This window comes from Pseudomonas sp. IB20, from assembly GCF_009707325.1.
Classification (GTDB): Bacteria; Pseudomonadota; Gammaproteobacteria; order Pseudomonadales; family Pseudomonadaceae; genus Aquipseudomonas.
In genome coordinates this window covers 4,801,524-4,915,183 of record NZ_CP046103.1, presented here as the reverse complement: position 1 = coordinate 4,915,183, position 113,660 = coordinate 4,801,524, and the positions used below count along the sequence as shown (strand labels likewise).

101 protein-coding genes, 1 pseudogene and 1 riboswitch (2 of these 103 cut by a window edge) are annotated in these 113,660 nt (G+C 60.9%); of the genes and pseudogenes, 54 read left to right on the top strand and 48 right to left on the bottom strand.

The genetic code is table 11. The annotated features are described in order from the left end of the window. The 5 genes from pyrR to gshB form a co-directional block, all read right to left on the bottom strand. On the bottom strand, positions 1 to 461 hold the 5' portion of the coding sequence (gene pyrR, locus GJU48_RS22965; RefSeq protein WP_094949153.1) for a bifunctional pyr operon transcriptional regulator/uracil phosphoribosyltransferase PyrR. 46 nt of this gene lie to the left of the window's left edge; the window shows 461 of its 507 coding nt (coding positions 1–461); its start codon is at positions 459 to 461; its stop codon lies off the left edge, out of view. Positions 462 to 533: 72 nt separating this feature from the next. After that, positions 534 to 971: a Holliday junction resolvase RuvX gene (gene ruvX, locus GJU48_RS22960; RefSeq protein ID WP_003195067.1), complete on the bottom strand. Its 438-nt coding sequence runs from the start codon at positions 969 to 971 to the stop codon at positions 534 to 536. Further along, complete coding sequence (locus GJU48_RS22955) at positions 971 to 1,540, bottom strand: YqgE/AlgH family protein (protein WP_094949152.1); 570 nt, start codon at positions 1,538 to 1,540, stop codon at positions 971 to 973. Before GJU48_RS22955 ends, ruvX begins: the two co-directional genes overlap by 1 nt. A 67-nt stretch (positions 1,541 to 1,607) precedes the next feature. After that, positions 1,608 to 2,513 (bottom strand): energy transducer TonB, encoded by a 906-nt coding sequence (locus GJU48_RS22950; protein WP_094949151.1) that lies wholly within the window; start codon positions 2,511 to 2,513, stop codon positions 1,608 to 1,610. 77 nt (positions 2,514 to 2,590) lie between these two features. Continuing rightward, entirely contained in the window at positions 2,591 to 3,544 is a 954-nt protein-coding gene (gene gshB / locus GJU48_RS22945) for a glutathione synthase (RefSeq protein ID WP_094949150.1), read from the bottom strand. 238 nt (positions 3,545 to 3,782) lie between these two features. On the opposite strand from gshB, the gene pilG reads away from it, so the two are divergent. The 15 genes from pilG to madL all read left to right on the top strand — a co-directional run bounded on the left by pilG (position 3,783) and on the right by madL (position 21,369). Then, positions 3,783 to 4,190, top strand: coding sequence for a twitching motility response regulator PilG (gene pilG / locus GJU48_RS22940; protein ID WP_003176671.1), 408 nt, complete (start codon positions 3,783 to 3,785; stop codon positions 4,188 to 4,190). A gap of 46 nt (positions 4,191 to 4,236) precedes the next feature. Beyond that, complete coding sequence (gene pilH, locus GJU48_RS22935; RefSeq protein ID WP_014720320.1) at positions 4,237 to 4,602, top strand: twitching motility response regulator PilH; 366 nt, start codon at positions 4,237 to 4,239, stop codon at positions 4,600 to 4,602. A 12-nt stretch (positions 4,603 to 4,614) separates the two neighbouring features. Continuing rightward, positions 4,615 to 5,139 carry a chemotaxis protein CheW gene (locus tag GJU48_RS22930; protein WP_094949149.1) on the top strand — a complete coding sequence of 175 codons (525 nt, stop codon included), beginning with the start codon at positions 4,615 to 4,617 and terminating at the stop codon, positions 5,137 to 5,139. After that, positions 5,136 to 7,187, top strand: coding sequence for a methyl-accepting chemotaxis protein (locus tag GJU48_RS22925; RefSeq protein ID WP_094949148.1), 2,052 nt, complete (start codon positions 5,136 to 5,138; stop codon positions 7,185 to 7,187). Before GJU48_RS22930 ends, GJU48_RS22925 begins: the two co-directional genes overlap by 4 nt. A gap of 155 nt (positions 7,188 to 7,342) precedes the next feature. Beyond that, a complete protein-coding gene (locus tag GJU48_RS22920; RefSeq protein WP_094949147.1) occupies positions 7,343 to 13,159 on the top strand; it encodes an Hpt domain-containing protein in 5,817 nt (1,938 codons plus the stop codon). Beyond that, positions 13,152 to 13,607 carry a chemotaxis protein CheW gene (locus tag GJU48_RS22915; protein ID WP_094949146.1) on the top strand — a complete coding sequence of 152 codons (456 nt, stop codon included), beginning with the start codon at positions 13,152 to 13,154 and terminating at the stop codon, positions 13,605 to 13,607. The genes GJU48_RS22920 and GJU48_RS22915 overlap by 8 nt, the downstream gene beginning before the upstream one ends. Before the next feature lie 643 nt (positions 13,608 to 14,250). Beyond that, entirely contained in the window at positions 14,251 to 14,487 is a 237-nt protein-coding gene (locus tag GJU48_RS22910; RefSeq protein ID WP_094949145.1) for a DUF6124 family protein, read from the top strand. Between the two features lie 374 nt (positions 14,488 to 14,861). Further along, on the top strand, positions 14,862 to 16,532 hold the full coding sequence (gene mdcA, locus GJU48_RS22905) for a malonate decarboxylase subunit alpha (RefSeq protein WP_094949144.1): 1,671 nt from the start codon (positions 14,862 to 14,864) through the stop codon (positions 16,530 to 16,532). Further along, entirely contained in the window at positions 16,533 to 17,366 is an 834-nt protein-coding gene (locus GJU48_RS22900) for a triphosphoribosyl-dephospho-CoA synthase (protein WP_094949143.1), read from the top strand. Further along, positions 17,366 to 17,665 carry a malonate decarboxylase subunit delta gene (locus tag GJU48_RS22895; RefSeq protein ID WP_094949142.1) on the top strand — a complete coding sequence of 100 codons (300 nt, stop codon included), beginning with the start codon at positions 17,366 to 17,368 and terminating at the stop codon, positions 17,663 to 17,665. The genes GJU48_RS22900 and GJU48_RS22895 overlap by 1 nt, the downstream gene beginning before the upstream one ends. Further along, complete coding sequence (locus GJU48_RS22890) at positions 17,658 to 18,500, top strand: biotin-independent malonate decarboxylase subunit beta (RefSeq protein WP_094949141.1); 843 nt, start codon at positions 17,658 to 17,660, stop codon at positions 18,498 to 18,500. Before GJU48_RS22895 ends, GJU48_RS22890 begins: the two co-directional genes overlap by 8 nt. Next, complete coding sequence (gene mdcE / locus GJU48_RS22885; RefSeq protein ID WP_094949140.1) at positions 18,497 to 19,267, top strand: biotin-independent malonate decarboxylase subunit gamma; 771 nt, start codon at positions 18,497 to 18,499, stop codon at positions 19,265 to 19,267. The genes GJU48_RS22890 and mdcE overlap by 4 nt, the downstream gene beginning before the upstream one ends. Next, positions 19,261 to 19,857: a malonate decarboxylase holo-ACP synthase gene (locus GJU48_RS22880; RefSeq protein WP_094949139.1), complete on the top strand. Its 597-nt coding sequence runs from the start codon at positions 19,261 to 19,263 to the stop codon at positions 19,855 to 19,857. Before mdcE ends, GJU48_RS22880 begins: the two co-directional genes overlap by 7 nt. Beyond that, complete coding sequence (mdcH, locus tag GJU48_RS22875; RefSeq protein WP_094949138.1) at positions 19,854 to 20,753, top strand: malonate decarboxylase subunit epsilon; 900 nt, start codon at positions 19,854 to 19,856, stop codon at positions 20,751 to 20,753. The genes GJU48_RS22880 and mdcH overlap by 4 nt, the downstream gene beginning before the upstream one ends. Before the next feature lie 67 nt (positions 20,754 to 20,820). Continuing rightward, entirely contained in the window at positions 20,821 to 21,369 is a 549-nt protein-coding gene (madL, locus tag GJU48_RS25815; RefSeq protein ID WP_371923428.1) for a malonate transporter subunit MadL, read from the top strand. Here the strand turns inward: madL and GJU48_RS22865 are convergent. After that, a complete protein-coding gene (locus GJU48_RS22865; protein WP_094949136.1) occupies positions 21,366 to 22,280 on the bottom strand; it encodes a LysR family transcriptional regulator in 915 nt (304 codons plus the stop codon). The two genes, madL and GJU48_RS22865, sit on opposite strands and share 4 nt — an antisense overlap. A 497-nt stretch (positions 22,281 to 22,777) precedes the next feature. On the opposite strand from GJU48_RS22865, the gene trhA reads away from it, so the two are divergent. Continuing rightward, entirely contained in the window at positions 22,778 to 23,395 is a 618-nt protein-coding gene (gene trhA / locus GJU48_RS22860; protein ID WP_094949135.1) for a PAQR family membrane homeostasis protein TrhA, read from the top strand. A gap of 126 nt (positions 23,396 to 23,521) precedes the next feature. Here trhA and GJU48_RS22855 read toward each other — a convergent pair whose 3' ends face one another. After that, the gene (locus GJU48_RS22855) at positions 23,522 to 24,424 is read right to left on the bottom strand and encodes a LysR family transcriptional regulator (RefSeq protein WP_094949134.1); all 903 of its coding nucleotides are present in this window, start codon (positions 24,422 to 24,424) and stop codon (positions 23,522 to 23,524) included. Positions 24,425 to 24,507: 83 nt separating this feature from the next. On the opposite strand from GJU48_RS22855, the gene GJU48_RS22850 reads away from it, so the two are divergent. From GJU48_RS22850 to GJU48_RS22840, 3 genes are read left to right on the top strand one after another with little or no spacing between them, the layout of a single operon-like run. After that, complete coding sequence (locus tag GJU48_RS22850) at positions 24,508 to 25,773, top strand: D-amino acid dehydrogenase (RefSeq protein WP_256589213.1); 1,266 nt, start codon at positions 24,508 to 24,510, stop codon at positions 25,771 to 25,773. A gap of 10 nt (positions 25,774 to 25,783) precedes the next feature. Further along, positions 25,784 to 26,134, top strand: a complete 351-nt coding sequence (locus tag GJU48_RS22845) for a RidA family protein (RefSeq protein ID WP_094949132.1) — start codon at positions 25,784 to 25,786, stop codon at positions 26,132 to 26,134. Between the two features lie 24 nt (positions 26,135 to 26,158). After that, complete coding sequence (locus tag GJU48_RS22840) at positions 26,159 to 27,061, top strand: transporter substrate-binding domain-containing protein (protein ID WP_094949131.1); 903 nt, start codon at positions 26,159 to 26,161, stop codon at positions 27,059 to 27,061. 122 nt (positions 27,062 to 27,183) lie between these two features. Here the strand turns inward: GJU48_RS22840 and GJU48_RS22835 are convergent, their stop codons facing one another. Continuing rightward, positions 27,184 to 27,903, bottom strand: coding sequence for a 16S rRNA (uracil(1498)-N(3))-methyltransferase (locus GJU48_RS22835; RefSeq protein ID WP_094949130.1), 720 nt, complete (start codon positions 27,901 to 27,903; stop codon positions 27,184 to 27,186). 92 nt (positions 27,904 to 27,995) lie between these two features. Beyond that, positions 27,996 to 29,402, bottom strand: coding sequence for an adenosylmethionine--8-amino-7-oxononanoate transaminase (locus GJU48_RS22830; protein WP_094949129.1), 1,407 nt, complete (start codon positions 29,400 to 29,402; stop codon positions 27,996 to 27,998). Positions 29,403 to 29,675: 273 nt separating this feature from the next. Here GJU48_RS22830 and GJU48_RS22825 point away from each other — a divergent pair, with 273 nt between their 5' ends. Together GJU48_RS22825 and GJU48_RS22820 are read left to right on the top strand one after the other, a co-directional pair. After that, positions 29,676 to 30,227, top strand: coding sequence for a cytochrome b (locus GJU48_RS22825; protein ID WP_094949128.1), 552 nt, complete (start codon positions 29,676 to 29,678; stop codon positions 30,225 to 30,227). 32 nt (positions 30,228 to 30,259) lie between these two features. Next, a complete protein-coding gene (locus tag GJU48_RS22820; protein ID WP_094949127.1) occupies positions 30,260 to 30,838 on the top strand; it encodes a YceI family protein in 579 nt (192 codons plus the stop codon). Positions 30,839 to 30,901: 63 nt separating this feature from the next. Here GJU48_RS22820 and GJU48_RS22815 read toward each other — a convergent pair whose 3' ends face one another. Continuing rightward, positions 30,902 to 31,786 carry a LysR substrate-binding domain-containing protein gene (locus GJU48_RS22815; protein WP_094949126.1) on the bottom strand — a complete coding sequence of 295 codons (885 nt, stop codon included), beginning with the start codon at positions 31,784 to 31,786 and terminating at the stop codon, positions 30,902 to 30,904. A gap of 125 nt (positions 31,787 to 31,911) precedes the next feature. On the opposite strand from GJU48_RS22815, the gene GJU48_RS22810 reads away from it, so the two are divergent. Further along, positions 31,912 to 32,286 (top strand): nuclear transport factor 2 family protein, encoded by a 375-nt coding sequence (locus GJU48_RS22810; RefSeq protein WP_218193655.1) that lies wholly within the window; start codon positions 31,912 to 31,914, stop codon positions 32,284 to 32,286. Between the two features lie 61 nt (positions 32,287 to 32,347). Here the strand turns inward: GJU48_RS22810 and GJU48_RS22805 are convergent, their stop codons facing one another. The 4 genes from GJU48_RS22805 to ahcY form a co-directional block, all read right to left on the bottom strand. Further along, on the bottom strand, positions 32,348 to 34,240 hold the full coding sequence (locus GJU48_RS22805; protein WP_094949124.1) for a DEAD/DEAH box helicase: 1,893 nt from the start codon (positions 34,238 to 34,240) through the stop codon (positions 32,348 to 32,350). A 221-nt stretch (positions 34,241 to 34,461) separates the two neighbouring features. Continuing rightward, entirely contained in the window at positions 34,462 to 35,253 is a 792-nt protein-coding gene (locus tag GJU48_RS22800) for a substrate-binding periplasmic protein (protein ID WP_094949123.1), read from the bottom strand. A gap of 302 nt (positions 35,254 to 35,555) precedes the next feature. Further along, complete coding sequence (gene metF / locus GJU48_RS22795) at positions 35,556 to 36,401, bottom strand: methylenetetrahydrofolate reductase [NAD(P)H] (RefSeq protein ID WP_094949122.1); 846 nt, start codon at positions 36,399 to 36,401, stop codon at positions 35,556 to 35,558. Between the two features lie 161 nt (positions 36,402 to 36,562). Continuing rightward, on the bottom strand, positions 36,563 to 37,972 hold the full coding sequence (gene ahcY, locus GJU48_RS22790) for an adenosylhomocysteinase (protein WP_094949121.1): 1,410 nt from the start codon (positions 37,970 to 37,972) through the stop codon (positions 36,563 to 36,565). A gap of 21 nt (positions 37,973 to 37,993) precedes the next feature. Continuing rightward, positions 37,994 to 38,098, bottom strand: a riboswitch (S-adenosyl-L-homocysteine riboswitch). 187 nt (positions 38,099 to 38,285) lie between these two features. On the opposite strand from ahcY, the gene GJU48_RS22785 reads away from it, so the two are divergent. From GJU48_RS22785 to GJU48_RS22775, 3 genes and pseudogenes are all read left to right on the top strand, one after another. Continuing rightward, positions 38,286 to 38,690, top strand: a complete 405-nt coding sequence (locus GJU48_RS22785) for an acyl-CoA thioesterase (RefSeq protein ID WP_064454506.1) — start codon at positions 38,286 to 38,288, stop codon at positions 38,688 to 38,690. A gap of 76 nt (positions 38,691 to 38,766) precedes the next feature. Beyond that, positions 38,767 to 39,654, top strand: a complete 888-nt coding sequence (locus GJU48_RS22780) for a formate/nitrite transporter family protein (protein WP_094949120.1) — start codon at positions 38,767 to 38,769, stop codon at positions 39,652 to 39,654. Positions 39,655 to 39,736: 82 nt separating this feature from the next. Continuing rightward, positions 39,737 to 40,594: pseudogene (locus GJU48_RS22775) on the top strand (transglutaminase-like domain-containing protein); the annotation flags it as partial. 70 nt (positions 40,595 to 40,664) lie between these two features. Here the strand turns inward: GJU48_RS22775 and GJU48_RS22770 are convergent. Further along, complete coding sequence (locus tag GJU48_RS22770) at positions 40,665 to 41,924, bottom strand: cation:proton antiporter (RefSeq protein ID WP_094949119.1); 1,260 nt, start codon at positions 41,922 to 41,924, stop codon at positions 40,665 to 40,667. 195 nt (positions 41,925 to 42,119) lie between these two features. Here GJU48_RS22770 and GJU48_RS22765 point away from each other — a divergent pair, with 195 nt between their 5' ends. Continuing rightward, a complete protein-coding gene (locus GJU48_RS22765; protein ID WP_094949118.1) occupies positions 42,120 to 42,506 on the top strand; it encodes an MAPEG family protein in 387 nt (128 codons plus the stop codon). A gap of 96 nt (positions 42,507 to 42,602) precedes the next feature. On the opposite strand, the gene mltA is transcribed toward GJU48_RS22765, so the two are convergent. Then, positions 42,603 to 43,784 carry a murein transglycosylase A gene (mltA, locus tag GJU48_RS22760; RefSeq protein ID WP_094949117.1) on the bottom strand — a complete coding sequence of 394 codons (1,182 nt, stop codon included), beginning with the start codon at positions 43,782 to 43,784 and terminating at the stop codon, positions 42,603 to 42,605. 129 nt (positions 43,785 to 43,913) lie between these two features. Between mltA and GJU48_RS22755 the strand changes: the two genes are divergently transcribed. After that, on the top strand, positions 43,914 to 44,363 hold the full coding sequence (locus GJU48_RS22755) for a c-type cytochrome (RefSeq protein ID WP_094949116.1): 450 nt from the start codon (positions 43,914 to 43,916) through the stop codon (positions 44,361 to 44,363). A 6-nt stretch (positions 44,364 to 44,369) separates the two neighbouring features. Here GJU48_RS22755 and GJU48_RS22750 read toward each other — a convergent pair whose 3' ends face one another. From GJU48_RS22750 to GJU48_RS22730, 5 genes are all read right to left on the bottom strand, one after another. Then, positions 44,370 to 44,765: a DUF1090 domain-containing protein gene (locus GJU48_RS22750; RefSeq protein ID WP_094949115.1), complete on the bottom strand. Its 396-nt coding sequence runs from the start codon at positions 44,763 to 44,765 to the stop codon at positions 44,370 to 44,372. A 70-nt stretch (positions 44,766 to 44,835) separates the two neighbouring features. After that, positions 44,836 to 46,506, bottom strand: a complete 1,671-nt coding sequence (gene ligB / locus GJU48_RS22745) for an NAD-dependent DNA ligase LigB (RefSeq protein WP_242153196.1) — start codon at positions 46,504 to 46,506, stop codon at positions 44,836 to 44,838. An 89-nt stretch (positions 46,507 to 46,595) separates the two neighbouring features. Next, entirely contained in the window at positions 46,596 to 46,943 is a 348-nt protein-coding gene (locus GJU48_RS22740; protein WP_094949114.1) for a DUF1090 family protein, read from the bottom strand. Between the two features lie 217 nt (positions 46,944 to 47,160). After that, the gene (gene metK / locus GJU48_RS22735) at positions 47,161 to 48,351 is read right to left on the bottom strand and encodes a methionine adenosyltransferase (protein WP_083356355.1); all 1,191 of its coding nucleotides are present in this window, start codon (positions 48,349 to 48,351) and stop codon (positions 47,161 to 47,163) included. Between the two features lie 19 nt (positions 48,352 to 48,370). Beyond that, positions 48,371 to 49,366: an ArsR/SmtB family transcription factor gene (locus GJU48_RS22730; RefSeq protein ID WP_094949113.1), complete on the bottom strand. Its 996-nt coding sequence runs from the start codon at positions 49,364 to 49,366 to the stop codon at positions 48,371 to 48,373. A gap of 260 nt (positions 49,367 to 49,626) precedes the next feature. Here GJU48_RS22730 and tkt point away from each other — a divergent pair, with 260 nt between their 5' ends. From tkt to fba, 6 genes are all read left to right on the top strand, one after another. After that, positions 49,627 to 51,624 (top strand): transketolase, encoded by a 1,998-nt coding sequence (gene tkt, locus GJU48_RS22725; RefSeq protein WP_094949112.1) that lies wholly within the window; start codon positions 49,627 to 49,629, stop codon positions 51,622 to 51,624. Positions 51,625 to 51,779: 155 nt separating this feature from the next. After that, on the top strand, positions 51,780 to 52,835 hold the full coding sequence (gene epd, locus GJU48_RS22720) for an erythrose-4-phosphate dehydrogenase (protein WP_094949111.1): 1,056 nt from the start codon (positions 51,780 to 51,782) through the stop codon (positions 52,833 to 52,835). 26 nt (positions 52,836 to 52,861) lie between these two features. Then, positions 52,862 to 54,025, top strand: coding sequence for a phosphoglycerate kinase (locus GJU48_RS22715; protein WP_094949110.1), 1,164 nt, complete (start codon positions 52,862 to 52,864; stop codon positions 54,023 to 54,025). 29 nt (positions 54,026 to 54,054) lie between these two features. Beyond that, on the top strand, positions 54,055 to 54,282 hold the full coding sequence (locus tag GJU48_RS22710; protein WP_094949109.1) for a hypothetical protein: 228 nt from the start codon (positions 54,055 to 54,057) through the stop codon (positions 54,280 to 54,282). Positions 54,283 to 54,343: 61 nt separating this feature from the next. Next, positions 54,344 to 54,676, top strand: coding sequence for an MliC family protein (locus GJU48_RS22705; protein WP_094949108.1), 333 nt, complete (start codon positions 54,344 to 54,346; stop codon positions 54,674 to 54,676). 277 nt (positions 54,677 to 54,953) lie between these two features. Beyond that, positions 54,954 to 56,018, top strand: coding sequence for a class II fructose-bisphosphate aldolase (fba, locus tag GJU48_RS22700; protein WP_003177554.1), 1,065 nt, complete (start codon positions 54,954 to 54,956; stop codon positions 56,016 to 56,018). A gap of 220 nt (positions 56,019 to 56,238) precedes the next feature. On the opposite strand, the gene GJU48_RS22695 is transcribed toward fba, so the two are convergent. Both GJU48_RS22695 and GJU48_RS22690 read right to left on the bottom strand, forming a co-directional pair. After that, entirely contained in the window at positions 56,239 to 56,532 is a 294-nt protein-coding gene (locus GJU48_RS22695) for a fructose-bisphosphate aldolase (protein WP_094949107.1), read from the bottom strand. Between the two features lie 484 nt (positions 56,533 to 57,016). Beyond that, entirely contained in the window at positions 57,017 to 57,682 is a 666-nt protein-coding gene (locus GJU48_RS22690) for a polysaccharide lyase family 7 protein (RefSeq protein ID WP_094949105.1), read from the bottom strand. A 310-nt stretch (positions 57,683 to 57,992) separates the two neighbouring features. On the opposite strand from GJU48_RS22690, the gene GJU48_RS22685 reads away from it, so the two are divergent. From GJU48_RS22685 to GJU48_RS22675, 3 genes are read left to right on the top strand one after another with little or no spacing between them, the layout of a single operon-like run. Continuing rightward, positions 57,993 to 60,098 carry a putative bifunctional diguanylate cyclase/phosphodiesterase gene (locus GJU48_RS22685; protein ID WP_094949104.1) on the top strand — a complete coding sequence of 702 codons (2,106 nt, stop codon included), beginning with the start codon at positions 57,993 to 57,995 and terminating at the stop codon, positions 60,096 to 60,098. A 42-nt stretch (positions 60,099 to 60,140) separates the two neighbouring features. Then, on the top strand, positions 60,141 to 60,641 hold the full coding sequence (locus tag GJU48_RS22680; protein ID WP_094949103.1) for a M48 metallopeptidase family protein: 501 nt from the start codon (positions 60,141 to 60,143) through the stop codon (positions 60,639 to 60,641). Positions 60,642 to 60,660: 19 nt separating this feature from the next. Then, positions 60,661 to 60,957: a winged helix-turn-helix domain-containing protein gene (locus GJU48_RS22675; RefSeq protein ID WP_094949102.1), complete on the top strand. Its 297-nt coding sequence runs from the start codon at positions 60,661 to 60,663 to the stop codon at positions 60,955 to 60,957. Positions 60,958 to 61,071: 114 nt separating this feature from the next. Here GJU48_RS22675 and GJU48_RS22670 read toward each other — a convergent pair whose 3' ends face one another. Then, positions 61,072 to 61,524 carry a GNAT family N-acetyltransferase gene (locus GJU48_RS22670; protein WP_094949101.1) on the bottom strand — a complete coding sequence of 151 codons (453 nt, stop codon included), beginning with the start codon at positions 61,522 to 61,524 and terminating at the stop codon, positions 61,072 to 61,074. Between the two features lie 199 nt (positions 61,525 to 61,723). Between GJU48_RS22670 and GJU48_RS22665 the strand changes: the two genes are divergently transcribed. Next, positions 61,724 to 62,461, top strand: coding sequence for a substrate-binding periplasmic protein (locus GJU48_RS22665; protein WP_094949100.1), 738 nt, complete (start codon positions 61,724 to 61,726; stop codon positions 62,459 to 62,461). Between the two features lie 87 nt (positions 62,462 to 62,548). Here GJU48_RS22665 and yccS read toward each other — a convergent pair whose 3' ends face one another. From yccS to betI, 10 genes are all read right to left on the bottom strand, one after another. Continuing rightward, the gene (gene yccS / locus GJU48_RS22660) at positions 62,549 to 64,732 is read right to left on the bottom strand and encodes a YccS family putative transporter (protein WP_094949099.1); all 2,184 of its coding nucleotides are present in this window, start codon (positions 64,730 to 64,732) and stop codon (positions 62,549 to 62,551) included. 227 nt (positions 64,733 to 64,959) lie between these two features. Continuing rightward, a complete protein-coding gene (locus GJU48_RS22655) occupies positions 64,960 to 66,138 on the bottom strand; it encodes a BaiN/RdsA family NAD(P)/FAD-dependent oxidoreductase (protein ID WP_094949551.1) in 1,179 nt (392 codons plus the stop codon). A 183-nt stretch (positions 66,139 to 66,321) separates the two neighbouring features. After that, on the bottom strand, positions 66,322 to 67,659 hold the full coding sequence (dbpA, locus tag GJU48_RS22650) for an ATP-dependent RNA helicase DbpA (protein ID WP_240995367.1): 1,338 nt from the start codon (positions 67,657 to 67,659) through the stop codon (positions 66,322 to 66,324). A gap of 191 nt (positions 67,660 to 67,850) precedes the next feature. After that, positions 67,851 to 69,278 carry a multidrug transporter subunit MdtD gene (gene mdtD, locus GJU48_RS22645; RefSeq protein WP_094949550.1) on the bottom strand — a complete coding sequence of 476 codons (1,428 nt, stop codon included), beginning with the start codon at positions 69,276 to 69,278 and terminating at the stop codon, positions 67,851 to 67,853. Positions 69,279 to 69,314: 36 nt separating this feature from the next. Then, complete coding sequence (locus GJU48_RS22640; RefSeq protein WP_094949549.1) at positions 69,315 to 70,217, bottom strand: alpha/beta fold hydrolase; 903 nt, start codon at positions 70,215 to 70,217, stop codon at positions 69,315 to 69,317. Positions 70,218 to 70,527: 310 nt separating this feature from the next. Next, on the bottom strand, positions 70,528 to 71,844 hold the full coding sequence (locus GJU48_RS22635; RefSeq protein ID WP_094949548.1) for a TldD/PmbA family protein: 1,317 nt from the start codon (positions 71,842 to 71,844) through the stop codon (positions 70,528 to 70,530). After that, positions 71,844 to 73,286, bottom strand: coding sequence for a TldD/PmbA family protein (locus GJU48_RS22630; RefSeq protein WP_094949547.1), 1,443 nt, complete (start codon positions 73,284 to 73,286; stop codon positions 71,844 to 71,846). Before GJU48_RS22630 ends, GJU48_RS22635 begins: the two co-directional genes overlap by 1 nt. Before the next feature lie 215 nt (positions 73,287 to 73,501). Continuing rightward, positions 73,502 to 75,205 (bottom strand): choline dehydrogenase, encoded by a 1,704-nt coding sequence (betA, locus tag GJU48_RS22625; RefSeq protein WP_094949546.1) that lies wholly within the window; start codon positions 75,203 to 75,205, stop codon positions 73,502 to 73,504. A 130-nt stretch (positions 75,206 to 75,335) separates the two neighbouring features. Next, positions 75,336 to 76,808, bottom strand: coding sequence for a betaine-aldehyde dehydrogenase (betB, locus tag GJU48_RS22620; RefSeq protein WP_094949545.1), 1,473 nt, complete (start codon positions 76,806 to 76,808; stop codon positions 75,336 to 75,338). A gap of 109 nt (positions 76,809 to 76,917) precedes the next feature. Continuing rightward, a complete protein-coding gene (gene betI / locus GJU48_RS22615) occupies positions 76,918 to 77,511 on the bottom strand; it encodes a transcriptional regulator BetI (protein ID WP_010207128.1) in 594 nt (197 codons plus the stop codon). A 390-nt stretch (positions 77,512 to 77,901) separates the two neighbouring features. Between betI and GJU48_RS22610 the strand changes: the two genes are divergently transcribed. Continuing rightward, positions 77,902 to 79,836: a BCCT family transporter gene (locus GJU48_RS22610; protein WP_242156139.1), complete on the top strand. Its 1,935-nt coding sequence runs from the start codon at positions 77,902 to 77,904 to the stop codon at positions 79,834 to 79,836. A gap of 166 nt (positions 79,837 to 80,002) precedes the next feature. Here GJU48_RS22610 and choV read toward each other — a convergent pair whose 3' ends face one another. The 3 genes from choV to GJU48_RS22595 form a co-directional block, all read right to left on the bottom strand. Continuing rightward, complete coding sequence (choV, locus tag GJU48_RS22605) at positions 80,003 to 81,184, bottom strand: choline ABC transporter ATP-binding protein (protein ID WP_094949543.1); 1,182 nt, start codon at positions 81,182 to 81,184, stop codon at positions 80,003 to 80,005. Continuing rightward, complete coding sequence (gene choW, locus GJU48_RS22600; protein WP_094949542.1) at positions 81,181 to 82,026, bottom strand: choline ABC transporter permease subunit; 846 nt, start codon at positions 82,024 to 82,026, stop codon at positions 81,181 to 81,183. The genes choV and choW overlap by 4 nt, the downstream gene beginning before the upstream one ends. A gap of 69 nt (positions 82,027 to 82,095) precedes the next feature. Then, positions 82,096 to 83,043: a choline ABC transporter substrate-binding protein gene (locus GJU48_RS22595; protein ID WP_094949541.1), complete on the bottom strand. Its 948-nt coding sequence runs from the start codon at positions 83,041 to 83,043 to the stop codon at positions 82,096 to 82,098. 415 nt (positions 83,044 to 83,458) lie between these two features. On the opposite strand from GJU48_RS22595, the gene GJU48_RS22590 reads away from it, so the two are divergent. Continuing rightward, positions 83,459 to 84,835 carry an L-serine ammonia-lyase gene (locus GJU48_RS22590; RefSeq protein ID WP_094949540.1) on the top strand — a complete coding sequence of 459 codons (1,377 nt, stop codon included), beginning with the start codon at positions 83,459 to 83,461 and terminating at the stop codon, positions 84,833 to 84,835. Positions 84,836 to 85,345: 510 nt separating this feature from the next. Next, a complete protein-coding gene (gene gbdR / locus GJU48_RS22585) occupies positions 85,346 to 86,449 on the top strand; it encodes a choline metabolism transcriptional regulator GbdR (protein ID WP_094949539.1) in 1,104 nt (367 codons plus the stop codon). A 95-nt stretch (positions 86,450 to 86,544) separates the two neighbouring features. Here gbdR and GJU48_RS22580 read toward each other — a convergent pair whose 3' ends face one another. From GJU48_RS22580 to GJU48_RS22555, 6 genes are all read right to left on the bottom strand, one after another. After that, positions 86,545 to 86,808 (bottom strand): hypothetical protein, encoded by a 264-nt coding sequence (locus tag GJU48_RS22580; protein ID WP_083356383.1) that lies wholly within the window; start codon positions 86,806 to 86,808, stop codon positions 86,545 to 86,547. Positions 86,809 to 87,175: 367 nt separating this feature from the next. Then, the gene (locus GJU48_RS22575) at positions 87,176 to 88,336 is read right to left on the bottom strand and encodes a gamma-butyrobetaine dioxygenase (protein WP_094949538.1); all 1,161 of its coding nucleotides are present in this window, start codon (positions 88,334 to 88,336) and stop codon (positions 87,176 to 87,178) included. Positions 88,337 to 88,345: 9 nt separating this feature from the next. Next, positions 88,346 to 88,825: a thioesterase family protein gene (locus GJU48_RS22570; RefSeq protein WP_094949537.1), complete on the bottom strand. Its 480-nt coding sequence runs from the start codon at positions 88,823 to 88,825 to the stop codon at positions 88,346 to 88,348. Between the two features lie 125 nt (positions 88,826 to 88,950). Beyond that, positions 88,951 to 89,916 carry an L-carnitine dehydrogenase gene (locus GJU48_RS22565; protein ID WP_094949536.1) on the bottom strand — a complete coding sequence of 322 codons (966 nt, stop codon included), beginning with the start codon at positions 89,914 to 89,916 and terminating at the stop codon, positions 88,951 to 88,953. A gap of 154 nt (positions 89,917 to 90,070) precedes the next feature. Beyond that, positions 90,071 to 90,958, bottom strand: a complete 888-nt coding sequence (locus GJU48_RS22560; protein ID WP_094949535.1) for a BKACE family enzyme — start codon at positions 90,956 to 90,958, stop codon at positions 90,071 to 90,073. Between the two features lie 76 nt (positions 90,959 to 91,034). Continuing rightward, positions 91,035 to 91,979 carry a choline ABC transporter substrate-binding protein gene (locus tag GJU48_RS22555; RefSeq protein WP_094949534.1) on the bottom strand — a complete coding sequence of 315 codons (945 nt, stop codon included), beginning with the start codon at positions 91,977 to 91,979 and terminating at the stop codon, positions 91,035 to 91,037. Positions 91,980 to 92,173: 194 nt separating this feature from the next. Between GJU48_RS22555 and GJU48_RS22550 the strand changes: the two genes are divergently transcribed. Both GJU48_RS22550 and GJU48_RS22545 read left to right on the top strand, forming a co-directional pair. After that, positions 92,174 to 93,118 (top strand): GlxA family transcriptional regulator, encoded by a 945-nt coding sequence (locus GJU48_RS22550; RefSeq protein ID WP_094949533.1) that lies wholly within the window; start codon positions 92,174 to 92,176, stop codon positions 93,116 to 93,118. A gap of 68 nt (positions 93,119 to 93,186) precedes the next feature. After that, the gene (locus tag GJU48_RS22545) at positions 93,187 to 94,365 is read left to right on the top strand and encodes an AAA family ATPase (RefSeq protein ID WP_094949532.1); all 1,179 of its coding nucleotides are present in this window, start codon (positions 93,187 to 93,189) and stop codon (positions 94,363 to 94,365) included. A gap of 121 nt (positions 94,366 to 94,486) precedes the next feature. On the opposite strand, the gene GJU48_RS22540 is transcribed toward GJU48_RS22545, so the two are convergent. Next, the gene (locus GJU48_RS22540; protein WP_094949531.1) at positions 94,487 to 94,903 is read right to left on the bottom strand and encodes a DUF3010 family protein; all 417 of its coding nucleotides are present in this window, start codon (positions 94,901 to 94,903) and stop codon (positions 94,487 to 94,489) included. A 381-nt stretch (positions 94,904 to 95,284) separates the two neighbouring features. Then, positions 95,285 to 95,686 carry a lysozyme inhibitor LprI family protein gene (locus GJU48_RS22535; protein WP_094949529.1) on the bottom strand — a complete coding sequence of 134 codons (402 nt, stop codon included), beginning with the start codon at positions 95,684 to 95,686 and terminating at the stop codon, positions 95,285 to 95,287. Positions 95,687 to 95,905: 219 nt separating this feature from the next. On the opposite strand from GJU48_RS22535, the gene GJU48_RS22530 reads away from it, so the two are divergent. The 6 genes from GJU48_RS22530 (at position 95,906) to etfB (ending at position 103,804) form a co-directional block, all read left to right on the top strand. Beyond that, positions 95,906 to 96,883, top strand: a complete 978-nt coding sequence (locus tag GJU48_RS22530) for a dipeptidase (RefSeq protein ID WP_016972866.1) — start codon at positions 95,906 to 95,908, stop codon at positions 96,881 to 96,883. A 213-nt stretch (positions 96,884 to 97,096) separates the two neighbouring features. Next, entirely contained in the window at positions 97,097 to 97,627 is a 531-nt protein-coding gene (locus tag GJU48_RS22525) for a DUF5943 domain-containing protein (protein ID WP_008033249.1), read from the top strand. Positions 97,628 to 97,642: 15 nt separating this feature from the next. After that, positions 97,643 to 99,703: a dimethylglycine demethylation protein DgcA gene (gene dgcA / locus GJU48_RS22520; RefSeq protein WP_094949528.1), complete on the top strand. Its 2,061-nt coding sequence runs from the start codon at positions 97,643 to 97,645 to the stop codon at positions 99,701 to 99,703. A gap of 159 nt (positions 99,704 to 99,862) precedes the next feature. Beyond that, positions 99,863 to 101,803: a dimethylglycine demethylation protein DgcB gene (gene dgcB / locus GJU48_RS22515; protein WP_094949527.1), complete on the top strand. Its 1,941-nt coding sequence runs from the start codon at positions 99,863 to 99,865 to the stop codon at positions 101,801 to 101,803. After that, a complete protein-coding gene (gene etfA / locus GJU48_RS22510; protein WP_094949526.1) occupies positions 101,803 to 103,023 on the top strand; it encodes an electron transfer flavoprotein subunit alpha in 1,221 nt (406 codons plus the stop codon). Before dgcB ends, etfA begins: the two co-directional genes overlap by 1 nt. A gap of 10 nt (positions 103,024 to 103,033) precedes the next feature. Next, a complete protein-coding gene (gene etfB, locus GJU48_RS22505) occupies positions 103,034 to 103,804 on the top strand; it encodes an electron transfer flavoprotein subunit beta (protein ID WP_094949525.1) in 771 nt (256 codons plus the stop codon). An 861-nt stretch (positions 103,805 to 104,665) separates the two neighbouring features. Here etfB and gbcA read toward each other — a convergent pair. Next, the gene (gbcA, locus tag GJU48_RS22500; protein WP_094949524.1) at positions 104,666 to 105,961 is read right to left on the bottom strand and encodes a glycine-betaine demethylase subunit GbcA; all 1,296 of its coding nucleotides are present in this window, start codon (positions 105,959 to 105,961) and stop codon (positions 104,666 to 104,668) included. A gap of 283 nt (positions 105,962 to 106,244) precedes the next feature. On the opposite strand from gbcA, the gene gbcB reads away from it, so the two are divergent. Next, complete coding sequence (gene gbcB, locus GJU48_RS22495) at positions 106,245 to 107,345, top strand: glycine-betaine demethylase subunit GbcB (protein ID WP_094949523.1); 1,101 nt, start codon at positions 106,245 to 106,247, stop codon at positions 107,343 to 107,345. A 78-nt stretch (positions 107,346 to 107,423) separates the two neighbouring features. On the opposite strand, the gene GJU48_RS22490 is transcribed toward gbcB, so the two are convergent. Together GJU48_RS22490 and GJU48_RS22485 are read right to left on the bottom strand one after the other, a co-directional pair. Continuing rightward, positions 107,424 to 107,603, bottom strand: coding sequence for a hypothetical protein (locus GJU48_RS22490; RefSeq protein ID WP_242153129.1), 180 nt, complete (start codon positions 107,601 to 107,603; stop codon positions 107,424 to 107,426). 204 nt (positions 107,604 to 107,807) lie between these two features. Next, positions 107,808 to 108,848, bottom strand: a complete 1,041-nt coding sequence (locus tag GJU48_RS22485) for a threonine aldolase family protein (protein WP_094949520.1) — start codon at positions 108,846 to 108,848, stop codon at positions 107,808 to 107,810. 90 nt (positions 108,849 to 108,938) lie between these two features. On the opposite strand from GJU48_RS22485, the gene GJU48_RS22480 reads away from it, so the two are divergent. From GJU48_RS22480 to GJU48_RS22460, 5 genes are all read left to right on the top strand, one after another. Further along, entirely contained in the window at positions 108,939 to 109,667 is a 729-nt protein-coding gene (locus GJU48_RS22480; RefSeq protein ID WP_094949519.1) for a TraX family protein, read from the top strand. A 241-nt stretch (positions 109,668 to 109,908) separates the two neighbouring features. Then, a complete protein-coding gene (gene glyA / locus GJU48_RS22475) occupies positions 109,909 to 111,162 on the top strand; it encodes a serine hydroxymethyltransferase (RefSeq protein WP_094949516.1) in 1,254 nt (417 codons plus the stop codon). 22 nt (positions 111,163 to 111,184) lie between these two features. Beyond that, positions 111,185 to 112,435, top strand: coding sequence for a sarcosine oxidase subunit beta (locus tag GJU48_RS22470; RefSeq protein WP_094949515.1), 1,251 nt, complete (start codon positions 111,185 to 111,187; stop codon positions 112,433 to 112,435). A 30-nt stretch (positions 112,436 to 112,465) separates the two neighbouring features. Then, the gene (locus tag GJU48_RS22465; RefSeq protein WP_083356404.1) at positions 112,466 to 112,768 is read left to right on the top strand and encodes a sarcosine oxidase subunit delta; all 303 of its coding nucleotides are present in this window, start codon (positions 112,466 to 112,468) and stop codon (positions 112,766 to 112,768) included. Continuing rightward, a protein-coding gene (locus GJU48_RS22460; RefSeq protein WP_094949514.1) for a sarcosine oxidase subunit alpha crosses the window boundary here: on the top strand, positions 112,765 to 113,660 show its start. It continues 2,122 nt past the right edge of the window; only the first 896 of its 3,018 coding nucleotides appear in the window; its start codon is at positions 112,765 to 112,767; its stop codon lies off the right edge, out of view. Before GJU48_RS22465 ends, GJU48_RS22460 begins: the two co-directional genes overlap by 4 nt.

Here is a 113,660-nt window from a genome sequence, read left to right as displayed (position 1 = left end):
GACAATTTTACCCGCTGGTGGGCTTCCAAGGACAGGGTGGCGCCGACCACATCCGGGCTGATTGGCAATTCGCCGGCCTCCAGGTCCAGCAGGCACACCAAGGTCACGCTGGCCGGGCGGCCGTAGTCGAACAACTCGTTCATGGCGGCGCGGATGGTGCGGCCGCTCATCAACACGTCGTCGATCAGCACCAGGTGTTGGCCTTCGATCTCGAACGGCAGGGCCGAAGGGCGTACTTGCGGGTGCAGGCCGTTCTGGCTGAAGTCGTCGCGGTAGAAGGACACGTCCAGCGTGCCCAGCGGCGAATCACTGCCCAGTTCGTCCAGCAACGCTTGGGCCACCCACACACCGCCAGTGCGAATGCCGATAAAGCGCGGCTCGCTGATGGCACGGTGTTGCAGGTGCGCCTTGAGGCGAATCGCCATTTGGCTGATCAGTTCGGCGGGATTGGGCAGGCTCATGGTGGCTCCTTCAGGGCCTTGCGCAGGCAAGGTCCGGGCTCAAACGTAAAAAGACGCGGCAAGCCGCGTCAGTCAGGATTCAAATAAAGCGGTGTTTTCATCCAGCCAACCCTGCAACAGCAAGGCGGCGGCGATGGCGTCCACGGGGTTGTCGCGGTAGCTGCCTTTCTGCCCACCTCGGTCGCGACGTTCACCCTTGGCTTCAAAGGTGGTCAGGCGCTCGTCGTGGGTATAGAAGGGCAGGTTGTAGCGGCCATTGAGGCGGCGCGCGAACTTTTCGGCGCGCAGGCACATGTCGCTGGGGGTGCCGTCCATGTTCAAGGGCAGGCCGACCACGACGGCATCGGGCTTCCACTCCTTGATCAGGGCTTCGACCTGATTCCAGTCCGGCACGCCGTTCTGGGCTTTCAAGGTGCACAGCTCGCGGGCCTGGCCGGTAATCACCTGGCCGACCGCTACGCCGATCTGTTTGGTGCCGTAGTCAAAACCGAGGATCAAACGCAAGGCCATCAGGCGTGCCCCGCCTGGGTGGTCAGCAGGCTGAGGTTAACCCGCAGCTTGGCCGCCGCCGCTTCCAGGCGCAGTTCGCTGGCCGTGTTGAACAGAATGTCGGCGTCGAACGGGCAGGTCAGCCAGGCATTGCTGGCCAGTTCCGCCTCAAGCTGCCCGGCTTCCCAACCGGCGTAGCCGAGGGTGATCACGCTTTGTTCAGGCCCCACGCCGTCGGCGATGGCGAACAACACGTCCTGGGAGGTGGACAGCGACACACCTTCGAGGTCCACCGTGGCCTGAAACTTGGGCCCGGTGGGGTGCAGCACAAAACCGCGATCGGTCTGCACCGGCCCGCCGATATAGATCGGTACGTTTTGGCAACGCGCCGGCGGGTCGATCTCAGGGCGCAATTGCTCAAGAATGTCCGCCAGGCTCAGCTCTTGCGGGCGGTTCACCACCAACCCCATGGCACCATTGGCCGTGTGCTCGACGATGTAGGTCAAGGTTTGCGCAAAGTTCGGGTCGGCCATATGGGGCATAGCGATCAGGAATTGGTGCTTGAGGTAGGTCGGGCTGACATTTTTCATGTCCGCTAGTGTGGCGTTGGAGGGGCGAACTGACAAGCTGGGGATGCGCCCCGGAGGGTAATTGTCATCAATTGCTCGACAGCCGATCACCCCGGGCAAACTTCCAGGTGCGGATGATTTCCAGGCGGTCGATGTCGTTCAGGTCGCCGGTAAACGGTGCAAAAGGTGCGGCCAGGCGCACGATGCGCTGGGCGGCCTGGTCCAGCAACGGTTGGCCGGACGACTCCAGCACCTGCACTTCATATAACGAACCGTCACGGTTGATCGACACCAGTAAGCGCAAATTGCCATAGATCTGCTGGCGCCGGGCTTCGTCCGGGTAGTTGAGGTTGCCGATGCGCTCGACCTTCTTGTGCCACTCGTCCTTATACCAGGCGCCTTTGTCGCGCATGGTCGAGGCGGCATTCAAGCGGTAGATACGCGGGCGCTTGGCGTACAGCTGTTGTTCGTTGGCCAGTTCGGCTTCGAGGCTGGAAATCTGGTCGGAGAGCTGCGAACTGTCGAACGTCGGCGCCGGTTTTACTGGCTCGGGTTGCGGCTCGGTCTTGGCTTTCTCGCGCTGGGTCGGGGCTTTTTGCGGTCTCGGCGCGACGGTGGTCACAGCGGCCTTGGGCTCGGCCTGCTTGACCTCGGGCTTGGGCGTGGGCGGCGGGGTGACTTTATTGACCTTATTGTCCTGGAACGGCGCCACTTCGGTGGTCTTGGGCACGGCTTTCTTGTCGAGGGTGCCGCTGCCTTGCTGATTGTCCTGGGCGAGAAAGTCAGCCTTTTCGGGCTTCTTTTCGCTCTTGAACGTGGCGAGGGTGATTTCCAGGGTTTTGGTGATCTGCCTGGGTTCGACGAAGGTGAAGCCCAGGCCGAGCAACAACGCGAGGTGGATCAGGGCTGCCAGGAACAGGGTAAATCCGAGCCGATCAGCCGGGCGCACGCCGCTGTGGGAGAGTTCGGGGGGCAGATCGGGCGGGAGCGTCATGACAAAAAAACCAACATCGCGCGTTTCACAGGTGCCGCATGATAGCGCAATGTTGGTGTGTGTCCGGCTGTTCTATGTCACTTGGCTTGTAGCTTGCGCTCGATGGCCGCCATGAGCATTTCGCCGATGTTCGTGCCAAATGCGTTGTCGATCTCGCGAATACAGGTCGGGCTGGTGACGTTGATTTCGGTGAGGCTCTCACCAATTACGTCAAGTCCTACGAACAGCAGGCCTTTTTCCCGCAGGGTCGGGCCAACCTGAGCGGCGATCCAACGGTCTTTGTCCGACAAAGGCCGTGCCTCACCGCGACCGCCGGCTGCCAGGTTGCCGCGTGTTTCGCCCGCCGCCGGGATACGCGCCAGGCAGTAATCCACCGGCTCGCCGTCGATCATCAGGATGCGCTTGTCGCCGTCCTTGATCGCCGGCAGGTACGCCTGGCCCATGATCTGCTGGGTGCCCAGCGCAGTCAGGGTTTCCAGGATCACCGACAGGTTCGGGTCGCCGGCACGGTGACGGAAGATCGAAGTGCCGCCCATGCCGTCCAGCGGCTTGAGGATCACATCGCCATGTTTGGCGGCGAATTCACGCAGCACATCGGCGCGACGGCTGACCACGGTCGGCGGCGTGCACTGTGGGAAAAGGGTGGCGAACAGCTTTTCATTGCAGTCGCGCAGGCTCTGCGGCTTGTTGACGATCAGCACGCCGGCGCGCTCGGCCTGCTCCAGCAGGTAAGTGGAGTAGACGAACTCCATGTCGAACGGCGGGTCCTTGCGCATCAGGATCACGTCCAGATCGCTCAGCGGGCTGTCAATTTCATCCGCAAGCTCAAACCACTTTTCAGGGTTGGCGAACACCTGCAGCGGGCGCATGCGTGCGCGGGCTTCGCCGTCACCTTGATAAAGGTCGCGCTGCTCCATGTAGAACAGGGTCCAGCCGCGGGCCTGGGCGGCCAGGAGCATGGCCAGCGAGCTGTCCTTTTTATAGGAGATGCTGGCGATAGGGTCCATGACAATGCCGACGCGAACGCTCATGGGGATTTCCTCTAGCAAATTAGGGCGCATAAAAGTGGCGTCAGAGTGGCGCTGCGGCTGTTGTGGGTCAAGGAAAAACCACCTGGCCGGTTGCTCGATAGATTGCGCCCGGAGACTGTGCTAAAAAGACTCCCACGGTGCAGCAGCCCTTGAATTCCAAGGCTTGCAGCGCTCATCCTGTGCAACATCAGGCAGTACACACCGAAAACCGATTCGCTGTGGCGATGGTAGAGCAGATATGGAACAGCATTCCAACGCCTTGAGAGTGATGGTGATCGACGATTCGAAAACGATCCGCCGCACCGCCGAGACCCTGTTGAAGAACGTGGGGTGCGATGTGATCACGGCCATCGACGGTTTCGATGCACTGGCCCGGATTGTTGATCATCACCCGCACATTATCTTTGTCGACATCATGATGCCGCGCCTGGATGGCTATCAAACCTGCGCGCTGGTGAAGAACAACCCGGCGTTCAAGTCGATTCCGGTGATCATGTTGTCCTCCAAGGACGGCCTGTTCGACAAGGCCAAGGGGCGCATCGTTGGTGTCGATCAGTTTTTGACCAAGCCTTTCAGCAAGGAAGAACTGCTGAGTGCGATCAAGGCCTACGTGCCGGGCTTCGCCGCAGTAGAACAAGCACACTGACACCGCCTCACAAGGGCCGGCGTCCACCAATGTAGTGGGGAAAACCATGGCACGTGTTCTGATCGTCGACGATTCGCCGACCGAAATGTACAAACTGACCGGCATGCTGGAAAAGCACGGCCACCAGGTCCTCAAAGCCGAAAACGGCGCGGACGGCGTGGCCCTGGCCCGTCAGGAAAAACCCGACGCCGTGCTGATGGACATCGTGATGCCGGGCCTCAATGGCTTCCAGGCCACCCGCCAGCTGTCCAAGGAGCCGGAAACCAACGGTATCCCGATCATCATCATTACCACCAAGGATCAGGAAACCGACAAAATCTGGGGCGCGCGCCAGGGCGCCAAGGATTACCTGACCAAGCCTGTGGACGAAGAAACCCTGATCGCCACCCTGAACAAGGTGCTGGCCGGCTAACGGCACGCCATCATGACCGAGTCGCAAACCGCCTTCGAGCTGCTGCTGGACATCGACCGCCGCTGCCGCCTGCTGGCCGCCGACCTGCCGTCCCAGGAAACCCGCCTGCAACGTTGGAGCGGGATCGGTTTTCGCCTGGGGCCGTATTGGTATGTGGCGCCGATGGGCGAAGTCGCCGAGGTGTTGCATGAGCCGCGCTGCACCTTGATGCCCGGGGTCAAACCCTGGGTCAAAGGCGTGGCCAACCTGCGCGGGCGCTTGCTGCCGGTGATGGACCTGGGTGGGTTTCTCGAGTTGGGGCAGTCCAAGGCGGGCAAGCAGCGGCGGGTGCTGGTGGTGGAATTCAACGACTTGTTTGTCGGGCTGCTGGTGGACGAGGTGGTGGGCATGCAGCATTTCGCACAAGACGCATTATTAGCGAGCGCCGCGCCCACTGCGCCGTTTATCCAGGGCCAGTTCGACAGCGACCAGCTGTGGCAGGTCTTCAGCCCCTTCGCTTTGGCCCAGGCCCCAGGCTTCATGGATGTTGCCGCATGACCACCGTTACCACGCCCAAACCGCAAGCCGCCTCGCGCAGCCGTTCGCAGATCATCGTGCTGTTTATTGCACTGATCGTGTTCATCATGCTGCTGTTCGCCAACTTCGCGTACCTCAACACCCAGTCCACCTATGACAAGCAGTACATCGGCCACGCCGGTGAGCTGCGCGTGCTGTCCCAGCGCATCGCCAAGAACGCCACCGAAGCCGCCGCCGGCAAGGCTGCCGCGTTCAAGCTGCTGGGCGATGCGCGCAACGATTTCGCCCAACGCTGGGGCTACCTGAAAAAAGGTGATACCGAGACCGGCCTGCCGGCCGCGCCCAGTGCCGTACGCGCCGAGATGCGCGCGGTGCAGACTGACTGGGAAGCGCTGCTGAAAAACACCGACGCGATTCTCGCCAGCGAGCAGACCGTGCTGTCGTTGCACCAAGTGGCCGCCACCCTCGCCGAAACCGTGCCGCAATTGCAGATGGAATCGGAGAAGGTCGTCGACATCCTGCTGCAACGCGGCGCCCCGGCCAGCCAGGTGGCGTTGGCCCAGCGCCAGTCGCTGCTGGCTGAACGCATTCTTGGCGCGGTTAACACCGTGCTGGCCGGTGACGAAACCGCCGTACAGGCTGCCGACGCCTTTGGTCGCGATGCCAACCGCTTCGGCGTGGTACTCAACGGCATGCTCAACGGCAACCCAGGCTTGCGTATCACCCAGGTCGAAGACCACGACGCGCGTGCGCGACTGGCGGAAATCGCCGAGCTGTTCGAGTTTGTCTCCGGCTCCGTGGATGAAATTCTCGAAACCTCGCCGCAGCTGTTCCAGGTGCGCGCTTCGGCGAGCAATATCTTCAACCTGTCGCAAACCCTGCTCGATGAAGCCTCGCACCTGGCCACAGGTTTTGAAAACCTCGCCAGCGGGCGCAGCTTCGACACCATCGGCGGCTATGTGCTGGGCCTGTTGGCACTGGCCTCGATCATCCTGATCGGCCTGGTGATGGTGCGCGAAACCAACCGCCAGTTGCGTGAAACCGCCGAGAAAAACGAGCGCAACCAGAACGCGATCATGCGCCTGCTCGATGAAATCGAAGACTTGGCTGATGGAGACCTGACGGTGACGGCCTCGGTGACTGAAGACTTCACTGGCACCATCGCCGACTCCATCAATTACTCCGTGGACCAGCTGCGCGATCTGGTCGCCACCATCAACCTCACCGCCGGCCAAGTGGCCGGCGCGGTGCAGGAAACCCAGGCCACCGCCATGCACCTGGCACAGGCCTCGGAGCATCAGGCCCAGCAAATTGCCGAAGCGTCTACCGCGATCAACCAGATGGCTCAGTCCATCGACCAGGTATCGGCCAACGCCGCCGAGTCCTCGGCGGTGGCGGAGCGTTCGGTGGAAATCGCCAACAAGGGCAACGAGGTGGTGCACAACACCATCCATGGCATGGACAACATTCGCGAACAGATCCAGGACACCGCCAAGCGCATCAAACGTCTTGGCGAGTCTTCGCAGGAGATTGGCGACATTGTTAGCTTGATTGACGACATTGCCGACCAGACCAACATCCTCGCCCTCAACGCCGCAATCCAGGCGAGCATGGCCGGGGACGCCGGGCGCGGGTTTGCGGTGGTGGCCGACGAAGTGCAGCGGCTGGCCGAGCGTTCATCGGCGGCCACGCGGCAGATTGAAACCTTGGTGCGGGCGATCCAGACCGACACCAATGAGGCAGTTATTTCCATGGAGCAGACCACCACTGAAGTGGTGCGCGGTGCGCGGCTGGCGCAGGACGCCGGGGTGGCGCTGGAAGAGATCGAAGGCGTGTCGAAAACCCTGGCGGCGTTGATCCAGAGTATTTCCAATGCGGCGCAGCAACAGACCTCGTCGGCGGGGCAGATTTCGTTGACCATGAACGTGATTCAGCAGATCACCACGCAGACGTCGTCGGGCTCGACTGCCACGGCGGAAAGCATCGGCAACCTGGCGAAAATGGCCAGTCAGTTGCGCAGGTCGGTGTCAGGTTTCACCCTGCCACCGCCAAAACAGGTAGACGATTGAAAGGCTATCTGGAGAACACCACAGTCCAACTGTGGGAGCTGGTGCGTGATACATCTGCAACTGACCCACCGCCATCGCAGGCAAGCCAGCTCCCACAGTGGTTCTCCATTGTTCTTGGCAATACCAGCAATTCACGAATTCTAAGCGGAGCAGTTATGGTTGATCGGCACGACTACGTGGCCCTCGAATGGGTCAAGGGCGACATTGCCGAAACCCTGAAACAGGCCCGTTCGGCGCTGGACGCGTTTGTCGAAACCCGCGACAGCGACGCCATCGCTGAGTGCCTGGCCGGCATCCACCAAGTGCATGGCGCGCTGCAAATGATCGAGTTCTACGGCGCGGCGCTGCTCGCCGAAGAGATCGAAGCACTGGCCCTGGCCCTGCAAGCCGAGCGCGTCGGTCAGCGCGATGAAAGCATCCGCTTGCTGCAACAGGCCCTCGGCCAACTGCCGCTGTACCTCGACCGCGTGCACAGCGCCCGCCGCGACCTGCCGCTGGTGGTGTTGCCGCTGCTCAACGACCTGCGCAGTGCGCGCGGTGAAAGCCTGCTGTCGGAGACCAGCCTGTTCAGCCCGCAACTGTTGTCGATTGCGCCATTGCCCGATGAGGCCTTGGCCCAGCGCACGCTGCCGGACCTTCACGAGCAGCTGCGCCAGTGGCACCAACTGCTGCTGCAAGCGCTGGCCGGTTTGCTGCGCGAAGACCACGGCCCCAGCAACCTGGAAGACATGGCGCGGGTATTCGCGCGTCTCGAAGCGCTGTGCCAGGGCGCGCCGCTGCTGCCGTTGTGGCAAGTCACCTCGGCACTGGTCGAAGGCATGCTCACCGGCGTGATTGCCAACAGCCCGGCGCTGCGCAGCCTGCTCAAGGCCAGCGGCAAACAACTCAAGCGCCTGCTGGCCCAGGGCATTGGCGGCATCAACCAACCGGCGCCGGATGAACTGCTCAAGAGCCTGCTGTTCTACGTCGCCAAGGTCACCCGGCCGACGCCGCGCATGCAAAGCCTCAAGGAACGCTACGGCCTGGATGAGGCCTTGCCCGACAGCGCCGTGGTCGATGCCGAGCGCGCGCGCTTGGCCGGGCCGGGCCGCAATGCCATGGGCTCGGTGCTCGGTGCCTTGTGCGAGGAACTGGTGCGGGTCAAGGAACGCCTCGACCTGTTCGTGCGCAGCGACCGCCAACACACCCACGACCTCGATGCCTTGCTGGCGCCGCTGCGGCAGATCGCCGATACCTTGGCCGTGCTGGGTTTCGGCCAGCCGCGCAAGGTCATCATCGACCAGCTCGCCGTGGTGCTGAGCCTGGTCCAGGGCCAGCGCGAACCCAATGACGCCGTGCTGATGGACGTCGCCGGCGCCTTGCTCTACGTCGAAGCCACGCTGGCGGGCATGGTCGGCACCGTCGAACCGGAAAGCCGTGAAGAAAGCCGCCTGCCCACCACCGACCTGACCCAGATTCACCAGTTGGTGATCCGCGAATCCTGCCAGTGCTTGCGCCAGGCCAAAGAGCTGGTGATCGACTGCATCGAGGCCGATTGGGACCGCCAGCGCCTGGAGTCGCTGCCGGAACTGCTGAGCCAAGTGCGCGGCGCGTTAGCGATGATCCCGCTGCCACGTGCGGCGAGCCTGATGCGCGGCTGCACCGATTACGTCGATGAACAGTTGATGGCCAGTGATACCGCACCGCCCGAGGCGCAGCTGGCGCACTTTGCCGACGTGATCAGCAGCCTGGAGTACTACCTGGAACGCATGCTCCAGGACCCCGACGCCGCTGGCGAACGGGTGCTGGAATTGGCCACCCAAGGCCTGGCGGCACTCGGCTATTTGCCCGCTGCAAAACCTTGGCGCCAAGCGCTGGTGGCGCCGGATGGCGCGCTGTCCAGCGAGATCACGCCGAGCCAATCACAGTTCGATGCCTTGGCCAGCCCCACTTCGCGCCTGAACCCACCGGCCCTGCAGCGTCCGGGCAGCCTGCTGCCGCCACCCGCTGGCGAAGAGCCCATCGACGATGAACTGCGCGACGTCTTCCTTGAAGAAACCGACGAAGTCCTCGAAGTGCTGCATCGCTATTTGCCCAACAGCGCCGACAAAACCGCTCAAGGCGAAATGCGCCGTGCCTTCCACACCTTGAAAGGCAGTGGCCGTATGGTCCGCGCCCTAGTGCTGGCGGAGTTGGCCTGGGCGGTGGAAAACCTGCTTAACCGCGTGCTCGAACGCAGCGTGACCCTCGGCCCTGACGTGCAACAGGTGCTGGATGAGGCCGTGGCCCTGCTGCCGGAACTGATCGCCGACTTCGCGGCCGACGACCAGCGCCAGCGCAATGAAGTCGACGCCCTGGCCGCCCGCGCACACGCTTTGGCCAGCGGCACCGAGCCGGCCGCAGAGCCCCACGACCCGATGTTGCTGGAGATCTTCCGCAACGAAGCCCAGAGCCACCTGGAAAGCCTCAACCACTTCCTGCAACAGGCCGCCGAACACGTGCCGCTGCAAGTCAGCGATGAACTGCAGCGCGCCCTGCACACCCTCAAGGGCAGCGCCTACATGGCCGGCGTGTTGCCAATTGCTGAACTGGCGCGGCCGCTGGATCACCTGACCCGCGAATACAAAGCCCACCGACTGCCGCTGGACCTGGATGAAGTGGAGCTGCTGCTGGAAGCCGAGGGCCTATTCCAGCGTGGCTTGCGCCAACTCGACAGTGACCCACTGGTGCCGATCAAGGGCGCGCCAGACCTGATCAGCCGCACCCAAAGCCTGCTCGATCAACAGCTGCAAGCCTTGCTCGACGCGCCCAACACCGGGCTTCGCATCAAGCGCGACCCGCAGCTGATTGCCAACTTCCTGGCCCAAGGCATGGACATTCTGCTGGACGCCGAAAGCCTGCTGCGCCGCTGGCAGCAACACCCCGGCGAGCGACAGGAACTGACTGCGCTGCTGGACGAATTGACCACCTTGGGCGAGGGCGCGCACATCGCCGACCTGCACGCCATCGACGCGCTGTGCGAAGCCTTGCTGGATCTGTATGGCGCCGTGGAGGAGAGCAGCCTGGCGGTCAGCGAACGGTTTTTCCATGAGGCCGAACAGGCCCATGAAGCGCTGATCAACATGCTCGACCAACTCGCAGCCGGCCAGGAAATCAACCCGGTCCCGGCGCGGGTGCAAGCCCTGCGCGAACTGCTCGATGAAGCCCTCGACCCGTCCGCCACCGGCCTGATCAAAAGCGACGGCAGCCGCGCCCTGAGTATCTGCGAACTGGGCGCCGCCACGGCCCAGTTGGACCAGGACACGGTGATGGACGACGAGATCGTCGAGATCTTCCTGGAAGAGGCGGTGGACATCCTCGACAGCGCCGGGCAGTCGCTCAAACGTTGGTTGTTGGAGCCGGATAGCACCGTACCGTTGTCGTCGTTACATCGGGATTTGCACACCCTCAAGGGCGGCGCGCGCATGGCCGAAATCGGCCCGATTGGCGACCTGGCCCATGAGTTGGAATGCCTTTACGAAGGGTTGGTGGACCGTCGCTACAGCTACTCGACCGAACTGTCCCAAGTGCTGATGGCCAGCCATGAACGGCTGGCCTTGCAGTTGGATGAACTGCAAGACCATCAGCCCCTTAGCGACTCCGGCGACTTGATCGCCCAACTGCGCGAGTTACGCCAGAGCAGCACGCCCGCTACGCCTACCGCTGCACCGGAAGCGGCGACGGCTGATCCTGAATTGCTGGATATCTTCCTCGAAGAAGCCGCCGATATTCTCGACAGCTCAAGCAGCGCTTTGCTGCGCTGGCAGGCCGAGCCGAGCAACCGCCAGGAAGTGGAAACCCTGCTGCGCGACCTGCACACCCTCAAGGGCGGCGCGCGCATGGTCGAGATCGGGCCGATTGGCGATCTGGCCCATGAGTTGGAGTTTCTCTACGAAGGGCTGTCTGCTGGTTTGCTCGCGCCGTCGCCGGAGCTGTTCGCGTTGCTGCAAGGTTGCCATGACCGCCTGGCGCAGATGATCGACGCCGTGGCGGGCGGGGCGCCAGTAGGGTCGGTGGACAAACTCATCGAGCGCATCAAAAGCCTGGTGCACCCCAGCGATGAATCGCTAGCGCCGGTAGCCTTGCCGGCCGGCAAGGCCGAGGCGGCGGTTGATCCCGCCGCCGACATGGTGAAAATCTCCGCCGATTTGCTCGATGACTTGGTTAACCTGGCCGGTGAAACCTCGATCTTCCGTGGCCGTATCGAGCAACAGGTCAACGACGCTCGCGTTGCTCTTAACGAGGTCGAAACCACCATCGAGCGCATGCGCGACCAGCTGCGCCGCCTCGACACCGAAACCCAGGGCCGTATCCTCAGCCGTCAGCAGGCCGAGGCCGAGCGCCTGGGTTACGAAGAGTTCGACCCGCTGGAAATGGACCGCCATTCGCAGTTGCAGCAGTTGTCGCGTGCGCTGTCCGAATCGGCCTCCGACCTGTTGGACCTCAAGGAAACCCTCGACCGCCGCAACCAGGATGCGCACACCCTGTTGCAGCAACAGGCGCGTATCAACACCGAGTTGCAGGAAGGCCTGATGCGCACGCGCATGGTGCCGTTTGAACGCATGCTGCCGCGCCTCAAACGCATCGTGCGCCAGGTGGCGGAGGAGTTGGGCAAGGACGTTGAGTTTGTGGTCGGCAACGCCGAAGGCGAGATGGACCGCAACGTGCTGGAACGCATGGTGGCGCCGCTGGAACATATGCTGCGCAACGCCGTCGACCATGGCCTGGAGTCCCGCGAGGCACGCGTGCTGGCCGGTAAGCCAGAGAAGGGCCGTATCAGCCTGGACCTGACCCACGAAGGCGGCGACATCGTCTTCGACATGCGCGACGACGGTGCCGGTGTGCCGCTGGACGCGGTGCGGCGCAAGGCGATCAAGCGCGGCTTGCTCACGCCTGATCAAGACATCAGCGACCGCGACGTGTTGCAGTTCATCCTGCAGCCGGGCTTCTCCACGGCGGAAAAAATCACCCAGATTTCCGGGCGCGGCGTGGGCATGGACGTAGTGCACGAAGAAGTGCGCCAGCTTGGCGGCTCGATGTTCATCGACTCGACGCCGGGCTCGGGCGTGCACTTTCGCATTCGCCTGCCGTTTACCGTGTCGGTCAACCGCGCGCTGATGGTGCAGTGCGCGGACGACCAATACGCGATCCCGCTCAACACCATCGAAGGCTTGGTGCGTGTACTGCCCCACGAGCTGGCCGGGCACTATCAGCAAGATCCGCCGCGCTACGAGTACGCCGGCCAGCGCTATGAATTGTTTTACCTGGGCGACTTGCTGCACACCGTCGCCCGGCCGAAACTGCTGGGCCAGTTCCAACCGGTGCCGGTGTTGCTGGTGCAATGCAACGAGCGGCGCGTGGCGGTGCATGTGGATGACATGGCCGGTACGCGCGAGATCGTGGTCAAGGGCTTGGGGCCGCAGTTTGCCGGCGTGCAAGGGTTGTCCGGGGCGACCATTCTGGGCGATGGTCGCGTGGTGCTGATTATCGACTTGCTGGCGCACATCCGCGCACGGCAACCGGCGTTGCCGGCCCAGTCGGTCGACGCGCCGCTGATCCTCAACGACCCGCTGAAAAAGCGCCCGCTGCTGGTGCTGGTGGTGGACGACTCGGTCACCGTGCGCAAAGTCACCAGCCGCCTGCTGGAGCGTAACGGCATGAACGTGCTCACCGCCAAAGACGGCATCGACGCCATCGCACTGCTCGAAGAACACACCCCGGACCTGATGCTGCTCGACATCGAAATGCCGCGCATGGACGGCTTCGAAGTGGCTATCCAGGTGCGCAACGACCCCCGGCTGATGCGCTTGCCGATCATCATGATCACCTCGCGCACTGGCCAGAAACACCGCGACCGCGCCATGGCCATCGGCGTCAACGACTACCTCGGCAAGCCGTACCAAGAGTCGGTGCTGCTGGAAAGCATCGCCTACTGGAGCAAGTCCCATGCTTGACCACCGCACCAGCCAACTCACCGGCCTGCTACTGCCCCTGGCCGACCGCCACCTGGTGCTGCCCAACGTCGCCATCGCCGAACTGATCGACTTCCAACGCGGCGAGCCGGCCAGCGATGCACCGCCGTGGTATTTGCGGCAAGTGACATGGCGCGATCGGCAATTACCGCTGATCAGCTTTGAAGCGGCGTGCGGTGAGGCCAGCGTGACCGGCGAGCGCTCGCGGATTGTGGTGTTGAACGCGCTGGGCGGGCGGCCGACGTTGAAGTTTATTGCGATGGTGATTCAGGGAATTCCGCGTTCGTACAAGTTGGATAGCCAACTGAGTTACGTCGACGTGCCGCTGTGCCCGCTGGAGTTGGCGGCGGTGCAAGTGGGGGAACATGTGGCGAAGGTGCCTGACCTTATGGGGCTTGAAGCCTTGTTGGTGGAGTCCGGTCTGGCCTGACTGCGATGATCGTTCCTACGCTCCGCGTGGGAATGGATCCCGTGACGCTCCGCGTCACCTTTGTGCTGAACTTGAGCGTTGCACTGTCTGGCGGGACGCGGAGCGTCCCAGGCGGCATTCCCACGCAGAGCGTGGGAACGATCGAATCAAGCTAGGTGGTTTCGTTCCTACGCTCCGCGTGGGAATGGATCCCGTGACGCTCCGCGTCACCTTTGTGCTGAACTTGAGCGTTGCACTGTCTGGCGGGACGCGGAGCGTCCCAGGCGGCATTCCCACGCAGAGCGTGGGAACGATCGAATCAAGCTAGGTGGTTTCCTTCGGATTTTTCCCGCAAGATTTCGGGCTGTGCATGAACTTGTTGCGGGTAGTCATGGCGGCTAGTCTTCGTCCCGTCATCGAAAAAACGGTGACACGGACGTGCAAGTCCGAGAAATCTGTTTAGGCGTTCAAGACGCCTAGATTCAAAGGCGTTCCTCAATGATTCGTTTAGGAACCGCACATCATGTCGAATTCGTCCTCGTCCAATCGTCCCGTCATCGAAAAAACGGTGACACGGACGTGCAAGTCCGAGAAATCTGTTTAGGCGTTCAAGACGCCTAGATTCAAAGGCGTTCCTCAATGATTCGTTTAGGAACCGCACATCATGTCGAATTCGTCCTCGTCCAATATTTTCACCGTTAACCCCGATCAAAACACCGAAGCTCTACTGGTCAACGCCAGCGAAACCTTATCGTCGCTAAACGCCATGACCTGCAATCTTGCCTTCAACCTGGGCACCTCCCAGCGCGCAATCATGCTCGGCATTCAGCAAATGGCCGAGTTGGGTCAGTTGCTGGTCGATAGAGCGCTGGAACAAGTCAGCCCTGCACCGGAAGGTTAAATCGGTCCCTGTTTGGGACCGCTATCGAACACCCACCACCGAACAAATGTGGGAGCTGGCAAGCCAGCTCCCACATTTTCAGTCTTTGTTTGGCTCAAGCCCTCATTTGCTGATCGATAGAGCGCTGGAACAAGTCAGCCCTGCACCGGAAGGTTAAATCGGTCCCTGTTTGGGACCGCTATCGAACACCCACCACCGAACAAATGTGGGAGCTGGCAAGCCAGCTCCCACATTTTCAGTCTTTGTTTGGCTCAAGCCCTCATTTGCTGATAGTCCGTTACTCCAACCGTAACGATTCAGCGTTGGGCTTGATTGATACCCCCCACTTTCACTCCTAAGGTACAGCCCACGACAGCAAACCCCGTGGAGCGACCATGACAACAACCATCACCCCCGACTCGCGCTGGACGCGGCGGCGCGACGAGAAGCAGCGGCGTCTCGGGCTGGTCAAAAAATACGCAGACGGGGCGGTGTTGCCCAGCGACAAAATCGTCGAGGCCCTGGAAGCCCTGATCCTCCCTGGCGACCGTGTGGTGCTGGAGGGCAATAACCAAAAGCAAGCCGATTTCCTCTCGCGCTCCCTGGCCAAGGCCGACCCGGCCAAGCTCCACGATTTGCACATGATCATGCCCAGTGTCGGCCGCTCCGAGCACTTGGACCTGTTTGAAAAGGGTATCGCGCGCAAGCTGGACTTCTCCTTTGCCGGCACCCAATCCTTGCGCATCAGCCAGTTGCTGGAAGACGGCTTGCTGGAAATCGGCGCGATCCACACCTATATCGAACTCTACGCACGGCTGGTGGTGGATTTGATCCCCAACGTCGTACTGTCGGCCGGTTTCATGGCCGACCGCGCCGGCAATATCTACACTGGCGCCAGCACCGAAGACACGCCGGCGCTGATCGAGCCTGCCGCGTTCAGCGATGGCATCGTGATCGTGCAGGTCAACCAGTTGGTGGATGACGTCACGGATTTGCCCCGCGTCGACATCCCGGCGAGCTGGGTGGATTTTGTGGTGGTGGCCGACAAGCCGTTCTACATCGAGCCGTTGTTCACCCGCGACCCGCGCCATATCAAGCCGGTGCATGTGCTGATGGCGATGATGGCGATCCGTGGCATCTACGAAAAACACAATGTGCAGTCGCTTAACCACGGCATCGGCTTCAACACGGCCGCTATCGAATTGATCCTGCCGACCTACGGCGAATCCCTCGGTCTGAAGGGCAAAATTTGCCGCAACTGGACCCTCAACCCACACCCAACCCTGATCCCCGCCATCGAAAGTGGCTGGGTGCAAAGCGTGCATTGCTTCGGCACCGAATTGGGCATGGAAAACTACATCGCCGCCCGCCCGGATGTGTTCTTCACCGGCCGTGACGGCTCGATGCGTTCCAACCGGATGTTCTGCCAACTCGCCGGCCAGTACGCGGTGGACCTGTTTATCGGCGCCACCCTGCAAGTGGATGGCGACGGGCATTCCTCCACCGTAACCCGTGGGCGCCTCGCCGGTTTTGGTGGTGCGCCGAACATGGGCCATGACCCGCGTGGCCGTCGCCATGGCACCCCGGCGTGGCTGGATATGCGCCACGATGACGCGCCGCAAGCCTTGCTTGAACGTGGCAAAAAGTTGGTTGTACAAATGGTTGAAACCTTCCAGGAAGGCGGCAAACCTACGTTCGTCGAAACCCTCGACGCAGTGGAAGTGGCGCGCAAAAGCGGCATGCCGCTGGCGCCGATCATGATCTACGGTGACGACGTCACCCACTTGCTCACCGAAGAAGGCATCGCCTACCTGTACAAGGCGCGCTCCTTGGAAGAGCGCCAGGCGATGATCGCCGCCGTCGCTGGCGTCACCGCCATCGGCATGCGCCACAACCCCAAGGACACCGCGCGCATGCGCCGCGAAGGCTTGATCGCCTTGCCCGAAGACCTCGGCATCCGCCGCACCGACGCCACCCGTGAGCTGTTGGCCGCCAAGAGTGTGGCCGACTTGGTGGAGTGGTCCGGTGGCTTGTACAACCCGCCCGCCAAGTTCAGGAGTTGGTAAATGCGCGCGCTCAAATTGCATGAAATAAGCCTCGCTGATCGCCTGGCGGATAGGGCCGTCGATGCGCTGATCGATGAGGCTGACCTGTCGCCCAAACCCGCCTTGGTGGACCGTCGCGGCAACGGCGCCCACAGCGATTTGCACCTGGGCCTGATGCACGCTTCGGCACTGTCACTGTGGCCGATGTTCAAAGAAATGGCGGAAGCCGCGCTTGAATTCGGTGAAGTCGGTTTACCTCTGCGCGAAGCCCTCGGGCGTATCGGTCGTGAAGGTGAACAGGCCATGCTCACCACCACCCACGGCGTGAACACCCATCGCGGCGCGATCTGGGCGCTCGGTTTACTTACCGCTGCCGCCGCCCTGGAGCCACGCGCCGTCACGCTGACGGCGGCCAAACTGGCCCTGCTCAACGACCGCTACGCCCCGCAGCCCCTTAGCCACGGCGCCCAGGTTGCGCAACGCTACGGCGCGCGCGGCGCCCGTGAAGAAGCGCAACTGGGCTTCCCATCCGTGATGCAACGCGGCCTGCCGCAACTGCACAAAAGCCGCCGGCAAAACGCTGGCGAACAGAACGCCCGCCTGGACGCCTTGCTCGCGATCATGACCGACCTGGCCGACACCTGCGTGCTCTACCGCGCAGGCACCGAAGGCTTGCACGCCATGCAACGCGGTGCCCAAGCCGTGCTGGATGCGGGCGGCAGCGCAACCCTCGCCGGCCGGCGCCAACTGCACGTACTCGATCTCCAATTGCTGGCCCTGAATGCCTCCCCCGGCGGCGCCGCCGACCTGTTGGCCGCCTGCCTGTTTATCGACCGCCTCGACGGAGCGTTGTGATGGAAACCTTATCCTTTGAATTCCCCGCCGGGCAGCCGCCCAAGGGCCGTGCGCTGGTGGGGTGTGTCGGCTCCGGCGACCTGGAAGTGCTGCTGGAACCGGGCACGCCCGGCACGCTGACTATCCAGGTGCAGACCTCGGTGAATGGCGCCGAACAACGCTGGCAGCATCTGTTCGAGCGGATCTTCCAGGCGTACACGCCGCCGGCCTTGAAGATTGATATCCACGACTTTGGCGCCACGCCCGGCGTGGTGCGCTTGCGCCTGGAGCAAGGCTTCGAGGAGATCGGCCATGACTGACTTGCTCAACAAACACAGCTTCGTTGAACTGGGCGCACGGCAGCGGGCCAAGGCCTTGCTGGACGCCGGCTCTTATCGCGAACTGATCGACCCCTTTCAGCGCGTGATGTCGCCCTGGCTCAGCCGCCAAGGCGTGGTGCCCCAGGCCGATGACGGCGTGGTGATTGCCAAGGGCAACATCGCCGGATTGCCAGTCGTGGTCGCTGCTATCGAAGGCAACTTCCAGGGCGGCAGCCTGGGTGAAGTCGGCGGCGCGAAAATCGCCGGTGCCCTTGAACTGGCGGCTGAAGACAACCGCAAGGGCATCCCGACCCGCGCGGTGCTGTTGCTGGAAACCGGCGGCGTGCGCTTGCAGGAAGCCAACCTCGGCCTGGCGGCGATTGCCGATATCCACGCGGCGATTGTCGACCTGCGTCAGTACCAGCCGGTGATCGGCGTGGTGGCGGGCAGTGTTGGTTGCTTTGGCGGCATGTCCATCGCCGCGGGGTTGTGCAGTTACCTCGTCGTTACCCGCGAAGCGCGCCTGGGCCTTAACGGCCCGCAAGTGATTGAGCAGGAAGCGGGCCTGGACGAATACGACTCTCGCGACCGCCCGTTTATCTGGAGCCTCACCGGAGGCGAGCAACGTTTTAACAGCGGCTTGGCTGACCGTTATGTGGCGGACGATGTGGCGCAGGTGCAACAGACTGTCACCGCGCTGTTGCAACAAGGCTTGCCCGAACATCAGCGCAGCCGTCAGGCCGATGTCTACCTGGCGCGCCTGGCCGAACTCGACGCCACGCCGCAAATCGACGCGGCCACGGTGCGCGACCTGTATCAAGGAGACCGCTCATGAGAGGGTTGCAGTGGTTCAACGCATTGAGCGCCGGCGCCACGCCTGTGGAAGGGCTGCCGGCCTCGCTGAAAGTCGCCGACGGCGTGTTAGGTGAACAAGCCGTGCGCTTCATCGCCGTGGTCACCGACGCGCAAAACCGTTTCCCGCGTGCGCGCAATGGCGAAGTCGGCTTGCTCGAAGGCTGGGGCTTGGCCAAGGCCGTGGACGAAGCCATCGCCCGTGGCGACAAGCGCCCGATCATCGCCATCGTCGATGTGCCCAGCCAAGCTTACGGCCGTCGCGAAGAAGCCCTCGGCATCCATCAAGCCCTGGCCGCCGCCGCCGACAGCTACGCCCGCGCTCGGTTGGCCGGCCACCCAGTAATCGCGTTGCTGGTGGGCAAGGCCATGTCCGGGGCGTTTCTCGCCCACGGCTATCAGGCCAACCGGATGATCGCCCTGCGTGACCCCGGCGTGATGGTGCACGCCATGGGCAAGGCCTCGGCGGCGCGGGTGACCCTGCGCAGCGTCGAAGAGCTGGAAGCCCTGGCCGCCAGCGTACCGCCCATGGCCTACGACATCGACAGTTATGCCAGCCTCGGTTTGCTCTGGGAAACGCTGTCGGTCAGGCAGATTGAACAACCCACGGCGGACGATGTGGTGCGGGTCAGTGATTGCTTGCTGCACGCTATCAACGATGTCGCTGGCCCGGATTTAAAAGGGCGCCTGGGCGCCACCCATCGCGCCGCTTCCAGCCACGTACGCCAACTGCTGCGGGAGCAATGGTGAACGCGCACGATTTGCTCTGGGGCATGGCCCCGGCGCATCTGCCCACCGATGCGCCGGCCTGGGCGCTGGATGTGATCAGCGCCGGCCACCCGGTGGTGGTGCGTCGTGCCATCGCCGAGTCGGGCCAGGTGGCGATCGGTGTGCGCGGGCGTTTGCGTGAGCAGCGGTTTGCGGCAGTGATGCCCGTCGCGGCCGTGCAGCGGCGAGTAACGCCGGAGGCTTTGCGTGGGGTGATCTCGCGTCGGGATCTACCGGCGTTGCGCGCGCTCGATCTACTGCGCCCGGTGTTGGCGCAGGAGGCGTGGGGCGTCACAGGCAGCGCGGGTTTCGAGCTGGCCAGCGGAATTGAAGCGCTGCATGAGCAGAGCGACCTGGATTTGATCCTGCGCACGCCCGAGCGGCTGGCGCGCGGCGATGCCGAGGATCTGCTGGCGATACTGGACACCGCACCGTGTGCCGTGGACCTGCAACTGCAAACCCCATTTGGCGCCGTTGCCTTGCGCGAATGGGCCGGCGGCTCACGCCGGGTACTGCTGAAAACCCTCAGCGGCGCGCATTTGGTGGTGGACCCGTGGCAGGCCGTGGCATGAGCAGCCTTCTGGTGTTTCCGGGGCAGGGCGCCCAACGCACGGGCATGCTCCAGGCGCTGGCGGCTGACATTCTGCAAGAAGCCAGTGATGCCTTGGGCGAAGACGTTCGCACGCTCGATTCGGCACACGCCTTGGCAAGCACGCGTGCCGTTCAGCTATGCCTGCTGATCGTCGGTGTCGCCCATGCCCGCCAGTTGCAACACACGCCCGATTACGTCGCGGGCCTGTCCATCGGCGCCTACCCGGCGGCGGTGATCGCGGGCGCCCTGGATTTTGCCGACGCAGTAAAACTGGTCAGCCTGCGCGGCGAACTGATGCAAAGCGCTTATCCACAAGGCTTTGGGATGACCGCGATCATCGGCCCGGCGTTATCCACAGTCGAAAATGTGCTCGCCGAAATCCACAGCCCGCAAACCCCGGTGTATTTGGCCAATATCAACGCCGACAACCAAACCGTCATCGCCGGCAGCGACGAGGCAATGAAGCTCGTCGCAGCACGCATCAAAGGCAACGGCGTTGTTAAGCGCCTGGCCGTCAGCGTGCCGTCCCATTGCGCGCTGCTGGAGGCGCCTGCCCAGGCGCTGGCCCAAGCGTTCGTGACGCTCAAAGCGCCGCGTATTACCTACCTGAGCAGCACCCGCGCGCGGCCGATCCACAACCCTGAGCAACTGCGCGACGACCTGGCCTTCAACATGTGCCGCATTGTCGATTGGCGCGGCACCGTGCAGAGCGCCTACGAGCGTGGCGTGCGCTTGCAAATCGAACTGCCGCCGGGCGCGGTGCTGACCGGCCTGTCACGCCGTGTCTTCGAACAAGGCACGGTGATCGCCTGCGAAGGCGCACGCCTGGACACCTTGCAGGCCCTGCTGCAAGAGGAGGAGCGCCGCCACCGATAAAGCATTACCCAAGGCTTTCGAAGCACAAAAACAACAATTTCGATGAAGCACTTTGAGGAAAAACACGATGATTATTTACGGTGTAGCGTTTCTAGCGTTTTGTACGCTGGTGGGGCTGTTTGTGGGCGAGGTGCTGGGTAAGTTACTGGGCATCCCAGCCAACGTTGGTGGCGTGGGTATCGCCATGTTGTTGCTGATCGGCCTGGGCAGTTATTTGCAAAAACGCGGCCTGTTTGTCGGCAAGTCCGAGCAGGGCCTGACGTTCTGGGCGGCGATTTACATTCCTATTGTGGTCGCCATGGCTGCCCAGCAAAACGTCTACGGCGCGATCAAGGGCGGCCCTATGGCGATTCTGGCTGGCACGCTTGCAGTGGTGCTGGGCTTTGCCTTAGTGCCGCTGCTGTCACGCATCGGCAACCGTGAGCCGCACAACCCTCGCAGCGCAGTGATTTTCGGAGGCTTGATGGGTACGTCCAGCGGCGTGGCCGGCGGGTTAGCGGCAACCGATCCGAAACTGGTGCCGTATGGCTGCCTCACAGCCGCGTTTTATACGGCGCTGGGGTGTTTGCTGGGGCCGTCGTTGTTGTTTCTGATCATGCGTGGCTTGGTGGGTTAGCCGCCCCGATTGGCATACATCCGACACTCGGCCAACAGCGCCAGCAAATTCGGGTCGCGCTCCTTGGCCTTCAAAAACGCCACGCCAATATGCTGCTGCAACCGATACCTGGGTTGCAGCGGTATCAGCTTCACGCGGTTCTCATACACCGCCGCAATCCGCCCCGGCAGCAGCGCATAACCCACGCCAGAACTGACCATGCTCAGCAGCGTGAAGATGTCATTGACCTGCATCGCCACCTTCGGCTCAAACCCCGCCTGCTTGAACACCCGGTTGCCATCCTGATGGGTGGCGAAGCCTTGGGTGAGGGTGATGAAGGTCGCGTCGCGCACGTCGGCCAGGTCGATTTCCTGTTCGCGGTCGAAGGGTGAATCGGCCGGCGTGGCGAGGAATATGTCGTCGGTGAATAGCGCGATCTGTTCGCAATCAGGGTCGTTGGCGCGTTCGTCGAGGGAGATCAGGATCGCGTCCACTTCCATGTTCTTGAGCTTGTAGAGCAGGTCGAAGTTGGAGCCCAGGATCAGGTCGATATTAAGTTCGCTGCGACGGATTTTCAGGCCCATGATCAGCTGCGGTACGGTTTTGACCGTCAGCGAATACAGCGAGCCGAGCTTGAAGCGCTCAGCTGAAAAGCCCGCGGCTTCGCGGGTCAGGCGCACGCTGTCGACCACGTCGGCCACCAGCTTTTGCGCGCGTTCCTCCAACACGTAAGCGCTTTCCAGCGGGGTGAGGTTGCGCCCTTCGTGTTTGAACAAGGGGCAGCGCAGCGCGTTTTCCAGCGAGTGGATGGCCCGGTGCACGCTGACGTTGCTGGTTTGCAGCTCGGCGGCGGCGCGGGCCAGGTTGCCGGTGCGCATGAACGCCAGGAAGATCTCGAGCTTCTTGAGGGTGAATTCTTCGTCGATCAGCATGGCCGTGGCTCTTATTTGAATGCCGTCGATTGTGCCTCTAAAACCAGTTTGCTCCCAGCCATGCGCTGCACCGCCACTTGGCATAGGCCAAACCTGCGCACGCGGACATCAATGAGGGGAACAGGTACCGCCTGCACACGGTCACAACCGCACCCGCCAAGCTAAGCAGGCGTCGGCCGAAGAGAATGCCGGCGTTGGCGAAGTTGGGGCCCAGGCATGAACGCCACTTGGCATAGGCCAAACCTGCGCACGCGGACATCAATGAGGGGAACAGGTACCGCCTGCACACGGTCACAACCGCACCCGCCAAGCTAAGCAGGCGTCGGCCGAAGAGAATGCCGGCGTTGGCGAAGTTGGGGCCCAGGCATGAAGCGAATCATCTATCGGCGTATGCGTTTGGGAAAATGAAAAAAAGGTTGTTACCTGCCGAGCCGCCCAGCGCGTCAGAATGCAGGTAGCACAACCAAGTGGTAACCGTTATTCGAGGTGAGTGACACATGTATCACGGGGAACGATTCAACGCCTGGAGCCATTTGTTCGGGGCGGTTGCAGCTTTTGTGGGGGCAGTGTGGATGTTGGTGGTGGCGAGCCTGGACGGCAGCCCCTGGAAGATCGTCAGCGTGGCGATTTATGGCTTTACGCTGCTGGTGCTGTACAGCGCGTCCACCGTGTACCACAGCGTGCGCGGGCGGCGAAAAGCGATCATGCAGAAGGTCGACCACTTTTCGATCTACCTGCTGATCGCCGGCAGCTACACGCCGTTTTGCCTGGTGACGCTGCGCGGGCCGTGGGGGTGGACGCTGTTCGGGATCGTGTGGGGGCTGGCGGTGATTGGCATCCTGCAAGAGATCAAACCGCGCTCCGAGGCGCGCATTCTGTCGATTGTGATCTACGCGGTGATGGGCTGGATCGTGCTGGTGGCGGTCAAGCCGCTGCTTGCCGCGTTGGGTACGGCGGGCTTTGTGTGGCTGGCCTCGGGCGGGGTGTTGTACACCGTGGGCATCATCTTTTTTGCCCTGGAAGATCGTATGCGCCATTCCCATGGGATCTGGCACTTGTTCGTGATCGGCGGCAGCGTGCTGCATTTTGTGGCGATCATGCATTACGTGCTGTAACAGGCAACGCGGTTAAAAAATGTGGGAGCGGGCGTGCTCGCGAATGCGGTGTATCAGTGACGGATGAAGTGGCTGACACGCCGCATTCGCGAGCAAGCCCGCTCCCACATGAGTTTTGTGGTGTTCTCATAAGCGTTCCAGCAGTTCACGCGCGCGCTTGCCGAAAATCTGCAGCAGGTTCGCCAGCATATGCGGCGGCGGTTCATCGGCGCGGGTCAGCGCGTACAGGGTGATCGGCAGCGGCGGGGTAAGCGTACGGATGCAGGTAGTGGCCGTCGACGCGCCGAGGGCGGTGAACGGGTCGATCACGGTCAAACCGGCGCCGGACTCCACCATGGCCCGGGCCAGGGAATAGGTCTGTACGGAAATGGTCACCCGCGGCGGCGGGTCGACATTTTCCAGGTAACTGTCGAGTTTGGCCGCCAACGGGTCGGCGCTGGACAAGCCAATCAACGGCGCCCCCGCCAGATCGGCCAGTGGCAGTGGTTGGTGCAATTGCGCCTGCGGCCAATAGCCTTTTGAAGCCAACGCCACCAACACCCCATTGGCCAACACTTGCGTGGTCAAGCCGGGGTGGCCGGAGAAGTTGAGGGTCAGTGCCAGGTCGATCTCACGCATCAACAGTTTCTGTACCAACTCGCGGCTGTGGTCGCTGGACAGCTCGCAGGCGATGTCCGGGTAGTCGCGCGTCCACTCCAGAATCGCCGGCGGCAGCAGCGACAGGGCCAGCGCCGGAATGGCGCCTATGCGCACGCTCTGGCCTGGCTCGCGGCGCAAGCTCTTGGCCAGGCGCCGCACACCTTGCAGGCTCTGGGTGACTTTCTCGACTTCGCTTTCCAGCGCCAGGGCTTCCGGGGTGGGCTGCAACTTGCCGCGCACGCGCAGAAACAGCGGGAAACCCAATTGCAGCTCGGCGTGCTGCAACACTTTGGTCACCGCCGGTTGCGAGACGTGCAGCAACTGCGCGGCGGCGCTGACCGAGCCGGTTTGGCGAATAGCCTGGAAGATTTCGATATGACGTAAGCGCATGGCACGTCCATAACCTTTGTTTATAGGTGACCCATCTTTATTCATTGTCGCGGGCCTGTCACCTGGCCCTACGCTTGAGGCCTATTCATTCAACGGTAGGGGCGGGCATGGCCAAGCGCATTTGCATCATCGGCGGTGGCGTCATCGGCTTGGCGACTGCCTACGCGCTGGTGCGTGCCGGGCACGCGGTAACGGTGATCGAGGCGCGCGACAGCCTGGGCAGCGAGACCAGTTTCGCCAACGGTGGGCAATTGTCCTACCGCTACGTCGCGCCGTTGGCCGATAAAGGCGTGCCGCTGCAAGCCCTTGGCTGGCTGCTGCGTGGTGATTCGCCGCTGAAGCTGCGCCCGCGCCTCGACCCGCAGCAATGGCGCTGGATGGCGGCGTTTCTCGGCGCCTGCCGTGGCTCGGTGAACCAGCGTAATGCCGCTCACCTGCTGCGCCTGGCGTCCTTGAGCCAGGCCACCTTGCAACAGTGGCGCGAGGATGACCGCCTGGGCGACTTCGACTGGCGGCGCAACGGCAAGCTGGTGACCTTTCGCAGCGCTGGTACTTTCGACAAGGCACGCAGCAAGGTCACCGATATTCTGCAGCAGCAGGTGCTGTTGGCCGCCGACTGCGCGCGCCTGGAACCGGCGTTGGCGGGCGGTGATTTTGTCGGTGGCATCTACACGCCCAATGAAGAAGTCGCGGACTGTCATGCCTTCTGCCAGCGGCTGGCCGCGCGGCTTGAGGCCTCGGGGCTTTGCACCTTTTTGCTGGGGCGCAAGGTCACGCAAATCCGCCACGCCGACCGTGCGGTGCAGGCCATCGTGCTCGGCGATGAAGTGCTGCCGGTGGAACATGTGGTACTGGCGGCCGGGCATCGCAGTGCGCAGTTGGGGTTGCCTGGCCTGTCGCTGCCGCTGTATCCGCTCAAGGGCTACAGCCTGAGCGTGCCGATTGGGGCGCAGCACCAGGCGCCGAGCGTGAGCATCACCGACTATGACCGCAAGATTGTTTATGCGCGGATTGGCGAGCAGCTGCGTGTGGCCGCCATGGTCGATATCGTCGGCTTTGACGCGAGCCTTGAGCCCAAGCGCCTGGCGCTGATCAAACGCCAGGCGCTGGAGACGTTTCCCCATGCCGGCGACTACGCCCACGCTGTCGAATGGGCCGGCATGCGCCCCGCCACGCCAACCGGGGTGCCGCTGATTGGCGCCAGTGCTTATCGCAACCTGTGGCTGAACCTGGGCCACGGCGCGCTCGGCTTTACCCTGGCCTGCGGCAGCGGCCAACTGCTGGCCGAGTTGATCGGCCAGCACGTTCCTTCCATTGATATGCAGGGCCTGACGCCCCGCGCCGCTTGAGGATGCAGCCATGACCATCAACCGAATCAGCAGCAATGAGCGCCTATCTGGCGCCGTCACCTTCAAGGACCTGGTGTTTCTTTCGGGCCAGGTGCCGGGTGAGGGCCAGGATGTGGCCACGCAAACCCGCGAAGTATTGGCCAAGATCGATGCATTGCTGGCGCAAGCCGGCAGTGACAAGGACCACCTGCTCAACGCAACGATTTACCTGAAAAACATCGGTGACGGTTTTGCGCCGATGAATGCAGTGTGGGCCGCGTGGCTGTCGCCGGGCATGGCGCCAACGCGCACGACCTTGCAGGCAGAACTGGCGCGCCCGACTGTGCTGGTGGAAATCAGCGTGATTGCTATCCGTAAATAACCGCAAGACCAACGGAGAATAACAATGAAAAAAATCCTGTTGACCGGCTGCACCCTGGGGCTTTTGTTTGGCGCCCAGGTTCAGGCGACTGAAACCCCGCTGGACGGCACGTTGAGCAAGATCGCCAGTGCCAAGTCCATCACCTTGGGTTATCGCGATGCGTCGGTGCCGTTCTCCTACGTTGGGGATCACAGCGGCAAGCCCATGGGCTATTCGGTCGACCTGGCGAGCAAGATCGTCGAGCGTATCCAGCAGAAAACCGGGCTGGCCAACCTCGGCGTGAAGTACAACCTGGTGACTTCCCAAACCCGTATCCCGCTGGTGCAAAACGGCACGGTGGACCTGGAATGCGGCTCCACCGGCGTGACCGCCGAGCGGCAGAAGCAGGTGGCGTTTTCGTACGGGTTTATCTACGTGAAGGGCCAGTTGCTGACCGCCAAGGACAGCGGGATTCAAGGCTTTGAAGACCTCAAAGGCAAGAATGTGGTGACCACCGCCGGCACCACTAACGAACGCTTTCTGAAGAGCTATAACGCCGAACACAAGGCCAATATGTTTGTGATCAGCGCCAAGGACCACGGCGAAGCCTTCAAGATGCTCGAGACCGGACGTGCGGTGGCGTTTTACATGGATGACGCGTTGCTCTACGGCGAGCGCGCCAAGGCGCGTGACCCGCATCGCTGGGTGGTGGTGGGCAAGGAGCAGTCGCGGGAGATCTACAGTTGCATGGTGCGCAAGGACGACCCGCAGTTTCTCGCGGTGGTCAACGAAACACTTGGCGACCTGTATCGCTCCGGGGAGATCAACGGAATTTACCAGCGTTGGTTTGAACAGCCGATTCCGCCCAAGGGCTTGAACCTGGAATTCCCGATGACGGCTGAGTTGAAGGCGATTATTGCCAAGCCGGTCAGTGATCCGGTGGACTGACAGCCCGGTTCAAAATGTGGGAGCAGGCAAGCCAGCTCCCACAGATGGTACTGACAGCCCGGTTCAAAATGTGGGAGCAGGCAAGCCAGCTCCCACAGTTGAATGGGGTTCACACGGCAGGGCTAGAAGTCGCCCCAGAGTTGCTGTGCGACGGCCAGCGCCACCACTGGCGCTGTTTCAGTGCGCAGCACCCGCGGGCCGAGGCGGGCGGCGTGGAAACCGGCGCCCTGGGCAGCTTGGACTTCGTTATCGGTCAACCCACCTTCAGGCCCGATCAGGAACGCCAGGCTCGCAGGCTTGGCATGGCTGATCATCGGCTCGGCCACTGGGTGCAGCACCAGTTTCAAATCGGCCTCGGCCTGCTTTAACCAGTCCGCCAGCAGCAGCGGCGGGTGAATCACCGGCACCGTTGAACGCCCGCATTGCTCGCACGCACTGATTGCCACCTGCCGCCAGTGCAGCAGGCGTTTGTCGGCGCGTTCGTCCTTGAGGCGTACTTCGCAGCGGTCGCTGAAGATCGGCGTGATTTCATTCACGCCCAGTTCGGTGGCTTTCTGGATCGCCCAATCCATCCGCTCGCCCCGGGACAAGCCCTGGCCGAGGTGGATGTGCAGCGGCGATTCGGTCTGGCCTGCGAAGCTTTCGGTGAGTTGCACGCTGACGCGTTTTTTACCAACCTCCAGCAACGTGCCCGAAAACTCCTGGCCGGAGCCGTCAAACAGTTGCACGGCATCGCCTTCGGCCATGCGCAATACGCGGCTGATGTAGTGCGCCTGGGCTTCGGGCAGTTCGTGCTCGCCGAGGCTCAGCGGGGTGTCGGTGAAAAAGCGGGACAGTCTCATTTCTGTTCTCTGGAGAAGGTTGTGCACAGCGGACGCGCAGCGTCCTGGGCTGCATTCCCACGCAGAGCGTGGGAACGATCAGGTAGGGACCGTCAGCCTGGATCGCGGAAGCCTGGGTGGAAGTCTTTGGGCACCGCAACGCTGACTTTGCTGTTGGTGGCGATATCGATGCCTTCGCTGGCCACTTCGGCCAGAAAGTCGATCTGCTCCGGTGTGATCACATACGGCGGCAGGAAATACACCACGCTGCCCAACGGCCGCAACAGTGCGCCGCGCTCCAACGCGTGTTCGAACACCTTCAGGCCACGGCGCTCCTGCCACGGGTAGGCGGTCTTGGTGGCTTTGTCCTGCACCATCTCGATGGCCAGCACCATGCCGGTCTGGCGCACTTCCGACACGTGCGGGTGGTCCACCAGGTGTGCGGTGGCCGTGGCCATGCGCTGGGCCAGGGCCTTGTTGTTTTCGATGACGTTGTCTTCTTCGAAAATATCCAGGGTCGCCAGCGCCGCGGCACACGCCAGCGGGTTGCCGGTGTAGCTGTGGGAGTGCAGGAAGGCGCGCAGGGTTGGGTAGTCGTCGTAGAAAGCGTCGTAGACATCGTCGGTGGTGACCACCGCCGCCAGCGGCAAATAGCCGCCGGTGAGGGCTTTGGATAAGCACAGGAAATCCGGGCGGATGCCGGCCTGTTCACAGGCGAACATCGTGCCGGTGCGGCCAAAGCCCACGGCGATTTCGTCGTGTATCAGGTGCACGCCGTATTTGTCGCAGGCTTCACGCAGCAGCTTGAGGTACACCGGGTGGTACATGCGCATGCCGCCGGCGCCTTGGATAAGCGGTTCGACGATAACGGCGGCGACGCTGTCGTGGTTCTCGGCCAGGGTCTGTTCCATGGCCAGGAACATGTTGCGCGAGTGCTCTTCCCAGCTCATGCCCTCGGGGCGCAGGTAGCAATCCGGGCTGGGCACTTTAATAGTGTCCAGCAGCAGTGCTTTGTAGGTTTCAGTAAACAGCGGCACGTCGCCCACCGACATCGCGGCGATAGTTTCGCCGTGGTAGCTGTTGGTCAGGGTCACGAAGCGCTTTTTGTTCGGCTGGCCGCGGTTGAGCCAGTAGTGAAAGCTCATCTTCAGCGCGACTTCGATGCACGACGAACCGTTATCGGCATAGAAGCAGCGGGTCAGGCCTTCGGGCGTCATCTTGACCAAGCGCTCGGACAGCTCGATCACCGGCTGGTGGCTGAAACCGGCGAGGATCACGTGTTCCAGCTGATCAACTTGATCTTTGATGCGCTGGTTGATGCGCGGGTTGGCGTGGCCGAACACATTGACCCACCAGGAACTGACGGCGTCGAGGTAGCGCTTGCCTTCGAAGTCTTCCAGCCATACGCCTTCACCGCGTTTGATCGGGATCAGCGGCAATTGCTGGTGGTCTTTCATCTGGGTGCAGGGATGCCACAGCACCGCGAGGTCGCGTTGCATCCACTGGTTGTTCAAGCCCATCGTCTATCTCCTCGAAGCGGTCCTGCGGCCTGCGCAGGTGAAACAATCGCGCAAGCCTATGCAATGGTCGGCTGTGTCACAACCCATTACGGATAAATTCGTAGTAAACGCAGGACGGTCTGTCACGTTTCTTAGCAATAGTCCTTAATCCATTGTTAACGTACTGTGCATAACCTCTTGATCGTATTTCTCGATATTTCAAAGCGAAATTTTGAGCTTTAATTCGATAGGTAAATCGCTAGTCTTGGGCACAGTTCTTACGGGATTTGGGACATGCAGCTACGTAATTCACCGGCCCGCTATGGCTGGGTCAGTATGGTTTTGCACTGGGGTGTGGCCCTGGTGGTGTTCAGTTTGTTCGCCTTGGGCCTGTGGATGGTCGGTCTCGACTACTACAGCGCCTGGCGCAAAGACGCGCCCGACCTGCACAAGAGCATTGGCATCACGCTGTTCGCCATCATGCTGGTGCGCATCGTCTGGCGTCTGGTCAGCCCACCGCCACCACCGCTGGCCAGTTACAGCCGCTTGACCCGCATGGGGGCCGCGTTTGGCCATGTTTTTCTTTATCTCGGGCTGTTTGCCGTGATGATTGCCGGTTACCTGATTTCCACCGCAGACGGTGTCGGTATTCCGGTATTTGGCCTGTTTGAAATCCCTGCCGTGGTTTCCGGGCTACCGGACCAGGCAGACACCGCCGGCGTGGTGCACCTGTACCTCGCCTGGGTGTTGGTGGTCTTCGCCGGTTTGCACGGCGTGGCTGCGTTGAAACACCACTTTATCGATCGTGATGCGACCCTCAACCGAATGCTGGGGCGCAAAGCCTGATGTTCAACCTCGACTCATAAGGAATAGAAAGCATGTTGAAAAAGACTCTCGCTGCTCTGGCACTTGGTACTGCTCTGCTGTCTGCAGGTCAGGTCATGGCCGCTGACTACAAGATCGATAAGGAAGGCCAGCACGCCTTCATCGACTGGAAAATCAGCCACCTTGGCTACAGCTTCATCCACGGTACCTTCAAGGACTGGGATGGTTCGTTCAGCTGGGATGCCGCCAAGCCTGAAGCCAGCAAAATCGCCGTCGACGTGAAAACCGCCAGCCTGTGGTCCAACCACGCAGAGCGTGACAAGCACATCGCCAGCAAAGATTTCCTGGACGTCGCCAAGTTCGCTGATGCCAAGTTCGTGTCTACCGCGGTTAAATCAACCGGCGAAAAAACTGCTGACGTGACCGGCGACCTGACCTTTCATGGCGTGACCAAACCTGTGACCTTCAAGGCCACTTTCAACGGTGAAGGCAAAGACCCATGGGGCGGCGAACGTGCTGGCTTCAACGCCACCACCACGCTGAACCTGAACGACTTCGGCGTCAAAGGCCCAGGCCCGACTTCCCAGACCGTGGACCTGGACATCTCGCTGGAAGGTGTCAAAGCGAAGTAATTACTTTCGCTGCTTCACACTCAAAACGCCGACCTCAGGGTCGGCGTTTTACTGTCTGCCTGCTTATAAACTGGCCTTATAGATCACCACTTGCTCTTTGAGCCAGGTGTGCAGCGAGGTTAACTGCGCTGAATGTTTACTGCCGACCGGCCAGACCAGAAAGTAGCGTGAAGTGTGCACCGGTTCGATATCGGTGAGCCTGACCAAGTCCCCACGTTGAATCAGTGAGTGAGCAATCGAGCGGCGGGTCAGCGCGACGCCATACCCCAGCCTGACCGCTTCAAGCATCAACGTAGAGTCGGTGAACTCCAGCGAGGCTTGAGGGCGTTGTTCTTCCGCGCCGGCTGCGCCGAGCCAAATTGGCCAGCTTTCACTGGCGTGCAGCAGTGGCTGCTCCAAGATGGCTTGCGCAGTGTCGGGCAACACGCCGTGATTGAAGTCGCGCGCGGCGACCACCAGCAATGAGTCATCCATCAGCGTCTCGCAATGCACATCGGGCCATTGCCCATGGCCGAAGCGGATGGCGCAGTCGAGCGGGCCCTGCCCGAAGCTGGCGAACTCCATGCCCGACTCCAATCTCAGGTGCAGCTCGGGGTGGGCGCTTCTGAAATCATGCAAACGCGGCAGCAACCAATGCATGGCATAGGAGGGCAGCACCGACACGGTCAGTTGCGGGTGCTTGGTCTTCGCCAGGAGCTTTTCCGTGACGCCTGCGATCTCGCCCAGTGCTTGCCTGATCTGGTAGGCATACACACGTCCCTCATCAGTCAGTATCAGGGAGCGTTTGTTGCGCATCACCAAGGCGATACCCAAATACTCCTCGAGAGAGCGAATCTGGTGGCTGACCGCACTGTGGGTCACATGCAGTTCAATCGCTGCCAGGTTCACCTTGCCCAGTCGAGCCAATGCCTCGAAGGCACGTAACGCGGCGAGAGGAGGGAGTTTCATTGTGTGAATTCCTTTCACATAAAAACCCAATAATAGCCGCTATACGTGAAATAAAGGGACTAACGATAATGCGCGACCGGTTATTTATTTAAATAGCCCTGTGTTGAAATCGGGAGTTTTGAATCGTGATAGATGAAATTCAGGCGTTTCTGAAAGACTACTTTGATGTGTTGCAAACCCAGGACTTGAACAAGTTCGATCAGGTGTTTCACCGTGGCTGCGTGCTCTATAGCGCGCAGAATGCGGACGTGGTTGTGCGGCCTTTTGCTGAGTATCGCGCCATGGTTCAAGGCCGTAAGTCACCCTATGAGGGCGGCTTTCCGCAACTTGATGAAGTGCTGATGATTGACGTGATGTCCTCGGAAATGGCCATCGTGAAGGTGCGCCTGCGCTTGTTCAATAATGTAATGGTCGACTATTTGAATCTTATGAAAGTTGAGGGGCGCTGGATGATCTTCGCCAAACTTTTTCATAAGGCGGGTGACGCGACTGAACAATAACTTAACCGCCGGATGCAAAAACGCCCCGATTAATCGGGGCGTTTTTTTTGCCGTCTAAAACTCAGCGGTTGCGGGTGAGCAGCGCTGGTTTTTCACCACGAGGGCGGCCTGGCAACTGATCCAGCTGCTCAGGTGTCGGGAAGCGGTCAGCTTTCGACTCCTTGTGGATGATCTTCGGCGCCGGGCCACCGCGCGGGTTCTGCACGGCGGGTTCGGACAGACTCGGCTGCTCATCACGGGCTGGGCGGCGGTTGTTGCTGCGCGAATCGTCGCGACGAGCTTGGCCGTCACGTGGCGCACCGCTACGTGGACCGCTGCGCTTGGCAGGCGGAGTGCCGGTGGTGCCGCCGCTGCTGTTGCGCGGAGCATTCTGACGACCGCCCTGTGGCTGGCCGCCACGTGGAGCGCCGGAACCTGTGCCCGCGCCCGGCGCTGGTGCACCTGGACGACGGCCACGGCCCTGGGCCGGCTTGGCCTGGGGCACGTAGTCGACGCGGTTACCGAAGTTATCCACGTCGTCGTCGAGGAACTCGTCCGGCGCGCGGTCGGCTGTGGCGCGTGGCGGTTGGCTCGGCTGGCGCTGTTCGCGGGCCGGGGTGCCTTCACGGGGCTTTTGCTCACGGGCTGGGCGTTCGCCACGGCCGTTGGTAGGCGCTTTTTCCTTGCCGCCTTTGTCTTTGCCCTTATCGCGACGACCACCGCCACCACCGCCGCCGTTCGGGCCATCGCCCTTCGGACCGCGTGGGTTGCGTGGGTTGCGCACATCCGGACGCTCGCGCACTTCAGGCTTCTCAGCCTCAACGGCGCTTGAGTCGAAGCCCATCAGGTCGCCGTCGGCGATTTTCTGCTTGGTCATGCGCTCGATGCTTTTCAGCAGCTTTTCTTCGTCCGGTGCGACCAGGGAAATGGCCTCGCCCGAACGACCAGCCCGGCCGGTACGGCCGATACGGTGCACATAGTCTTCGTCGACGTTTGGCAGTTCGAAGTTGACCACGTGTGGCAACTGGTCGATATCCAGGCCGCGGGCGGCGATATCGGTGGCAACCAGGATGCGCACTTCACCGGCCTTGAAGTCAGCCAGGGCTTTGGTGCGCGCGTTCTGGCTCTTGTTGCCGTGGATGGCGACGGCGGTGAGGCCGTGCTTGTCCAGGTACTCGGCCAGGCGGTTGGCGCCGTGCTTGGTGCGGGTGAACACCAGCACCTGTTCCCAGGCGCCTGCGGTGATCAGGTGGGCCAGCAGCGAACGCTTGTGGCTGGCGGCCAGGCGGAAGACACGCTGCTCGATACGCTCAACCGTGGTGTTCGGCGGCGTGACTTCAATGCGCTCTGGGTTGTGCAACAACTTGCCCGCCAAAGCGGTGATGTCGTTGGAGAACGTGGCCGAGAACAGCAGGTTCTGACGTTTGGCCGGCAGGCGCGCGAGGACCTTTTTCACGTCATGGACAAAGCCCATGTCGAGCATACGGTCGGCTTCGTCCAGCACGAGGATTTCCACGTGGGACAAGTCAACGCTGCCTTGGCCGCACAGGTCGAGCAAGCGACCCGGGCAGGCGACCAGCACGTCAACACCGCGGGACATGGCCTGGACCTGTGGGTTCATGCCGACGCCGCCGAAGATGCAAGCGCTGACGAACTTCAAGTCGCGGGCATACAGCTTGAAGCTGTCGTGCACTTGGGCGGCGAGTTCGCGGGTAGGGGTCAGGACCAGTACGCGCGGTTGGCGCGGACCGTGACGCTGGGATTTGTCCGGGTGACCGTTGGGGAACAAGCGCTCCAGAATCGGGAGGGCGAAACCACCGGTTTTACCAGTACCTGTCTGAGCCGCAACCATCAGGTCGCGACCTTGCAACACGGCGGGAATGGCCCGCTGTTGCACCGGAGTAGGCTCGGTATAGCCCGCCGCCTCGATGGCGCGGACTAAAGCCTCGGAGAGACCGAGGGAAGCAAAGGACATGAGTAATCCTGTTTTAGTTAGGGCTTGGCCCAAAGGGATAATCTTGCCGGGCGTGAATGGCGCTTAGGGGAGCGCAACCCCGTCCGGTCCTGCTGCGTCTGGCGGGCACTCCACTGGCTCGCGCGGGCTGAAAGCTGCGCAGTAGCTAGGTTAGGTGCCTTTTTCAAGACCTCAGCGGCCGGGCGTGAGCCTGGCGGAAAGGTCGGAGTATAACAGAGCAATCACGGCGCGCCGCTTTCCTGCTGCTCAACGGTGTGTTCTGAGGCCGTAATCGCTTGAATTCCGCCATATTTGGCGCTCAAGGCGGCGTAGGTGGGCTCTTGTTTAAAGCGCTTGAGCTCGGCGGCGAAGCGTTGCACCAGCAGGTCCATGCCCGCGCCACGGCGCACGGCGAGAAATTGCGGCTGGCGGCTGACCACGAGGGGCGCCTGGCTGACCTTGCCTTCCAGGCCCATGGCCTTGATCACATGCTGGCCGACCCGGCGGTCCGTGATCACCAGATCGACACGCCCCAGCGACAGTTTGCCGAAGTTGGCTTCATGGCTGGGCGCCGGCTCGCGGTTGAACAGGGTGGAGTCGCTGAAGGCGTCGCCATACAGGTAGCCCGGCGAATTGCCGACAGTCAGCCCGCGCAGGTCGTCGAGGGTTTCGGCCGGGTGAGGGCGGTCGTTGGCGTAGAACAGTACGAACTCGACGTCCGACAGCGGCTCGCTGGGGTAAAGCAGCAGGGCGTCGCGCTCATGGCTGTGGAAAATGTCCAGCGCGCCATCGGCGTGGCCTTGCTCGAGCATGGCCAGGCAGCGTTTCCAGGGCAGGAATTGCCACTCCACGTCCACGCCCAGGCGCTGGAACACGATCACCGTGGTTTCATAATCCAGGCCGCGCATGCTGCCGTTATCGTCGTACACATAAGGTGCCCAGGGCTCGGTGACAATGCGCAATTTCTCGCCGTAAGCGGTGAAGCTCAGGCAAGTAAAAAGCACAGCGGTCAACAGCTTAAGAATGACGGGCATACCCTGAGGTTACGATGCTAGAGCGCTAAAGAGAAGCTCTGGCACGAGCATTTGCGAGCGAGTCGATGTGGCGTATTTAAAACCAAAAGGCCCTCGTATTGACGAGGGCCCTTGAGTAACGGAGCAAGCCTTAGCGCGGCAGCTTGAGGTTGTTCCAGATGGCCACTGGCATACCCTGAGGTTACGATGCTAGAGCGCTAAAGAGAAGCTCTGGCACGAGCATTTGCGAGCGAGTCGATGTGGCGTATTTAAAACCAAAAGGCCCTCGTATTGACGAGGGCCCTTGAGTAACGGAGCAAGCCTTAGCGCGGCAGCTTGAGGTTGTTCCAGATGGCCAGGCTAGGCTCAGCCTGGTTCAGGGTGTAGAAGTGCAACCCTGGTGCGCCACCTTGCAGCAGTTGTTCGCACATCTGGCTGATAACCTGCTCGCCGAATGCCTGGATGCTCTTGACGTCATCGCCATAGGCTTCCAGTTGCTTGCGCACCCAGCGTGGGATTTCAGCACCGCAAGCGTCGGAGAAGCGCGCCAGCTTGCTGTAGTTGGTGATCGGCATGATGCCCGGCACGATCGGGATGTTCACACCCATGGCCCGTACACGCTCGACGAAGTAGAAGTAGCTGTCGGCGTTGAAGAAGTACTGGGTGATCGCGCTGTTGGCGCCGGCGTTGGCCTTGCGCACGAAGTTCTGCAGATCGTCTTCGAAATTGCGTGCCTGGGGGTGCATCTCCGGGTAAGCCGCCACTTCGATATGGAAGTGATCGCCGCTCTCTTCACGGATGAAACTCACCAGGTCATTGGCGTAGCGCAGCTCGCCGCTGGCCATGCCCATGCCGGACGGCAAGTCACCACGCAGGGCGACGATGCGCTTGATGCCGGCTTGTTTGTACTGGGTCAGCAGGCTGCGCAGGTCGGCCTTGCTGTCGCCTACGCACGACAAGTGCGGAGCGGCGGGAACTTTGACTTCGCTTTCCAGCTGCAACACGGTGTTGATCGTGCGATCACGGGTAGAGCCGCCGGCGCCGTAGGTGCAGGAGAAGAAGTCGGGGTTGTAGCTGGCCAACTGCTTGGCAGTCGCCATCAGTTTTTCATGCCCAGCATCGGTCTTGGTCGGGAAGAACTCGAAGCTGTAGCGACGGTCTTGGGACATGGTCGTACCTATGGAAACTCAGAATACCGGTGTGGGAGCGGGCTTGCCCGCGATGCAGTCACCTCGGTGTTTCAGTCATACCGGGTCTCAAGGCGATGCTATCGCAGGCAAGCCAGCGCCCACAAAAGCCAGCTCCCCTATGGAAGCTGGCACTAGGCCGATCAGTAGCGGTAAGCGTGCGGCTTGAACGGACCTTCGACGGTCACGCCGATGTAGTCGGCCTGGGTCTTGGTCAGTTGAGTCACCACGCCGCCGAAGCCGCGGACCATTTCCAGGGCCACTTCTTCGTCGAGTTTCTTCGGCAGCACTTCCACGGTCAGGCGCTCGGCTTTCTGGGCTGGCGACAGGTCGGCGTACTTCTGGTCGAACAGGAAGATTTGCGCCAGTACCTGGTTGGCGAACGAGCCGTCCATGATGCGGCTTGGGTGGCCGGTGGCGTTGCCCAGGTTAACCAGGCGGCCTTCAGCCAGCAGGATCAGGTAGTCGTCGTTCTGTGGGTCGAAATCACCCGCACCGGTACGGTGAACCTTGTGTACCTGTGGCTTCACTTCTTCCCATGCCCAGTTTTTGCGCATGAAAGCGGTGTCGATTTCGTTGTCGAAGTGACCGATGTTGCACACCACGGCGCGCTTTTTCAGGGCCTTGAGCATGTTCGCGTCGCAAACATTGACGTTACCGGTGGTGGTCACGATCAGGTCGATCTTGCCCAGCAGGGCCTTGTCGATGCTGGCTGCAGTGCCGTCGTTGATGCCGTCGATGAACGGCGAAACCACTTCGAAACCGTCCATGCAGGCTTGCATGGCGCAGATCGGGTCAACTTCGGAGACCTTAACGATCATGCCTTCCTGACGCAGGGACTGGGACGAACCCTTGCCCACGTCACCGTAGCCGATCACCAGGGCTTGTTTGCCCGACAGCAGGTGGTCGGTACCGCGCTTGATCGCATCGTTCAGGCTGTGACGGCAGCCGTACTTGTTGTCGTTCTTGCTCTTGGTCACCGAGTCGTTGACGTTGATGGCCGGGATTTTCAGCTCGCCCTTGGCCAGCATGTCCAGCAGGCGGTGCACGCCGGTGGTGGTTTCTTCGGTCACGCCGTGGACGCGGTCGAGAATCTGCGGGTACTTCTTGTGCAGCAGCTCGGTCAGGTCGCCGCCGTCGTCGAGGATCATGTTGGCGTCCCATGGCTTGCCATCTTTCAAGATGGTTTGCTCCAGGCACCACTCGTACTCTTCTTCGGTCTCGCCTTTCCAGGCATAAACCGCGATACCGGCAGCAGCGATAGCGGCAGCGGCCTGGTCTTGAGTCGAGAAAATGTTGCAGGACGACCAACGCACTTCGGCGCCCAGGGCAACCAGGGTTTCGATCAGCACGGCAGTCTGGATGGTCATGTGGATGCAGCCGAGGATCTTCGCGCCTTTGAGCGGAAGCTCTGCGGCGTACTTGCGGCGCAGGCCCATCAAGGCAGGCATTTCGGATTCGGCGATAAAGGTTTCGCGACGGCCCCAGGCAGCGAGGGACATGTCGGCGACTTTGTAGTCGTTGAAATCTGCAGGCGTAATTACAGCGCTCATGAAGAGCCTCCATTCGTAGTGTGCGAATGGGCGCCGTTGTGCGTTTAGTATCCAGCCAGTAACCAGGCTGGACAACGCCCCATCCGAGCCTGACAGGTTGAACCTGCTGCAGCGCCCCTCGGACAGGTGGCGGGAGAACGGAATAGCCGTTCGAAATCGGAGACGATTATAGCTTTCTTTATCCGGCTAGTGGCAAGCGACAAGCTACAAGCGGCAAGTTAAAACGATTCGGCTTTTACTTGCAGCTTGTCGCTTAAAACTTGAAGCTGGGGCCATTACTCTATCTCCCAAGCACCTCAACCCCGGAGCCCCCATGAACTTCCACACCCGCAAATGGGTAAAACCTGAAGACCTCAACCCCAACGGCACCCTGTTCGGCGGCAGCTTGCTGCGCTGGATCGATGAAGAAGCGGCCATTTATGCGATTGTCCAATTGGGCAACCAGCGGGTGGTGACCAAGTACATCTCCGAAATCAACTTCGTCAGCGCCTCGCGCCAGGGCGATATCATCGAGCTGGGCATCACCGCCACCGAGTTCGGCCGCACCTCGATCACCCTGACCTGCGAAGTGCGCAACAAGATCACCCGCAAGAGCATTTTGACCGTGGAAAAAATGGTCTTCGTCAACCTGGGTGAAGACGGCTTGCCGGCGCCCCACGGCCGTACCGAGATCAAGTACGTGAAAGACCAGTTTCAAGAAGACGGCATCAAAGACTAATCGTGTGGCTGACCAGTGAACGCTCTTGATGGGCGACAGGTCGTACCTGAACAACACCCCCGTTCAGGTACGACCCATGGCCACGCAAGAAGACGGCAAGACCCCCAACTTGTCGCAGGAAGAGCAACACGACGTCGACAAGAACCAGCCGCCTCGCGCGGCAGTGCTGCACGAAATCATCCGTACTCAGGGCGATCAGGAACTGGAGCGCAGCGTCGCCGCTTTATGGTGGTCGGCGTTGGCCGCCGGCCTGACCATGGGCTTGTCGTTGATGGGGATGGGCCTGCTAAATTCACGGCTGCCGGACGGTGAAGGGTTCAAGGTGATTGCCAGCTTCGGTTACTGCGCAGGTTTTCTGGCGGTGATCCTCGCCCGTCAGCAGTTGTTTACCGAAAACACCCTGACGGCCGTGCTGCCGGTAATGAGCAAGCCCACCCTGAGCAATGCCGGGCGATTGCTGCGGTTGTGGACGGTGGTGCTAGTCGGCAACCTGTGCGGCACCTTGCTGGTGGCCTACGTGATGCTGCACTTGCCGATCTTCGACACCAAGACCGACATGGCCTTCCTCGAAATCGGCCGTAAGGTCATGGAAAACGACCCCGGCCAGATGTTCGCCAAGGGCATAATTTCCGGCTGGATGATCGCCACCATGGTGTGGATGATCCCGTCCATGGAAAGCGCGAAGATGTTCATCATCGTCCTGATCACCTACCTGATGGCGCTTGGGGATTTCACCCATATCGTGGTGGGTTCGGCGGAAGTCTCGTACCTGGTATTTGCCGGCGAACTACCGTGGAAGGACTTCTGGCTGATATTTGCCGGGCCGACCCTGGCGGGCAATATCATCGGCGGCAGTTTTATCTTTGCCCTGATCAGCCATGCGCAGATTCGCAGCGAAAGCAGCTTGCCGGGCAAAGCGGCTGCGGACCCGAGGCATCCGCAGCAGATCAACAAGGGTCAGTGAGGCTCAGGCGTGGCCTGGGGCTCGTCCCGGGTCACGCGCTTGACCAGCTTGCCGATGCTCAACCCCTGCAACAGGATCGACGTTCTACGAGAACCAGCAGAGCCACTTGACCTACGACATGCCGGCTGACATGCCCTTGTTCGCTGACGTGAGGGGCTTCAAAGCCACCGAACCGACCACCGCCAACGGGCGCAAAATCTACCGTTGGGACCTGGAGCCCACCGAGAAAAATCGCGTTGAAGTCGGCTCTGTTGCCTACACGGATTACGGCCAGCGTCTGGCGGTGTCGACGTTCACCGACTACAAACAATTTGCCCAGGCGTACGCTGCCAGGGCGCAGGTCGAGGTAACACCGGCCATTACCCAACTGGCCAAGAAACTCACCGCCAACCTGGACACACCACGCAGCAAAGCGTTGGTATTGAGTGACTGGGTGCGCAAGAACATTCGCTACGTCGCGGTTTACATCGGCAATGGCGGCGTGGTGCCGCACTCGGCGCAGGCCGTGCTGGATAACCGTTATGGCGACTGCAAGGACCATGTGGCCTTGCTTGAAGCACTGCTCAAGGCCGTGGCCATTGAAAGCTCACCCGCACTGATCAACCTGGGCGACGCCTACGTACTGCCAAAGGTGCCGACCTTGGGTTTGCTTAACCATGCGATCACTTACATCCCGGCCCTCGATCTTTATCTGGACTCCACCGCCACCCCCATCGCCGCCGGCTACTTGCCGCTTCCGGAATTGGGCAAAACCGCGTTGTTGACCCAGAGCGGCGAACTGGCGCGTACGCCCACAAGCCAGTTGGGCAAGGTAGACAGCACGCTGCATTTCAAGATCGAGCAGAGCGGCGCGGCGGACTTCACTAACGGCACCACGGTGGAAGGCTGGGGCACGGAACTCACCCGTTTCCTGTTCAAGTCCATGATGCCTATGCGCAGATTCGCAGCGAAAGCAGCTTGCCGGGCAAAGCGGCTGCGGACCCGAGGCATCCGCAGCAGATCAACAAGGGTCAGTGAGGCTCAGGCGTGGCCTGGGGCTCGTCCCGGGTCACGCGCTTGACCAGCTTGCCGATGCTCAACCCCTGCAACAGGATCGACGACAGCACCACGATGTAGGTGATGCTCAGCAACAGGTCGCGCTCCGGGCCCAGTGGCAAGGCCAGCGCCAGTGCCACCGAAACCCCGCCGCGCAAGCCGCCCCAGGTGAGGATGCGGATGGTGCCGCGCGGCACTGTGCGCCAGCGGCGCAGCAGCAGGATCGCCGGGGCCACGGTCAGTAGGCGTGAGAGCAAAATCGCCACGGCCAGCAAACTGGCGGCCAAGACGTGCAGCCAGTTGAACGGCAACAGCAACAGCTCCATGCCGATCAGCGCGAACAGCAGGGCGTTGAGCATGTCATCAAGCAATTCCCAGAAGCCGTCCAGATAGCGTCGGGTCATGTCGTTCATCGCCAGCGTGCGGCCCAGGTTGCCGATGATCAGCCCAGCGACCACCATCGCAATCGGCGCCGAGACGTGCAGTTCGGTGGCCATTGCCGAGCCGCCGATCACCAGCGCCAGGGTCAGCATGACTTCGATCTGGTGTTGCTCGATGCTCTTGATCATCAAGTACACCAAGTAGCCGATCAGCCCGCCGAACACCACACCGCCAATCGCCTCATGGGCGAACAGCATGGCGGTGGCGCCCACGGTCGGTGTTTCGCCTAACTGCGCGATGCCCAGCAGCACGGTAAACACCACCACGGCCGTACCGTCGTTGAACAGTGACTCGCCGACAATGGTGGTTTTCAGCGGTTTCGACGCGTTGGCGGTTCGCAGCACACCCAACACCGCAATCGGGTCGGTGGGCGAAATCAGCGCGCCGAACAGCAGGCAGTAGAGGAAGCTCACGTGCCAGCCAAACAGGGCAAAGATGTAGTACGCCAAGCTGCCGATTACCACGGTGGCAATCAACACGCCGAAGGTCGCCAGCAGGCCGATGGGCCAGCGGTAACTGCGCAGGTCGTTCAAGTTGACGTGCAAGGCGCCGGCGAACAGCAGGAACGACAGCATCCAATTCATCAGCAGGTCGCCGAAGTCGATCTGGCCGATTAACTGCTGGATACGTTCTTCCAGGCCTGGGTAGCCGATAAAACTCAGGCCTTGCAGGAGCAGCGAGAACAGCAGGGCCGTGACCATCACACCGATGGTGGGCGGCAGGCCGATAAAACGGAAGTTCACATACGTGAGCAGGGTGGTGAGGCAAATGAAGGCGGCGACAAGTTCAAGCATCCGGGGTCCTTGGAAGGTGGAGTGAGCGTTAGTTAATGGGTGGATGGACCGCAGCAGTGGCGGGAGGTTGCAAGCCATGGGGCAGAAGGCCGGTAGAACCTTTTGCGGTGGCGTGGTTCATAGCGGTTAAGTGCGGCGTGGCATTTTTAGTGCTAAAACTCTAACCGCTGGCTAAAACTACAAAAGGAATCAGTAATGACGGTGGCTTTCTGGTGTGTGTTGATCGCAATTTTCCTGCCTTACCTGTGCACGGGTGTGGCCAAGTTCAGCGGCGGCAAGTTCGGCCCACGCCAGAACCACGACCCCCGCGGCTTCCTGGCCACGCTCGAGGGGTTCGCCAAACGCGCCCACAATGCGCAACTCAACAGCTTTGAAGTGACACCTGCGTTTTCGGCGGCGGTGATCATTGCGCACCTGGCCGGCACGGCCTCGCTGGTGACCATCAATGTGCTGGCGGTGTTGTTTATCACCAGCCGCTTGCTGTACGTCATTTGCTACCTGGCGGACTGGGCGATGCTGCGCTCGCTGGTGTGGGCGGTGGGCATGGCGTTGATTGCGAGTTTCTTTTTTGTCTCGATCTAAGGCTTAACGCAGCGAGCGGGCTTGTTTGTGGCGAGCGAGCGGGCTTGTTTGTGGCGAGCGGGCTCGCCACAGCAAGCCCGCTCCCACACTTGATCTTCAGGTTCCGGCAGGCGCATCCGGCACCTGCGGCAACGCCGCGCCCTTCGGCCACAACATCCAGATCTGCCCCTGCTGCTTCATATTCCCGGCCAATTCCCCCGCCGCATCGCCGGTGCCCCAGAACAAGTCCGCGCGCACTTCGCCGATGATTGCCCCGCCGGTGTCTTGGGCGGCCACAGGTCGGGCAATCGGCGAGCCGTCAGGTTTGGTGGTCGACAACCATAGCAGGCTGCCGAGCGGGATCACTTTGCGGTCCACCGCCACGCTGTAGCCGGCCGTCAACGGCACATTCAGCGAGCCGCGTGGGCCTTCATTGCTGTCCGGGCGGGCACTGAAGAATACGTAGCTGGGGTTGCTCGCCAGCAGTTCGGGGATGCGCTGCGGATGTGCCTTGGCCCACGCACTGATCGCACCCATGGTCACGTCTTCTTTCTTCAGTTCGCCTTGCTCCACCAGCCAGCGGCCGATCGGGCGGTAAGGGTGGCCGTTCTGGTCGCCATAACCCACGCGCAGTTGGCGCCCGCTCGCCAGTTGAATACGGCCCGAGCCTTGGATCTGCAGGAATTGCAGGTCCATCGGGTTGGTCAGCCAGGCAATCGGCTTGGCGCTGGAGCCTTGGCCGTTGATGGTGTTGGCGTCGTCATAAGGTTTGAGCACACGGCCTTCGAGGCGACCGCGCAGGCGCTTGCCCTTGAGTTCCGGGTAGATGCTTTCTAGGTTGACGATGATCAAGTCATCCGGCACGCCATACACCGGCACATGGGCAGTGGCGGTTTCGGTCAGGCTGCCGGGGTACACCGGTTCGTAGTAGCCGGTGATCAAGCCGTTGGGCGTGTTATCGGCCGAACGCAGGCCGAACACATCCAGGCGCTCTTTGAGGAAGCTGCGCACCGCCGGGGCATTACCCGGCACGGTCGCCGCCGCACATGTCGCGCCCCAGATCGGATCAGCCTTGAGGCGTTGGCAAGCGCTGCGCCAGGATTCAAACCCGGCCAACAGGTCGCTGTCGGAAACAGCCGGCAGCGCGTCCCACGGTGCATTTACATAGGTGGCGACGGCATGAGGTTTAACGGTTTCATCTTTGCCGGCGTCTTTGCCGCCATCGCAACCGGCCAGCAGTGCAATCATCGGCAGAGCCCAGGCCAGGCGGCGGCTCCAAGGTTTCAAGGTGACATTCATACACGCAATTCCTGAAGCGATTGCCCGCGCCGTAGCGCTTCTGGGCAACCCTTATTAATAATAGGGCTATTGGCCTTTACGGGCGGGGCGAGGATACTGGCCGCCGTTTTCCGTGACCTTGAAGCCATGATGACCTTTAAAAAACTGACCCTGGTATTGCTGGCCTGCCTGGCCTTGTCCGCCTGTGGCGGTGTTGATCCGAACTCGCCCTTGGGTCAGCGCAAGGCGATTTTCAAACAGATGCTCAAGACCGGCGAAGACCTGGGCGGCATGTTGCGTGGGCGTCTGCCGTTCGACGGCGCGAAGTTCGCCGAAGGCGCGGTCAAGCTCGATGCGTTGTCCCACGAACCGTGGAAACATTTCCCGAGCGTGCGCGAAGAAGATCACACCAGCGCCAAGGACAACGTGTGGCAGCAACAGGCACGTTTCCAGGAACTGGCCCGAAACCTTGAAACGGCCACCGGTGAATTGGTGATCGCAAGCCAGGTGCAGCCTTACAAGGCCAGCAATCTGGGGCCTGCGGTGCAGAAAGTCGAAGATGCCTGCACGGCTTGCCATAAACAGTTTCGGGACCACTGACCGGGCTTACTGGTCGAGTTCTTCGACGGCGTCCTGCAGTTCTTTGCGCGACTGGGCGAGCTTGTCTTTGCGCTTGTTGATCTTGTCCGCATCGCCCTTTTTCATGGCTTTGTCGAGGTCGGCCTGACGGCGGCTGACTTCGTGCTTGGCGTCGAGCACTTTGTTTTCACGCTCTTTACGCAAGGACGCGTCGGTGCAATGGGCGGTGACTTCACTCAGGGCTTTTTCCAGGCCTGCCTGTTGTTCGCTGTTGCCATGGGCCTTGGCTTGCTCGATCTGGGTGCTGATGGCTTGGCGCTTGGCGGCGCAGCCGGCCAGGGGTTGTGCATCTTCAGCGGCCAGCAGTGGCGTAGTCATGAAGCTTGCGACGGTGAGCAAGGCAAGCGGGGCAAGGAATTTCATGTGAGGCTCCAGAAACGCAATTAAATGGCAGGGTGAATTCTGCCGAGGGTTAGAGGTGGCAAGGCCGGGTTTAAAACCCTTCAACCCCCGCCACGCGTAATGTTTCAGCCAAAGCCTGTACCTGCGGGTCGCGAAAAAAAGCGCTCAGTTGCGCTGCGCGGCCCGGGCCGATGCCGTCGGTAGCCAGCCAGGCCTGGGTGTCTTTGGCGGCCAGGGTCTGCCAGCCGCCAGCCAGGTCGTTACGTGCCGAAGGCGGTACGCCCAGGGCTTTAAGCCATTGTGCAAAGGGCCGTTGCCGCGCGCTTTGAAGGCTGTTGAGCAATCGCGCACGGCTGCGATCACCGAAGCCCTCAATGTTAGCAAGCTCTGCCGCATCCAGGGTCAACCAATCGAGAATGCCTACGATTAGACCCGCCTGGATCAAGGCGTTCCAGGTCTCGCGGCCGATATGCGGCAAGGACAAGCCCTGGCTGCCGCTTAACCAGGCCAGGCGCGCCAGCAATTGTTCCTCACAGCCGGGGTCCAGTTGCCAGCAGCTCAACGCGTGAAAGTCCCGTGCATCGGGCGCTTGCACCTGCACCCTGGTTTCATTGCGCAGGATCACCTGCTCCAACTGTGGGATCACTTGGCCGGCAAGGCTGATGGACACCTGATCGCCGGGCCGGATATCCAGCGTTTGCCAGCGTTTCAGCGAGCCGACGCTGACGCGGCTGATTTGCCGATCGTCCAGTTGCACCGGCTCCAGTTCCAGGATAGGTGTAATGCGCCCGGTGCGGCCGATCTTGAACTGTACCTTGCGCACCAGCGCCAGCGCTTTGGCGGCCGGGTACTTCCAGGCGACCGCCCAGTAAGGCGTGCTGGCTTGCCAGCGTTTGGCGGGTGCGCGCAACGCTTGGTGCAACACCACGCCATCGCTGGCGAATGGCAGTGGGTGGTTGTACCAGTACGTGCGCCAGTGCGCGGCATCGGTGATGTTTTCGATAGGCTGGCTGTAGCGACGGCTGTCGGTAAAGCCCCAGCGCGCCAAGGTGTCCAGGCGCTCGGTGAAGTCGGTTGGGCCGTCAGGCCAGGCCCAGACGAATAAGCCGATCCTCGCAGCCTCGGTATCGCTCAGCTGCCGGCGGTTCATCAAACCGGCCACTTTGCTGCGTGCATTCAGCCCGCCATCGGTTGACTGCACATGATCGTCGAGGCGCCAGTAGAGTTCGCCTTGCAGCACCAGGTTGATGGGCTCAGGCAGTTGCTGGAGGATGCCCGGGATCTGCCGTGCGGCAGTTGACCAGTCCTGGCCGAGCAGGCCATTACCTCGGCTGATAAGTCGGCTCAACCGGCCCTGGCGATAGACCAATGTCACTGCAACGCCGTCGACCTTGGGTTGAACCCACACGTCTCGGCGTGTCCTGAGCCAGTCATCGACTGCCTGCTCATTCAACAGCTTTTCCAGACCGGTATGAGCGACCGGGTGCGGTTGCGTACCCCGTGAACTCGCCAGAGGGTTGTCAGCCGCCTTTGGCGTTTGGGTGAAACATTGGCGCCAGTGAGCCAGGCGCAGGCGGGCCTGATCGTAGAGCTCGTCGCTGACCGGGGATTGGCCAAGTCGGTGATAGCTGTCATCCCACAGCTTGATCTGTTCCGCCAGAGTGTCGACCTGTGAGCGGGCTTCTTCGGGGCATTCTTCGGCCCACGCCAAAAAAGGTAGGGCGCTGAGTAAAAGCGTAATCAGTAAACGCACGATGAGCATCCTTGCTCGAGAAGGGTGCCCAGCCTAAGTGATCCACACCGCCATAAAAAAGCCCCGCCAGTGCGGGGCTTTTTACCGGGTGTTTCAGATTACTTGAACAGACCGCCCAGTGCTTTCACGGTGTCGTTCTTATCGGCCTTAGCTTCCTGTGTTTGCTGCTTGGCGTCGACTTTGGCTTGGGTTTCAGCAAGTTTGTTGCAACCTTTGTTGACCTGGTCCTGCGCTGCTTTAAACGCCTTCACTTTCAGGGTGTCGTTCGCGGCTTCGGCGGCATCGATCTTGGTTTGCAGGTCTTTGGCTTGCTGCTGGCAGTTGCCGGAGTTGCCGCCCAATTGGGAGCTCAGGGCGCCACTCAATGCGCTCAGGTCGGCGGCATGCGCCGGCAGGGTGAACAGGCTGAGCAGAAGGGCGGCAGGGGCGAGCGTGGAAATGCGCATGAAAACCTCAATGTTCGATTGCCTGCGCGTTTATCTGTCCCGGGCTGGCGCAGGGCAATATCCAAGTAAGGTGAAGGGCCCGAGAGGGCGCGGATTCTAGAGGGCCATTATTTGGCCTGCAAGCATTGGATCCAAAAACATGAGCATCGCTGGTTAATCATCCGGCAATAAAAAAGCCCCGCCGGTAACCCGACAGGGCTTTGTGTACCGCGAGCGATTACAGACCGGCAGCCGTGCGCAGGTCGTTGGCGCGGTCGGTTTTTTCCCAGGTAAACGTGGTGAAGGTGTCGTCGCCGACAGTCTTCTGCGCAGGCGTGCGACCGAAGTGGCCGTAGGCTGCAGTTTCCTGGTACATCGGGTGCAGCAGGTCGAGCATGGTGGTGATCGCGTAAGGACGCAGGTCGAAGATCTCACGCACCAGCTTGACGATCTTGTCATCGCTGATCTTGCCGGTGCCGAAGGTATTCAGCGAGATCGACGTAGGCTGGGCCACGCCGATAGCGTAGGAAACCTGGATTTCGCAACGCTCGGCCAGGCCGGCCGCGACGATGTTCTTGGCCACGTAACGACCGGCGTACGCCGCCGAGCGGTCAACCTTGGACGGGTCTTTACCCGAGAACGCGCCACCGCCGTGACGGGCCATGCCGCCGTAGCTGTCGACGATGATCTTGCGGCCGGTCAAACCGCAGTCGCCCACTGGGCCGCCGATGATGAACTGGCCGGTCGGGTTGATGTGGAACTGGGTGTCTTTGCTCAGCAGTTCGGCAGGCAGTACGTGCTTGACGATCAGCTCCATGACGCCTTCGCGCAGGTCGGCGTAGGAAACATCCGGGTTGTGCTGGGTCGACAGCACAACCGCGTCGATACCCACGACTTTGCCGCCTTCGTAACGGCAGGTTACTTGGGACTTGGCGTCCGGGCGCAGCCATGGCAGCAGGCCGGATTTACGAGCTTCGGCTTGGCGCTGCACCAACTGGTGCGAGAAGGTGATCGGCGCCGGCATCAGTACATCAGTTTCGTTGCTGGCGTAGCCGAACATCAGGCCCTGGTCGCCGGCACCCTGATCTTCAGGCTTGGCACGGTCCACACCTTGGTTGATGTCGGGCGACTGCTTGCCGATGATGTTCATCACGCCGCAGGTCGCGCCGTCGAAGCCGACGTCGGAGCTGTTGTAGCCAATGTCAGTGATCACGTCACGGACGATCTGTTCCAGGTCGACCCAGGCGGTGGTGGTGACTTCGCCGGCGATGATCGCCACGCCCGTTTTCACCAGAGTCTCGCACGCCACACGGGCGAACTTGTCTTCAGCAATGATGGCGTCCAGCACCGCGTCAGAAATCTGGTCGGCGATTTTGTCCGGATGCCCTTCAGACACGGACTCGGAGGTGAAAAGGGAGTATTCGCTCATCTCGATGTTTTCCTGATATTTACCGATGGTGAGTGTCGCCAGCCGGCCGCTGAAAATGGCGGACCTGAATCTGGAAACCATTACGTAAACCTACATAGAGGCTTTCCCCGGGAACGAGTCCCGCAGCGGTGGCCCAACGGGCCAGATCGTCCTGTTCAAAACCCAACCAGAGATCACCGCAGGCCTCCTTGGCCCAACTCTGGTTGTGGCTGCATAAATCTGTGACCAGCAGGCTACCGCCGGGTTGCAGCAAATTTGCCATCTGCTTGAGGGCGTCGGCAGGGGCGGCGAAATGGTGCAAGACCATGTTCAGCACCACGCAATCGGCCCGCAGGCTGGTGTCATTCAACGCGTCCGCCAGCTGCAGGCTGACGTTGCCCAGTGCTTCGCGCTCACAGAGCTGGCGCGCCAGTTCGAGCATCGCCGGGCTGTTATCCAGCGCGGTGACCTGCGCAAAGCGGCGTGCCAGTTCTGGCAGGAAACCGCCATCACCAGGGCCGACTTCCAGCGCCGTGGCCTCATCACTGAAGCCTAGCTTGTCCAACAGTGCCAGTACGCTTTCGCGGTACTGCGGCAACCCTGCGATCAAGTCCTGCTGGGCGCGAAACTTCTCGGCGACCCGTGAGAAAAAGTCCTGGCTGGCAGCGGCGCGTTGCCCGTGGACTTGGCTGATGCGCGACTGCACTTCAGTCGGCAGGCTCAAGTTGTCCACTTCTTCGAGCAGGGCGGTGTGCAGCTTGCCGCCGAGCAGTTCAGTGTGGGGCAGGGCGCGGCGGTAAAAAATCGCATTGCCTTCACGGCGAGTAGCCACCAGATCGGCCTGGGCCAAGACCTTGAGGTGGTGGCTCATGCCGGACTGGCCGATGGCGAAGATCTGCGCCAGTTCCAATACACCGAAAGAGTCGTTGGCCAGTGCGCGCAATACGTTCAGGCGCAACGGATCACCAGCGGCCTTGCACAAGGCAGCCAGCTCATCGCCGTCGTCGGAACGTAGGGAGGGCACGGGTAGGTTCATAAGGCCAGCAGTCTAGTGACGGGTGGAACTCCCCGCAAGACCAATATCAAAAAGTTTTGATATTGGTCGATAATCGGTAGTTATGAGCAGCCGCTATAACCTTTAGACGAAGCCGGGGCGCTTTTCTGCAAGGGAATGCCGGGCAAACCGCAGGAAAAACACCTACAAGTGACTATCTATCATTGCCCGCAGGCGGTGGCTGAGGGAAAATGCCGGTCCTTTTTTCCGTTTCTTTTATTCAACCCCCTAGGAGATCAGCGATGCCCAGCCGTCGTGAGCGTGCCAACGCCATTCGTGCCCTCAGCATGGATGCCGTGCAAAAAGCCAACAGCGGCCATCCCGGTGCCCCGATGGGCATGGCGGATATCGCCGAGGTACTTTGGCGTGACTACCTGAAACACAACCCGAGCAACCCGTCGTTCGCTGACCGTGACCGCTTCGTGCTGTCCAACGGCCATGGCTCGATGCTGATCTATTCGCTGCTGCACCTGACCGGCTACGACGTCACCATTGATGACCTCAAGAGCTTCCGCCAGCTGCACAGCCGCACCCCGGGCCACCCGGAATTCGGCTACACCCCAGGCGTCGAGACCACGACCGGTCCCCTGGGCCAAGGCCTGGCCAACGCCGTGGGCTTCGCCCTGGCTGAAAAAGTATTGGGCGCGCAGTTCAACCGCCCTGGCCACAACATCGTCGACCACCACACCTACGTGTTCCTGGGTGATGGCTGCATGATGGAAGGCATTTCCCACGAAGTCGCTTCCCTGGCCGGCACCCTTGGCCTGGGCAAGCTGATCGCTTTCTACGATGACAACGGCATCTCCATCGACGGCGAAGTCGAAGGCTGGTTCACCGACGACACCCCGAAGCGTTTCGAAGCCTACAACTGGCAGGTGATCCGCAACGTCGACGGCCACGATCCGGAAGAGATCAAGACCGCCATCGACACCGCGCGCAAAAGCGAGCAGCCGACCCTGATCTGCTGCAAGACCACCATCGGCTTCGGCTCGCCGAACAAGCAAGGTAAAGAAGACTGCCACGGCGCCCCACTGGGTGACGCGGAAATCGCCCTGACCCGCGAAGCACTGAAGTGGAACCACGGCCCGTTCGAAATCCCGGCTGACATCTACGCCGAGTGGAGCGCCAAGGAAAAAGGCCTGGCGACCGAAGCCGAGTGGGACCAGCGTTTTGCTGCCTACTCCGCCGAATTCCCGGAACTGGCCAACGAACTGGTGCGCCGCCTGGCCGGTGACCTGCCTGCCGACTTCTCGGAAAAAGCCTCGGCCTACATCGCCGAAGTCGCGGCCAAGGGCGAGACCATCGCCAGCCGTAAAGCCAGCCAGAACACCCTGAACGCCTTTGGCCCATTGCTGCCGGAAATTCTTGGCGGTTCGGCTGACCTGGCCGGTTCCAACCTGACCCTGTGGAAAGGTTGCAAAGGTGTCTCGGCTGAAGACGCCAGCGGCAACTACATGTACTACGGCGTGCGCGAGTTCGGCATGAGCGCCATCATGAACGGCGTGTCCCTGCACGGCGGCCTGGTGCCTTACGGCGCAACCTTCCTGATGTTCATGGAATACGCACGTAACGCCGTACGTATGGCCGCGCTGATGAAGAAGCGTGTTATCCATGTGTACACCCACGACTCCATCGGCCTGGGCGAAGACGGCCCGACGCACCAGCCGGTCGAGCAACTGACCAGCCTGCGCACCACGCCGAACCTGGATTGCTGGCGCCCAGCCGACGCGGTCGAATCCGCCGTGGCCTGGAAGCACGCCATCGAGCGTAAGGACGGCCCTTCGGCGCTGATCTTCTCGCGCCAGAACCTGCAGCACCAAGTGCGTACCGACGCGCAGATCGCTGCGATCAGCCGTGGTGGCTACGTGCTCAAGGACTGCGTTGGCGAGCCGGAGCTGATCCTGATCTCCACCGGTTCCGAAGTGGGCCTGACCGTTCAGGCGTACGACAAGCTGACTGCCCAGGGCCGTAACGTGCGCGTTGTGTCCATGCCGTGCACCAGCCTGTTCGAAGCCCAGGATGCTGACTACAAGCAATCGGTTCTGCCGTTGCAGGTCAGTGCGCGTATCGCCATCGAAGCGGCTCACGCCGACTACTGGTACAAGTACGTGGGCCTGGAAGGCCGCGTGATCGGCATGACCACCTACGGTGAGTCGGCGCCGGCGCCAGCGTTGTTCGAAGAGTTCGGCTTCACCCTGGAAAACATCCTGGGTCAGGCTGAAGAGCTGCTGGAAGACTAAGTCAGTCTGCGTTGTTTGCACTGGCGCTATCGCGGGCAAGCCCGCTCCCACATTTGATCTCGGTCTAAGGTGGGGGCGGGCTCCGTGGTGGGGGCGGGCTTGCCCGCGATGGCGTCAGAACATTCAACTCCGAACTAACATTGATCGAGAACCCCATGCCCCAACCGCGTCCCTACAAAGTTGCACTCAACGGCTACGGCCGGATTGGTCGTTGCGTCTTGCGTGCTCTGTTCGAGCGAGGGGCGGCGGCCGGGTTTGAAATTGTGGCGATCAACGATTTGGCCGACATGGCCAGCATCGAATACCTGACACGCTTTGACTCCACCCACGGCCGGTTCCCCGGCGAAGTGCGGGTTGAAGGCGATTGTCTGCATATCAATGGCGACTGCGTGAAAGTCTTGCGCAGTGCCACCCCCGAGGGCATCGACTGGGCGGCGCTGGGCGTCGACCTGGTGTTGGAATGCTCCGGTGCTTACCACACCCGTGCCGATGGCCAGCGTTTTCTCGACGCTGGCGCACCGCGTGTGTTGTTTTCCCAGCCGATGGCCAGCGAGGCGGATGTCGACGCCACCATCGTCTACGGCATCAACCAGGATTGCCTGACCGGCGACGAGCTGCTGGTGTCCAACGCCTCCTGCACCACCAATTGCAGCGTGCCGCTGTTGCGCCTGCTGGATCAGGCGATCGGCCTGGATTACGTGTCGATCACCACGATTCACTCGGCGATGAACGACCAGCCGGTCATCGACGCCTATCACCACGAAGACCTGCGCCGCACACGCTCGGCGTTCCAGTCGGTGATTCCGGTGTCTACCGGCCTGGCTCGTGGCATCGAAAGATTGTTACCGGAACTTGCCGGGCGAATTCAGGCCAAAGCCGTACGCGTGCCGACAGTGAACGTGTCGTGCCTGGATATCACCATGCAAACTGTCAGTGACACCGATGCCACTGAGGTCAACCGGATACTGCGCGACGCCGCCACCAGCGGCCCGCTCAAGGGGCTTTTGGCCTACACCGAGTTGCCGCACGCCAGTTGTGATTTCAACCATGACCCGCATTCGGCCATTGTCGATGCCAGCCAGACCCGCGTTTCCGGCCCACGGCTGGTGAACATCCTGGCTTGGTTCGACAACGAATGGGGGTTTGCCAACCGAATGCTGGATGTTGCCGAACATTATCTGCACATCGCCTCTGCTAAATCAGCCCTTTAAATCAGCCAATTCAGGAACTGCGACCCATGACCGTGTTGAAGATGACCGACCTCGATCTGCAAGGTAAGCGCGTACTGATTCGCGAAGACCTCAACGTCCCAGTCAAGGACGGTGTTGTCACCAGCGATGCGCGAATCCTGGCCTCGCTGCCGACCATCAAGCTGGCCCTGGAAAAAGGCGCGGCCGTGATGGTCTGCTCCCACCTGGGTCGCCCGACCGAAGGTGAGTTTTCCGCCGAAAACAGCCTCAAGCCGGTCGCTGACTACCTGAGCAAGGCCTTGGGCCGCGATGTGCCGCTGGTGGTTGACTACCTGGGTGGCGTCGACGTTAAGCCTGGCGACATCGTGTTGTTCGAAAACGTGCGCTTCAACAAGGGCGAGAAAAAGAACAGCGACGAACTGGCCCAGCAATACGCGGCCCTGTGCGACGTGTTCGTGATGGACGCCTTCGGCACCGCGCACCGCGCTGAAGGCTCGACCCACGGCGTGGCCAAGTTCGCCAAAGTCGCCGCTGCTGGCCCACTGCTGGCTGCTGAACTGGATGCACTGGGCAAAGCCCTGGGCGCTCCGGCCCAGCCAATGGCCGCCATCGTTGCCGGTTCCAAAGTCTCCACCAAGCTGGACGTGCTCAACAGCCTGAGCCAGATCTGCAACCAGCTGATCGTCGGCGGCGGCATTGCCAACACCTTCCTGGCGGCTGCCGGCCACCCGGTGGGCAAGTCACTGTACGAACCGGACCTGCTCGACACCGCCCGCGCCATCGCTGCCAAAGTCAGCGTACCGCTGCCGGTGGACGTGGTGGTTGCCAAGGAATTTGCTGAAAGCGCCGCAGCCACCGTCAAGCTCATCGCTGACGTGGCGGCCGACGACATGATCCTGGACATCGGCCCGCAAACCGCAGCCAATTTCGCTGAGTTGCTGAAGTCCTCCAAGACCATTTTGTGGAACGGCCCGGTTGGCGTGTTCGAGTTCGATCAGTTCGGCAACGGCACCAAAGTACTGGCGCACGCCATTGCTGAAAGCTCGGCCTTCTCCATCGCCGGTGGTGGCGACACCCTGGCGGCCATCGATAAATATGGCGTTGCTGACCAAATCTCCTACATTTCTACCGGTGGCGGCGCGTTCCTCGAATTCGTCGAAGGCAAAGTTCTGCCAGCCGTTGAAGTGCTGGAAGCCCGAGCCAAAGGCTAAGGCTCGTGATCCGGAAAAGGAGCATTCCCATGATCAAGTCGTTGGCACTGGTGATCGCAGCGGGCCTGTTGGCCGGCTGCGGCAGCACGCCAAGCGCTAAGCCTGCGGGCGCAGAGTCTGCGCCGGGGCAGAAAAAGAGCTGCTACCAAGCTGACTGGCAAGCCGAAACCATGCCGGTGATCAACAAGCGCATCGGCAACGAACGGCTGGAGCAATACGGCGCCGCGCCCAACGGTCAGGAACAGGGTTGCCCCTGACGGGTCTGATCAACTAACCGACAGCAGTGGCGGCCCTTGGGCCGTCGTTCGAGGATTGGCAATGAAAGGCGTTTTCGCCCTGGCAGCCCTGGCTTTATTGGCCGGTTGCAGCAACATGAACATGTTCAACAAGGCAGAGCCTGCCGACAAGTGGACCACTTGGACCTGCGACAGCAAGGCCGAGGTCAACTGGCGCTTTGCCAACCAGGCTCGTTCCGAAGTGGATGTACGCCTCGGCGGTTCGGACCAGGTTTACCGTCTTAAAGAAGACGTTGCCGCCTCGGGCGTGCTTTACAGCAACGACCAGTTGGCGTTTCACACAAAAGGTGAAGAAGGCCTGATTTACTGGGTCGCCACCGATGATTTGATCGGGCGAGGCTGCAAAGCTCAGTGAGAACACTATCTCAAGATAAATGAGATCTAAATGTGGGAGCTGGCTTACCTGCGATTGCGGTGGGTCAGCAAAACAAATGTTGTCTGATCTGCCCCTATCGCAGGCAAGCCAGCTCCCACATTGATCGGCTTTTTCAGTGGCGTTAGCACACGGCCATGCCAGCAATAACGATTCAGCAGGCCAAGCCTTAACCCCTTGATCTGCAATAACTTGAATAGCAGCCGCCGCTACGGCAGGCTTGCACGATTAACGACCCTCGATCGGGAGAGACAACACAATGGCACTTATCAGCATGCGTCAAATGCTGGACCACGCAGCCGAGTTCGGCTACGGCGTCCCAGCTTTTAACGTCAACAACCTTGAGCAGATGCGCGCCATCATGGAAGCCGCTGACAAGACCGACTCCCCAGTGATCGTCCAGGCTTCGGCCGGTGCCCGCAAATACGCTGGCGCGCCTTTCCTGCGTCACCTGATCCTCGCCGCGATCGAAGAATTCCCGCACATCCCGGTGTGCATGCACCAGGACCACGGCACCAGCCCTGACGTGTGCCAGCGCTCCATCCAACTGGGCTTCAGCTCGGTGATGATGGACGGCTCCCTCGGCGAAGACGGCAAGACCCCAACCGACTACGAGTACAACGTACGCGTTACCCAACAAACCGTGGCCATGGCTCACGCCTGCGGCGTTTCGGTTGAAGGCGAACTGGGCTGCCTGGGTTCGTTGGAAACCGGTATGGCCGGCGAAGAAGACGGTATCGGCGCCGAAGGCGTGCTGGATCACAGCCAGATGCTGACCGACCCGGAAGAAGCCGCTGACTTCGTCAAGAAGACCCAGGTGGACGCCCTGGCCATCGCCATCGGCACCAGCCACGGCGCCTACAAGTTCACCAAGCCGCCTACCGGCGACGTGCTGGCTATCGACCGTATCAAGGAAATCCACAAACGCATCCCGAACACACACTTGGTGATGCACGGTTCTTCCTCGGTACCGCAAGAGTGGCTGGCGATCATCAACCAGTACGGCGGCGACATCAAAGAAACCTACGGCGTACCGGTTGAAGAAATTGTCGAAGGCATCAAGTACGGCGTGCGCAAGGTCAACATCGACACCGACCTGCGCCTGGCGTCCACCGGTGCGATGCGTCGCCTGATGGCTACCAACCCGAGCGAATTTGACCCACGTAAATTCTTCGGCGCCACCGTGACCGCGATGCGTGATGTATGTATCGCGCGTTATGAAGCGTTTGGTACGGCCGGTAATGCTTCGAAGATCAAGCCGATCTCCTTGGAAGCGATGTACCAGCGTTACCTCAAAGGTGAGTTGAACGCTAAGGTGAACTGAGCCTAAGGCGTTTAAAAAGAAGCCCGCAGCGATGCGGGCTTTTTTGTGGCTGGGATTTGATCAGGCCGCGTCAGGTGTATCGAAGCCGCGGTGCTCAATCACCCGGGAAGCGATGTACCAGCGTTACCTCAAAGGTGAGTTGAACGCTAAGGTGAACTGAGCCTAAGGCGTTTAAAAAGAAGCCCGCAGCGATGCGGGCTTTTTTGTGGCTGGGATTTGATCAGGCCGCGTCAGGTGTATCGAAGCCGCGGTGCTCAATCACCCGGAACACATCACTCACGTCCTGCACCAGAATGCGCGCGGTGTTGGCCACGTTGTTCAGGTCGCGCTCGGCGAAGTCCGGCAGGCTGGAGCAGGCGATCAGGTTGAGGTGTTCGAGGGCGGCGTTGAGGCGTTCGCGCAGGCAGGCGTGGAGTTCAAGCAGTGGGGCGTCGCTGTCGATTAACAGTACGGGGTAATCGGTTGCGGTTTCGGTGCATGGGGTGAAGCGGCGGGGTGGCAGTTGTTGGGTCATGGTGAATCCTTAACTCGGGAGAAGAATGACCACCGTTTGCTGCGAAACAAATTGGGTGGCAGCTGTACGCGGGTTCGCAGACCGAGGAGTTAAGACCCGGCAGACCCGAAGGTCTCCCACGCACAGCCGCCATAACAAGACGGCCATTGGCAGGAACGCCAGGGCTGTTTTGACGGGTGCGGAATTAACTCTGTAGGGCTGCGAAACCCTATCGCTGTTCAATGCCAGCGACGGGGGGAACTATAAGCGCCGATCTGGCTTGCCGCAACGGTCGTGTAGGACGAGCACTTAACCCTCAACCGACGCAGGGCAACTGTGGGAGCCGGGCTTGCCCGCGATGGCGGTGTGTCAGCCGCCGCAAAGACTGGCTGATCCACCGCCATCGCGGGCAAGCCGGGCTACCACAGGGACTGGCGGTGCGTTTAAGAGGTTGGTCATGAATTCTTGGGTTCAAGGTTGAGGCTTATGTCGATTGAAGCCTGGCTTACTCGTGATCAATATCCAACTTCGCAAATGTCACCCGCGCGCCTTCTTTATTGTCCCCACTGTTGTCTTGCACATACGCCCCCGCCTTGAAATACAACGGTTTGGCGCCCCACGCGGCACCGATGCGTTCATTCCACTGCCCGTCAGCGGCCTCCACACTCAGCAAGCCGGCCTTATTGAGGTTGATCACATAGGTAAAGCTCTTCTCCAGCGGCACATTGGAGGCCACGATAATCACGCGGCCTTCGTCTTCATCCGGGCGCATGCGCACCTTGGCGATGATGTTGCCAGTCTGGGTTTTTTCCTTGAATTGGTATTCCAGTTTGATCAGCGGTTTTTGGCTGTCATAGGCGTGGATCTGGCCGATCACGACTTTGCCGGAAGAGGGCACCTGATTGACGGCCAGGGTGGCGCGCAGGAAGTTGTCGGCGTCGGGGTAGGTCCAGTTACGCAAACGCCCGTCGGCGTAGGTTTCGCGCAGTTCGCTGCGCGGGTAAACGGCGTTTTCGGTGCGGGTACCGGTCACCGGTGTCCAGAATTGCACGTTGCTGCCTTCGGCCTGGAAATATTGGTCCTTGAAGCCGCTAAGCAGTTTCGGCGTGTCGATGGTCGCGGGCGGCGAGCCGACCGGAATGCTCAGGTTCCAGGTGGAAAGGTCGATCATGGTGTTGGCCTTTTACAGAGGGTGAAGGCTTTGGCCCGAGGGCCTTGCAGGTTCTTTATAGGCGGTGATCGTCCGGTTGTTAAACGATTACTGGCAATTTATTGGCGTCAGAGGAGTGCCAAAAAGCCATGTTTCCCATGAACCGTGGCCTGTAGGGCTTGACCGTTAGTCGGCTTCCAGGGCTTTGGCGCAATGATGGCACCCACGTCACTTCTGCTTTTTTGGAACCGGGGCTAGAGTGAGGCCTCATTGTTTGTCCGGTTTTTATATCAGAAGTGACCGGTGCAGCCCCTCAAGGAAGAGACGTAGCATGGATTGCGCTCCACACCCAGGCGATGGCAGTTCGGTACTCTTGGTGGTCGATGACTACCCGGAGAACCTCGTCAGCATGCGTGCGCTTTTGCAGCGTGAAGATTGGCACGTGATGACTGCAGCGTCGGGGCTTGAAGCCTTGGAGCTGCTGCTGGCGCACGAAATCGACCTGGTGTTGCTGGATGTGCGCATGCCCGGCATGGACGGCTTCGAAGTCGCCCGCCTGATGCGCGGCAGCCAACGTACGCGCATGACGCCGATTATCTTCCTGACCGCCCACGCCCAATCGCCCGCCGCTGTGCTGGAAGGCTATGCCAGCGGCGCCATCGATTACCTGTTTAAACCGTTTGACCCGCATATTCTCAAGCCCAAGGTGCAAGCCCTGCTGGAGCACCAGCGTAACCGCCGGGCCTTGCAGCGCTTGAGCCATGACCTGGAATCCGCGCGAGCCTTCAATGCCTCGGTACTGGACAACGCCGCCGAAGGCATCCTGGTGGTGGGCGAGGGCAGTGTGATTGAGTACGCCAACCCGGCAGTTTCGCGGCTGCTTAACGCCACGATGGCGGAGTTGCAGGGCGAGAGCTTCCTGAGTTTCTTGCAAAAGCCCCATGTGCCCGCCTGGCTGGGCTTCCCGATGTACGAGGCGTATCGCAAGGGTGAGACGTGGCGCCAGCACGACGCCATTTTGCGCACCGGTCGCGGCCAGCAGGTGCCGGTGGCGTTGTCCTGCGCGCCCCTGCCCGCCGAGCAGAAGGCCATGGTGGTGACGGTGCTGGACATGTCCGAGGTGCGCCACCTGCATCAGCAACTGGAGTTCCAGGCGGTGACCGACCCGTTGACCGGGCTGCTGAACCGGCGTGGCTTCCACCAGGCGGTGGAGAACATGCTGCTGCGCAGCGAGCGTAACGAGTTGTCGCTGGTGTTGCTCTACCTGGACCTCGACGGTTTCAAGCGGGTCAACGACTCGTTGGGCCACGATGCTGGGGATCGGGTGCTGCGCTGGGTCTCGGAGCAGATGCAGGCGTGTCTGCGTTCCTACGACATTCTCGGGCGCATGGGCGGGGATGAATTCACTGCATTGTTAGAGCTGGAGTTCCCGGAGCAGGCGGCGAAAATTTCGGAAAAACTGATCGAGCGCGTGTCTGTGTGCCAGCAGGTCGACGGTTTGGATGTAATGCTCGGTGTCAGTATCGGCATTGCGACCTTCCCGGACTGCGGCTCGGATTTGAACGGCCTGCTGCGCGCGGCGGACATCGCCATGTACGAAGCCAAGCGCGCGGGGCGTCAGCAATATCGCTATTACGATCAGGAAATGAACGGCCGCGCCCGCTCGCGCCTGATGCTTGAAGACAGCGTGCGAACCGCGATTCAGAACAAGGACTTCACTTTGGTGTACCAGCCCCAGGTGTCGCTGGAGGACGGGCGTTTGCGCGGCGTCGAGGCGCTGCTGCGCTGGCAGCACCCGAGTGTCGGCGATGTGCCGCCGGGCCTGTTTTTGCCGCTGTTGGAAGAGGCGCGGCTGATCAGCCAGTTGAGCGCCTGGATCTACCAGCAAGTCGCCGCCCAACGGCAAGCCTGGCAAGCGAGTTTCCATGAAGAGCTGGTGCTGAGCGTGAGCTTGAGCAGCAGCCAGTTCAACATGCCCAACCTGGCCAGCCAGCTGCAGCAGGTACTCGACCGACATGGGTTGCAGGGGCGGCAGTTGGAGGTGGAAATCAGTGAAGACAGCCTGATGAGTAACCTTGAAGAAACCAACAAGCAGTTCAAATTATTGCGTCAGGTCGGCGTGCGTATCGCGCTGGATGACTTTGGTTTGGGGCAGTGTTCCCTGGCCCACCTGCGTGACCTGGAGTTCGACACGCTCAAGCTGGACCCACAACTGGTGGCGCGCCTGCCGGGCTCGATGCGGGACGCGGCCATGGCCCGTAGCATCATCCAGCTGTGCGGGCATTTTGATGTGCTGGTGATCGCCGAGGGCGTGGATACCCTCGAACAGTCGCACTGGCTCAAGGCCAATGGTTGCTCATTTATCCAGGGGCCGTGGGCGGCGCAGCCGCTGCGGCCTGAGGAAATGGCCGATTGGTCCCACCCTGGGCCGCTTTGAATTCGCTACACTGGCGGCCATTCGAACCTTGTTGCTGAACTCATGACCGCGCTGAAATACCTCCAGGCCTACCCCGCAGCTCTTCAGGAACAAGTGCGCCAGATGATCGCCAAGGACCAGTTGGGCGCCTATCTGGAACAACGTTACCCCGAACGCCATGCGGTGCAGAGTGACAAGGCGTTGTACAGCTACGCCCTGGCCTTGAAGCAGGAACACCTGCGTAACGCGCCGGCCATCGACAAAGTGCTGTTCGACAACCGCCTGGACCTGACTCACCGCGCGTTGGGCCTGCACACCACGATTTCACGGGTGCAGGGTGGCAACCTCAAATCCAAGAAAGAGATTCGTATTGCCGCACTGTTCAAGGAGGCGGCGCCGGAGTTTCTGCGCATGATCGTGGTGCACGAGCTGGCGCACTTCAAGGAATCGGACCACAACAAGGCGTTCTACAAACTCTGCGAATACATGATGCCCGGCTACCATCAGGTGGAATTCGACCTGCGGGTGTACCTCACGTATCGCGACTTGCAGGGCAAGCCCTAACCTCAGTAGGCGATCAAGCATGGACGTGAGCAAGACCAAAAGCAGTTTCTACCGCCGCCTGTATGTGGCGTACCTGATCGACAGCGGGCAAGCCAGCAGCGTCCCGGCGTTGACCGACGCCACCGGCATGCCTCGGCGCACGGCGCAGGACACGATTGCCGCGCTGGCCGACCTGGATATCGTGTGCGAGTTCGAGCAGGAAGACGGTGCGCGCAACCATGCCGGGCACTATCGGATTCGCAGTTGGGGGGCGATTGATCGGAAGTGGATCGAGGCGAACCTGGCGGGGATCAAGCAGGTGTTGGGTTATCCCTGAATGTGGCGGTGATTGGGCTGACGCTTTCGCGAGCAAGCCCGCTCCCACAGTCGACCGCGTTTCAAAGGGTGTACACGGTTAAATGCGGGAGCGGGCTTGCTCGCGAAAAGGGGCTCAAGCGCGCCGCATACCAATATGTGGAATATCATCCTCCAAATATTGCTCACCCTCCACCACAAACCCATACCGCGCGTAATACCCCTGCAAGTGCGCCTGGGCTGACAGAAAGATCGGCGTCTCAGGCCAGATATCTTCAATGCGCTTGAGGGCCTCTTCCATCATCTGATGGCCCAGCCCGGTGCCGCGTGCCACTGGCGCGACGATCACGCGGCCGATCACCACATCATCGTCCTGGGTCTGCGGGTCCAGCAGGCGCAGGTAGGCCACCAGTTCGTCATCTTTCCAGGCCATCAAGTGGTGGGTATCGCCCGAAAGGTCCTGCCCGTCGAGGTCCAGGTAAACGCACTGCTGTTCAACGACAAAGACCTCGCTGCGCAGACGCAGAATGGCGTACAGCTGTTCCTTGCCTAAGTCATCGTGATGCTTGCAGACCCAATCAACCGTCATGGTGTGCTCTCTCAATTAATGGCTGTTGCCGATAGTAAGCGCGACGGGCCCCCCTGTCTAAATTCGTCATTTTTGTGAATGGCGTCAATTTGCCATCATTCAGTGCAATCCCCGCTGAGTTCTTTGTGTAATCTGCAATACAGGCTCATTGATGAGCTACTGTTATCAGGCCACTGCCTGCCCGCCAAGGACTTTAAGCATGCCGCGATTTTCTCGTGCCGTTGCTTTGATAGGAGTGTTGCTGCTGACCACGCCTGCGGTCGCACAACGTCTGCGCCTGGTAGCGGATGCCTGGCCCCCGTTCACCGATGCCACCTTGGTCAACGGTGGGTTGGCCACCGATATCGTCAGCACCGCCTTGGCTCGCGCCGGCTACGCCAGTGATTTCGAACAGGTGCCCTGGGCGCGAGCGCTGATGGGCGTGGGCGACGGGCGTTATGACGTGCTGGTCAATGCCTGGTACGACGATTCACGCACGCAATTGGGGCAGTTTTCCGCGGAATACCTGTTGAACCGTGTGCGCTTTATCAAGCGCCGCGACGATCCCATCGATTATCAGAGCCTGGAACAACTGCACGACCAGCCCATCGCGGTGGTGCGCGGTTATGCCTACTCGGCGGCCTTCGACCAGGATGCGCAGTTGCAGAAAGTGCCGGTGCATAACTTCGCCATGGCCGTGCGCATGCTCGCGGCGCAGCGCGTAAGGCTGACGCTGGAAGATGAATATGTTGCGCGCTATTACCTGGCGCGCGAATCGCCCCGGGTGCGCAATACGGTGGAGTTTTTACCCAAGCCGCTGAGTGAGAACAGCCTGCATATTCTGGTCAGCCTGAAGAACCCTGAGCATGAGCAAATTGTCGCCAGTTTCGACCGGGAGATTGCCAGGATGAAGGTCGATGGCAGTTATGCGCGGTTGATGAAGGCGCACGGGATGTAGGGTGCTTGAGGGCCACATCGCGGGCAAGCCCGGCTCCCACAGGTAACCGCATTCCAATGTGGGAGCTGGCTTGCCTGCGATAGCGATTTAGGCCGCGCTGGTATCTTTGATCAGGTGCGCCGCCAACGTGCGCAATGGCCCCAACTGCCGGCAGATCAACGCCAACTGGGTCTGCACCAACCGTTGCCCTTCATCAATCTCATCCGGCATCTGTTCCAGCTCCGCCGCCAACGCTTCCTCAGCATCGCTCTGAATCGCAACCGGCTGCTTGTTGGCCAGCCCCGTGGCGATCTCGTCGATGCTCGCCGCCAGGCTGTTACCGGCGCCGTCGATCAAATGTTCACGCACCTCGGCCGGCAGTTGCGTTTCGCGGTGCGCGCCCAGCCCCGACAGGTAACTGAGCAAGGTGTGCGACAGCACCAGAAAACGGAAGCCTACGTCAGCCTCTTTGCGAAAGTGCCCTGGCTCCATCAGCATATTTGCCAGCGTGGTGGACAGCGCCGCGTCGGCGTTGTGGGCGTTGCGCCGGGCCAAGCGGTAGGCCAGGTCGTCGCTCTTGCCCGCGGCGTATTGCTGCATGATCTGGCGCAGGTAGATGCTGTTGCAGGTCAGGGTGTTGGCCAGCACCTTGTTCAGGCGGCGGCCTTGCCAGTCTGGCAAGAACAGGAACACCGCGAGGCCCGCGATCAGGCTGCCGAGCAGGGTATCGAACAGCCGTGGCAGGAACAGCCCGTAGCCATCACCCACTTGGTTGAAGCAGAACAACACCATCAAGGTGATCGCCGCCGTGGCCAAGGTGTAGCGGGTGGTGCGGTTGATAAAGAACACCAGCCCTGCGGCGATGGCGAACAGCGATTGCACCACGGGGCTTGGGAACAGGTCGAACAGCGCCCAGGCCACGGTCAAACCGATGGCGGTGCCGATGATCCGCTGGCCGAGCTTGCGCCGGGTGGCGCCGTAGTTGGGCTGGCAGACGAACAGGGTGGTGAGGATGATCCAATAACCCTGGGAGGCGTGAATCGCATGCAAGGTGCCGTAGCCGATGGTTAACGCCAGGGCCAGGCGCAAGGCATGGCGGAACAGCAGCGAGGTCGGCGTCAGTTGCGTGCGCAGGCGCGTCCACATTTCCTTGAGGTTGCGCGGGGCGCGGTCCAGCAGGTTGCTGTCGGTGGCGTCGGCGAGTGCGTCGGGGTTGCTGGCGTCGCCGAGCAGGCGGTCGAGTGTCGACAGGTTGGCCGCCAGGGCGCGCAATGAGCGCAGCAGGCCGCGCCAGGCCGGGTTGCTCTGGACGCGCAGGTGTTCCAACGAGGCATTCAGGTCGCCGAGGGCTTCGGCGAAGCTGTCGTCGTAAATGAACGGCTGGCGCAGTTGAATCGACTCGCCCAAGGTCTGGCAGGCCTTGCCTTGCTGGCGCAACAGGCGCTGGCAGCGGAACAGCACGTCGCTGTGGAAGAAGGCGTCGGCCAGGGCGTTATACGGGTAGTGGGACGAGCTGGCGCGTTCGTGGATGTCCTGGGCCAGGAAATACAGCTTCAAGTAGCGGCTGACCTTGGAGCCTGGGCGGCCATTGCCGACGCGGTGCAGGATGATTTCCTTCGCCGCATTCAGCGCCGCCACCACCCGGCCATTTTGCTGGGCCAGTTCCAGGCGGCGCGCTTCTACGTCCAGCTGACGGATCGGTTCGAACAGCGATGATTTGAGCTTGAGGTAACGCCCCAGCTCGCGAAACAGCCGCGCCAGGCTTTGCTGCACTGGCTGGTTGGAAAACAGCGCCTGCCACAGCACCGACAGCACGCCATACCACGCGGCACCGGCCACCAGCAGCAGCGGTTCATGCCAGAAATCAGACACGGCACCACCGCGCTGGTCCACACCGATCATGGTGTACACCGACAGAATCAGCGTCGCCGAGGCAATCGCACCATAGCGCTCGCCCAGCGCCCCGAGCATGGTCAGGCAGAAACTGGCCAGGGCCAGAGCGATCGCGAAGATCCAGGGGTAAGGGAACAGCAGTTCCACCGACAGCGCGGCGATGCTGAAACACACCAGCGTCACCGCCAGGGCATTGAGGCGGCCTTGCCAACTGTCATCGGTCTCGGCCAGGGCGCTGGCGATGATCCCCAGGAACAGCGGGATGAGCAGCGTCATTTCATCCTGATACCAGCACAGCGCCATGCTGCCGGTGAGGGCGATGAATACCCGCACGCTGTAACTGAATTTATCCAGCGCCCACAGGCGCCGCATTGACTGCTTGAACGAGGTCGATGACATGAAGTCTGGTGTCTTCCGGGACGATGCCGTTAAATTGAGCTATCAAGGACGCCACGGCAAGCGTAGCGATCACATCAATTGCGCAAAATAACTTCCAAGCACACCACAAAAGCAATGTGGGAGCTGGCTTGCCTGCGCTGAGATTGGACGAGTGTCCAACTTCTGGGGCGCACTTCACACCGCTATCGCAGGCAAGCCAGCTCCCACATTTTGACCGCGTACAACCTTTAGGCGTATTGCGCAGCCGCGTAGCCCGAAGCCCACGCCCACTGGAAGTTGAACCCACCCAAGTGGCCGGTCACATCCAGCACTTCACCGATGAAGTACAACCCCGGGCTTTTCAGCGACTCCATGGTCTTGGACGACACTTCGCGCGTATCCACCCCACCCAACGTCACCTCGGCCGTGCGATAGCCTTCAGTGCCGGCCGGCACCAGTTGCCAACTGCCGAGTTTTTGCGCGATATCGGCGATTTCGGCGTGGGTGTACTGCTTCATCGGCTTGGACACAAACCAGGTTTCCGCCAGCAGGTTGGCCATCTTCTTGGTGAAGATCTCACCCAGCAGGGTTTTCAACTCGCTATTGGGGCGCTCGACCTGTTGCTGTTGCAGCCAGGCGTGGGCGTCGTGGTCGGGCAGCAGGTTGATTTCCACGGTGTCGCCGGTTTCCCAGTACGAGGAGATCTGCAGAATCGCCGGCCCGCTCAGGCCGCGGTGGGTAAACAGGATGTTCTCGCGAAAGCTTTGGTCGTTGCAGCTGACCAGGCAGTCCACCGAGGTGCCGGACAGCTCGCCACACAAGTCCTTGAGCTGGTCGGTGATGGTGAACGGCACCAATCCTGCGCGGGTCGGCAGCAGTTCATGGCCGAACTGCTTGGCCACTTGATAACCAAACCCGGTAGCGCCCAAGGTCGGGATCGACAGGCCGCCCGTGGCAATTACCAAAGACTCGCAGCGCAGTTCACCCAACGTTGTTTGCAACTGATAACCGGCGTCCAGCTTGGCAATCTCCTGGACCGACGTGTCCAAGTGCATGCTCACGCCAACTTGAATGCATTCATCCAGCAGCATGCCGAGGATGTCGCTGGATTTGTTATCGCAGAACAGTTGGCCGAGCTTCTTCTCGTGATACGGCACGCCGTGCTTGGCCACCAGCCCGATGAAATCCCACTGGGTGTAGCGGGCCAGGGCGGACTTGCAGAAGTGGGCGTTGTGCGAGAGGAAGTTGGCAGGCTCGGTGTACATATTGGTGAAATTGCAGCGGCCACCGCCGGACATCAGGATCTTTTTGCCGGCCTTGTTCGCGTGGTCGATCAACATCACCTTGCGCCCACGCCCGGCGGCGGTCAGCGCGCACATCAAACCTGCGGCGCCGGCGCCAATGATCACAACTTCGGTCGAGCGCAAAACGGTGTCCTCATACAAATTCTGAATTGGAATCAGTCAAATGTGGGAGCGGGCTGTGTGGGAGCCGGGCTTGCCCGCGATGCAGGCACCTCGGTDTTCAGTAACCGAGGTGATGCTATCGCAGGCAAGCCAGCTCCCACACAAGCCGCTCCCACATTTAGATCTCTGTATAGCTTGAGATCTTTACAGGATCCGCACGCGCAACGAACGGCCTTTGATCTTGCCGTCATTCAAGCGCTGCAGGGCCTGCTTGGCGATCCCGCGCTCCACGGCCACGAAGGCCTGGAAGTCAAAGATCGCGATCTTGCCGACCTGGGCACCGGGGATGCCGGCATCACCGGTCAAGGCGCCGAGGATGTCGCCCGGGCGAACCTTGTCTTTACGGCCGGCGGCGATGCACAGGGTGCTCATCACCGGCAGCAACGGGCCGCCGCTCTGAGGCTTGAGGTTGTCCAACTGGTCCCAGTTCAACGGCGATTTCTGCAGCTGCTCGATGGCCTGGGCGCGGTGCGCTTCGGACGGCGCCACCAAGCTGATGGCGAGGCCGGTCTCACCGGCGCGGCCAGTACGGCCTACACGGTGAATGTGGATTTCCGAGTCACGGGCCAGTTCGACGTTGATCACCATGTCCAGCGAGTCAATGTCCAAACCACGCGCGGCCACGTCGGTGGCTACCAGTACCGAGGTACTGCGGTTGGCGAACATCGCCAGTACCTGGTCGCGGTCGCGCTGTTCCAGGTCGCCATGCAGGCCGACGGCGGAAATGCCCTTGGACGTCAGGTGGTCCACAGTTTCCTGCACTTGCTGCTTGGTGAAGCAGAACGCCACGCAAGAGGCTGGACGGAAATGCGCCAGTACCTTGGTCACGGCGTCCATGCGCTCTTCCGGAGAAATCTCGTAGAAGCGCTGCTCGATCTGGTCGTCGGAGTGGAACGCTTCGGCCTTCACTTGCTGCGGCGCGCGCATGAATTTCGAGGCCAGCTGCTTGATGCTCACCGGGTAGGTGGCCGAGAACAGCAGGGTCTGGCGGCGCGCCGGGGTCTTGCTGATGATGTCTTCGATGGCGTCGTAGAAGCCCATGTCGAGCATGCGGTCGGCTTCGTCGAGGATCAGCGTGTTCAAGCCGTCCAGCACCAGCGAACCTTTGCGCAGGTGCTGCTGGATGCGGCCCGGGGTGCCGACGATGACGTGGGCGCCGTGTTCCAGCGAGGCGATCTGCGGGCCGAGGGACACGCCGCCACACAGGGTCAGCACCTTGATGTTGTCTTCGGCACGCGCCAGGCGACGGATTTCCTTGGCGACTTGGTCGGCCAGCTCACGCGTCGGGCACATCACCAGGGCCTGGCAGCCGAAGTAGCGCGGGTTGATCGGGTTCAACAGGCCGATGCCGAAGGCGGCGGTCTTGCCGCTGCCGGTCTTGGCCTGGGCAATCAGGTCCAGCCCTTTGAGGATCACCGGCAAGCTTTGCGCCTGGATCTGCGTCATCTCGACATAACCCAGCGAGTCGAGGTTAGCCAGCATGGCGGCGGAGAGCGGCAAAGTATTAAAAGCGGTGGCGATGGTAGTCACGGGACTGGCTCTGCAAAACAAAATGTCGCGCAGTGTACCAGTCTCGTGGGAATTTCCCTGCAAGTTCTAGACGAGAAGCCTGTTAATGCTCGATGTCGTGCTCGCGGCTGACCACGCGTTGCAAGTTCTAGACGAGAAGCCTGTTAATGCTCGATGTCGTGCTCGCGGCTGACCACGCGTTTGCCGTCCGTTGGCGACAGTTGCAGGAAGATCGCCGCCGCCAGCATGGCCATGATGCCCACGGTGAGGAAGGTCAACTGGAATGCGCCGAGCACGCTTTCCACGCCATCGTTACCGGCCTCAGCGGTAAAGCCGCCGAGCAACGCACCGGCACAGGCCACGCCCAGGCTCAGGGACAGTTGCGCTACCACTGAGAGCAAACTGTTGCCGCTGCTGGCCTGGGCGTCGTCGAGGTCGATCAGGGTGACGGTGTTCATCGCGGTGAACTGCAAGGAGTTGATCGCCCCCAGTACCGCCAGCATCCCCAGTAGAAGCGGATAAGGCGTGTGCTCGCTGACCAGGCCCATGCTCGCCAGCATGATACCCAGTGCCAGCGTATTGCCGGTCAGCACGATGCGGTATCCCAGGCGCTCGATCAGTGGCCGGGCGATTGACTTGGCAAACATCGCCGCCGCCGCCAGCGGCAGCATGCTCATCCCGGCTTGCGATGGCGAGTACCCCAGCGCTACCTGCAACAGCAGCGGCACCAGGAACGGCAGGGCGCCGCTGCCGAGGCGCGCAAACAGGTTGCCGAGAATGCCCACGGCAAAGGTGCGGGTCTTGAACAGCACCGGCGAAAACAGCGGGTTATCGATATGCCCGGCGCGCAGCCAGTACGCCGCCAGGCACGCCAGCCCGCCGAACAGCAGCAACATCACGCGCAAATGCGGCAGGTGCAGTTCGCCCAAGCCTTCCATGGCGATGGTGATCAGCACCATCGCCGCACCAAACAGCACAAACCCCACGCTGTCGAAACGTGTGCGCTCGCTGCCGCGCAGGTCGGGGATGAGTTTCCACACGGCGTAGCAACCGATCATGCCCACCGGCAGGTTGATCAGGAAGATCCAGTGCCAAGTCAGGTATTGCACCATCCAGCCGCCCAGGGTCGGGCCGAGCAACGGGCCAAGCAGGCCGGGGATGGTAATAAAGCCCATGATCCGCACGAGTTCGGAGCGCGGATAAGCGCGTAAGACGACCAGGCGCCCCACCGGCAGCATCAGCGCACCGCCCAAGCCCTGGATGACCCGCGCGCCCACCAGCATGGTCAAGCTGCTGGACAGGGCGCACAACAGTGAGCCAATGCTGAACAGCATGATCGCGCCAAAGAAGATTTTCTTGGTGCCGAAGCGGTCGGCGACCCAGCCCGACGCAGGGATCAGCAAGGCGACGGTGAGCATGTAGGCGATCACCACCCCTTGCATGCGCAGCGGGTTTTCCGCGAGGTCCCGGGCCATGGCCGGCAGTGCCGTGTTGAGAATCGTCCCATCGAGCGACTGCATGAAGAAGGCAATCGCCACCACCCAGGGGAGCCAGCGGGCGGTCTTGGCATCGAGAGGGGCACGATTGGGCATGAGCTACCTTTTTGTTAGCAGGCTATGTGTCGGCGATTATGCGCCTTCCGTTACTCCTTTTCCCACTGGCGGTTCGTCTAAGTCTGACAATGTCGCGTGCTCTCCGACGAGGAAATCCAACAGCGCTCGGTGCACCGCCAACGCCGCCTCGCGGGACTCAAGGTCGAGTAAGTGGCCGGTGTGTTCGGCGACGGCGAAGCTGCTGCGACCGACGTACTTTTTGAACAGTTGGGCTTCGGCAGCCGGGGTGTACTCATCCAACGTACCGTTGAGGAAATGCACCGGGGTTTCGATCTGCGCGAGCGCCGGCAGGTAGTTGCCATCGCCCAGGCCCAGCACCTGGTGGATATGAAAGCGCGCTTGGCGGTACTCGTTGGTGGCCATGCTCGACAGGTGCCGGTGGTTATTGCGCTTGAGGCGGGGCGAGAGGTATTTGCCGACTGTTTCGTTGAGCAAATGGCCGACGGCGGACTTGTCATCGGCCTCAATTAGTACGCGCACGCGCTCCACATAATCGAGCATGGCCTGGTTGAGGTTGGGTGCCAGGGCCATCACCACCGAGCTTTCGATGGAGGGCGGGTTGTGCGCCAGGGTCAGCAATGTGGAGATGCCGCCCCACGAGGCTGATACCAAGTGGTTGACCTGGAAGCGCTCCACCAGCGCGCGCAGGATCTGCACCTCGTCGTCCTTGGTCACCAGGTCAAGGTCGGTGTTGTGCTCGCGCGAAAGGCCGGAGAACGGCAGGTCGAACAGCAGCACATTGAAGTGTTCCGCCAGGCATTTGCTGGTGCGGGCGAAGGAGCGGGTGGTGGACAGCGCTCCGTTGACCATCAGCACTGTTTTTTTTTCCGGATGCTCTTGTGAATGCTTACCTAGCTGCTCTACGTGCACGTTGTAGTGCTTGTAAAGCTTTTCAATGACAAAACTTCCATGGTCCATGTCAACGCTCCAGCTTGCCCAATCCAGGCAAGGTCATGCATCACGTGCGGGCACGTGGGGTTGGTGGCGGGATGCCACTAACCGTTATAACGAGGTTTTTTGCGGGCGACAACCGGCCGCACGGGGAGAAGTGTGAGATGGGATTTTGCGGTAGGAAGGGGTGAAGCGGGGGGGCAGAAACGAACATAGAACAGTGTGGGAGTTGGCTTGCCTGCGATGGCATCACGGCGGTCCTACTGACACACCGAGGTATCTACATCGCAGGCAAACCAGCTCCCACATAAGCCAGTTGCCACATTGGGTTTTGTGTTTACAGGGTGAGGGTCAGGCGTTTTACCAACGCGCCCGGCAACAGATTGGACGCCGTATTGCGCTGGCTGTACGTACTGGCCGACAACAACAGCTCCCGCTCAGCGGTCAGCGCTTCAAGCTGCGAACCGAGCAGGCTATAGACGCTGTCATCAAAACGCATGGTGCTCACCGGCGCCTTGATCTCGCCGTCTTCCACCCAGAACGTGGCGAAGCGCGTCATACCGGTCAGGCGTGCTGCGGGCAAGTCCGAGTAGTTCAAATACCACAGGTTGCTGATGTACAGCCCAGTGCCCAACTGCTTGAGGATATCGGCCTGGGCCAGGCTGCCTGCGGCCATCTGCAAGGCGCTGGGCGACTCGTCGCTGCTGGCGCCGTTGGTGCTCAGGCCGTATTCGGCGGCGCTGCGCGAGTTGATCAACTGGCCGCAGGCGGTGCCCGCGTTAATCAGCGTGACATCCCCGCGCGGGTAGCCTTCGGTGGAAAACGCCTGGCTCAGCGAGCCGCTGATCTGCTCATCGACTTTTACCAATGGGCTCAACGACTGCTCACCGGCATACAGCTTTTGTAGCGAGCTGCCTTTGCTGGCGATGGCCTGGGCGGAAAACCCGCCCCAGGTGATGATGCCGATGATTTCTTCCAACGCTGCCGGGGCGAGGTAGGCGCGGTATTGGCCGGGGGCCAGGTTGTGCAAAGGGCGACCCAGAAATTCCAACTGTTCGCGCGCTTGCTGCAAGCGTGCGGCAAACTCGGCGCTGTTCCAGGTGTGCCCGGCGTAGCTGGCTTTAACCGCTTCGCCATTGGCGTGGAACAGGCTGAAATCGAAATTGAAGCTGTTGGCCTGATGCCAGCCAAACGCGCCGTCCGAACTGGCGAAGCCACGGCTGATCGGGCCTGCGGCATAGAAGCCGACCAAGTCCACGCCGGCGGCGGCCTGGCTGATGTCTTCCAGCACCTGGGCCAGTTCCGGTAAGGGCCGAAGCTGCTCGTTGTGGCTTTGCCAGGCGTTGTGATTAAGCAGCAAATACGGATCTTGCGGCAGCAAGGGCAAGGTTTCGCGCAATTGTTGCAGGCCATCGGCGAGGCGCTGACGGTCCAGTTCCGGGGAGCCTGCCAAGGTAATGCCGAGGTCCGCATGGCGGCCGTCGTTGATCAGCTTGAGGTTCAGGCTGGCCTGTTGCACCTGGCCGGCTTGGCGTACCTGAGCGTGGTTGAAGCGCACGAACTCGGAGGATTCGTCCGCATAACCCAAGTGAAATTGTTCCTTGTCGGTGATGGCCTGCTTGAGCCATTGCACCAGTGCCTTAAAGTTGTTCATCAGGCATCTCCCCCAAATACGTCGACATCACTGAATACACACGCAGGTGACGCGTGGCCCACGCGGATCACTTGGTTAGGTTCGCCTTTGCCGCAGTTCGGCGTGCCCAATACCTTAAAGGTGCTGGCATCGCCGACGGCGCTGAGCTTGCGCCAGAACTGCGCGGAAATGGCACGGTAGTTGGGGTTTTTCACCACGCCCTTGAGCTCGCCGTTTTCGATCAGTTGGCCCCACTCGCAGCCGAACTGGAATTTATTGCGCGCGTCATCAATGGACCAGGAGCGGTTAGTACTCATCAGAATGCCGTGCTCGATACCGCTGATCAGCTCGGCCTGAGTCTTGTCGCCGGCCTCGATGTTCAGGTTGGCCATACGGTCGATCGGCGCGCGGTTCCAGCTGCACGCGCGGCTGTTGGCGACGCCGCCCAGGCCTGAGCGAAATTGCGACAGCGCGCCGCCCAATGGCTTGAGCAGCAGGCCGTCACGGATCAGGAACTGCTTGGTGGCGCGGGTGCCGTCGTCGTCATGGCTGTAGCTGGCGAGCTGCTCGGGGATGTCCGGGTCGAAGGTCACGTTGAGCAACGGCGAGCCGTATTGCAGGTGGCCGAAGTCGCTGGCTTTCACAAAGCTGGTGCCGGCGTAATTGCGCTCATCGCCCAGGATGCGGTCCAGTTCCAGCGGGTGGCCGATGGACTCGTGGATCTGCAGGATCATCTGGTCGGGCATCAGCAGCAGGTCGCGCGGGCCGTGGGGTGTGTTTGGCGCGAGCAACAGTTGCAGGGCTTCATCGGCCACTGAGCGGGCGGCGCCGGCCAGGCCGAAGCGGCGAATCACGTTCGCGCTGCCTTGCTGGCCGAAGTTGGTGCCGCCCAGGGTGCGAGTCTGGCTGTCGTTGCCGTCGAACGCGGTGACGCTCAGGCCCGGGTAGACGAAGCGCTGGGCCTGACGCAGCTCGGCACCGGCACTGTTGAGGTAGATCTGTTCCACGTGGGTGGTGCCCAGGCTGACTTCCCAGCTGACCAGGCGTTCGTCCTTGGGCACGCTGGCGGACTCATCGCCCAACAGTTGGTAGCAGTCGCTTAAGGAGGGAAAGGGCTGGTCAAGGTCAGGCGACAGGTAGTCGGCAACGTCGCTGGCCACCGGCTGCGTGTGCAGGTCGAGCAGGGCGTGGGGCAATATCCGCTGGGCTTGCTGTTCAGCGCGCTCAAGGGCGGCTTGCAGGCCGGCCAGGGAGATGTCGTGGGTGGCGGCGTAGGCTTCCACGCCATTGAGGCGCACGGTGAGCATGGCGCCCTCATCGTGGTTCAGGTGTGGCGGCTCGGCGACGTTCTTGCGTACCGACAGGTATTGGCCGGATTCGCGCACGTAACGCAGCGAGAAGAATTCGGCGCGGGTGCGCAGGGCACTGAAGTGCTTTTTGAGTGTGGCGTGTTGGTCGAACATGGGGCCTTCCTTGTGGGCGGCTCATCGCGGGCAGGCAACAGATTAGGCCTGGGGCGGGGAGCGGATCAAGGAAAGTGTAGGGCGGGGAACTTGCGGTGTGGGGTCGGGCCTCATCGCGGGCAAGCCTGGTTCCCACAGTTGACCGAGTTGTTCAGATGAACTCGGTCAACTGTGGGAGCTGGCTTGCCTGCGATACAGGCACCGCGGTGCGTCAGTTACTGCGCGGTAGGGCCTACTTCACGCATCGGCTTGCCACGCACCGGCGCATCGCCGGCCACGTAGTAGTCGGCGGTGCTGCGCGGCAGCGGCTTGCGGCCACGGATCTTGTCGGCGATTTTCTCGGCGATCATGATCGTCGGCGCGTTGAGGTTACCGGTGGTGATGATCGGCATGATCGACGCATCGACCACACGCAAGCCCTGCATGCCATGCACGCGGCCTTCGCCATCCACTACAGCCATCTCGTCGTCGCCCATCTTGCACGAGCAGGACGGGTGGAACGCGGTCTCGGCGTGCTCGCGGATGAACTTGTCCAACTGCTCATCGGTTTGCACGTCAATACCCGGGCTGATTTCGCGGCCACGGTATTGGTCCAGTGCCGGCTGCTGCATGATTTCGCGGGTCAGGCGGATGCCGTCGCGAAATTCCTGCCAGTCTTGCTCGGTGGCCATGTAGTTGAAGAGGATGCTCGGGTAGTCCCGTGGGTTCTTCGACTTCAATTGCACGCGGCCACGGCTTGGCGAACGCATGGAACCCATGTGCGCCTGGAAACCGTGCTCTTTCACACCGTTGCTGCCGTTGTAGTTAATCGCGACCGGCAGGAAGTGGTACTGGATGTTCGGCCAATCGAATTCTTCACGGGTACGGATAAAACCGCCCGCTTCGAACTGGTTGCTGGCGCCGATGCCGGTGCCGTTGAACAGCCATTCGGCACCAATGGCCGGCTGGTTGTACCAGAGCAGCGACGGGTACAGCGACACCGGTTGGGTGCAGGCGTATTGCAGGTACAGCTCAAGGTGGTCCTGCAGGTTTTCGCCGACGCCTGGCAGGTCGTGGACCACCGGGATGTCGAGGCTTTCCAGCAGTTTGGCCGGGCCCACACCGGAGCGTTGCAGCAGTTGCGGCGAAGCGATTGCGCCGCTGCACACCAGCACTTCTTTACGCGCACGGGCTTCAACGCGCTCTTCGGCGGCGCCGATCAGGTAGCGCACGCCAACGGCACGCTTGCCTTCGAACAGCACTTTGTCGGTCAGGGCGTGGGTGACGATTGTCAGGGTCGAACGCTTTTTAGCCGTGTCCAGGTAACCGCGAGCGGTACTGGCGCGACGGCCTTTAGGCGTGACGGTACGGTCCATCGGGCCGAAGCCTTCTTGCTGGTAGCCGTTCAAGTCTTCGGTGCGCGGGTAACCGGCTTGTACGCCAGCTTCAACCATCGCGTGGAACAGCGGGTTGTTGCCGGCTTTAGGCGTGGTCACGCTGACCGGGCCGTCGCCACCGTGGTAATCGTTGGGGCCGATGTCGCGGGTTTCGGCCTTACGGAAATACGGCAGGCAGTCGAGGTAGGACCAGTTTTCCAGGCCTGGCAGTTTCGACCAGTTGTCGTAGTCCATCGCGTTGCCGCGGATGTAGCACATGCCGTTGATCAGCGAGGAACCGCCGAGGCCCTTGCCGCGACCGCATTCCATCCGGCGGCCGTCCATATGTGGCTCTGGGTCGGTTTCGTAGGCCCAGTTGTAGCGGCGGCCTTGCAGCGGGAACGCCAGGGCGGCCGGCATTTGGGTACGGAAGTCGAAACGGTAGTCTGGGCCACCGGCTTCCAGCAGCAAAACAGTGACGCCTTCGTCTTCGGTCAGACGGGTCGCCAGGGTGTTACCGGCGGAGCCGGCACCCACAATGATGTAATCGTATTCTTGGGACATAATGCGCCCTCGTAAAAGTTGGTTCAGGCTGTTTTTTGTGGCGAGGGGGCTTTTCCCCCGTTCGACTGCGCAGCAGTCGCATGCCAACGCGGGGCAAGCCCGCTCGCCACAGAGGCCAATCCGCTTGGCTTTAGAACACCGAGGCGTAGTCGCCCAGCTCTACCTGTACCGATTTGATGCGGGTGAAGTTGTTCAGCGAGCTGATGCCGTTCTCACGGCCCACACCGGATTGCTTGTAGCCACCGACCGGCATTTTGGCGTCGGATTCGCCCCAGGCATTGATCCAGCAGATACCCGCTTCCAGCTGATGAATCACGCGGTGAGCGCGGTTCAGGTCTTTGGTGACCAAGCCGGCAGCGAGGCCGAAGTCAGTGTCGTTGGCGCGGCGGATCACTTCTTCTTCGGTCTCGTAAGTGAGGATGCTCATCACTGGGCCGAAGATTTCTTCACGAACGATGGTCATTTCGTCGGTGCAATCGGTGAACACGGTCGGGGCCACGTAGGCGCCTTTGGCGAATGCACCGTCGGTCAGACGGTCGCCGCCGCACAGGACGCGGGCGCCTTCTTCCTTACCTTTGGCGATGTAGCCGAGCACGCTTTCCATGTGGGCGAAGCTGACCAGCGGGCCGAAGTTGGTGTTCTCGTCTTGCGGGTCGCCAACGCGAATGCGCGCAACACGCTCAACGATCTTGGCTTCGAAGGCTGCTTGCAGGTGCTTAGGCACGAACACGCGAGTGCCGTTGGTGCAGACCTGACCGGAGCTGTAGAAGTTGGCCATCATCGCGATGTCGGCCGCACGATCCAGGTCGGCGTCTTCGAACACGATCAGTGGCGACTTGCCGCCCAGTTCCATGGTCACTTCTTTGAGCGAAGAGCTCGAAGCGCTGGCCATGACTTTCTTGCCGGTGTCGGTGCCGCCGGTGAACGAGACTTTCTCGATGCGCGGGTGCTCGGTCAGCCAAGTGCCGACTTCACGGCCGCTGCCGGTCAGGACGTTGAACACGCCATCCGGAACGCCGGCTGCGGTGTAGATTTCAGCCAGCTTCAGGGTGGTCAGCGAGGTGACTTCGCTCGGCTTGAAGATCATCGCGTTACCGGCGGCCAGGGCCGGTGCGGATTTCCACAGGGCGATCTGGATCGGGTAGTTCCACGCGCCGATACCGGCAACCACGCCCAGCGGCTCGCGGCGGGTGTAGACGAACGAAGTGTCGCGCAGTGGGATCTGCTCGCCTTCGATGGCTGGCACCAGGCCTGCGTAGTATTCCAGCACGTCAGCGCCGGTGACGATGTCGACGTATTGGGTTTCGGAGAAGGCTTTACCGGTGTCCAGGGTTTCCAGCGCGGCCAGCTCGTCGTTGCGCTCACGCAGGATGTCGACGGCACGGCGCAGGATGCGCGAACGCTCCATGGCGGTCATCGCAGCCCAGATTTTCTGGCCTTTTTCAGCGCTGACCACGGCACGTTCAACGTCTTCCTTCGTGGCGCGTTGCACTTGGGCGAGAACTTCACCGTTAGCCGGGTTGATGGCTTCGAAGGTGGCATCGCTGCCAGCGTCGCTGTAGCCGCCGTCAATGTAGAGTTTTTGCAGTTCGAAACGGGCCATAAAGTCCTCGCAAGTGCATAAGTGGTTGGCGTTACCCGCCGCCAGTGGGCCATGGTGTTCTGGCAACACTGAGCGGCAGACGTTCAGGGGTTGAGCGTTTATGTGTGCTCTAACTCACCTGCTTGGCCAATTGGAAATCCATGTATTCGTAAGCGATCCGTTGCGCCTGCTCCGTGTCGAAAGCGTCTCCCGACAGGGCGCCGCGCAACCACAAACCGTCGATCAGGGCCGCCAGGCCTCTGGCTGCTTTGCGTGCGTGCGGCAGCGGTAGCACTCGGCGGAACTGGCAGCACAGGTTGGAATACAGACGTTGATCGTTGATCCGCTGCAACCTGTGCAATGACGGGTGATGCATGCTGGTGGCCCAGAAGGCCAGCCAGGTTTTCATTGCCGGTCCGTTGACCTGGCTGGCGTCGAAGTTGCCCTCGATGATCACCCGAAGGTGTGCCCGTGGGCTGTCGTCCTTCAGCGCAAGCCTGCGTTCGTGGACGTTCTCGATCAGCACATTCATCAAGTACCGCATCGTTGCGGCGATCAGGCCGTTCTTGTCCTGAAAGTAGTGACTGATGATGCCGTTCGAGACACCGGCCAAACGGGCGATCAGCGCAATGCTGGCATCTCCCATCCCAACCTGATCGATGGCCGTCAAGGTGGCTTCGATCAACTGCTGGCGGCGTATGGGTTGCATACCGACCTTGGGCATGTAGCACCTCTCCTTAGGCCTGCCGGTGGGCGATAAACGTCCGTCGGCTTGAAGGCCAGTCTATTTTGTTTTGATTGAACGTTCAATCAACAAAGAATAAGATCTGCGACAAATGGTCGCTCCCTACAGATATTTCCTACCTGTGAGCAGCAGCCTCTGACACCTGCAAAAATCCTTGAAACCGGCCATATCAGGGCCTGCCACCGCTTCGGCGGGGCTCAAGAATTTTCGGGGTGTCTTTATAACACCCGTCCGTCGACTGCCGAAAAATCGATGTCCCGGGATAACCGTTGCCTTGTGTTTCTCTCTCGCACTGCCCGGAGCATCTGCGCCATGAGTTCTGCCTCTCTTATAAAGACCCCACCGGAAAAGGTCCGGGTCAACGGTTGGGTGTTCTACACCTCCACCGCGCTCATTCTGTTGTTGACCGCCATTCTGATCATCGCCCCGCAGGAGGCCGGGCGCATGCTCGGCGTAGCACAGGCTTGGCTTTCCAAAAGCTTTGGCTGGTACTACATGGTGGTCATCGCCGCTTATCTGGTGTTTGTGGTCGGCCTGGCGTTTTCGTCCTACGGTAAATTGAAACTGGGCAGTAAGGACGACACCCCGGACTTCAGCTACGGCGCCTGGGCCGGCATGTTGTTCTCGTCGGGTATCGGTATCTCGCTGCTGTACTTCGGCGCCTCGGAACCGTTGGACCACTACTTCAACCCGCCCGAAGGCGCGGCTGCCAGTAATGGTGCGGCACGCCAGGCGCTGCAGCTGACCTTCCTGCACTGGGGCCTGCATGGCTGGGCGATCTATGCTTTGGTGGGCCTGGCCGTGGCGTACTTCGCCTACCGTCACAACCAACCGCTGGCCTTGCGTTCGGCGCTGTACCCGCTGGTAGGCGAGCGTTGGGTGAAAGGCGCGGCCGGCCACGCGGTGGACGGTTTCGGCATGTTCGTGACCTTGCTGGGCCTGGTGACGAACCTGGGGATTGGTGCGATGCAAGTGTCGTCCGGGTTGGAAAACCTGTTCGGCATGGAGCACAACAACACCAACCTGCTGATCGTGATCATCGTGATGAGCACCGTGGCGACCATCGCCGCCGTGTCGGGTGTGGAAAACGGTATTCGCCGCCTGTCCAACCTCAACATCGTGCTGTTCAGCGGCTTGCTGATTTTCGTGCTGTTGTTCGGCCCGACGCTGCACCTGCTCAATGGCTTGGTGCAGAACACGGGTGATTATCTCAACGGCATCGTGCTGAAGACTTTCGACCTGTATGTGTACGAAGGCGACGCCGACAAGACCGAGCGTTGGATGGGCCTGTGGACCCTGTTCTACTGGGCCTGGTGGATTTCCTGGGCGCCATTCGTAGGCATGTTCATCGCGCGTATTTCCCGTGGTCGCACCGTGCGTGAACTGGTGGCCGGCGTGCTGCTGATCCCGCTGGGCTTCACCTTGGCGTGGTTGTCGATCTTCGGTAACTCGGCCCTGGACCTGGTGCTCAACCACGGTGCCGTGGAGTTGGGCAAGACGGCGCTGGAACAACCGTCGATGGCCATCTACCAATTGCTGGAGCACTACCCGGCGTCGAAAATCGTCATCGGTGTGTCGATCTTCGTGGGCTTTGTGTTGTTCCTGACCCCGGCGGATTCCGGCGCGGTGATGATGGCCAACCTTTCCTGCAAGGGCGGCAATGTGGATGAAGATGCGCCGCACTGGTTGCGTATCTTCTGGTCGGCCGTGATCACCCTGGTGACCATCGGCCTGTTGTTTGCTGGCAACTTCGAAGCCATGCAAACCATGGTGGTGCTGGCGGGGCTGCCGTTCTCGGTGGTGCTGATTTTGTTCATGTTCGGTTTGCACAAGGCGATGCGCCAGGATGTGGCCATCGAACAGGAGCAGGCGCAATTGGCCGAACGTGGCCGCCGTGGTTTCAGCGAGCGCTTGACCGCCCTGGACCTGCAACCGAGCCAGGCCACCGTGCAGCGCTTTATGGACAAGCACGTAACGCCGGCGCTGGAAGAAGCGGCGGTTGCGTTGCGTGATCAAGGGCTGGAAGTGCAGACCTTGTTGGGCAAATCCAAGCGTTGCATCGGTGTGCGCATCGAGATGGAAGAGGGCAACCCGTTTGTCTATGAAGTGAGCCTGGATGCTTATTCGGCGGCACCGAGCGACTTGCCCGAAGAAGAGCGCACGCGTTACTACCGGGCCGAGGTCTACCTGCACAACGGACCTCAGGAATACGACCTGATGGGCTTTGCCCAGGAACAGATCACCCGGGACGTGCTCGACCAGTTTGAAAGCCATCGGCAGCTCCTTGGCCGTGTCTATAGCTGATAGTTGAGTTTGAATGATCATTCCCACGCGCAGCAAAGGAATGCATCCTGTGACGCTCTGCGTCACGACTTAAGAGCGGACGCAGAGCGTCCAGGGCGGCGTTCCACGGGGGACGCAGAGCGTCCAGGGCGGCGTTCCCACGCAGAGCGTGGGAACGATCAAGCGACTAGCCCAGGTTCTTGCCCAGCAGGGCATGGTAAAGCTCACTGTCCCCCAAGATTCCCACCACCTGGTGGTTGCTGTCATGCAACACCAACTTATTCCCGGTGTGATAACGAATCTGCAACGCATCGCGCATGCCGATATTCGAGTCCACCAGCGTCGGCACACGGCCCAAACCTTCTACCGGTTGCCCTGGTGCCCAGTTCTGCAGGTTCATCACCGCGCCATTCTGGCGGGCACCCTTGATGGTGTTGCCTTCTGCCAGGTCCAGCCACGAGTCGCCGCCCGGGTCCAGGCACACTGAACCGTTGATGCGTTTGCAGTTGTCCAGGGTGCGCATCAGGCTGCGACCGCACAATACGTTCAGCGGGTTGGTATGCGCGACGAAGGTGCGCACATAGTCGTCCGCCGGGTTCAGCACGATCTCTTCCGGCACGCTGTACTGGATGATCTTGCCGTCTTTCATGATCGCGATGCGGCTGCCGAGTTTCAGTGCCTCATCCAGGTCGTGGCTCACGAACACGATGGTCTTGCTCAGCTTGCGTTGCAGCTCCAGCAGTTCATCTTGCAGGCCTTGGCGGATCAGCGGGTCGAGGGCGGAGAAGGGTTCGTCCATCAGCAGGATATCGGCGTCCATCGCCAACGCGCGGGCCAGGCCGACGCGTTGCTGCATGCCGCCGGACAGCTCGTCGGGCTTCTTGTTGCGCCATTGGGCCAGGCCCACCAGCTCGAGTTTTTCATCCACCAGCGCGCGCCGTTCTTTCTCGGGGCGGCCCTGCATCTCAAGGCCAAAGCTGATGTTTTCGCGCACCGTCAGCCAGGGCATCAGGGCGAACTTCTGGAACACCATGGCGATGCGCTTGGTGCGCATCATTTTCAGCTCCGCAGGCGTGCAGGACGCGATGTCGATCTGGCGCCCTTCATGCTCCACAAACAGCTGGCCACGGCTCACGGTGTTGAGGCCGTTGATACAGCGCAGCAAGCTCGACTTGCCGGAGCCCGACAGGCCCATCAGCACGCAGATCTCGCCTTTCTCCACGTCCAGGCTGGCTTTTTCAACGCCGACAATCTGCCCGGTCTTTTTCAGGATCTCGTTGCGGTGCATGCCCTGGTCGAGCAGCTTGAGCGCTTCGCGCGGGTCTTTGGAGAAGATCACATCGACATTGTCGAATCGGATAATGCTCATGCATCACCCCCTACTTTGGCGTCGGGTTGTTTGCAGATGCGGTCGAGCATGATCGCCAGCAATACGATTGCCAGGCCGGCTTCAAAGCCCAGGGCGATGTCGGCGGTGTTCAGTGCGTTGACCACTGGCTTGCCGAGGCCGTCGGCGCCTACCAGGGCCGCGATCACCACCATCGACAACGACAGCATGATGCATTGGGTAATGCCGGCGGCAATGCTCGGCATAGCGTGGGGCAGTTCAATCCGTGAGAGCAACTGGCGGCGCGAGCAGCCAAAGGCCTTGCCGGCGTCCATTAATTCTTGCGGCACATCGCGGATACCCAGGTAAGTCAGACGGATAGGTGCGGCAATCGCGAACACCACCGTGGAAATCAGCCCGGGCACCACACCCAGCCCGAAGAGGGTCAGGGTAGGGATGAGGTAGACGAAGGTCGGTACGGTCTGCATCAGATCGAGCACCGGCCGCATCAGGGTGTAGAAAATGGGTTTGTGCGCGGCAACAATGCCCAGTGGCACACCGATGACCACGCAGACCAGGGTGGCGAACAGCACCTGGGCGAGGGTCTCCATGGTTTCCTGCCAGTACCCAAGGTTCAGGATCAGCAGGAAGGAGGCAATGACAAATACCGTCAGGCCCCATTTACGTTGAATAAAGTGAGCGAGTAGCGCAATCAGACCGATCAATGCCAGCGGATTGAACCAGGTCAGCGCAAACGTCACGCCGTGGATCATCGTTTCCAGAGTCGATGCGATTGCGTCGAAGTAGTTGGCACCGTGTTGGGTCAACCATTCGACGAAGGCAGCGATGTACTGGCCTAGTGGGAGTTTATGTTCAGTCAGCATGGTAGTGAATGTCCACATGCGAAGGGGAAAACATCCCAGGCCAGCGCACCGGCCTGGGGTCAGCGGGTGCTAGTTGGCGAGATACGCTTTTACGGCCTCCAGCCCAGGTTTGCCGTCAACCGTAGTCACACCGGCGAGCCAGGTGTCGAGCACTTGCGGGTTCTTCTGCAGCCAGGCCTTGGCCGCGGCGTCGGGCTTCATCTTGTCGTCCAGGACGTTACCCATCAGGGTGCTTTCCATGTTCAACGTGAACGCCAGGTTTTTCAGCAGTTGGCCAACGTTGCTGCATTCCTGGGTGTAGCCCTTGCGGGTGTTGGTGTAGATGGTGGCCTGGCCGTAGTTGGGGCCGAACGAATCGTCACCGCCGGTCAGGTACTTCATCTTGAAGCGGGTGTTCATCGGGTGCGGTTCCCAGCCAAGGAACACGATGGCCTGGCCGCGCTTGGTGGCCCGTTCGACCTGGGAGAGCATCCCGGCTTCGCTGGATTCCACGATCTTGAAGCCCGCGTCTTTCAAACCGAACTGGTTCTTGTCGATCACGGTCTGGATGGTGCGGTTGCCGTCGTTACCCGGCTCGATGCCGTAGATCTTGCCGCCTAGCTCATCCTTGAATTTGGCGATATCGGCGAAGTCTTTCAGGCCCTTGTCATACAGCGCCTCGGGGACCGCCAGGGTGTACTTGGCGTTTTCCAGGTTGGCGCGCACGGTTTCCACGGTGCCGGCATCACGGTACTGCTTGATGTCGTTTTCCATGGTCGGCATCCAGTTGCCGAGGAAGATGTCCATGTTTTTGCCGTCGGCCAGCGACTTGTAGGTCACAGGTACCGAAATCATCGTGGTGCGCGGCTTGTAGCCTAGGCCTTTCAGGATTTCGCTGGTGGTCGCGGTGGTGACGGTAATGTCGGTCCAGCCGACATCGGAGAAGTTAACGGTCTTGCACTGTTCCGGTTCTGCAGCGTGTGCCAGGACTGGCAGACTCAGCATGGCGGCCAACAACAACGAGGGTGAACCTTTCATCGGGGTAGACTCCTGTGTCTTTTTTCTGGCGGCTTTCGCCGCGCTTTATAAGTGTTGCGGTTGGGGCGTGCGATGAAGCGCCGGCACGGTGCCTTGCCATCGAGTCGAGACTGATCATGTACCAGTGAAAATCTGACGCCTACAGGGGGCGTCGTATCCAGTACAGGGATGGTCGTATCCAGTGTCGGTGACGTCGCTTACAGATTTTTCCGAAGGCAAAACTGCAGTTTTTATCGATCTGCACCGCTAAAAACGGCCAAAACGCTTGATCGCACGGGAGCGACGCTGTTGAGCATGGGTGCGTCGGTGTGAGACGCCGTGAGGGCGGATAAAAGCTTGATGATGCCGCCATCTGGGCGATCTGAGCGTAGCAGCTTGTTCATGCCTAGCCTGCTCACCGAGGAGTTTCACGGCAATGGCTATCAGCGTTTTCGACCTGTTCAAGATCGGCATCGGGCCTTCTAGTTCTCACACCGTCGGCCCCATGCGCGCCGCAGCGTTGTTCGTCCAAGCATTACGTGAACGTGAACTGTTGGAACAAGTCAGGCGCGTCGAAGTTCAGCTGTATGGCTCATTGTCGGCCACCGGCATCGGCCACGGCAGCGACACCGCCACCATCATGGGCCTGATGGGCGAGTGGCCGGACGCTATCGACCCGGCGCAAATCGGCCTGCGTATTCACACCCTGCGCGAGACCGACACACTGTTGCTCGATGGCCGCCTGCCGGTGCCCTTCATCTGGGCGCGCGACATGCGCCTGCTCGACGAAAACCTGCCGTTCCACCCCAACGCCATGACCTTGGTGGTGTTTGGCGATGATGGCGAGTTGCACCGCGATACCTACTATTCGGTCGGTGGCGGTTTTGTGGTGGACGAAGCCCAGGCGCAAAGCGGCGTGGCCGATATGGACCGCACCGAGTTGCCGTATGATTTTTCCAGCGCGGTGGAGCTGTTGCAGCTGTGCAAGACCCACAACCTGCGCGTGGCCGAGTTGATGCTGGCGAATGAAAAGACTTGGCGCAGCGAGGAAGAAATCCGCAGCGGCCTGATGAAGCTCTGGCGCGCCATGCAAGATTGCGTGGAGCAGGGCCTCAAGCACGAGGGCATCTTGCCCGGCGGCTTGAACGTGCGGCGTCGCGCCGCCAAATTGCACCGCAGCTTGCAGGAGTTGGGCAAGCCAAATGTGATTGGCTCGACCTTGAGTGCGATGGAGTGGGTCAACCTGTTCGCCCTGGCGGTGAATGAAGAAAACGCCGCCGGCGGGCGCATGGTCACCGCACCGACGAATGGCGCGGCGGGGATCATCCCGGCGGTGCTGCACTACTTTATGAAGTTCAGCGACGAAGTGACTGAAGCCAACGTGGTCGACTATTTGCTCAGCGCGGCGGCCGTGGGAATTTTGTGTAAAAAGAATGCCTCGATTTCCGGCGCCGAAGTCGGCTGCCAAGGCGAAGTCGGTTCGGCCTGCGCCATGGCCGCAGCCGGGTTGGCTGAAATCCTCGGTGCCACGCCGGAGCAGCTGTGCAACGCCGCCGAAATCGGCCTGGAACATAACCTCGGCCTGACCTGCGACCCGGTGGGCGGGCTGGTGCAAGTGCCGTGCATCGAGCGCAATGCGATTGCAGCGGTGAAAGCGATCAACGCGGCGCAGATGGCGCTGCGCGGCGATGGCCAGCACTTTATCTCCCTGGACCGGGTGATCCGTACCATGCGCGATACCGGCGCGGACATGCATGACAAGTACAAGGAAACATCGCGGGGTGGGTTGGCGGTAAGTGCGGTGGAGTGTTGAGCGCTTTCTTCGGGTGAGCGGCTTGTTGTGGCAAGCCCGCTCGCCACAATTGATTGGCAAACTGCTCATAAAGTGAACACCCGGATTCAAAAGCGCCACTTGATGGCAAACTGCTCATAAAGTGAACACCCGGATTCAAAAGCGCCACCTTTTAGCGCGTCGCAAACAGATAAGTAGCTCCAGAACGAATTCCCGCCCGACCACCCGTCACCCGTGCGTGCGGTGACAGACTCTTCCTACGCCCGCAAAGCGCCTTCCCACAAGTGCTACCGATCTGCTCACACCCCGTGAGCAGGCGCACGCCAGCGTCCTTTTCGAGGCATATCCCGCACTTCCTGCGCGGGCTTAAATAGACGCGTCATCAGGTCGTTTTCAGGAGTTATTGAATGCCCATTCAATTTTAGGCATGGCATTTGCTCTATCTATTCAAAGCCTCTCCTTTCCAGGGCGAGCGCAATAACAAGAGCCTCGCCTGAGGCCATCACCCGCTTTGTGTGAGGAGATACCGCGATGACGTCGTTCAACTCAGGGGCCCAACCCCAGAACCGTGCGCCTCAATCCATCGGCTTTTTGCTGCTGGACAATTTCACGCTGATTTCCCTGGCGTCCGCAGTGGAACCGCTGCGCATGGCCAACCAGTTGTCCGGCCGTGAGCTGTATCGCTGGTCAACCCTGAGTGTCGACGGCAACCAAGTGTGGGCCAGCGACGGTCTGCAAATCACCCCCGACGCCTCCATGCACAAAGCCCCGGCCCTGGACACTGTGATTGTGTGCGGCGGCGTGGGTATCCAGCGCACCGTTACCCGTGAACACGTGTCGTGGCTGCAAAGCCAGGCGCGCCAGTCGCGTCGCCTCGGCGCCGTGTGCACTGGCAGTTGGGCCCTGGCCTGCGCCGGTTTGCTCGACGGTTTCGATTGCAGCGTGCACTGGGAATGCCTGGCGTCGATGCAGGAAGCGTTCCCGCGTGTCGCCATGAGCACACGCCTGTTCACCCTTGACCGCAACCGCTTCACCAGCTCGGGCGGCACCGCGCCGCTGGACATGATGCTGCACCTGATCAGCCGCGACCACGGCCGTGAATTGTCGGCAGCGATCTCCGAGATGTTTGTGTACGAACGCATCCGCAACGAACAGGATCACCAGCGTGTGCCGCTCAAACACATGCTCGGCACCAACCAGCCGAAACTGCAGGAAATCGTCGCGCTGATGGAAGCCAACCTGGAAGAGCCGATCGACCTGGACGAGCTGGCGGTGTACGTCGCCGTGTCGCGTCGCCAGTTGGAGCGGCTGTTCCAGAAATACCTGCACTGCTCGCCGTCGCGTTATTACTTAAAACTGCGCTTGATCCGTGCACGGCAACTGCTCAAGCAAACGCCGATGTCGATCATCGAAGTAGCCTCGGTGTGCGGGTTTGTGTCCACGCCGCACTTCTCCAAGTGCTACCGCGAATACTTCGGCATACCGCCACGGGATGAACGCGTAGGTTCCAACACCACCCAGCAAGTGGCGATGATGCCGATTCCGCAGGCGCTGGTGTTGTCACCGTTGTCGGGGCCGATGTCGGCGTTGAGTCAGGCCAGGAATGAGTCGACTTTCGCGAGTGTAAGGCTCTAGACCGAAGGTACTTCATCGCAGGCAAGCCAGCTCCCACATTTTGATCTGTGAATACATTCAAATGTGGGGGCTGGCTTGCCTGCGATAGCGATCTATCAGACGCCAGAGTTCTGCTTGAACTGCCCCAACGCCGGCAACAACTGCTTATCGATCGCCTGGCGCACAGCCGGCAAGATCGTCGCGCTGCCGGTGTACATCTGTTCCACCATGCCCTTGAGCGCCTTGGCCCGCGCGGCACTCAAACCGCGCACCGCACACTCGCAAGCCTGCTCGGCGGTGGCGCCGCTGGACACTTCAAAACCCAGTGAGCGCAGTTGGCCCAGCAAGTCATCCTGGTCAATCAAATCCGCGTGCATCATGACGTTCATCCTGGTGTAGGGAGCGGGGACTGACTGGGATTCTGGTAGGCCCTCGGCCGGTCGGCAAGGGCAGATTCAACGAATGGCTCAGATGGCTATGAACAGGTCGTTTTCGGGTCATTTACCGACACAAGTAATAGGCACACTGAACGCCAGGCACGCACCTTGAAGGTTTGGTCACCCTCGGGATGTCACGCTCACACCAAGCACTCTGCCCCGATCCAGTCACGGCTGGATTGGGGCTTTTTTTGCCTGGAGTTTGTGGTGAGTTCACGGGCCCCCTCGCAGGCAAGCCAGCTCCCACATTTTGACTTGTGAACGCAGTCAAATGTGGGAGCTGGCTTGCCTGCGAGGGGCGCGCCGCGGTCTACCGCTGCAACACCAGAATCCGTGAGAGCAACTCATCCCGGTCGATGTAACAACCCTGAAAGTGCCGCGCTCCGGAAGCCGGGTCAAACGCATTGCGCGCATGCAACGTGCGGCGGTTATCAAAGCACCACAACTCGCCCGGATTCAAACGCTTGACCAACCGAAACCGCTCCTCCCGCGTCATCGCAATAAAGCGCCGATACGCGCGATACAACAACGGCATCTGTTCCACCGGCGCCTCGAATGGCCCACGCAGAAAGTTGGCCATGCGGATCTCCGCCACTTCACCCAAGGCATCCAGCGCAATGATCGGCGCGAGGCGGCGATAGTCGCTGTGACGGTCCTTGTTGCGAAACTCCACCGGTATTTCACACAGCGCGCGAAACGCCTCGGGGTCTTCGCTGCGCAGCGCATTGGCGATGGCGAACCCATCGACAAAAATGCTCTCGCCGCCCGTGGCCTCGTTCACCAGGCAGTGCAAAAACTGCAGCCCCGGTTGCAGCTCCCGCGTCGGCAAATCGCTGTGCAATGGCAGGTTGAAAGCGGTGTAGGCATTGCTGTCGGCATCGGCCTTGGATTGCACGTTGAACAGCACGCCGAAGTTGCTCTCGCGGATAAACGAAATACGCTTGGCGATCAGCGCCAGGGAGCCGGGTTCGGTGGGTACGCCACGGATTTGCGTGAGGCCGCCGTCACGCAAGGCCAGCAACCATTGCAGCAGGACCTTGGGGTCTTCCATCACCGCCGCGTAGTCGAAAACCGGCAACGTGAAGTGCTGGTCCCACAGCTGGGATTGGGGTTTCGCCGCACGGCGCTCAGCGCGGGATTCATCGTCGTAGGCGTGCGCCCGTAACCAGCCGGGATCGTACTGGCTCAGGTGGCCGCCGTTCCATTCCACACTCAGCAAGCCCTGATCAATGCGCGCGCTGCTGGCGCTGAGATTCTCATCCACATCGACAATCTCCAGCACCTGCTCACGGGTCACGCTGTATACGCATTCCGCGCACGGGCAGTTGTCCCGCAGCCACTGATGATGAAACGGGCTCACCCGGCCATCGGCCCAATGCACGCGAAGCTGATCCTCCAGCACCTGCACCTCGGCGAGGTCGCAGATCGTTGGGTAAGTACGAAAGTCGGCAACAGCGGCTGCAGTGCGCATGACGGCTCCTTAGGGTTTTTTGGGCGGCAAACCGATCACACGGCCGAGGAGGGCGGGCCTTGGCAGGTCGGCCTGCGCAGCGCGGATAGCGATGAGTTTTTCCAGGGTGGCCGCGGTGAACGGCGCCGAATGCGGGCCGGCGAGGTCGACGTGCAGCAGCATCTGTTCGTTGCCGGCCAGTTCTTTTTCATCGCCCACTAAATGCAGGCTGTGATACAGGTGCAGGCACTTGGCATCGTGGGCGATCAGTTGGGTGTGCACCTCTACCTCGGCACCGAGTTTTACCTCGTGCAGGTAGTTGAGGTGCAGTTCCAGGGTGAACAATGAATTGCCGCTGGCCTCGCGGTTTTCAATGTCCAAACCCAGGGTGTCCATCAGCGCGTCGGTGGCGTAGCTGAAGATCAGCAGGTAGAACGCGTCGCGCAGGTGGCCGTTGTAATCCACCCAGTCGGGCTGGATTTTTGTGGTGTAAGTCGTCAGTGCAGGCATCACATAAATTCCGGCTATGTACTCGGTCAAATGTGGGAGCTGGCTTGCCTGCGATAGCCATGTACCCTGTACGACTCACCGCCGCTATCGCAGGCAAGCCAGCTCCCACAGGAAATCAACAGCGGTTACTCAGCGAAGCTCATGCCGTGTTTGGCTTTGGTGGTTTTCACCGCTTCAAGCACCGCCAGCAGGCAATCATCACGATAGCGTTCCAGCGCCGAAATGCTGTGCTTGCCCAACTGCTCGCTGGTGCCATCGACCACATCATCAATCAACTTGTCAGTCAATTCCGGCGCCGGCAGGTACGTCCACGGCAACTGCAGCGCCGGGCCGAACTGCGCCATGAAATGCCGCATCCCGGCATCACCGCCGGCCAGGGTGTAGGTTAGGAAGGTGCCCATGAACGACCAGCGCAACCCGGCGCCAAAACGGATGGCGTCATCGATCTCTCCGGTGGTCGCCACGCCGTCGTTGACCAAGTGCAGCGCCTCACGCCACAGCGCTTCAAGCAGGCGGTCTGCGATAAACCCCGGCACTTCCTTACGCACATGCAACGGGCGCATGCCGAGGGATTCATACACCTTGATCGCCGCCTGAACAGCCTCCGGCGCGGTATTTTTGCCGCCCACCACTTCCACCAGCGGCAACAGGTAAACCGGGTTAAACGGGTGGCCGACCACGCAGCGTTCCGGGTGGGTGGAACCCTCGTAGAACTCGCTTGGCAACAGGCCCGAGGTACTCGAACCAATCAGCGCATTCGGCTTGGCCGCCGCGCTGATCTTGCTGTGCAACTCCAGTTTCAGCTCCAGGCGTTCCGGGGCGCTTTCCTGGATGAAGTCGGCGTCTTTCACACACGCTTCAATGGTGGCGACGAAGCGCAGGCGGTCCTGGGATGCTCCCGGTGCCAAGCCTTGTTTTTCCAAAGCGCCCCAGGCGTTGGCGACGCGTTTGCGCAGGGCCGCTTCGGCGCCGGGCGCCGGGTCCCAGGCGACTACATCCAGGCCGTGGGCCAGGGCGCGGGATACCCAGCCGCTGCCGATGACGCCGCTGCCGAGGGCGGCGAAGGTTTTGATTTCGGTGATAAAGCTCATAGTGACGATCCTGAAAAGTCCGGTGATTCAATGTGGGAGCTGGCTTCGGGTGGCTTGCCTGCGATAGCGGTGTGTCAGTTGGAGTATCCGGTGCAGGTGTACCGCCATCGCGGGCAAGCCCGGCTCCCACAGGGTTCAGCGGTGGTTGGAAAAATTAGCCGCGCTTGGTCAGGCCCATCTTGACTCGGCCTTCCGCCGGGCTCATGACCCGCGCGCCCAGGCGGCTGAGGATTTCACTCGCTCGCTCCACGAGCTGGCCGTTGGTGGCGAGCACGCCTTTGTCCAGCCACAGGTTGTCCTCCAGACCGACCCGTACGTTGCCGCCCAGCAGCACCGCTTGCGCCGCCATCGGCATTTGCATGCGGCCGATACCGAAGCCGGCCCACACCGCGTCGGCGGGCAGGTTGTCGACCATGGCTTTCATCGTGGTGGTGTCAGCCGGTGCGCCCCATGGGATGCCCAGGCACAGTTGGAACAACGGGTTGTCGAGCAGGCCTTCCTTGATCATCTGCTTGGCGAACCACAGGTGGCCGGTGTCGAAAATTTCCAGCTCGGCCTTAACGCCCAGTTCCTGAATGCGCTTGGCGCCAGCACGCAGCTGGGCCGGGGTGGACACGTAAATGGTGTCGCCATCGCCGAAGTTCAGGGTGCCGCAGTCCAGCGTGCAGATTTCCGGCAGCAACGCTTCCACGTGGGCCAGGCGGGTCAGCGGGCCGACCAGATCGGTGTTGGGGCCGAACTCCATCGGGTTCTCGCCACCGCCGATTTCCAGGTCGCCACCCATGCCGGCGGTGAGGTTGACGATGATGTCGATATCGGCCTCGCGGATGCGCTCCATCACTTCGCGGTACAACGCAACGTCGCGGCTGAACTTGCCGGTTTCGGGATCACGCACGTGGCAGTGCACCACGGTTGCGCCAGCCTTGGCGGCTTCCACGGCGGCAGCGGCGATTTGTTTGGGAGTGACCGGCACGTGTGGGCTTCTGCCAGTCGTGTCGCCAGCACCGGTGAGTGCGCAGGTGATGATGACGTCGTGGTTCATGAGTCGGTTCCTTACAGGCGGGCGTAGTGATGCCGCGCGCAGCCAAAAGCGGCTGCGACACGGTGATTCGGATCGGTTATTTGCGGGTCAATTGCAGGTTGGCCGCAGCCGGTTTGCCGTCGAAGGTGGTCACGCCTTCAAGCCAGCGCTGCTGGTCTTGCGGGTGGTCCTTGAGCCACTGCTTGGCGGACTCGAGCGCGTCTTTGTGATCGAGCAACGGCTGCATCATTCGGCTCTCGTCAGCGGCGGTGAAGGTCAGGTTGGTCAGCAGCTTGTGCACGTTCGGGCATTGTTCGGCGTAGGTCGGCGAGGTGACGCTCCACACCGTGGCCATGCCTTCGTTCGGGCCCAGGGCGTCGTCGCTGCCGGTGAGGTAAGTCATCGCCACGTTGACGTTCATTGGGTGCGGCGCCCAGCCGAAGAACACCACGGCTTCCTTGCGGCGTACCGCACGGTCGACAGCGGCGAGCATGCCGGCTTCGCTGGATTCCACCAGTTGGAATTTGCCCAGGCCGAACTGGTTCTTGGCGATCATCGCCTTGATCTGGGTGTTGGCGCCCGAGCCTGGCTCGATGCCGTAGATCTTGGCGCCCAGTTCTTTCTCAAACTTGGTGATGTCGGCAAAGGTTTTCAGGCCCTTGTCCGCCAGGTAAGTCGGCACGGCAAGGGTGGCGCGCGCGTCTTCCAGGCTGGGTTTTTCGAGGACTTTGACTTGCTTGGCGTCGACGAACGGCGTGATGGTCTGGGTCATCAGCGGGTTCCAGTAGCCCAGGAACAGGTCCAGGCGCTGGTCACGGATGCCAGCGAAGATGATTTGCTGGGACGCGCTGGTTTGTTTGGTCTTGTAGCCGAGGCCGTCGAGCAACACTTGGGTCATGGCGCTGGTCGCGATCACGTCGGTCCAGTTCACCACGCCCATGCGCACGTTTTGGCAAGACGCCGCATCGGCTGCCATCACGTGGGTGCTCAAAATGGCGCTGGCGCTGAGTGCAAGCACACAGCGGCTGATCAGTCGGTTCATGGTGGATCCCTCGGCAGGTCGTTATTGTGGGGGCCGGCGTCTTTGTGCACCGTGGGATCAAGGTACGCAGCTTAAAGGGCGGCAAAGCGCACGGCGGCGACCAGCTCTTGCACTGCAGCGACCTGTGCTCTTGAATGGCCTGTTGAACTGGCGTATCACAGTGACCACGCTGCCCGTCCTACGAGAGCGCCACCATGTCCCAGGATTTCTACTTTCTGCTGATGCCGGGTTTCTCGGCCATCGGCTTTATCTCCGCGCTGGAACCGCTGCGCGTGGCCAACCGCTTTCGCGGCGAGCTGTACCGCTGGCATGTACTCAGCGCCGACGGCGGCGCGGTGCTGGCGAGCAATGGCATGTCGGTCAATGCCGACGCCGCACTGGAACCGCTGAAAAAAGGCGCGACGCTGATGGTGGTCGCCGGCTTCGAACCCTTGAAGTTCACCACGCCCGCGCTGGAACACTGGCTGCGCCGCCTCGACCACGATGGCGTCACCCTCGGCGCCATCGACACCGGCGCCTGTGTGCTCGCCGAAGCCGGTTTGCTCGACGGCCACCGCCTGACCCTGCACTGGGAAGCCATCGATGCCTTCAAGGAATCTTATCCACAGCTCACCGTGACCCAGGAGCTGTTCGAAATCGACCGTCGCCGCATCACCTGCGCCGGCGGCACCGCCTCCATCGACCTGATGCTCGACCTGATCGCACAGGCTCATGGCCCCGACTTGGCGATCCAAGTCTCCGAACAATTCGTGCTCGGGCGCATCCGCCCACGCAAAGACCACCAGCGCATGCAGATCGCCACGCGCTATGGCATCAACAATAAGAAGTTGGTGCAGGTCATCGGCGAAATGGAGCAACACACCGAGCCGCCGCTGAGCACCTTGGCATTGGCCGATGCGATCAAGGTGACGCGGCGCCAGTTGGAGCGGCTGTTTCGTCTGCACTTGAACGACACGCCGAGCAACTTCTACCTCGGCCTGCGCCTGGAAAAAGCCCGGCAGCTATTGCGACAGAGCGATATGAGTGTGCTGGAGGTGAGTATCGCGTGCGGGTTTGAGTCGCCGTCTTACTTCACCCGTAGCTATCGAGCGCGGTTTGCCAAATGCCCGAGGGAGGATCGGCGACGGGAGGTGGTTTGACGGGCAATTATAGTCAATTATACTCGTCACTATAATTTATAGTCCTTTCCATAATTGAGTATAAAAGTATGTCGAAGAACAGCGGCTTCGTGTTCCGCCGCCCCGCCCTGGCAAGCAGCATTGCTGACGGATTGGTGGGGGCCGGTATTCAGGATTTTACGTCCGGCCTGTTCCTTGCGGCGCCGCGTCGTACCGGCAAGAGCACCTTTTTGCGCGAAGACCTGATTCCCGAGTGCCAACTGCGCGGCTGGCTGGCGGTGTATGTCGATCTCTGGGCGGACAAAGAGAAAGATCCCGCTGAGTTGATCGCCAGCGCTATTGCCGCTGCTCTGGTGCCCTATGAAAAAGGCATTCGCAAACTGGCCAAGAACATTGGAATCGAGCGGCTAAGCTTTCTGCGCACCCTCTCCTGGGACTTCACCAAGCCACAATTGCCCGTCGGTGCGACGCTGACCCAAGCCTTGGAATTGCTCCACAGCGCGGCGGAAAAACCCGTGGTGCTGGTGATTGACGAAGCGCAGCACGCCTTAACCACCGAGTCAGGGATCAACGCGATGTTCGCGTTGAAGGCCGCCCGGGATCAGCTCAACCAAGGCCGTGACGAGGAGGGCAGTGGCTTGCGCCTGGTGTTTACCGGCTCCAACCGCGACAAGCTGGCTCACTTGGTGTTGGGCAAAAGCCAGCCATTCTTCGGCTCCAGCATCACGCCGTTCCCCTTGCTCGGCAAAGAGTTTACCCAGGCCTATACCCTGCACCTCAACGCGCATTTGGCCAAAACCAATCAATTCAACGCCGCCGACATTGATGAGGCATTCGAGTTGGTAGGCCGCCGCCCCGAGATGCTGCGCACCATCATCGGTGAAGTGGCGCTGGAGCTGGGCGAGGCAAGCAATTTGGGCCAACTGCTGCACAGCCGTGCCGAACTGCTGCGTGCGGGCGTGTGGACCGAATTCGAAAGCGCCTGGAACAACCTCACCATCCCCCAGCGCGCCGTGTTGGAAGTGATGGTGGAGCGTTCGCAACACAACCAACCGTTCGCGCCGTTTACCGACAGCACCCTGACGGCAGTCAGCAAAGCGCTGGAAGACATGGGCAGCGACGTGGTGCCAGGCACCCAGACCATTCAGGCCTGCATCGATGCGTTGCGCGACAAGGAGCTGGTGTGGAAGTCGAGCCGGGGCGGCTATGCCCTGGAAGACAAAACGTTCGGCGATTGGCTGCAGCACAAGAACCGCACAAGGATTTAAACGCAACAAGGTTCAAAGGTGGGAGCTGGCTTGCCTGCGATGCAGGCACCTCGGTGTATCAGTGACACACAGTTGATGCCATCGCAGGCAAGCCAGCTCCCACATTGATCTCGGGTGTGGCTTATTTCTTTACCAGCGCCGAACACGCCGCCTTAAAGGCCTCATGCTGATACTTGTTCAGCGTCGCCGGCAGGGGGAAATCGTGTTTCTTGTTCTGCGCATTAATGGTCTGTGGCGACAACAACGTCACCTCAACCCCCTCCAGCAACTGAAACACTCCTTCAATCTTGAACGTGGTCGGGCCACCGGCGAACTCGCCTTTCTTGCTGCGCTTCTTGATCGCGATGCGGGTGATGGCGTTTGCCTGTACAAACGCTTTCACTTGGGCGGCGAAGGCTTTGACGTTGGCCGCCTCATCGTCGTCTTCCAGGGCGATTTTCTTGGTGGCCACCGTGATGTGGGTCAGCGCCTGGTTGTCCAGGGAGGCGACGGCGATGATGGCTTCGCTGCCTTTGATTTCGATGCCGCAGATAGTCATGAAAGGCCTTGGTTGGGAAAGAGGGAGTGGAAAAAGGATTGTCACCTATCTACTCCCAGATGCACTACCGCTTCTATAGCGTAAGGTCGTCACGGCCTACAATTTTGAAGTGTCCGTCGTTGATCACCAGGATGCTTCCATCCGGGTTGGTGGACTTGAAGCTGAAGGTTCCTTCGACGGTCATTGAAAGCCGATGGGGTCGTATAGATTTGAGGAATGACGTGTCGAGTCAGCATGATCAGCTCCTTGGAGTAGCTCCTTGATGATCGGATAATCCGTATCACCGGCTAAACTTAGGCGCTGCCTGGCACATCGTAAACTGTGAGAGTTGACAGTTGACATGTGCCTGGCAATTAAAATGACAGCGCATTTTGTATGCGCTTATTCCTGCCCAATCGACTCCAAAAACTCCGACCGCTCGTCGCTCATCCGCGCCAGGCAATCATTCTGTTGAATCGCATACTCCTTGCTACCGTTCACCGCCGGGAAGGTGTCCACTGCACAATCGGCATCGCGCAATTTTTCCCATTTCTGCTGGGCATCCTTCAGACGAGCGGTAATGTCGGCCAGTTGCGACTTGTTGCTGCCATAGGTCGAACCCATGCGTTCCAGCAGGCCTTGATAGTTATCCTTGAGCAATTGCTCGGCGGTGGTTTTGTTATAGGTGGCGCATTCCAGGGTTTGCTTGTCGTTCTCGATGCCATCGCACGGCGTGCTGTCGGTGTCTTCGGCCGCGTGGACGCCGGTTGCGATGAGTGCCAAAGCCAGGAAAATCGATTTCATTGCGCCGTCTCATATCAGGTGATACGGAATTCTGGCTCAAGCGTCAGACAAAGAACAGTCGTCAGTCGGACGTGTCATGTAGGCCTTTGTCGCGGATTGACGCTTTCGGCAATTCCCCTGTCGTTTTTGCACCCGGTTCGTTCAGCCCCTGGGCATATGCTGGCCCCAAAGCGCCGGCAGACGATTCGGCGCACGAATCGCCAAAAAGGGGACAGCCTGATGAGCCCAGCCGAACTGCACGCCGACAGCATCGTTATCGACGGGCTGATCATTGCCAAGTGGAACCGCGACCTGTTCGAGGACATGCGCAAAGGTGGGCTGACCGCCGCCAACTGCACCGTGTCGGTGTGGGAAGGCTTCCAGGCCACGATCAATAACATCGTGGCCAGCCAGACCCTGATCCGTGAAAACAGCGATTTGGTGATCCCGGTGAAAACCACCGCCGACATCCGCAAAGCCAAGGAGCAGGGCAAGACCGGCATCATCTTCGGCTTTCAGAACGCCCATGCGTTTGAAGACCAGCTCGGCTATGTGGAGATCTTCAAGCAGCTCGGCGTCGGTGTGGTGCAGATGTGCTACAACACCCAGAACCTGGTCGGCACCGGTTGCTACGAGCGTGACGGTGGCCTGTCGGGCTTTGGCCGTGAGGTTGTCGGTGAGATGAACCGCGTCGGCATCATGTGCGACCTGTCCCACGTCGGTTCCAAGACCAGCGAAGAAGTCATCCTCGAATCGAAAAAACCGGTGTGCTATTCCCACTGCCTGCCGTCCGGCCTTAAAGAACACCCGCGCAACAAGTCTGATGAAGAGCTGAAGTTCATCGCCGATCACGGCGGTTTTGTCGGCGTGACCATGTTCGCGCCGTTTTTGGCCAAGGGCATCGATTCGACCATCGACGACTACGCCGAAGCCATCGAATACACCATGAACATCGTCGGCGAGGACGCCATTGGCATCGGCACCGACTTCACCCAGGGCCATGGCCAGGATTTCTTCGAAATGCTGACCCATGACAAGGGCTACGCCCGCCGCCTGACCAGCTTCGGCAAGATCATCAACCCGCTGGGCATCCGCACCGTGGGCGAGTTCCCCAACCTCACCGAGACCCTGCTCAAGCGCGGCCACAGCGAGCGCGTGGTGCGCAAGATCATGGGTGAAAACTGGGTCAATGTCCTCAAGGACGTCTGGGGCGAATAAGCCAACCTCTCTTTTCCTCCGGCCATCTGTGCCGGGGGCATCAAAACGAATTTTTCGGAGTTAAGTTTCCATGGCCAAGATCGCCCCGCAATTGCCAATGTGAAAACTGGGTCAATGTCCTCAAGGACGTCTGGGGCGAATAAGCCAACCTCTCTTTTCCTCCGGCCATCTGTGCCGGGGGCATCAAAACGAATTTTTCGGAGTTAAGTTTCCATGGCCAAGATCGCCCCGCAATTGCCAATCGAAGTCGACAGTGAAACCGGTGTCTGGACCTCCGACGCCCTGCCGATGCTGTATGTGCCACGCCATTTCTTCGTCAACAATCACATGGGGATTGAAGAAGTATTGGGCGCCGACGCCTACGCCGAAATCCTCTACAAGGCCGGCTACAAATCCGCTTGGCACTGGTGTGAAAAAGAAGCTGAATGCCACGGTCTGGAAGGCGTTGCGGTGTTTGAGCACTACATGAAGCGCCTGTCGCAGCGCGGCTGGGGCCTGTTCAAGATCCAGGACATCGACCTCGACAAAGGCACCGCCAGCGTCAAGCTCGAGCACTCGGCGTTTGTCTACGTGTATGGCAAGGTCGGGCGCAAGGTCGACTACATGTTCACCGGCTGGTTTGCCGGCGCCATGGACCAGATTCTGCAGGCGCGTGGCAGCAAGATCCGCACGGTGGCCGAGCAAGTCTACGGCGGCTCCGAAGAAGGCCACGACGACGGCCTATTCACCGTCAAGCCGTTGTAAGTCGAGGACCCTGCCATGGCTTTCGAAGCAATGTTCGCACCGATCCAGATCGGCAAACTGACCATCCGCAACCGCGTGCTCAGTACCGCCCACGCCGAGGTGTATGCCACCGACGGCGGCATGACCACCGACCGCTATGTGAAGTACTACGAAGAGAAAGCCAAGGGCGGGATTGGCCTGGCGATCTGCGGCGGGTCTTCCAGTGTGGCCATCGACAGCCCGCAAGGCTGGTGGAAATCGGTGAACCTGGCCGACGACCGGATCATCCCGCACTTCCAGAACCTGGCCGATGCCATGCACAAGCATGGCGCGAAGATCATGATCCAGATTACCCACATGGGCCGTCGCTCGCGCTGGGACGGCGAGCATTGGCCGACCCTGCTGTCGCCGTCGGGCATCCGTGAGCCGGTGCACCGTGCGACCTGCAAAACCATCGAGCCGGAAGAAATCTGGCGCGTGATCGGCAACTACGCCAGCGCCGCCGCGCGGGCCAAAGCCGGTGGCCTGGATGGCGTGGAGCTGTCGGCGGTGCACCAGCACATGATCGACCAGTTCTGGAGCCCACGGGTCAACAAGCGCACCGACGAATGGGGCGGCAGCTTTGAAAACCGCATGCGCTTCGGCTTGGAAGTCCTGAAGGCTGTGCGCAAGGAAGTCGGCCCGGATTTCTGCGTGGGCATCCGCCTGTGCGGCGATGAATTTCACCCGGACGGCTTGTCCCACGAGGACATGAAACAGATCGCCAAGTATTACGACGACACCGGCATGTTGGACTTTATCGGCGTGGTGGGCTCGGGTTGCGACACTCACAACACCCTGGCCAACGTGATCCCAAACATGAGTTACCCACCGGAGCCGTTCCTGCACTTGGCAGCCGGTATCAAGGAAGTGGTCAAGTCGCCGGTGCTGCACGCGCAGAACATCAAGGACCCGAACCAGGCCACGCGCATTCTGGAAGGCGGCTACGTAGACATGGTCGGCATGACCCGTGCGCACATCGCCGACCCGCACCTGATCGCCAAGATCAAGATGGGCCAGATCGACCAGATCAAGCAGTGCGTCGGCGCCAACTACTGCATCGACCGCCAGTACCAAGGGCTGGACGTGCTGTGCATCCAGAACGCCGCGACCTCGCGTGAGTACATGGGCGTGCCGCACATCATTGAGAAATCCACCGGGCCCAAACGCAAGGTCGTGGTGGTCGGTGCCGGCCCGGCCGGGATGGAAGCTGCGCGCGTTGCCGCCGAGCGTGGCCATGACGTGACGCTGTTCGAGAAGAAAGACTTTATCGGTGGGCAAATCACCACCGCCTCGAAAGCCCCACAACGTGACCAGATCGCCGGCATCACGCGCTGGTTCCAGCTGGAACTGGCACGCCTGAACGTCGACCTGCGCCTGGGCGTGGCGGCGAATGCCGAAGCGATCCTCGACCTGCGCCCAGATGTCGTGGTGCTGGCTGTCGGCGGGCATCCATTCCTGGAGCAGAACGAACACTGGGGCGCGGCGCAAGGCCTGGTGGTCAGCAGTTGGGACGTGCTCGACGGCAAAGTCGCGCCGGGCAAGAACGTGCTGGTGTACGACACCATCTGCGAATTCACCGGCATGTCGGTGGCGGACTTTTTGGCGGACAAGGGCTGCCAGGTCGAAATCGTCACCGACGACATCAAGCCGGGCGTGGCCGTCGGCGGTACGTCGTTCCCGACCTACTACCGCAGCATGTACCCCAAGGAAGTGATCATGACCGGCGACATGATGCTGGAAAAGGTCTACCGCGAAGGCGACAAGCTGGTGGCGGTGCTGGAGAACGAATACACCGGCGCCAAAGAGGAGCGAGTGGTGGACCAGGTGGTGGTGGAAAACGGCGTGCGCCCGGACGAGGAGATCTACTACGCCCTCAAACCCGGTTCGCGCAACAAGGGCCAGATGGACATCGAAGCCCTGTTCGCGATCAAGCCACAGCCGTGCCTGAGCGAGCCGGGTGAGGGGTACTTGCTGTTCCGCATTGGTGACTGTGTGGCGCAACGTAATACCCACGCCGCCATCTATGACGCCCTGCGCCTGTGCAAGGATTTCTGACCCAACAGGAACGCGATCAATGTGGGAGCCAGCTTTTCTGTGGGAGCCGGGTGGACGACCGCGTTGATGCCATCGCAGGCAAGCCAGCTCCCACACAAGCCAGCTCTCACATTGAACCGATTCCCATGCAAGACCTGTGTGGTCTTCGGGAGCTTCACCATGTTGAACACCTTGCTGCCTGTTCTCTTGTTTGCCGCCCTGGGCCTTGCCGTCTTGGGCGCCCTGCGCCGGGCAGCCATGTGGCGCCGTGGCCGCGCCTCCAAAGTCGACCTGCTTGGCGGCCTGCTGGCCATGCCCAAGCGCTACATGGTCGACCTGCACCACGTGGTCGCCCGCGACAAATACATTGCTAACACCCACGTCGCTACCGCGCTGGGCTTTGTGCTGTCGGCGCTGTTGGCGATTCTGGTGCACGGTTTCGGCCTGCATAACCGCATCCTCGGCTATGCCTTGCTGCTGGCCTCGGTGCTGATGTTTGTCGGCGCCACGTTCGTTTACCTGCGGCGGCGTAACCCGCCGTCACGTCTGTCGAAAGGCCCGTGGATGCGCCTGCCGAAAAGCCTGATGGCGTTCTCGGTGAGTTTCTTCCTGGTGACCTTGCCGGTGGCCGGGGTTCTGCCAGCCGACTTCGGCGGCTGGTTGCTGGCCGCCTTGTTGAGCCTGGGCGTGCTGTGGGGCGTGTCGGAAATGTTCTTCGGCATGACCTGGGGCGGCCCGATGAAACACGCCTTCGCCGGTGCCCTGCACCTGGCCTGGCACCGCCGTGCCGAACGTTTTGGTGGCGGCCGTTCCACCGGGTTGAAGCCGCTGGACTTGAGCGATAAAACCGCGCCGCTGGGCGTGGAAAAACCCAAGGATTTCACCTGGAACCAACTGCTCGGCTTCGACGCCTGCGTGCAGTGCGGCAAGTGCGAAGCCGCGTGCCCGGCGTTCGCCGCCGGCCAGCCGCTGAACCCGAAAAAGCTGATCCAGGACATGGTGGTCGGCCTGGCCGGTGGCACCGACGCCAAGTTCGCCGGCAGCCCGTATCCAGGCAAGGTTATTGGCGAACACAGCGGCAACCCGCACCAGCCGATCGTCAACGGCCTGGTGGATGCTGAAACCCTGTGGTCGTGCACCACCTGCCGCGCCTGCGTGGAAGAGTGCCCGATGATGATCGAGCACGTGGACGCCATCGTCGACATGCGCCGCTACCTCACCCTGGAAAAAGGCGCGACCCCGAACAAGGGCGCCGAAGTCCTGGAAAACCTGATCGCCACCGACAACCCTGGCGGCTTCGCACCGGGCGGTCGCCTGAACTGGGCGGCGGATTTGAACCTGCCGTTGTTCAGTGAAAAAGGCAGCGCCGATGTGTTGTTCTGGGTCGGCGACGGCGCCTTCGACATGCGCAACCAGCGCACCCTGCGCGCCTTCGTCAAAGTGCTGAAGGCGGCCAAGGTCGACTTTGCCGTACTCGGCCTGGAAGAGCGCGACAGCGGCGATGTCGCGCGCCGCCTGGGCGATGAAGCCACGTTCCAACTGCTGGCCGCGCGCAATATCCAGACGTTGGCCAAGTACAGCTTCAAGCGCATTGTCACCTGCGACCCGCACAGCTTCCACGTACTGAAAAACGAGTACGGCGCCTTCAACGGCAATTACCTGGTGCAGCATCACAGCACCTTTATGGCCGAGCTGATCGGCGACGGCGCGTTGAACCTGGGCCAGCACAAGGGCAACAGCGTGACGTATCACGACCCTTGCTACCTGGGCCGTTACAACGGCGAATACGAGGCCCCGCGCCAAGTGCTGCGCGCGCTGGGCATCGAGGTCAAGGAGATGCAACGCTCGGGCTTCCGTTCTCGCTGCTGCGGTGGCGGTGGCGGTGCGCCGATCACTGACATTCCCGGCAAGCAACGTATTCCCGATATGCGCATGGAAGACATCCGCGAAACCGGCGCCGAGCTGGTGGCTGTGGGTTGTCCACAGTGCACAGCGATGCTTGAGGGTGTCGTTGAACCGCGCCCATTGATCAAGGACATCGCCGAGTTGGTGGCCGACGCGTTGCTGGAAGACGCCGCCCCGGCCAAGACCCTGAAACGTGAACCTGCGCAGGTGCATTGATGAGCGACATTATCCGCCGCGACCCACGGGCCGAATGGATCGCCCGTAACCGCCTGCACCCGCTGCATGCGGCGATGCAGCCGGTGCAACACAGCTGGATGGGGCCAAACGGCGTCATTCGCAAAAACGTGCATGGCGTCGGTTTTATCGGCCCCAACGGCATCAAACGCATTGACCGCAGCGGCGCCCAGCAGGGCGGCGCGGCCAAACGCACAGCGGCGGTGCAAGTGCAGTTGCCGCTGCATCAAGTGCCTGCGCCGGCGTTCTACATCAACGTGGTGCCGGACATGGTCGGCGGCCGCCTGAGCAGCCACGACCGCGACTTGCTCGGTTTGGCGCGGCAACTCGCCGGCAGCGACGGCGCGGTGTTGGCCGTGGTGTTCGGCGACTACAAAGAAAGTGCGTTTGCCACGGCGGGCGTTGATCGCCTGCTGGTGTTGGAAGGCCATGAATTCGACGGTTATTCACCGGAGCAACGCGTGCAAGGCCTGCGGGCTGTGGATAACCAGTTCAACCCGCGCCATTGGCTGCTGCCGGATAGCCGCAGCGGTGGTGGCGAGTTGGGTCGGCGTTTTGCCGCGAGCCTCAAGGAGCGCCCGGCCACGCGAGTCTGGCAGATCAAGGGCGAGGCGTGTATCGGCCGCGCCGGTGCGGGCCAGGAAGATTTGGCCCGGCCATTGCCGCGCCTGATCCTGGCGGCAGTGGAATGCGCCGAACCGGTCAGCGAAACACGCCATGAAGTATTGCCCGTGGAGTTATCCACAGCCTTGGCGCGCAGCTTGCCGCGTATCGAAGACCTCGGTGCCGTGGCGGTGGACCCCGGCGCGATTCCTATGGCCGAGGCGGAGTTTATTTTCTCCGGCGGCAACGGCGTGAAGGACTGGGCCCTGTTCCATCAGACCGCCGCGGCCCTGGGCGCCACCGAAGGCGCCTCGCGGGTGGCGGTGGATGATGGCTTTATGGCGCGTGATCGCCAGGTTGGCGCCAGCGGCACCTGGGTCACGGCGCGGGTTTACGTGGCCGTGGGGATTTCCGGGGCGATCCAGCACCTGCAAGGCATCGGTGCCTGCGACAAAGTGGTGGCAATCAACCTCGACCCGGGCTGCGACATGATCAAACGTGCCGACCTGTCGGTGATCGGCGACAGCGCCGCGATACTGCAAGCCTTGATCGCTGCGGTCGAGGCCCACCGCAACGGCGCCAAGCGCGATGCGGCTTAAGGACATGACCATGACGACACATGTAATCAGCTTGGTGTCCATCGGCGCCCACCCTACTTCAGGCCGCCCACGCCGCGCCGAGCAAGATGCTCGCGCTGTCGAGCTGGGTTTGCAGATGGCTGGGGATAAGTTGCAGGTGCTGCATGCGGGCAACATTCACGAGCCTACGTTACGCAGCTACCTGGGCATGGGCTTGCCGCAGTTGCACGTGCTGGAGCAGCCGGCAGGTTCTGATGCCTTGCCGGTGCTCAGTGAATACCTGCGTGACGCCGGCGCCCAGGTGGTGCTCACCGGCAGCCAGGCGGAAACCGGCGAGGGCTCGGGCATGTTGCCGTTCCTGCTGGCCGAACAACTGGGCTGGCCGCTGATTGTCGGGCTGGCGCAGGTGGAGTCCATCGATGGCGGTGTGGCCCATGTGCTGCAAGCCTTGCCGCGCGGGCAGCGGCGGCGCTTGAAGGTGCGCTTGCCGTTTCTGGCCACGGTGGATAACGCTGCGCCCAAGCCACGGCAAAGCGCCTACGGCCCTGCGCAACGAGGCGAGCTGGCCGCCCATGAGGTCGAGATTGAGCAAGACGAGTTATTCACAGGTGCGCTGCTGCAACCCGCCAAGCCACGGCCTAAGCGCCTCAAGGTGATCAAGGCCAAGAGCGGCGCCGACCGCATGAAGGCCGCCACGGCCAAGGCCAGCGGCGGCGGTGGGCAAGTGCTCAAGGGCCTCAGCCCCGAGGCGGGCGCCGAAGCAATCCTCAAGCTGCTCATCGAAGAAGGCGTCGTGCGCTAACCCAAGGTGGGAGGAGGCCAGTGTGGAAGCTGGCTTGCCTGCATCGCGGGCAAGCCCGGCTCCCACAGAAAGGCCAGCAGCCAGACTGTTTTTGCGGCGCGCGTGTAGGCTTACCCACAATCCCTGTTGACCCGTCTGTGGATAACCTGTTCGCGGTTGTCCACAGCCCCGGTAAATCAAGCCCTGCAGCCCTCTGTACGAAAAACAACCAGGCTAACTGACGGTTTTTGCTTGGGTTTTTCCACATCCCAAGCCATCGCCCAGTTCAGACTTGCCCCCAAAGTCTGTTGGCGCTTCTGTGGATAAGATGTTCGCTATCATCTGCAGCCCATATAAATAAAGGCTTTCGCTGGGTTGATCAAAATATGATCAATTGGTCTTATTTGCCGAAGAAAAACCCTGAATGGCCCGATTTGTGACGCTTTGACGCGGTTTTCCACAGCGTTGGCAAAGTTGCCCCCAAAGTCTGTTGGTGCTTCTGTGGATAAGGTGTTTGCGTACTGCTACAGGCCACGTGAATAGAGGCTTTCAGAGACTTGGTTAATAAATGATCAGGCGTGCAAAAAACCGCAAGCTTTGAATAAGTCACGGATTTTCTTCATTTAATTTCGGGAGGAAGGTGTACTTGCCCACAATTACTGTGGGTGGCTTTGTGGATAAGTTGTTGGGCGAAGGCTGGAGGGCAGGTTATTAGGGGCCTGTAAAAGGTTTGATCGAAATTTGAACAATGGTGATAGCCAATGTGGGAGCTGGCTTGCCTGCGATGGCATCACCCCAGTGCAACTGAGGCTCCGAGGTGTCCGCATCGTAGGTAAGCCAGCTCCCACACAAGCCCCATATTGATGATCTGTGGGGTGTCAGTTATTCGTGTACGGCCACACCTTTGAGATACGGCGCCGGCGCCGCGCCCAGGTTGCTCAGCATCCGCTCGCTGTACCAATCCACAAAATTCACCACGCCAAACTCATAGGTCTTGGAGTACGGCCCTGGCTGGTAAGCGGTGGAGTTGATCCCGCGCTGGTTTTCTTCGGCCAGGCGACGGTCCTGGTCGTTGGTGGCGTCCCACACTTTGCGCATGCGCTCCACGTCATAGTCCACGCCTTCGACGGCGTCCTTGTGCACGATCCACTTGGTGGTGACCATGGTTTCCTGTGCGCTGATCGGCCACACGGTGAACACGATGATGTGATCGCCCATGCAGTGGTTCCAGGAGTGCGGCAAGTGCAGGATGCGCATCGAGCCCAGGTCCGGGTTCTTGATGCGGCCCATCAGCTTGTTGCAGCCTTGTTTGCCGTCGAGGGTCATCGACACGGTGCCCTTGAGCAGCGGCATGCGCACGATACGGTTACGCAGGCCGAAGCTGGCGTGGGCGTAAGGGATTTTTTCCGCGTCCCAGGCGGCGGCCGACGCCGCGACGTGGTCCTTGAAGGCCTGGTCGGCGCGCGGGTCGGTGACGTCGTCCCATTCCAGCAGGGTTTTCAACAGTTCCGGGTGCGACGCGTTGCAGTGGTAGCACTCGCGGTTATTTTCCAGCACCAGTTTCCAGTTGGCTTTTTCAAACAAGGTGGTCTGGATCGCCACCTTGGTGTTTTCCATGTCGTAGGGTTCCATGTAGTGGTTTAGCGTCGACAGGAAGTCATCGATGGCCGGCGGGTTCTCGGCCAGGCTGATGAAAATGTAGCCGCCGGCGGTCTTTACGTTCACGGGTTTCAAGCCGTATTGCTTCATGTCGAAGTCGGCGCCCATCTCGGTGCCGGCGAACAGCAGGCGGCCGTCCAGTTCGTAGGTCCACTGGTGGTAGTGGCAGACCAGTTTGGCAACCTTGCCCTTGTCGCTGGTGCACAAGCGCGAACCACGGTGGCGGCACACGTTGTGGAACGCATGCACCACGCCTTCGGCGCCACGGATCACGATGATCGGGTTCTTGCCCACTTGCAGGGTCAGGTAGTTGCCCTTGGTGGGGATCTCGCAGGTCATGCCGGCGATCAACCACTCTTTCTGGAAAATCTCCTGCATGTCGATGTCAAACAGCCGCTCGTCAGAGTAAAACGGCTGCGGCAGCGAAAAGGTGCGCTCGCGCTCTTGCAGCATGTGCGCGGTGGCCTTGCGTGCGGGTTCCAGCGGATCGCCCAAGCTTAAGGTTGCGGTGACGTCCATCGTGTGTGTCCTCAGGGCCATTCTGTGTGGCCGGCGAATAGTGGCTACGGTTGTTGCTGTGCAAGGCGTAAAGAAAGTGTCTTTGTTGGGAGTGAGTGTGGGCCCGGCAAAGGCCAGAACCTTGTCCATTAACGACATGGCCCACTCTGATCCCGACGCGCAACCCCCGTGATATGGGGGCTGGTCGCGATAAGTATGTGAATGTCGCAGATAGGTAAATGGGTGGTTCTCGCGTTACGCAGAATCGCCACCATAAGGCCGAATATCGGCGGTGGAGAACAGCATGTCCAACAGCTTCCTGAATCCGGTAACTACCCAGACCTGGGCCAATGGTCGGCACATCGTCCGTTGCGTCAAAGTCATCCAGGAAACCTGGGACGTGCGCACCTTCTGCTTTATGGCCGACCAACCGATCCTGTTCTTTTTCAAGCCGGGGCAATTCGTCACCCTGGAGCTGGAAATCGATGGCCAGCCGATCATGCGTTCCTACACCATTTCCAGTTCGCCGTCGGTGCCGTACAGCTTTTCGGTGACGATCAAGCGTGTGCCGGGTGGCAAGGTCTCCAACTGGCTGCACGACACCCTGCACGAAGGGCAGGAGCTGGCGGTGCACGGGCCGGTCGGGTTGTTTAATGCCATCGACTTCAGTAACCCCAAAGTCCTCTACCTCAGCGGCGGCGTCGGCATCACGCCGGTGATGTCCATGGCGCGTTGGTATTACGACACCAACGCCAACGTCGACATGACCTTTATCCACAGCGCGCGCTCGCCCAAAGACATCATTTACCACCGTGAGCTGGAACACATGGCGTCGCGGATCGACAACTTCAGCCTGCACCTGATCTGCGAGAAGCACGGCCTGGGCGAGCCCTGGGCCGGCTATCGCGGCTACCTGAACCACAAGATGCTCGAACTGATGGTGCCGGACTTCCTCGAGCGCGAAGTGTTTTGCTGCGGCCCTACGCCGTACATGAACGCGGTGAAGCGCCTGCTGGAAGTGGCGGGCTTCGACATGGCGCGTTACCACGAGGAATCCTTCGGCGCCACGCCTCCCGAGGCGCGTGCCGACGCGGTGGAACAGGCCGAGCAAGCCGCCGACGCCCCGGAAATCGACTTGGCGGATTTGCATCAGGTGGAGTTCATTGCCTCGGGCAAAAGCATCCGTGTGGCCCCGGGCGAAACCGTCCACGCTGCTGCCGCCAAGCTTGGCCTGCTGATCCCCAAGGCCTGCGGCATGGGCATTTGCGGTACGTGCAAGGTGATGAAGCTGGGCGGAGAGGTCGAGATGGAGCACAACGGCGGTATCACCGAAGAAGACGAGGCCGAGGGTTACATCCTGTCGTGCTGCAGCGTGCCGAAGGGTGATGTGCGTATCGAGTTCTGAAAGCGTGAGACGTCCCAGGGAGGCATTCCCACGCGGAGCGTGGGAACGATCACTACGATGCGACGCGCTCCTTAGTCGTTAGCGGGTGTAGATCTGGATGGAGAACTGATCGCCGGAAGCTGTCAATTCGAAGGCTTTTTCATAGATGGTCAGGGTTCTCGAAGGCTCCCTGATGGTGTCACCGACGTTTGCCAGTTTCCTGAACTCGTCCCAACTTACGAACGTGTCGTTCAGGCTGCCGTCTTGTCGTGCGTTCATGGCGTAGCATTGAACTTCCATGGTCTAACCCTCTGCTGGATTTCCGTTTCCGGCCGATTATTCGGCAGGCAGTTGTTCCCGAAAGGTGGCCGCTGCAGCGGCCTTTTCCTTCCGAGTTCCAGTAGGCTAGTCGATGAAAATAGGGTTAGATGCTGTCGGAAACACCAAATAACAGTCTCGGCAATCCGCCAGTATTCGTCACGCCTAGGCGCCCATCACTTTCCTAATATCCGCAGCTAATTCTCTTACGCGTTCTTCCTCGGTATCCCACGCACACATGAAGCGCGCGCCGCCTTTGCCGATGAAGGTGTAGAAACGCCAGCCCTTGGCCGTCAGCGCCTCGATGGCCGCTTCAGAGAGCTGTAGGAACACGCCGTTGGCCTGTACCGGGAACATTAATTCCACGCCGGGAATATCCGCCACCAGGCTGCTGAGCAGTTGTGCGCAATGGTTGGCGTGGCGTGCGTGTTTGAGCCAGGCGTCGTTTTCCAGCAAGCCCACCCACGGCGCCGAGAGAAAGCGCATTTTCGACGCCAGCTGGCCGGCCTGTTTACAGCGGTAGTCGAAGTCTTCGGCCAGTTTGTGGTTGAAGAACAGGATGGCTTCACCCACCGCCATGCCGTTTTTCGTACCGCCGAAGCACAGCACGTCCACGCCGGCTTTCCAGGTCAGGTCGGCTGGGGAGCAGCCGAGGAACGCGCAGGCGTTGGAGAAGCGCGCGCCGTCCATGTGCAGGTTCAGCCCCAGTTCTTTGCAGGTGACGCTGATCGCGCGGATTTCTTCTGGGGTGTACACGCTGCCGACTTCGGTGGCTTGGGTCAGGGTGACCACGCGTGGTTTGGGGTAGTGGATATCCTGGCGCTTGAGGGCGATCTCGCGGATCGACTCCGGGGTCAGCTTGCCGTTTTCGGTGCGCGCGGTGAGCAGCTTGGAACCATTGGAGAAGAACTCCGGTGCGCCACATTCGTCGGTTTCGACGTGGGCGGTTTCCGAGCAAATCACGCTATGGTAGCTCTGGCACAGCGAGGACAATGCCAAGGAGTTGGCGGCGGTGCCGTTGAAGGCGAAGAACACTTCGCAGTCGGTTTCGAACAGGTTACGGAAACCGTCGGCGGCGCGGTGGGTCCATTCATCATCGCCGTAGGCGCGTTGATGGCCTTGGTTGGCGAGTTCCATGGCGGCCCAGGCTTCCGGGCAGATGCCGGAATAATTGTCGCTGGCGAATTGTTGGCTCTTGTCGGTCATGGCCCATTCCTGTGGTCGATGTTGGTGCGCACTGTACCCAAGATTGTCTGAGGTGCGCACGCACTGTAAATGCAAAGTCACTGGGGAATTATGCACGGTACACAAGCGTTGCCTGTCGGACGCGTCCGCGATGGCGCCCTGGATTTGCTCAAGTGGCTGGCACTGCTGAGCATGGTGCTCGACCATTTGCGTTATGTCGGTTTGAACCTGGATGGCCTGTATGTACCCGGCCGCCTGGCGTTTCCCTGGTTTTGCCTGGCGATTGCGGCCAATTTGCACCGAGTCAGGCATGCGCCCGTAACCGGCCAATGGCGATACCTGGGCTGGCTGCTGCTGTTCAGTGTGATCAGCGAAGTGCCCTATCGAATGTTTATCGATGATGCCGATACGTTGAACGTATTACCGACCTTGGCGCTGGGCTTGCTGGTTGCCCGAGGATGGCAGCATAAAGCGCTTTTTGATCGAGGATTGGCGCTGATCGCCCTCATGATCGCCGGTGTGTTTTCCACGCACCTGATGTTCGGTTTCTTCGGTGTCTTGCTGCCGCTGGCGATGCTGCTGGTGTTCAGCCGCCGATGGTATTTCAGCGTGTTGCCGGGTTTGGTCTGTGTGGCTGCCAACCAATGGCAGATTCTGCTCAATAGCGGCACGCTGGTCGCGATACTTGGGCTGGCGGCTTGCCTGATCGCGCCATTGGCGGGATTGCTGCTTTTGCGACACGCCAAACACGCCTCCGCACCCGCCATGCGCCGCTGGGCCTATGCGCTGTACCCGCTGCATTTTTTACTGCTGTTGTTGGTGCGCAAAGCCATTGGCTGAACACGCGTGAAGAGAGTAGCTATCTTTTTGTGTTTTGTGCGACTAGGCCGGTTTTTTTGCGTTCCCCGCGCCCTGTGTGACGTGAGCAATCTCAGCGCTTTGTTCGCCTGCACGTCAGGCCATGTCGTAAACGCACCTTTGCGTGGCGTCCGTAGGCATTTGACCTGTCTGCGCCAGCCCTACCATCGCATCAAAGGGCCCTGCACGGGCCTTAACAATACGAAAGGCTGGGAGAGACGCGATGTTCAGCAAAAAAGACCAGATCCAGGGATATGACGACGCCTTGCTGGCGGCGATGAATGCCGAGGAGCAGCGTCAAGAAGATCATATCGAGCTGATCGCGTCAGAGAACTACACCAGCAAACGCGTGATGGAAGCCCAGGGCAGTGGCCTGACCAACAAATACGCCGAAGGCTACCCGGGCAAGCGCTACTACGGTGGCTGCGAGCACGTGGACAAGGTTGAAGCCCTGGCCATCGAGCGCGCCAAGCAACTGTTCGGCGCCGATTACGCCAACGTGCAGCCGCACTCCGGTTCGTCCGCCAACAGCGCGGTGTACCTGGCGCTGCTGAACGCCGGCGACACCATCCTTGGCATGAGCCTGGCCCACGGCGGTCACTTGACCCACGGCGCCAAAGTGTCGTCCTCGGGCAAGCTGTACAACGCAGTGCAGTACGGCATCAACACCGACACCGGCCTGATCGACTACGACGAAGTCGAGCGCCTGGCGGTGGAGCACAAGCCGAAGATGGTGGTGGCCGGTTTCTCCGCTTACTCCAAAACCCTGGATTTCCCACGTTTTCGCGCGATTGCCGACAAGGTCGGCGCGCTGCTGTTCGTCGACATGGCTCACGTCGCCGGCCTGGTGGCTGCTGGTTTGTACCCGAACCCGCTGCCTTACGCTGATGTGGTCACCACCACCACCCACAAGACCCTGCGCGGTCCCCGTGGCGGTTTGATCCTGGCCAAGGCCAACGAAGAGATTGAGAAAAAACTCAACTCTGCGGTGTTCCCCGGTGCCCAGGGCGGCCCGCTGATGCACGTGATCGCCGGCAAGGCCGTGTGCTTCAAGGAAGCGGCAGAGCCGGGCTTCAAGGTTTATCAACAACAGGTGATCGACAACGCCCAGGCCATGGCCAGCGTGTTTATCAAGCGTGGCTACGATGTGGTGTCCGGCGGCACCGATAACCACCTGTTCCTGGTCAGCCTGATTCGCCAGGGCCTCACCGGCAAAGAGGCGGACGCCGCCCTCGGTCGCGCCCACATCACCGTCAACAAGAACGCCGTGCCGAATGACCCGCAGTCGCCGTTCGTGACCTCGGGCCTGCGAATCGGTACGCCGGCGGTGACCACGCGTGGCTTCAAAGTGCCGCAGTGCATCGAGTTGGCGGGTTGGATCTGCGACATCCTCGACAACCTCGGCGACGCCGATGTCGAGGCCAACGTGGCCAAGCACGTGTCTGCCCTGTGCGCTGATTTCCCGGTTTATCGCTGAGCGCGGTTTTGGAGTAATGACTATGCAACGCTACTCGGGCTTCGGCCTCTTCAAGCACTCACTCAGCCACCACGAAAACTGGCAGAAGATGTGGCGCACGCCCACGCCGAAAAAAGTCTACGACGTGGTCATCGTCGGCGGCGGCGGGCATGGTCTGGCGACCGCCTATTACCTGGCCAAAGAGCACGGCATCACCAACGTGGCCGTGGTCGAGAAAGGCTGGCTGGGCGGCGGTAACACCGCGCGCAACACCACCATCGTGCGTTCCAACTACCTGTGGGACGAGTCAGCGCACCTTTACGAACACGCGATGAAACTGTGGGAAGGCCTGTCCCAAGACCTGAACTACAACGTGATGTTCTCCCAGCGTGGCGTCTACAACCTGTGCCACACCCTGCAAGACATCCGTGATTCCGAGCGCCGCGTGAGCGCCAACCGCCTCAATGGCGTGGATGGCGAACTGCTTAACGCCAAACAAGTGGCCGACGAGATCCCGTACCTCGACTGTTCGAAAAACACCCGTTACCCCGTCCTTGGCGCCACCGTGCAACGTCGCGGCGGCGTGGCCCGTCACGATGCCGTGGCCTGGGGCTTTGCCCGCGCGGCTGACGCACTCGGCGTGGACCTGATCCAGCAGACCGAAGTGATCGGCTTTCGCAAGGAAAACGGCGTGTGCGTCGGCGTGGAAACCAACAAGGGCTTTATCGGCGCCAAGCGCGTCGGTGTGGTCACCGCCGGTAACTCCGGGCACATGGCTTCGCTCGCCGGTTTCCGCCTGCCGATCGAATCCCACCCGCTGCAAGCGTTGGTGTCGGAGCCGATCAAGCCGATTATCGACAGCGTGATCATGTCCAACGCCGTGCACGGCTACATCAGCCAGTCGGACAAAGGCGACTTGGTGATCGGTGCCGGTATCGACGGTTATAACGGTTATGGCCAACGCGGCTCGTACCCGGTGATCGAACACACCATCCAGGCCATCGTCGAGATGTTCCCGGTGCTGTCGCGCGTGCGCATGAACCGCCAGTGGGGCGGCATCGTCGATACCACGCCGGACGCCTGCCCGATCATCTCCAAAACCCCAGTGCCGAACATGTTCTTTAACTGCGGTTGGGGCACCGGTGGCTTCAAGGCCACGCCGGGCTCAGGCAACGTATTTGCCGCCAGCCTCGCCAAGGGTGAAATGCACCCGTTGGCCGCACCTTTCTCCATCGACCGTTTCCACAACGGTGCGTTGATCGACGAACACGGCGCTGCGGCCGTCGCCCACTAGCTCTCGGCGTATCAAGAGGAGAAATACCCTATGTTGCATATCTTCTGTCCTCACTGTGGCGAACTGCGCTCTGAAGAGGAATTCCACGCGTCCGGCCAAGCGCACATCCCGCGCCCGCTGGACCCGAACGCCTGCACCGACGAGCAGTGGGGCGACTACATGTTCTTTCGCGATAACCCACGAGGCCTGCACCACGAACTGTGGATTCACGCCGCCGGTTGCCGCCAGTATTTCAACGCCACCCGTGACACGCTGACCTACGAAATTCTTGAAACCTACAAGATAGGCACCAAGCCGCAATTCACCGCCAAGGCTTCTGGAGAGAAGGTATGAGCCAGATCAATCGCCTGTCCAACGGTGGCCGCATCGACCGTAATAAAGCCCTGACGTTTACCTTCAACGGCCAGAGCTACAAAGGCTTTGAGGGCGACACGCTTGCCGCTGCCTTGCTGGCCAACGGCGTCGACATCATCGGCCGTAGCTTCAAGTATTCGCGCCCACGCGGCATCTTTGCCGCCGGTGCCGAAGAGCCGAATGCGGTGCTGCAGATCGGCGCCACCGAAGCCACCCAGATTCCCAACGTGCGCGCTACGCAACAGGCGCTGTACCAAGGCTTGGTCGCCACCAGCACCAACGGCTGGCCGAGCGTGAACAACGACATGATGGGCATTCTCGGCAAGGTCGGCGGCAAGCTGATGCCGCCGGGTTTCTACTACAAAACCTTCATGTACCCGCAATCGTTCTGGATGACCTACGAGAAGTACATCCGTAAGGCCGCAGGCCTTGGCCGCTCGCCGACCGAGAACGACCCGGACACCTACGACAACTTCAACCGTCACTGCGACGTGCTGATCGTCGGCGCCGGCCCTGCCGGGCTGTCGGCAGCCTTGGCGGCTGCGCGCAGTGGCGCGCGGGTGATCATTGCCGATGAGCAGGAAGAATTCGGCGGCTCTTTGCTGGACTCCCGCGAAAGCCTCGACGGCAAGCCGGCCGCCGAGTGGGTCGCCAGTGTGATCGCAGAACTCAACGCCCTGCCGGACGTGGTGCTGCTGCCTCGCGCCACCGTCAACGGTTACCACGACCATAACTTCCTGACCATCCACGAGCGCCTCACCGATCACCTCGGTGACCGTGCGCCGATTGGCGTGGTGCGTCAGCGTATCCACCGTGTGCGCGCCAAGCGCGTAGTGCTGGCGACCGGCGCGTGTGAGCGCCCGCTGGTGTA

What these genes read in the sequence shown, in the direction of transcription:
- GJU48_RS22465 (WP_083356404.1), top strand. Translation starts at nt 112,466, where the DNA reads ATGTTGCATATCTTCTGTCCTCACTGTGGCGAACTGCGCTCTGAAGAG.
- GJU48_RS22915 (WP_094949146.1), top strand. Translation starts at nt 13,152, where the DNA reads ATGCTTGACCACCGCACCAGCCAACTCACCGGCCTGCTACTGCCCCTG.
- GJU48_RS22685 (WP_094949104.1), top strand. Translation starts at nt 57,993, where the DNA reads ATGGATTGCGCTCCACACCCAGGCGATGGCAGTTCGGTACTCTTGGTG.
- GJU48_RS22855 (WP_094949134.1), bottom strand. Translation starts at nt 24,424, where the DNA reads ATGCGCTTACGTCATATCGAAATCTTCCAGGCTATTCGCCAAACCGGC.
- GJU48_RS22485 (WP_094949520.1), bottom strand. Translation starts at nt 108,848, where the DNA reads ATGACCGACAAGAGCCAACAATTCGCCAGCGACAATTATTCCGGCATC.
- GJU48_RS22580 (WP_083356383.1), bottom strand. Translation starts at nt 86,808, where the DNA reads ATGATGCACGCGGATTTGATTGACCAGGATGACTTGCTGGGCCAACTG.
- choV (WP_094949543.1), bottom strand. Translation starts at nt 81,184, where the DNA reads ATGAGCATTATCCGATTCGACAATGTCGATGTGATCTTCTCCAAAGAC.
- dgcA (WP_094949528.1), top strand. Translation starts at nt 97,643, where the DNA reads ATGGCTTTCGAAGCAATGTTCGCACCGATCCAGATCGGCAAACTGACC.
- gbcA (WP_094949524.1), bottom strand. Translation starts at nt 105,961, where the DNA reads ATGGACGTCACCGCAACCTTAAGCTTGGGCGATCCGCTGGAACCCGCA.
- fba (WP_003177554.1), top strand. Translation starts at nt 54,954, where the DNA reads ATGGCACTTATCAGCATGCGTCAAATGCTGGACCACGCAGCCGAGTTC.
- dgcB (WP_094949527.1), top strand. Translation starts at nt 99,863, where the DNA reads ATGTTGAACACCTTGCTGCCTGTTCTCTTGTTTGCCGCCCTGGGCCTT.
- GJU48_RS22635 (WP_094949548.1), bottom strand. Translation starts at nt 71,844, where the DNA reads ATGAACAACTTTAAGGCACTGGTGCAATGGCTCAAGCAGGCCATCACC.
- GJU48_RS22880 (WP_094949139.1), top strand. Translation starts at nt 19,261, where the DNA reads ATGGTGAACGCGCACGATTTGCTCTGGGGCATGGCCCCGGCGCATCTG.
- GJU48_RS22845 (WP_094949132.1), top strand. Translation starts at nt 25,784, where the DNA reads ATGACCATCAACCGAATCAGCAGCAATGAGCGCCTATCTGGCGCCGTC.
- ruvX (WP_003195067.1), bottom strand. Translation starts at nt 971, where the DNA reads ATGGCCTTGCGTTTGATCCTCGGTTTTGACTACGGCACCAAACAGATC.
- dbpA (WP_240995367.1), bottom strand. Translation starts at nt 67,659, where the DNA reads ATGCTGGCTAACCTCGACTCGCTGGGTTATGTCGAGATGACGCAGATC.
- GJU48_RS22470 (WP_094949515.1), top strand. Translation starts at nt 111,185, where the DNA reads ATGCAACGCTACTCGGGCTTCGGCCTCTTCAAGCACTCACTCAGCCAC.
- GJU48_RS22540 (WP_094949531.1), bottom strand. Translation starts at nt 94,903, where the DNA reads ATGACTATCTGCGGCATCGAAATCAAAGGCAGCGAAGCCATCATCGCC.
- GJU48_RS22705 (WP_094949108.1), top strand. Translation starts at nt 54,344, where the DNA reads ATGAAAGGCGTTTTCGCCCTGGCAGCCCTGGCTTTATTGGCCGGTTGC.
- mltA (WP_094949117.1), bottom strand. Translation starts at nt 43,784, where the DNA reads ATGAATGTCACCTTGAAACCTTGGAGCCGCCGCCTGGCCTGGGCTCTG.
- GJU48_RS22675 (WP_094949102.1), top strand. Translation starts at nt 60,661, where the DNA reads ATGGACGTGAGCAAGACCAAAAGCAGTTTCTACCGCCGCCTGTATGTG.
- GJU48_RS22730 (WP_094949113.1), bottom strand. Translation starts at nt 49,366, where the DNA reads ATGAACCTACCCGTGCCCTCCCTACGTTCCGACGACGGCGATGAGCTG.
- GJU48_RS22920 (WP_094949147.1), top strand. Translation starts at nt 7,343, where the DNA reads ATGGTTGATCGGCACGACTACGTGGCCCTCGAATGGGTCAAGGGCGAC.
- GJU48_RS22595 (WP_094949541.1), bottom strand. Translation starts at nt 83,043, where the DNA reads ATGAAAGGTTCACCCTCGTTGTTGTTGGCCGCCATGCTGAGTCTGCCA.
- GJU48_RS22490 (WP_242153129.1), bottom strand. Translation starts at nt 107,603, where the DNA reads ATGAACGCACGACAAGACGGCAGCCTGAACGACACGTTCGTAAGTTGG.
- GJU48_RS22895 (WP_094949142.1), top strand. Translation starts at nt 17,366, where the DNA reads ATGGAAACCTTATCCTTTGAATTCCCCGCCGGGCAGCCGCCCAAGGGC.
- GJU48_RS22765 (WP_094949118.1), top strand. Translation starts at nt 42,120, where the DNA reads ATGACGGTGGCTTTCTGGTGTGTGTTGATCGCAATTTTCCTGCCTTAC.
- GJU48_RS22890 (WP_094949141.1), top strand. Translation starts at nt 17,658, where the DNA reads ATGACTGACTTGCTCAACAAACACAGCTTCGTTGAACTGGGCGCACGG.
- GJU48_RS22800 (WP_094949123.1), bottom strand. Translation starts at nt 35,253, where the DNA reads ATGCCCGTCATTCTTAAGCTGTTGACCGCTGTGCTTTTTACTTGCCTG.
- ligB (WP_242153196.1), bottom strand. Translation starts at nt 46,506, where the DNA reads ATGCTCATCGTGCGTTTACTGATTACGCTTTTACTCAGCGCCCTACCT.
- GJU48_RS22815 (WP_094949126.1), bottom strand. Translation starts at nt 31,786, where the DNA reads ATGAAACTCCCTCCTCTCGCCGCGTTACGTGCCTTCGAGGCATTGGCT.
- madL (WP_371923428.1), top strand. Translation starts at nt 20,821, where the DNA reads ATGATTATTTACGGTGTAGCGTTTCTAGCGTTTTGTACGCTGGTGGGG.
- GJU48_RS22545 (WP_094949532.1), top strand. Translation starts at nt 93,187, where the DNA reads ATGTCGAAGAACAGCGGCTTCGTGTTCCGCCGCCCCGCCCTGGCAAGC.
- GJU48_RS22690 (WP_094949105.1), bottom strand. Translation starts at nt 57,682, where the DNA reads ATGATCGACCTTTCCACCTGGAACCTGAGCATTCCGGTCGGCTCGCCG.
- GJU48_RS22740 (WP_094949114.1), bottom strand. Translation starts at nt 46,943, where the DNA reads ATGCGCATTTCCACGCTCGCCCCTGCCGCCCTTCTGCTCAGCCTGTTC.
- GJU48_RS22840 (WP_094949131.1), top strand. Translation starts at nt 26,159, where the DNA reads ATGAAAAAAATCCTGTTGACCGGCTGCACCCTGGGGCTTTTGTTTGGC.
- betB (WP_094949545.1), bottom strand. Translation starts at nt 76,808, where the DNA reads ATGGCCCGTTTCGAACTGCAAAAACTCTACATTGACGGCGGCTACAGC.
- GJU48_RS22565 (WP_094949536.1), bottom strand. Translation starts at nt 89,916, where the DNA reads ATGAGCTTTATCACCGAAATCAAAACCTTCGCCGCCCTCGGCAGCGGC.
- GJU48_RS22550 (WP_094949533.1), top strand. Translation starts at nt 92,174, where the DNA reads ATGTCCCAGGATTTCTACTTTCTGCTGATGCCGGGTTTCTCGGCCATC.
- pilG (WP_003176671.1), top strand. Translation starts at nt 3,783, where the DNA reads ATGGAACAGCATTCCAACGCCTTGAGAGTGATGGTGATCGACGATTCG.
- ahcY (WP_094949121.1), bottom strand. Translation starts at nt 37,972, where the DNA reads ATGAGCGCTGTAATTACGCCTGCAGATTTCAACGACTACAAAGTCGCC.
- gshB (WP_094949150.1), bottom strand. Translation starts at nt 3,544, where the DNA reads ATGAGCGTTCGCGTCGGCATTGTCATGGACCCTATCGCCAGCATCTCC.
- GJU48_RS22640 (WP_094949549.1), bottom strand. Translation starts at nt 70,217, where the DNA reads ATGGACCATGGAAGTTTTGTCATTGAAAAGCTTTACAAGCACTACAAC.
- mdcH (WP_094949138.1), top strand. Translation starts at nt 19,854, where the DNA reads ATGAGCAGCCTTCTGGTGTTTCCGGGGCAGGGCGCCCAACGCACGGGC.
- GJU48_RS22680 (WP_094949103.1), top strand. Translation starts at nt 60,141, where the DNA reads ATGACCGCGCTGAAATACCTCCAGGCCTACCCCGCAGCTCTTCAGGAA.
- gbdR (WP_094949539.1), top strand. Translation starts at nt 85,346, where the DNA reads ATGACGTCGTTCAACTCAGGGGCCCAACCCCAGAACCGTGCGCCTCAA.
- GJU48_RS22695 (WP_094949107.1), bottom strand. Translation starts at nt 56,532, where the DNA reads ATGACCCAACAACTGCCACCCCGCCGCTTCACCCCATGCACCGAAACC.
- GJU48_RS22925 (WP_094949148.1), top strand. Translation starts at nt 5,136, where the DNA reads ATGACCACCGTTACCACGCCCAAACCGCAAGCCGCCTCGCGCAGCCGT.
- GJU48_RS22805 (WP_094949124.1), bottom strand. Translation starts at nt 34,240, where the DNA reads ATGTCCTTTGCTTCCCTCGGTCTCTCCGAGGCTTTAGTCCGCGCCATC.
- GJU48_RS22950 (WP_094949151.1), bottom strand. Translation starts at nt 2,513, where the DNA reads ATGACGCTCCCGCCCGATCTGCCCCCCGAACTCTCCCACAGCGGCGTG.
- etfB (WP_094949525.1), top strand. Translation starts at nt 103,034, where the DNA reads ATGACGACACATGTAATCAGCTTGGTGTCCATCGGCGCCCACCCTACT.
- GJU48_RS22785 (WP_064454506.1), top strand. Translation starts at nt 38,286, where the DNA reads ATGAACTTCCACACCCGCAAATGGGTAAAACCTGAAGACCTCAACCCC.
- choW (WP_094949542.1), bottom strand. Translation starts at nt 82,026, where the DNA reads ATGCTGACTGAACATAAACTCCCACTAGGCCAGTACATCGCTGCCTTC.
- metF (WP_094949122.1), bottom strand. Translation starts at nt 36,401, where the DNA reads ATGTCCCAAGACCGTCGCTACAGCTTCGAGTTCTTCCCGACCAAGACC.
- yccS (WP_094949099.1), bottom strand. Translation starts at nt 64,732, where the DNA reads ATGTCATCGACCTCGTTCAAGCAGTCAATGCGGCGCCTGTGGGCGCTG.
- GJU48_RS22930 (WP_094949149.1), top strand. Translation starts at nt 4,615, where the DNA reads ATGACCGAGTCGCAAACCGCCTTCGAGCTGCTGCTGGACATCGACCGC.
- GJU48_RS22480 (WP_094949519.1), top strand. Translation starts at nt 108,939, where the DNA reads ATGCACGGTACACAAGCGTTGCCTGTCGGACGCGTCCGCGATGGCGCC.
- trhA (WP_094949135.1), top strand. Translation starts at nt 22,778, where the DNA reads ATGTATCACGGGGAACGATTCAACGCCTGGAGCCATTTGTTCGGGGCG.
- GJU48_RS22570 (WP_094949537.1), bottom strand. Translation starts at nt 88,825, where the DNA reads ATGCCTGCACTGACGACTTACACCACAAAAATCCAGCCCGACTGGGTG.
- GJU48_RS22770 (WP_094949119.1), bottom strand. Translation starts at nt 41,924, where the DNA reads ATGCTTGAACTTGTCGCCGCCTTCATTTGCCTCACCACCCTGCTCACG.
- GJU48_RS22820 (WP_094949127.1), top strand. Translation starts at nt 30,260, where the DNA reads ATGTTGAAAAAGACTCTCGCTGCTCTGGCACTTGGTACTGCTCTGCTG.
- GJU48_RS22575 (WP_094949538.1), bottom strand. Translation starts at nt 88,336, where the DNA reads ATGCGCACTGCAGCCGCTGTTGCCGACTTTCGTACTTACCCAACGATC.
- GJU48_RS22825 (WP_094949128.1), top strand. Translation starts at nt 29,676, where the DNA reads ATGCAGCTACGTAATTCACCGGCCCGCTATGGCTGGGTCAGTATGGTT.
- GJU48_RS22560 (WP_094949535.1), bottom strand. Translation starts at nt 90,958, where the DNA reads ATGAACCACGACGTCATCATCACCTGCGCACTCACCGGTGCTGGCGAC.
- etfA (WP_094949526.1), top strand. Translation starts at nt 101,803, where the DNA reads ATGAGCGACATTATCCGCCGCGACCCACGGGCCGAATGGATCGCCCGT.
- mdtD (WP_094949550.1), bottom strand. Translation starts at nt 69,278, where the DNA reads ATGCCCAATCGTGCCCCTCTCGATGCCAAGACCGCCCGCTGGCTCCCC.
- GJU48_RS22755 (WP_094949116.1), top strand. Translation starts at nt 43,914, where the DNA reads ATGACCTTTAAAAAACTGACCCTGGTATTGCTGGCCTGCCTGGCCTTG.
- glyA (WP_094949516.1), top strand. Translation starts at nt 109,909, where the DNA reads ATGTTCAGCAAAAAAGACCAGATCCAGGGATATGACGACGCCTTGCTG.
- GJU48_RS22900 (WP_094949143.1), top strand. Translation starts at nt 16,533, where the DNA reads ATGCGCGCGCTCAAATTGCATGAAATAAGCCTCGCTGATCGCCTGGCG.
- gbcB (WP_094949523.1), top strand. Translation starts at nt 106,245, where the DNA reads ATGTCCAACAGCTTCCTGAATCCGGTAACTACCCAGACCTGGGCCAAT.
- GJU48_RS22715 (WP_094949110.1), top strand. Translation starts at nt 52,862, where the DNA reads ATGACCGTGTTGAAGATGACCGACCTCGATCTGCAAGGTAAGCGCGTA.
- GJU48_RS22750 (WP_094949115.1), bottom strand. Translation starts at nt 44,765, where the DNA reads ATGAAATTCCTTGCCCCGCTTGCCTTGCTCACCGTCGCAAGCTTCATG.
- pilH (WP_014720320.1), top strand. Translation starts at nt 4,237, where the DNA reads ATGGCACGTGTTCTGATCGTCGACGATTCGCCGACCGAAATGTACAAA.
- betI (WP_010207128.1), bottom strand. Translation starts at nt 77,511, where the DNA reads ATGCCCAAGGTCGGTATGCAACCCATACGCCGCCAGCAGTTGATCGAA.
- GJU48_RS22535 (WP_094949529.1), bottom strand. Translation starts at nt 95,686, where the DNA reads ATGAAATCGATTTTCCTGGCTTTGGCACTCATCGCAACCGGCGTCCAC.
- GJU48_RS22530 (WP_016972866.1), top strand. Translation starts at nt 95,906, where the DNA reads ATGAGCCCAGCCGAACTGCACGCCGACAGCATCGTTATCGACGGGCTG.
- GJU48_RS22710 (WP_094949109.1), top strand. Translation starts at nt 54,055, where the DNA reads ATGATCAAGTCGTTGGCACTGGTGATCGCAGCGGGCCTGTTGGCCGGC.
- GJU48_RS22835 (WP_094949130.1), bottom strand. Translation starts at nt 27,903, where the DNA reads ATGAGACTGTCCCGCTTTTTCACCGACACCCCGCTGAGCCTCGGCGAG.
- GJU48_RS22830 (WP_094949129.1), bottom strand. Translation starts at nt 29,402, where the DNA reads ATGGGCTTGAACAACCAGTGGATGCAACGCGACCTCGCGGTGCTGTGG.
- GJU48_RS22525 (WP_008033249.1), top strand. Translation starts at nt 97,097, where the DNA reads ATGGCCAAGATCGCCCCGCAATTGCCAATCGAAGTCGACAGTGAAACC.
- GJU48_RS22665 (WP_094949100.1), top strand. Translation starts at nt 61,724, where the DNA reads ATGCCGCGATTTTCTCGTGCCGTTGCTTTGATAGGAGTGTTGCTGCTG.
- GJU48_RS22780 (WP_094949120.1), top strand. Translation starts at nt 38,767, where the DNA reads ATGGCCACGCAAGAAGACGGCAAGACCCCCAACTTGTCGCAGGAAGAG.
- GJU48_RS22670 (WP_094949101.1), bottom strand. Translation starts at nt 61,524, where the DNA reads ATGACGGTTGATTGGGTCTGCAAGCATCACGATGACTTAGGCAAGGAA.
- GJU48_RS22910 (WP_094949145.1), top strand. Translation starts at nt 14,251, where the DNA reads ATGTCGAATTCGTCCTCGTCCAATATTTTCACCGTTAACCCCGATCAA.
- tkt (WP_094949112.1), top strand. Translation starts at nt 49,627, where the DNA reads ATGCCCAGCCGTCGTGAGCGTGCCAACGCCATTCGTGCCCTCAGCATG.
- GJU48_RS22955 (WP_094949152.1), bottom strand. Translation starts at nt 1,540, where the DNA reads ATGAAAAATGTCAGCCCGACCTACCTCAAGCACCAATTCCTGATCGCT.
- GJU48_RS22555 (WP_094949534.1), bottom strand. Translation starts at nt 91,979, where the DNA reads ATGAACCGACTGATCAGCCGCTGTGTGCTTGCACTCAGCGCCAGCGCC.
- GJU48_RS22590 (WP_094949540.1), top strand. Translation starts at nt 83,459, where the DNA reads ATGGCTATCAGCGTTTTCGACCTGTTCAAGATCGGCATCGGGCCTTCT.
- epd (WP_094949111.1), top strand. Translation starts at nt 51,780, where the DNA reads ATGCCCCAACCGCGTCCCTACAAAGTTGCACTCAACGGCTACGGCCGG.
- GJU48_RS22630 (WP_094949547.1), bottom strand. Translation starts at nt 73,286, where the DNA reads ATGTTCGACCAACACGCCACACTCAAAAAGCACTTCAGTGCCCTGCGC.
- mdcA (WP_094949144.1), top strand. Translation starts at nt 14,862, where the DNA reads ATGACAACAACCATCACCCCCGACTCGCGCTGGACGCGGCGGCGCGAC.
- GJU48_RS22865 (WP_094949136.1), bottom strand. Translation starts at nt 22,280, where the DNA reads ATGCTGATCGACGAAGAATTCACCCTCAAGAAGCTCGAGATCTTCCTG.
- metK (WP_083356355.1), bottom strand. Translation starts at nt 48,351, where the DNA reads ATGAGCGAATACTCCCTTTTCACCTCCGAGTCCGTGTCTGAAGGGCAT.
- betA (WP_094949546.1), bottom strand. Translation starts at nt 75,205, where the DNA reads ATGTCCCAAGAATACGATTACATCATTGTGGGTGCCGGCTCCGCCGGT.
- mdcE (WP_094949140.1), top strand. Translation starts at nt 18,497, where the DNA reads ATGAGAGGGTTGCAGTGGTTCAACGCATTGAGCGCCGGCGCCACGCCT.